Consider the following 115,343-nt stretch of genomic DNA (forward strand, 5'->3'; position numbering starts at 1 on the left):
CTTATGGCCTCTGACGGCATGTTGATGGATGTTGCCTGACCGCGCATCCCCGGACAGATCTCGAGAAGCTGGTCTTAAGATTTGACCTCGAAGTGCACCGGCGTGCCTTCATATGAGGATCAAATCGAACACGTCGATGGCATCTGGATCTGGTGTGGCTGTAAAAGGTAGTCACGCTGTTGGATCTGGTCCCGTACACTCAAGAGTGTCCGGATAGCCAGATTTGGAACCCTTTCGAGCGCAAGCGAGAAGGATAGGTCTTCCAAATCCAACTCAAGGATGAGCATTGGCAATGAGAACGATCAAGTGAAATAAGGGCAATTGGTGGATGCCTTGGCATGCACAGGCGATGAAGGACGTGATACGCTGCGATAAGCCGTGGGGAGCTGCGAATGAGCTTTGATCCATGGATTTCCGAATGGGGAAACCCACCTTAAATGCTTGGGAAATCTGAATTGTTTTGACCGGGTCTTTTTGCTTCGAGCGATCGAGGCAAAAGGGTCGAAGCCCGTTTGGGCTTGGCAAGGCCAAGGGCCGTCGCTGCTGATGCAGCGTAGGTTCGGCGGCCTTGGATTTGGTTGGAGCGCTTCAGGTTTCCAAGCATTATCAATAAGGTATCTTACTTTCGAATACATAGGGGTAAGAAGCGAACGCAGGGAACTGAAACATCTAAGTACCTGCAGGAAAGGACATCAACCGAGACTCCGCAAGTAGTGGCGAGCGAACGCGGACCAGGCCAGTGGCCTTGGGGAATAAAGTGGAACGGAATGGAAAGTCCGGCCGTAGCGGGTGATAGCCCCGTACATGTAGAACACCCAAGGTCCTTGAGTAAGGCGGGACACGTGAAATCCTGTTTGAAATTGGGGGGACCACCCTCCAAGCCTAAGTACTCGTGCATGACCGATAGCGAACAAGTACCGTGAGGGAAAGGTGAAAAGCACCCCGACAAGGGGAGTGAAATAGAACCTGAAACCGGTTGCCTACAAACAGTCGGAGCCCGGGCCCTTTAGTGGGTTGGGTGACGGCGTACCTTTTGTATAATGGGTCAACGACTTAGTGTGACGAGCAAGCTTAAGCCGATAGGTGAAGGCGCAGCGAAAGCGAGTCTGAACAGGGCGTTCAGTTCGTCGCATTAGACCCGAAACCGAGTGATCTAGCCATGAGCAGGTTGAAGGTTGGGTAACACCAACTGGAGGACCGAACCCGCATCTGTTGCAATAGATTGGGATGACTTGTGGCTAGGGGTGAAAGGCCAATCAAACTCGGAAATAGCTGGTTCTCCGCGAAAACTATTTAGGTAGTGCGTCGACCGAATACCCTCGGGGGTAGAGCACTGGATGGGCTATGGGGACTCACCGTCTTACTGATCCTAACCAAACTCCGAATACCGAGGAGTACTAGTCGGCAGACACACGGCGGGTGCTAACGTCCGTCGTGAAGAGGGCAACAACCCTGACCTCCAGCTAAGGTCCCCAAGTCATGGCTAAGTGGGAAAGGATGTGAGGATCCCAAAACAACCAGGATGTTGGCTTAGAAGCAGCCATCATTTAAAGAAAGCGTAACAGCTCACTGGTCTAAATAAGGGTCTTTGCGCCGAAAATGTAACGGGGCTAAAGCCATGCACCGAAGCTGAGGATAGCGATCTTCTCACGAAGACGCTGTGGTAGCGGAGCGTTCCGTAAGCCTGTGAAGGGATACCTGTGAGGGGTCCTGGAGGTATCGGAAGTGCGAATGTTGACATGAGTAACGATAAAGGGGGTGAGAGACCCCCTCGCCGAAAGACCAAGGGTTCCTGCTTAAAGTTAATCTGAGCAGGGTTAGCCGGCCCCTAAGATGAGGCAGAAATGCGTAGTCGATGGGAACCACGTTAATATTCGTGGGCCTGGTGGTAGTGACGGATTGCGTAACTTGTTCGGACTTATTGGATTGTCCGGGCGGGGAAGCGGTTCCAGGAAATAGCTCCACCGTATAGACCGTACCCGAAACCGACACAGGTGGTCAGGTAGAGTATACCAAGGCGCTTGAGAGAACTATGCTGAAGGAACTCGGCAAATTGCACGCGTAACTTCGGAAGAAGCGTGACCCTGTCGTACGCAAGTATGTCAGGGTGGCACAGACCAGGGGGTAGCGACTGTTTATCAAAAACACAGGGCTCTGCGAAGTTGCAAAACGACGTATAGGGCCTGACGCCTGCCCGGTGCTGGAAGGTTAAGAGGAGAGGTGCAAGCTTTGAATCGAAGCCCCAGTAAACGGCGGCCGTAACTATAACGGTCCTAAGGTAGCGAAATTCCTTGTCGGGTAAGTTCCGACCTGCACGAATGGCGTAACGACTTCCCCGCTGTCTCCAGCATAGACTCAGTGAAATTGAATTCCCCGTGAAGATGCGGGGTTCCTGCGGTCAGACGGAAAGACCCCGTGCACCTTTACTATAGCTTTACACTGGCATTCGTGTCGGCATGTGTAGGATAGGTGGTAGGCTTTGAAGCTTGGACGCCAGTTCAGGTGGAGCCATCCTTGAAATACCACCCTTATCGTCATGGATGTCTAACCGCGGTCCGTTATCCGGATCCGGGACAGTGTATGGTGGGTAGTTTGACTGGGGCGGTCGCCTCCGAAAGAGTAACGGAGGCGCGCGATGGTGGGCTCAGACCGGTCGGAAATCGGTCGTCGAGTGCAATGGCATAAGCCCGCCTGACTGCGAGACTGACAAGTCGAGCAGAGACGAAAGTCGGTCATAGTGATCCGGTGGTCCCGTGTGGAAGGGCCATCGCTCAACGGATAAAAGGTACGCCGGGGATAACAGGCTGATGACCCCCAAGAGTCCATATCGACGGGGTTGTTTGGCACCTCGATGTCGGCTCATCGCATCCTGGGGCTGGAGCAGGTCCCAAGGGTTTGGCTGTTCGCCAATTAAAGCGGTACGTGAGCTGGGTTCAGAACGTCGTGAGACAGTTCGGTCCCTATCTGCCGTGGGTGTAGGAATATTGACAGGATCTGTCCCTAGTACGAGAGGACCGGGATGGACATATCTCTGGTGGACCTGTTGTGGCGCCAGCCGCATAGCAGGGTAGCTATATATGGAATGGATAACCGCTGAAGGCATCTAAGCGGGAAACCAACCTGAAAACGAGTATTCCCTTGAGAACCGTGGAAGACTACCACGTTGATAGGCCGGGTGTGGAAGTGCAGTAATGCATGAAGCTTACCGGTACTAATCGTTCGATTGGCTTGATCGTTCCCATTGCTTGTGTTCATCACTCGGCAAACGCAAAGCGTTTGTCCGATACTCGGCGAAGACGAAGTCTTCGTCCGACTGAACCATAAGCCATCAAAAAAAGACGTGTTCACATAAGACAAATGAAGCAAAAGCGATAAACCGCAGGCGGTTTACGCAGGCTTCAACCAGCTTCTCAAATATCGGTTTTACCCGCATCTGCGGTGTGAAAATCGCTCTGGCCCAAAGTCGCCTCCTCGTGAGATGACCGTATGGCCGTCCGATGTCCCCTGTGAGCGCCAAGCGAACAGGACAAGGAGTATCGGACAAGCAAAGAGCGAGATTTACACCTGCATTGCAGGTGTAAATCTTGCCCTTTGCCGACCTGGTGGTTATTGCGGGGTGGCCGCACCCGTTCCCATTCCGAACACGGCCGTGAAACGCCCCAGCGCCAATGGTACTTCGTCTTAAGACGCGGGAGAGTAGGTCGCTGCCAGGTCTGCAAAAGGCAAGAATAAACCGATAACATGCGCCCGATGCCGTAAGGCTGAGGATAAGCTGCATGTTCAACAAAAAACCATATCTTCTCTCAACAAACGCCGGCCCAAGCCGAAACAACGGGCCGCCCTCAAGCGGCCTTTTTGCTTCGGTAAATTAAACCGCATAAACAGACGAAATGTTGGTCAATCGAGCTTTTGCAATAAGCAAAAGCGCCGATAAAAGAACTCAAACGAGATTTTGGCTTTGCCAAAACTCGGCAGAAGCGACCAAAGGGTCGCAGCAATCTTTTTGCCAAAGGCAAAAAATTGGCGCGGGGTGGAGCAGCCCGGTAGCTCGTCAGGCTCATAACCTGAAGGCCGCAGGTTCAAATCCTGCCCCCGCAACCAGATCTTCCAGACAGAATAACCAAAAGCCCCGATCGCGAAAGCCAACGGGGCTTTTTGACGTTCAGCCCAAACCTCACGAAAACCTCATGCCCGCGACACCCCGGAATAACAAAAACCGATAAATCCAAGCAAACTCGCAACCGCAAAGACGTTGAGGTCCGTAACGTCGCAAGCTCCGCTGCGCTCCACGAAAACCCAGCTCCATCAATCAAAAACCAACCAACCACAAAACATCCGAAAATAAAGCATATAACCCCCCGCTGCGGCCGCCCGGGATGAGGACACGGGCGCAAGCCAGCCGTCCCGTTCAATGCAGGCCGAGATAGGCTTTGCGAACCTCCGCATTGTCCAGCAGCGACGCGCTTTCTCCGGATAAGTGAATGCGACCGTTGACCATCACATAGGCCCGCTGAGACAGCCTCAGCGCATGATTGGCGTTCTGTTCGACGAGGAAGATCGTCTTGCCCATCGCCGCAATCTCGCCAAGAACATCAAAAACCCGCTTGACCACAAGCGGCGCAAGGCCAAGAGACGGCTCGTCGAACAGAATCAGGTCCGGGCGCCCCATCATGGCGCGCGCGATCGCCAGCGTTCCTTCAGTCGCGGAAAAAGCTCGAACATCTGTGTCCGGTCTTCATCGAAATGTGTCGTGCCGATGGGCGTGGTGCCCATCATCATGTTTTCCTCGACGCTCATGTCCGGGTAGATCTGGCGGCCTTCCGGGACAAGCGCAATGCCACGGCGGGAGATGCGGTTGGTCGGGAGAAGGGAGATATCCTCGCCCTTGTGCATGACCTTGCCGGAGGAAGCCCGCGGGGCGCCGAAAATGGTGGAAAGCAGTGTCGTCTTGCCGGCACCGTTCGCACCGATCAGGCTGACGATTTCGCCCTTCGCGATGTGAACATTGACGGACTTCAAGGCTTCCACGGGACCGTAATGGGCGTGAACACCGATGAATTCGAGGAGCGGGTTGTCGGAATTTGCGTTTGCGGTCATGCCACCACCTCTTCTTCGCTAACACCAAGATAGGCGGCGATCACCGCCGGATCGTTGGTAACGCTCTCCGGCGTGCCGTCGGAAATCACCTCGCCGTGGTCGAGGACGACGATGTGATTAGCGATGCGCATCACCAGCCCCATGTCATGCTCGATTACCAGCACGGACAGGTCATGGTCGGCGCAAAGCCGGCGAATGACATCCGACAGGTCCTTGGTTTCCGACGGATTGAGCCCGGCCGCCGGCTCGTCCAGGCAAATGAGTTTTGGCGACGTGCACATGGCGCGGGCGATCTCCAGCCGCCGCTGGCGACCATAGGGAAGCTCGCCTGCAAGGTGGTTTGCGTCTTCGACAAGGCTCATCTGGCCGAGCCAGTAATAGGCGCGATCGACTGCCTCGGCCTCGGCGTTCCTGTAGGCACGGGTCCTGAAAACGCCGCTCAGGAGATTGTTGCGGGTGGCAAGGTGCTGCGCCACCAGCAGGTTCTCGATAACAGACATTTCCTTGAACAGCCGGATGTTCTGGAATGTACGGGCGATGCCGGCGCGGGTGACGAGGTGTGAGCCGCCGGTGATTGGCCGGGTAATCAGTGCGCCGATGTCTTCAGATGTGCCACGGCCATTGAGCAGGATGCGACCCTCGCTGGCGCGGTAGAAACCGGTAATGCAGTCGAAGATCGTCGTCTTGCCAGCGCCGTTCGGGCCGATCAACGCAGTGATCGCACCCCTTTCGACGGAGAAGCTGACGTTGCGATTGGCGACGATGCCGCCGAAACGCATGGTGACGTTCTGGACGTCGAGAATGGGAGCGCTCATTGGCCGGCCTTCGTCTGGAGCTGGAGTTCGCGTACCGGCCTTGCCTCGCGCGACGAGGGGAAGAAGGCGGGACGTGTGAGACGCACGAGCCCACGCGGCTTCCAGATCATCATCACCACCATGAGGACGCCGAAGACGAGCACGCGATATTCGGCAAAATCGCGCAGCAGTTCCGGCAGGATCGTGAGCACAAGGGCAGCGAGGATGACGCCGACGGTGGAGCCGAGGCCGCCCAGCACCACGATCGCAAGGATCAGGGCGGATTCGAAGAAAGTGAAAGAGGTCGGGTTCACGAAGCCCTGATGGACCGCGAAGAACACGCCGGCAATGCCCCCGGTCGATGCGCCGAGCATGAAAGCCGAAAGTTTCGTGAAGACATGGTTCACGCCGAGCGAGCGACAGGCGATCTCGTCCTCGCGCAGCGCTTCCCACATCCGGCCGAGCGGCATGACGCGCAGGCGGGAGACCGCGTAGATCACGGCGCAGACGACGAGGAACAGCACGGTGTAGATGAACCAGAATTTGTAATCGCCGCTGTAGCCGATGCCGAAGAATTCGTGGATCGGCACGCCCCCCTGTTTTGCTCTGCGGGTAAATTCGAGGCCGAAGAACGTCGGTGCGGGAACGGCTGCGCCATTCGGGCCGCCGGTGAATTCCAGCCAGTTGTTGAGGATGAGGCGGATGATCTCACCGAAGCCGAGCGTAACGATGGCGAGATAGTCGCCGTGCATCTTCAGGACGGGGAAAGCCAGCACCATGCCGAAAAAGCCGGCGAGGATTGGCGCGATGATGAGGGCGCTCCAGAAGCCGATGCCGAGATATTGGTAGCCGAGTGCGAGCAGATAGGCACCGACCGCGTAGAAGGCGACGAAGCCGAGATCGAGAAGGCCGGCGAGACCGACGACGATGTTCAGACCAAGGCCGAGCAGGCAATAGATCAGCGCCAGTATGGCGACGCCGAGGAAATACTTGTCGGCGAAGAAGGGCAGAGAAAGGCCGGCAAGAAACAGTGCGGCCAGCAAGAGGGCGGGCGAACGCTCCTTGCCGGTATTGACCGTGACGCCGGAATTGCTTCCTGTAAGCCGGCTGCGGATATGCTGGCCGAATGTGGTCAGCCCGGCCAGCGAAAAGATCAGGCGTCCGGCAGTAATGATCGCGGCAATGGTTACGGCACGGCCAAGTTCATTTCGGAAACCGAAACCATCAAGCATGAGGCCGGAAATCGGGCCGAACAGGATGAGCGACACGGTAAAGGTGATGACGGCTTCCTTGAGAAGGGTCGGGATGCGGTGCATGATCTCTGCTCCTCAGACTTTCTGGATTTCCGGCCGGCCAAGCAGGCCGTAGGGGCGGAAAAACAGGAGGATGATCAGAAGCGAGAAGGCAAAGACATCCTTGTAGTCGGTGCTGACATAGCCGGCGAACAAGGCTTCGGTCAGGCCGAGCAGGATGCCGCCGAGAACCGCGCCGGGCAGGGAGCCGATGCCGCCGAGCACCGCCGCGGTGAAGGCCTTGATGCCCATCACGAAGCCGATGAAGAAGTTGAACGAACCGTAGTTGAAGGTGACCAGCGTGCCGCCGACGGCGGCCGTTGCGGCGCCGATAACGAAGACGCACGAGATGATCCTGTCCGTATTGACGCCGAGGATCGAGGAGATCTGCCGGTTCTGCTGGGTCGCGCGGCATTCGCGGCCAATGCGGGTGTAGTTGATCACATAGGTGAGGATGCTCATCGACACCAGCGAGGCAATGAGGATCACGGTCTGCATGTAGGTGATCTGCACGAAATGCTGGCCGTCGCCGAAGCGGAATGCGCCCTGGATGAGGATCGGAACCCCCTGGTCACGCGCGCCCTGCGAAATCTGCACGTAGCTCTGCAGCATCAGGGAGATACCGATGGCCGAGATCAGCGGCGCGAGTTTGGTGGAGCCGCGCAGCGGACGATAGGCGACCCGCTCGATCGCCCAGCCGTAGACGCCGGTGATCAGGCAGGTGATGATCAGGATGGTGATCAGCGCGAACGGTACAGACTGAAAGCCGAAGAAATGCAGGACGGCAAGCGTGATCGCGGCGATATAGGCAGAGACCATGTAGACATCGCCATGGGCGAAGTTGATCATGCGGATAATGCCGTAGACCATGGTGTAGCCGACGGCGATGAGGCCGTAGATCGTGCCAAGTGTCACGCCGTTGACGAGCTGCTGGGCCAAGATGAACACGTCCATGGCGAACCCCTCTTATAGTTTGTTCTGGCATCGGCTGAAGCGCTGCTTCAGCCGATCGACGTGGACAGCTTAGTTGCTGCGAACCGGGGCGCCTTCTTCGTCAAAGGCATAGAAGACGAACTTGAAATCCTTCACGTCGCCCTTTTCGTTCCAGGCAAGGTTGCCAACGGCGGACTTTACGGTGTTGGCGCGAAGCCACGCGACCTGATCCTCGATCGAGCCTTCCTTGGTGCCCTCAATGGCGGCAACGATGGTCTGCGCGCTGGCGTAGCCGAAGAGGGTGTAGTTGTCGGGAGCGATGTTCGCCTTCTTCAGGGCTTCCTGGGCATCTGCGGTTGCCGGGTCTTCCAGCGGATCGGCGGCAGACGAGTAGTAGACGTTCTTGAGGTTCAGCGGGCCGCCGGCAGCAGTGACGATTTCCGTCTGGGCAAGCGCGTCGCCGCTGACGAATTTCACGTCGAGACCCTGTTCATGGATCTGCCGGATGAGCGGGCCTGCTTCGGGAATGAGGCCGCCGAAATAGACAGCGGTTGCGCCGGAGCTCTTGATCTTGGTGACGAGCGCATTGAAGTCGCGCTCGCCGCGGGTCAGGCCTTCATAGAGAACCGGCTGCACGCCGCGCTCTTCCAGCGTCTTCTTCAACGCATCGACGAGGCCCTGGCCATAGGTGTCCTTGTCATGGATCAGCGCGATCTTGTCGAGCTTCAGCGTGTCGAGAATGAAGGAGCCGGCAACGACGGCCTGCTGGTCGTCACGGCCGCAGGTGCGGAACATGGTTTCGAAGCCGCGATCGGTGACGATCGGGTTGGTCGAGGACGGGGTAACCGTCAGGATGCCGTTGTCATTGTAGATTTCGGAGGCCGGGATCGTGCTCGAGGAGCAGAAATGCCCGACGACGGCCTGCACTTCGTCCTGGTCGACCAGGCGGTTGGCAACGGCAACGGCCTGTTTCGGTTCGCAGGCATCGTCGCCTTTCACCAGCTCGACCTGCTTGCCGTCGATACCGCCGGCTGCATTCACTTCATTGATGTAAGCGGACACGCCGGTCCAGACCTGTTCGCCAAATGTGGCATTTGCGCCGGTCATCGGGCCTGCAACGCCGATCTTGATAGTCTCTGCAGCAAAGGCGTGGACAAGGAAAAGCGAAGAGGCGATCGCGGTCGCCGCAAGGAATTTCGAAAACTGGGTCATGAAAGGCTTCCCTCTAGTTAAGCCGTTGATTTTCCTTCTCACGATGCGGGTTTGTCCCGCATTCGATGTTTGTTTTTGCGGTGGCGCATTCCGGCACTTGCGTACAGATGTCCATCGGCCTTCTGTCCCGATTGCGACGTCAGGTTTGTCGCGATCAAGCCTCAATTTCAGTTGACACATGTATGATAAGTGATATATCCAAAATCCGTCAAGCGGAAATCTTTCGAGCACTCCGCCGCCCTTGAAAACGACCGTTTCCAAGGTGAGGCTGGAGGCCGTACAAATGTGACTTGAAGCCGCAAGCGGGAACCAAAGTGGGACATAAAATGGTGAAAAGCGCGCCACGTAACTACCGGATCGGGGTCGATATCGGTGGTACCTTCACGGATATTGCGCTCGATCTGGATGGAACGCTCCATTCGACCAAGGTGCTGACAGATTACACAGGCCCGGAGCGGGCGATCCTGACAGGTGTTCAGGTAGTTGCCGAGATGGCAGGTGTTGCACTGTCAGAGATAGATCTCCTGATCCATGGTACGACGCTTGCCACCAACGCGCTGATCGAGCGGCGTGGCGCCAGGACTGCCTTCGTCACCACTGAGGGTTTTCGCGATGTGCGGCGGCGGCTGGACACCGGAGGCCGTAGCCGATCTCAGGGCTTTCTCAGAGGCGTTCGCCTTGCCGGTCGCGGCATCCTTCCGGTGTCAGGACCTGTTCGACAATACACATCCGAACTATGCGGGCGATCTCGGGCTCGCCGCCGGCCCGAAGCTGATCCAGCACATGAAGGATTGCGATCTGCTGATTTCCATCGGCGCCCGTCTCGGCGAGATGACCACCGGCGCCTATAGCCTTATCGAAATCCCCGTGCCGAAACAGACGCTGGTGCATGTTCATTCGGGCGCCGAAGAGCTGGGGCGGGTCTATCATGCGACCCTGCCGATCAACGCCACGGTCGGCGGGTTTCTGTCGCAGGCCGCGACACTCAAGCGGAAGAGCGATATCGTCTGGACGGAATGGACGAGCGCGGCCCATGCCGACTATCTGGAAAACATCAAGCATCCGCAGACGCCCGGCCCGATGCAGATGGGTGACGTCATGGAGTGGTTGCGCGGCCACCTCAAGCCGGATGCGATCTTGACCACGGGTGCCGGAAACTATTCCGCCTGGGCGCATCGTTTCTACCAATACCGCACCTTCCGCACCCAGCTCGGGCCGACAAACGGCTCGATGGGTTATGGCGTTCCGGCCGCGATCGCTGCCAAGATCACCGCGCCGGAGCGGTCAGTCGTCGCCTTTGCCGGTGACGGCTGCTTCCTGATGAACGGCCAGGAACTGGCCACCACGATGCAGTATGACGCCCGCGTCATTTTCCTCGTCATCAACAATGGCATGTACGGCACGATCCGCATGCATCAGGAGCGCAACTATCCGGGGCGGGTTTCGGGCACTCGGCTCACCAATCCGGATTTTGCCGATCTGGCGAGTTCCTATGGTCTGCATGGCGAGACGGTCGAGAAAACGGAAGACTTCGCTGCGGCCTTCGAACGGTGTGAAGCCTCAGGCAAGCCGGCTCTGATCGAGATCCGTATCGATCCGGAAGCCCTGACGCCGAAGATGAGTCTGACGCAGATGCGCGAGCTGGCTGTCGCACAGGGGAAGTGATCCCGGGCGGCTGTGTCTGAGGTTAAAGCCCCCTCCCTAAAGCCTAAATCCCTCCCCCATGTAGGGAAGGTTTGGGAGGGGTCATTCTAATGAATCCGACGAGTTTCAATCGTCCGCCTCGCTACTCGATGGCTCGTCGAGCATCAGGCGGTAGCGGTTCAGGCTCTCTTCCAGATGCGCGGCCAGCGCATTCTTTGCCGCCTTCGCATCGCCCTGCGTGATTGCCGAGAGGATGGCGGCATGCTCCTTGTTGATCTTTTTCAGATAGGCGGCATAGGAGCGGCCGGACTGGCGATGTTTGAGCACGAGATCGAAATTGATCTCCCCCATCACAGCCTCAAGGAAGCTGGGAAAATGCGGGTTGCGCGTCGCCTTGGCGATGGCGAGATGGAAGTCAAAATCGGCCCGGGCCTCGATTTCCGGATCGGCCGTGTCGAGGGTCTCGATGTGATCGAAGGCACGGGCGATCTCCGCCAGCGCTTCAGGCGTGCGGCGCGTTGCGGCAAGGGCGACGGATTGCATCTCCACGCCCAAACGCAATTCGAGTATCTGCATGGCCGAGCGAATGTCGTCGATCCGGCTGATCTCGAAGTTCAGCGTCTTGACGTCTTTCTCGGTGACATAGACACCGGCGCCCTGGCGGGAAAGCACGCGGCCCCCCACTTTCAATGACGTCAGTGCTTCGCGAATGACCGTGCGCGACACGCCGAATTCTTCGCATAATTGCGCGCTTGACGGGATCTTCTCGCCCGGCGCATACAACCCGCTATCAATTCTCTCGGCGAGCTTGGCGACGACGATCTCCGCCAGATTCCCGCGCTGCGTTATGATCGACATGCGGCTCCGCCTTCGGTTGGTTTACATTTATCATATATCATAGATGGCGTCCTGTTCCGTGGGAAGCGCCGCGCTCAAAAGCGAGCGCACGACCTGTATCGGATGCAGAAGTCTTCGATTGTCGACGAGCTTTACCTGCGAACGGCAGGAATAGCCCGTGGCCATTGTTATCCCGCCTACCCCGCCGCCGCGAGCGCGGGTTGCCAGCTCATCCCGTAAAGCTTCTCCGATAGGCCCCGATTGCGCACTTCATGGCCGAATGTGCCGGCCATGCCGCAGCACCCCACATCGAGCGGTTGGAGATCGACACCAAGTCTTGCAAAAACTGCTACCCATTGGCCCACAGCCGTCGGCACGTTCGAGCGCTCTGTGCAATGTGCCATCAGCCTGTAGCTGCTTTGTTGTAAACCCGGAACGCGAGTGGGCAGGCGATCGATCTGCGAGACAAGCCATTCCTGCGGCAACTGGATGCGCGCGCGGGTCGATGCATTCCCCGCATATTCGCTGCGAAAAGTGAGTGTCATGGACGGATCGATGCCGACGAGCATCACACCGGTCTCTGCCAGCGCGTCGAGTTGGCGTGCCGTGCGTTCAGCGGTTTTCTCGAAACTGCCGAGATAGCCATGGACATGCTGCGCCTTGCCGTTGTGGTATGGCGAGGAAATGAAGGGGCGAAGCCCCAAATGCCCGGCGACGTCGACGGCATCGAGAACGACCTGCGGGTCGAAATGCTCCGTAAACGCGTCGGCGATGAACACCACGGTTTGAGTGCGTTCTTCTTTGCTAAGCTGAGCAAGGGTCTGCGGCGTCGCAACGAGGATCGAGCGCCGGGCAAGTTCACGGCGAAGCGAAAGCGGCGGTATCGATGGCAATGCGGTAAGACCGATAGCGCGCAGCAGGCGTTTGCCCAGCCTGGAGTTGACGGCCAGATTGTAGGCCGGCCGCAGCCTTGTCGCCAGCGGCAGCATCGTCTCGATCGCAGCAACGATCGGGTCCTTCAGTGGTCTCAGATAGCGGCCGTAGTAGAGCTCCAGGAATTTGGCGCGAAAAGCGGGGACGCTCACCTTCACCGGACATTGGCCGGCACAGGCGTTGCAGGCGACGCAGGTGTCCATTGTGGCGCGAACTTCGTGGGAAAAGTCCTGACGGTTGGCCGGGTTGAGGGAATTCCAGGTTCTTCTCGCCAATGACAAGGGGCTCGCGGATCGCCGCAGCGTCTCGGCCTCGCGCCGCACATCGACGCCGCTTTCGATGAGCCGCCGCAGCCATTCGCGCATCAGCGACGCACGGCCCTTGGGTGAATAGCGCCGGTCGCGGGTTGCCTTGTAGGATGGGCACATCAGGCTGTCGGCATCGAAATCGAAGCAGGCACCGTTGCCGTTGCAATAGGCGGAATTGTCGAATGCGGCTCGAATATCGTTGCCGATGGCGTGGTCGAGGCTGCCGCGCAGGGGAATCTCATCGATCTTAGGAAGAGCCGCGTCGCCGGGGGCCACGATCTTGCCGGGATTAAGCTGGTTGAGCGGGTCGAAAGCCTGCTTGATCTCCTGCAGGTTCGGATAAAGAGGCCCGAAAAAAGCCGGAACATATTCCGAGCGTACGCCCTTGCCATGTTCGCCCCAGAGGACGCCGCCATATTTTTGCGTCAGCGCCACCACGGCGTCGCTGATCCGTCGCACGAGGGGAACGTGCTCTTCGCGGGTCAGGTCGAGTGCCGGCCGCACATGTAGAACACCGGCATCGACATGGCCGAACATGCCGTAGGAAACCCCTTCCCCATCGAGAAGAGCGCGAAATTCCCGGATATAGGCCGCGAGGTGTTCCGGAGGAACGGCGGTGTCTTCGACAAATGGCACGGGGCGAACCGGACCATCCACATTGCCCAGCAGGCCGACGGCCCGTTTGCGCATGGTCCAGACAGCCTCGATCTCCACCTTCTCGCGGGTGGTCGTGTAACCCTTGCGGCCCTGAAAGCGCCTGCTTTCAAGGGCTGCTGTCACGATCGCAAATTTTTCGGAAAGCTCGTCCGCGCTATCGGCAACTACCTCGACGATATTGATGCCATTGGCAGAGCCATCCGCATCGTCAGGAAAGAACTGCGCAATCCGGGGCCAGATGATGTCGCCCTTGGCAAGGCTCAGCACTTTTTCGTCAATCGTTTCGACCGAGGCGACCCTCAGCGCCACGAGATTGAGGGCATCCTCAAGGGCCGCATTGAGATCGCTGTAGCGGATATTGATCAGTGCTGCACAAGTCGGGATGGGCAAGAGGTTCAGTTCCGCCTCCGCGATCATCGCAAGTGTACCTTCGGAGCCGCAGAGCACCGCCGTCAGGTCGAAGCGTCCGTCGGCCCGATAGAGATGGGCAAGATCGTAACCGGTCATGAAGCGGTTGAGCTTGGGAAAGATCGCCTCGATCAGGTCTCTCTTTTCCGTTGCGATGCGGGCGACGACCGCGTGGATTCGACCGATCCGATCGGGGCGGGATTGGAGGGCGCGCAATTCTTCCTGCACCACCGGCCGGGAGGTAAAATCGGTGCCGTCCGTCAACACCACGCGCAGGCTGCGTACGTGGTTGCTGGTTTTGCCGTAAAGGCACGATCCCTGGCCGCAGGCGTCGGTGGAGATCATGCCGCCGATCGTCGCCCGGTTCGAGGTGGAAAGTTCCGGCGCGAAGAAAAGCCCACAAGGCTTCAGCGCCTTGTTCAGCTGATCCTTGACGACACCGGCTTGGACGCGCGCGATACGGCGAACGGGGTCGATCTCAAGTATCCTGTTCATGTGGCGCGAACAGTCGACCACGATGCCTGTTGTCAAGGATTGGCCGTTCGTGCCGGTGCCGCCGCCGCGCGGCGTGATGGTGGCCCTCGCGAACTCGGGCCGGGTAAGGGTCTTGGCGATGCGCTTGAGATCTCGGATGTTCTTCGGAAACAGAACGCCTTGCGGCTCGACCTGGTAGATGGAATTGTCAGTGGAAAAGACCGTCCTTTCGGCTGCTGCTGTGCTCATGTCGCCTTCGAAGCCGGATGAGTAAAGATACTCGAAGAAGCCTGCATTCGGCAGATGGGACGACGTATCGGCTGCGAGGCGGGGGATCATTTCGACTTCCAAAAATTACTTGTGCTTGCTCAAAGTTAGCATATAAGTGATAACATACCAATATGACAAGACAACCTGAAAAGCGCGAGAGGGAAAACGTGAAGAACCAGTCTGTTGTTATCGTCGGCGGTGCATCGGGCCTAGGCCTCACCACGGCAAAGCTGATGATTTCCCATGGCGCGACCAAGATCGGTCTCATTGATCGCAACGAGGAGCTGCTGGCCACCTCCGCGACAGCGCTGGCGGCGCTCGGAGCCGAGGTTGCGACGTCGGTTGCCGATATCTCGCGGGCCGAAACCGCCCATCGCGGCTTCGAGGATGTCGCCGCCAAACTCGGCCGGGTTCACGCGCTGATCAACAGTGCGGCGATCTATCCGCGTAAGCCGATCCTCGAAATTTCCGACGAGGACTGGGATCTCGAAAATGCCATCAACGTGAAGGGCACCTATCATATGATGGTGGCGGCCGTGCGCCATATGCGCCGGTTCGTTAATCTGCCTGAAGTCACCGGCCGCATCGTCAACGTCACGTCGGTCGATGCCTTCAAGGCCCACCCGCAGAATGCTCATTATGCCGCCACAAAGGCCGCGGTCGTCAGCCTCACCAAGTCTTTCGCGCAGGAATGCGCCAAGGACCAGATTCTTGTGAATTCCGTGGCACCCGCGGGTTTTGCGACGGATCGCGCCAAGGAGCTTGGCTTCCTGCCGGAGCTTGCCAAAGCCAGCGCACTGGGACGCGCGGCGGAGCGGTCGAGATGGCCGAGTGGATCGTCATGATGGCCTCCAGCCGCAACACCTATGCGACGGGCGAAAACGTCGTCATCAGCGGAGGTTACATCTATGTCTGATGCTTACCGCGTCGCCGTCGTCACCGGTGCGACAAGCGGCATCGGCAAGGCCACGGTGCTCATGTTGCGCAAGCGCGGGTTGGCGGTTTATGCAATCGGTCGCAACGAGGCCCAGCTTGCGGAACTCGCCGCCGACTGCGGCGCGATCCCGATCCAGGCGGATGTCCGGGATACGGCCCGTATTGCGGAGGCGCTCACCGACGTCGAGGTTGATGTCGTGGTCAACAATGCCGGCATTCTCTCTACACGCGCCGCCTTTCAGGATATAGATCCGGCCGAAATCGACGCGATGATCGACGTCAATCTGAAGGCGCCGATGCACCTCACCCGCGCCGTCTTGCCGGGCATGGTATCCCGCAAGCGTGGGCATCTCATCTACATCGGCTCCAGCGGCGGGCAGGCGGCTTATCCAAGCATGGGCGCTTACGGCCCCTCCAAAGCGGGTCTCAGCCTGTTCTGCGACAACCTGCGCTGTGATCTTCTAGGGACGTCAGTGCGTGTCAGCGAAATCGTACCGGGGCGAGTACAGACAGGACTTTACCGAACATCGATTGCCAATGGTCAGGCGAATGCTTTGCTCTATGATGGCTACCGTTCAATACAGCCGGAAAACATTGCCCAAATCGTCAGCGACGTCATCAATCTGCCCGTCTATGTCGATGTTGCACGTGTCGAGGTTTTCCCGACGGATCAGGCGCCGGGCGGCGGAACCATGGTGAAATTTGAAGCGCCGTAGCAGCTCGCATTTTGGGCGGGGAGCGAACAGATGTCTGAAAAGAGCAACGATGCGAAGGATGTGCCGGATCTTGCCCGGCATTATCGACCGGTGGCGATCCGTTCCGTGGTGGCCGCCCATGCATTGATAAAGCGGCCAGCCGCGACATTGCCGCCAGAGCCCGAGACGACCAGCATGTTTTCGTTGCCCGAAGGTTTTCACGCCCAGATCGAGGATTGAGACATGGCATTTTCGGCGCTGAACCGGCTCGGTTTCATCGGAACCGGCACGATCACGGAGGCGATCGTACAGGGTATTGTGGCGTCGGACGCAGAGACGCCTGACATCGCAGTTTCACCACGCTCGGTCGGCACGGCCGCACGACTTGCAGCTTTGTCGGCAAAGGTCAGCGTTCCACCGGACAATCAGGCGGTTGTCGACGCAGCCGATACTGTTTTTCTCGCCGTGCGCCCCGATGTGGCGGAGGCCGTGACACGCCCCCTGCAGTTCCGGGCGGGGCAACGTGTCATCAGTCTGATCGCCACGATTGACCATGCCACGCTTCAAAACTGGATCGGCGTCCCGGTCTCAATCGTTCGGGCTGTTCCGCTCCCCTTCGTTGCGACCCGCAGCGGCGTCACCGTCGTCTTCCCGCCCAATCAGGCGGTTGAAAGCCTGTTTGCCGAGCTGGGCACCGCGGTTGCCTGCAACTCGATCGAAGAGTTCGATGTCCTGGCGACCACCAGCGCCCTCATGGGCTTGTATTTCGGCATCATGGAGCATGTCGTCGGCTGGGCCCATCAAAAGGGTCTGCCGCCAACGAGTGCGCGAACCTATCTTTCTTCGCTTTTCGCCAGCCTCGGGACGGTCGCGTCTAACACGCCGACCCGTTCGCTCGAAGAGCTTCGCCATGAATACTCGACCAAGGGCGGATTAAACGAGCAGATGCATGCGCAGTTCCAGCAAGCCGGAGGCGCCGCCGCGCTTACTGCCGCCTTGGAAAGTGTGCTGGGCCGTGTGCGCCACCGATAAGTTTCGGATTTATGGGCGAGGCAGGAATACAGGACTGAGACGCCCGCTCCCATTTGGTAGGCAACAGAGAGAACCGTGACCGTGACAATCAAGCCGCGACTGTTGCAAGAGTTGGGCTATGCTCGGATATCATGCCGACTTCAGATAGCGTCGCCAGCCGCCATAGGCAGTAATGTCGGATGCGCCGGAAAGCGCAACGGATTCGACCAGAAACCCCTTGCAGCTTGTGCCGTCCGATAACGCGACGGTGCCGATGCCGAGAGGAGCAGGAATGGCCGCGACAAAATTGCCAAAAGCTTCGGGCGTCAACTGCCAGACCTCAACATCGATGCTCGCCCCCTCATCTTCGGTGACCCGCACAAGGCCGGGTTTCGGCGGTGTCTGGCCAGGCAGTGCATAGAGCCGGTAGCTGGGCGCAGTCTTTGCAGCGCGGACAAAGCAGGCTTTCAGTGTCTGTAGCTGGTGGTTCAGCGGAAGGCCGGAGAGATGAGCGCCGACGACAACCAGATCGATCAGGCCAGACGGGGCGGCGGCTTCCGGAGATTGCTTGCGGGCGGGCAGGCGCCAGCCTGTGGCGCCTAGTGAAAGATCGCTTCCCCGGTGAAGTGCTCGCGCTACATCCGCAACGAGCGCGTCCTTGCCGGACGATGCCAGCAAAGTGACGCTCGCCGGCAAGCCGTCTTTCCGTTTACCTGTGGGTACAGCAATCCCGCACATGTCGAGCAGGTTGACGAAATTCGTATAGGTGCCGAGCCTTGAGTTTTCGCGGATCGGTTCCGCATCGAGCTCTGCGACGGTGTAATGGCACGGGGCTGTCGGTACGCAGAAAAGATCGACGGAGGCGATCACGGGGGCCAGTTTGCGCTTCAGCGCTTGCAGGGCGTAGAAACCTCGAAACGCATCCACAGCAGTCAATGTTGTTGCCGCGCCATATATCCGGTGAGTTACAGGGTGGAAGGACTGAGGATGGCTGTCGAAGAAATCCTTGACTGCCGCGTAACGCTCCGCCACCCAGGCGCCCTCATACAGCAGGTTTGCCGTCGCATAAAAATCGTCGAAGGGTATTTCGACGAGACGATGACCGAGGCTCGCGAGTGCGTGCAGGGCTTGGGCGTAGGCCGCCGTCATGGCCTCATCGCCGAAGAACTGTCTATCTTCCTTAGCCGGCACACCGATCGTCAGGACAGGGCGCAAGGGAGTGGCGTTCATCCCAAAATCTCGTGAATAGGCATCTTCGGGATCTGGTTTGGCCGCGATTTCGAACACGCTCCAGGCATCATCGACGGTGAGCGCGAAGATCGAAACACAATCCAGCGTACGGCAGGCGGGAACCACGCCGGTTGTCGAAAGCGCGCCGACACTGGGCTTCAAGCCCACAATATTGTTGAGACCCGCCGGAATGCGGCCGGACCCTGCGGTATCGGTTCCGAGTGAAAAGCTGACGATGCCCCGCGCGGTCGCCACCGCTGAGCCCGAACTTGATCCGCCGGGCACGAGGTTCGGATCGACCGCATTGCGCGGGATCGAATAAGGCGTTCGCACGCCGACGAGCCCAGTGGCGAACTGGTCGAGATTGGTCTTGCCGATAACGATGGCGCCGGCTTCCCTCAAAAGCCGTACGACTGCCGCATCCTTCTGCGGCAGATAGGCATAGTCCGGGCAGGCAGCGGTCGTCGGCAAGCCGGCGACGTCGATATTGTCCTTGACGGCAAAAGGGATACCCCAGAGAGGTTTGGCAACGGGATCGAAGCTGCCAAGCGTTGTCACCTCATTCAGCAGGGCTTGGCGTTCGGCGACCTCAATGAAGATGCCGGGATCGGCAGCCTGTTCGATGCGGGAAAGAACGAGATCGATCATCTCCGAAACCGGCCATCCGCCCGCATAGGCGGCGTGTAGGGAGCCGATGTCGAAAGCCTGACTGTTGCTCATGCGAGTTCCTCTTGCAGTATCTTCACCGGCTGGTCCCACTGGATCAACACCACGCATCCTGTATCGCTCCAGACGGAATGCTCGGTATCCTTCCGGTTGATGACCAGGCAGCCCGGACCATAGTCACCGGCCTCGTCAGACTGGGTGCCCTGAAGCACCATGATGGTTTCGAGCCCCATATGACGATGGCGCGGAACTGTGGCGCCTGCCTCGTATTTCAGAAGGGCAACGCCGGGCTGGTCGTTTTCGAAAGGCTGAATCCAGTGAATGGCGACGCCTTCACGGAAGGTGCCGAATTCCAATTCCTTCCAGCCGCCCGACGTCAGGCTTTCGCGTGTCGTTTCCGGCATCAGGCAATCCCTTCGATGATGTCTTCGATCGAGCCGACCCAGCCGACGATCGCGCCCTGTGCCTTGATCATGTTGATCGCGGCCGTCTTGAATTCCGGGAAATAGCTCTCCGTTGCCTCCTCGGCGAGCAAACATTCATAGCCCCGGTCATTGGCCTCGCGCATGGTCGTCTGCACGCAGACTTCCGTCGTCACGCCGGCAAAAATCAATTGTTCGATGCCACGTTCTTTGAGAATCTCGCCCAGCGGCGTCGCGTAAAAAGCGCCCTTGCCCGGCTTCTCGATGACGATCTCGCCGTCGATCGGCGCCAGCTCTGCGAGAATCTGGGTTCCGGGTTCGCCGACAATCAGAACGCGGCCCATCGGCCCTTCATCCCCGATCTTGAGCGTCGGATTGCCACGATTGCGTTTTGCGGGCGGCAGGTCGGAAAGATCGGGGCGATGGCACTCCATCGTGTGGATCACCGGCAGGCCGGCGCTGCGAAAGCCTTCGATCAACCGCTTCACATCAGGAATGATTTTCGTGATCCGGCTGACATCGTTGCCAAGGCTCGCTCCGAAGCCGCCGGGTTCGGCGAAGTCGCGCTGCATGTCGATGACGACAAGTGCGATGGCATCGCGCTTGAGGGGGAAGGCAAAGGGTTCGGCCTTGATCTCTACCATCAATGATGCCCTGCCATATGTGCGCCGATCACGCCGATATCGGCTGAAATCGCCGGTGTCTCATAAACCAGCTTGCCCTCCGACATGACCATGATGCGGTCGGACATTTCCAGAAGTTCGTCGAGATCTTCAGACAGCAGCAGCACAGCCGTGCCGGCATTGCGCGCCTTCATGATGCGGGCGCGGATTTCCGCGACAGCGGAAAAGTCGAGACCGAAGCAGGGGTTGGAGACGATCAGCAGATCGACATCGCCGGTCAGCTCGCGGGCCAACACCGCGCGCTGGACATTGCCGCCGGAAAGGGCCGCGATCGGCGAGGAATGAGACGCCGTCTTCACCTTGAAATCCGAGATCAGCGAGGCAGCCCGCTGGCGCATGGATTTCATATCGAGCCAGAGCGCATTGCCGCCGCTCACTGGCTTTACGTCGAAGGTGCGGAAGGCCAGGTTTTCCGTCACCGTCATTTTGGGCGCACACGCGTTACCGAGTGGCTCTTCCGGGATGAAGCGAACATTGTTGATGCGGCTTTCTTGCCGGGTCGCGCCATAGCGCGTGCCCTTGATGGAGATGCTGCCGGCCTCGGGCGGACGTTGCCCGGCAAGCACTTCGGCCAGTTCCTTCTGGCCATTGCCGGAAATGCCGGCGATACCGACGATTTCGCCGGCATGCACCGTCAGATTGCCGATATCGATCGATTTCAGGCCGGTGCGATCCGGCGCCTTGATGCCGCTCACCATCAGGATTGGGCGTGCATCGGCAGCGACGGGTAGGCGGGTGTCGAGCTCCGGCAGCTTGACGTCGCCGATCATCATCGCCGCCATATCCTTGGTCGAAAGGTCCTTCACGAGGCCGCTGCCCGCCATCTTTCCGCGCCGGAGAACCGTTACGGCATCCGTGAATTTCGTCACCTCGTGGAATTTATGACTGATCATCAGCACGGTGAGCTCGCCGCGCTCCGTCATGCCGCGCACCAACCCCAACATTTCGTCGGCTTCCGCCGGCGTCAGCACGGAGGTCGGCTCGTCGAGAACGATGAAGCTGCGGCCGAGATAAAGCTGCTTGATGATTTCCAGCTTCTGCTTTTCGCCAGCCGCGAGTTCCTGCACCGGCCGGTCGAGCGGGATCTGGAACGGCATCTTTTCCATGAAGGCAGCAAGATCGCGGCGCTCCTTGGCCCAGTTGATGACGGCTGGGACATGGGCGCGGTTGATGACGAGGTTTTCAGCGCCGGTCAGAGACGGAACCAGCGTGAAATGCTGGTAGACCATGCCTAGCCCATAGGTCGCGGCGTCCTTTGGGGATTGAACGGAAACCTCGCGACCATCGACGGACAGCGAGCCCGATGTCTGGTGGTAGAAGCCCATGATGCACTTGACCAGCGTCGACTTGCCGGCGCCGTTCTCGCCGAGAAGCGCGTGGAAGGTGCCGGCCTGAACATTGATCGAGACGTTGTCCAGGGCGGTGAAGCTGCCGAAGCGCATGGTCATGCCGATCGTCTGGATGCCAACGGCCTTGCCGGCCTCTGGAAGCGGCGTGTCGCGAACCTGAATCATGGTGTTTTCCTTTCACGTCGATGGGCGGCAAACGGGCGAATTCAAGGAAGCGCGGCGATCAGGTCTTGCGAGTTCGAAACCGAGCCGAACACGCCACCCTGCATCGTCACCATCTTCAGCGCGGCGAGATGGTTGCCGTAGTCCGTTGCCCCGCAGCAGTCGCCGAGAATCAGGCATTCAAAACCACGGTCATTGGCCTCGCGCATGGTGGTATGCACGCAGACATCGGTGGTGATGCCGGTGAGGATGATGTTTTCGATGCGCTTCTGGTTGAGGATCAGTTCGAGATCGGTGGCACAGAACGAGCCTTTGCCGGGCTTGTCGATGATCGTCTCGCCTTCAATCGGATAAAGCTCCTCGATGATGTCCCAGCCGGGTTCGCCGCGCACGAGGATGCGGCCGCAGGGGCCGGGATCGCCGATGCCGGCGCTGATACGCCGCGAGCGCCAGCGCTTGTTGGCCGGGAGGTCGGCCAGATCCGGCCGATGGCCTTCGCGGGTGTGGATGATGTGATAGCCCTTGGCGCGCATGGCTGACAGTACGGTCTTGATCGGTTCGATCGGCGCGCGCACCAGCGAGAGATCGTAGCCCATGTGATCGACATAGCCGCCTGGGCCGCAGAAATCGGTCTGCATGTCGATGACGATGAGAGCAGTGTTGTCCGGGCGCAGAGCGCCGTTATACGGCCAGGGATAGGGATCGGCCTTGATGTAATGCCCGGTGCCAGTTGCCTGCGCGTCCATCGTCAAGAACTCCTGTTTATGAGCCGTCCAAAGAGGTTCGACGGGAGGCGCTTTCGCCTCCAATCCGCTTTATTTCGTGATCGACAGCGCGCCGGGTGCGCCGACAAGCGCACGGGTCGGCGAGGATGTCGCGACAAGGATGGCGAGCGTCAGCACGTAGGGTGCCGCGTAGAAAAGGTAGTAACCCTGGGTGACGCCGACCGATTGCAGTGCTGGCCCGAGAGCGCCCGCACCACCGAAGAGCAGGGCAGCGAGGAAGCAGCCGATCGGGTTCCAGCGGGCGAAAATCACCAGAGCCACTGCCATGAGGCCCTGACCGGAAGAGATGCCCTCGTTCCAGGAGCCGGGATAGTAGAGCGAGAGATAGGCGCCGCCGATAGCTGCGAGCGCCCCGCCGGCTGCGGTTGCCAGAAGCCGCACGGTGTCCGGGTTGAGGCCCATGGCGCGTGCCGCGTCCGAACTGTCTCCGACAACGCGCAGGATGAGGCCGACCCGCGTGTTGCGAAACGCCCACCAGAGCGCGAGCGCCAGCAGCGCACCGACGATGAACAGCACGTTGATCGTAAGCGCCGATTGCAGCTGCGGGCTATCCGACCAGCCGCCGAGCGCAATCGACGGCAGACGCGGCGCGACCGGCTGGATGAAGGATTTGCCGAGGAAGAAGGCAAGGCCGAGACCAAACTGCATCATGGCGATGCCGATGGCGATGTCGTTGACCTTCGGGAATTTGCAGATGAAGCCGTGCACCAGCCCGAAGATCGCGCCGGTCGCCATCGCAGCGAGAACGCCGAGATAGGGCGAGCCGCTCATGACCGCGACGGCATAGGCCGTCATGGCGCCGAAGACGAGGGTGCCTTCCAGGCCGAGGTTGATGCGGCCGGATCGCTCGGTGATCGTCTCCCCGAGACTGACGAAGATGAAGGGCGTGGAGACGCGGATCGCGCCTGCGAGAATGGCGAGCGGAACGCCCCAGATGCCGATGCCGTCTTCCATCACGCGCTCCTTTTCCAGAGATCAGGGTTGAACATCTTGAAGCGGCCGTACAGCGTCTCGCAAAACAGGATGACGATGAACAGGGTGCCCTGGAGGACAAGCACGGTCGCATCCGGCAGACCCATGCGCCGCTGGATCAGCCCACCCGAGGCATCGATGCCGCCGAGCAGGATGGCGACGGGGATGATGGCGAGCGGATTATGGCGGGCGAGAAAGGCGACGAGAATGCCGGTATAGCCATATCCTGCGGCAAGCGAGGCATTGGCGCTACCCTGCACGGCGGCAACCTCCACCATGCCTGCGAGACCTGCAAAGCTGCCGGCCAGCGCCGTGAACCCGACGATCAGCCGGCCGACCGGAAGGCCCTGGATCTGGGCTGCGCGCACATTGCCGCCGGCAATGCGGGCCGCGAAACCGACGCTGGTGGTTTCGATGATGATCCAGGAGACGATGCAGGAGACGATACCGATCACCAAGCCCCAGTTGACGTCCATGCCCGGAATGTTGCCGAGCATGTATTCGGGCGGCAGGGGCGTCGTCGAAGGCTTGTTGAGGCTTGCAGGATCACGAAGCAGCCCTTCGATGAAGTGGTTCATCAGGGCGATGGCGATGTAGGCGAGTAGAAGCGACGAAATTGTTTCGTTGACACCGCGATAGTGACGCAGCAGCCCCGCAAAACCGATCCAGAGGCCACCCATGATCATGCCGGCGATGCCCATGATAACGAGAATGACGATCGGCGGCAGAACGCCGATGAGCGGCAGGACCGCTGCCGCAGCGGCAACACCGCCGAGAACGACCGCGCCTTCGCCCCCGATGATGACGAGGCCCAGACGCGCTGGAAGTGCAACGCACAGTCCCGTCAGGAGTAAAGGTGCCGCTCGGCTGAGGCTGTTCTGGATGGAAAACCAGCTGCCGAAACCGCCGGTATACATGAGTTTGAAGAGGTCGGCCGGCGATTTGCCGACCAACACGATGAAGATGGAAAAAAGCGCCAGACCCGCCAGGATTGCTCCGAGCGAGATCACTACCGGTTCGACCCGCCGCGCCAGCCATTCCAACACGGCGGAGGAATTTTGCGGTTGCGCGGAAAGCGCTGGCTGCGTCGATATATTCGCCTCGATCGTCATGACGCTTTTCCTTGTTGGGATCAGGATGTCGAACCGACGACGCCCTCGACGAGATAGGCCATGCTTTCGAGTTCGATCGCGTCCTCAGCAAAGGCCTGGCCCGCCGTCACGACGTCGGCCCCCTTGTTGTCCTTGAGCGGTCCCTTGAAGACTGAGAACTTGCCGGTCATGATTTCAGCGAGGGTCGCATCGAACTTCTTGCGACCCTCTTCCGGCACGCTCGGACCGAGCGGGCTCATCTTGACGAAGCCATCTTTCAGGCCGCCGCGGACGAAATTGCCGAGTGGCTCGCCGGCCTGCGCCTTCTTGACGAAGTCGGAATAGACATTGCCCCAGGCCCATTCGGCGCCTGTCAGGTATTTTTCCGGCGCAAGCGGGCTCTGGTTGGCATGGTAGCCGCAGACGAAGGCGCCGCGGCCAGCCGCCGTCTCGACAACCACCTTCGGGCTATCGACATGGCAGGTGATGACGTCAGCGCCCTGGTCGATCAGCGCGTTGGTGGCTTCCGCTTCCTTGACCGCCAGCGACCATTCGCCGGTGAAGATCACCTGGCAGGTGATCGACGGATCGACGGAGCGGGCGCCGAGCAGGAAGGAGTTGATGTTCTGCAGCACTTGCGGGATCGGCTTGGCAGCAACAAAACCGATCTTCTTGCTCTTCGTCGCATATCCGGCGGCGATGCCGTTCAGATACTGGCCCTGGCCGATATAGCCGAAGTAGGAGCCGGTGTTCATCGGGTTCTTGCCCTCCTGCCAGAGGCCGCCGCAGTGGCGGAACTGGACATCAGGATATTTTTCGGCCATCGCCAGCATGTGGGGGTCGAAATAGCCGAAGGAGGTCGGGAAGATCAGGCTTGCGCCATCGAGATTGATCATGGACTCCATCGTCTTCTGGACATCCACGGTTTCCGGCACGTTTTCCTCTTCAACCACCGTCACGCCGGACATGGCCTTGATGACGGCGGCACCTTCGGCGTGGGCCTGGTTGTAGCCGTAATCATCCTTGGGGCCGACATAGATGAAGCCGACCGTCAGCGCCGTTTGCGCTGCGGCCGAGCGATAGAAGAGCGAATTGGAAAGGCCGAGTGCAGCAGCGCCGACGGCGGTCGTTTGAAGAAAACTGCGGCGATTCATCGGGATTTTGGTCATGATCAGTCTCCTCGCGGCTCGTGCCGGGTTCAAAAAAGGTCACAGGAAACTGCATGCAATGCGCGTGCCAATTTACAAGATCTTGTTTTATAAGGAACTTGATAGCTAACTCTGAGCGACAATGGGCAAACTGTATGCAGTTTTATTGGAAAATGTGCTATAAAATCGCCAATGTCTAAAATTTACGCATTCCTGTGGACGTGACTAGTGAATTTTGGGGATGCCTTACCGCTTCAATGCGGATATCGCGCGATAATATAGTGATTACAGATACTTGCTTCTTATTTGACATCAATCAGCGTTCATTGCATCTGTATGCACTATGATTATCTGGTGGAATGACCTCGTGAAATCCGTCCGAAAGAGAGAAATCGTGCGTTCCGGAACCACCGTCGAACAGATGGTGCGCGCGATTGCCGATCTCATCGTCACGGGCGCGATGCAGCCCGGTGACCGGCTGGACGAAATTTCGCTCGCCAATCGTTTCGAGGTGTCGCGCACTCCGGTTCGCGAAGCGCTGAGCCAGCTCTGCGCCATGGGCCTCGTGGATCGCCAGCCGAACAAAAGCGCCGTCGTCACCAACGTCACACAAAAACATCTCGCCTCGATGTTCGAGGCGATGGCCGAACTCGAGGGCATCTGCGCGCGTCTTTCCGCCGAGCGCATGACGGTTGAGGAGCGCAGGCTTCTGGAGGCGGAGCATCTGGCGTCCGCCCGCCTCGTGCATCGTGGGGCAGAGGAAGAGTACGAGGCCCATAATACCGAATTCCATAGTCGGCTCTATCATGGCGCCCACAGTGATCATGTCACCGAGCTGGTCACCCAGACCCGTGCCCGGCTCGCGCCCTTCCGCCGCGCCCAGTTCCGCATCGCCGGTCGCCTGGCTCAATCGTTTGAGGAGCACGATCGGATCGTAACCGCCATCCTGCGCGCGGACGGCTCTGCTGCGGGACAGGCTGCCTATTCCCATGTCTCGATCGTTCGCGAGGCGAGCAGCGTCTTTGCAAGCATTGTCGTGAAATAGCGCCTTGACGGCGGCTCAAACCAAACGGCCAGCGACAGCCTCATAATAGCGTGCGAGTTCGGGAAGTTCGGTGGGCAACCGGGAAAAGGCAGGATCGCTGGGATCGAGCTCTCCCTGATATTTGCGTTTCACAAATGCCTCATGATCCGTTCGCGCGGCGGGTGAAGCCTGATCAAGCACGGTAAAGACCGGCGAAAGCGTTGTGCGACCCTTCACCTTGATGCTGTCGAGTTCAACGGTGATGAAGTCCCGTCCCGCAAGGCGCGAGGTCTCCTCGCCGATCAGCAACGGCACGCCATAGTTCTTGGATTCGCCTTCCAGACGGGATGCCAGATTGACACTGTCACCGAGGACCGAATAGTCGAAGCGCCGGGTCGAGCCCATGTTGCCGACGACGCAATCGCCGGTATTGATCCCGACACCGATCTTCAGCACATGCGGCTTGCTGCCGGCGGCGTCGGCTTCCTGCTTCAGTTCGGCATTGAGCACGTCAATCGACGCGAGCATCCTGCGGGCAGCGCCGACGGCGTGAATGGCGTGGTCCGGATCGTCAAGCGGCGCATTCCAGAAGGCCATGAGACAGTCGCCGATATATTTGTCGATCGTGCCCCCGCTTTCGAGAACGATTTCGGAAAGGGGAGTGAGTAGCCGGTTGATCAGTGTTGTCAGTTGCTCCGGGTCATCCTTCAGAGCTTCGGAAATGGTGGTGAAGCCGCGCACGTCGCAGAACAGGATCGTCAGGGTGCGCCGCTCGCCACCAAGTTTCAACTGGCTCGGATCGTTGGCCAGACGCTCGACGAGCGCCGGCGAAAGATAACGCGAAAAGGCGCTCGTGATCTCGCGGCGACTGCGCCGTTCGGCGGCATAGTCAAGTGTTGCCTGCCCGGTCACGACAAGCAGGAAGGCCAGGGCCGGTGCTGCAGGCGAGAGGAAGGTTCCGTTGCCCGTCAGCGCCAGGAAACTTACGGCCGCCATGAAAGGCAGTACGAGCAAGGTGATCGCCGCGGTTTCCCATCCGGTCGAACGCCAGCAAAGCCCTGCGGCCGCCAGAGCGGAAAGCGCGATGGCTGTGACGACGAGGATATGCCCGGCCCGGGTGATAAAGAGATCGTGCGTGATGTTGTCGAAGACCGTCGCCTGGATTTCCGCGCCTGAAACAAGATGGCCGGTGTGGACGGTAAAGGCTGTGGCGAAGGTATCGGCCCCACCCTTTTCCAGCGTCGGTGCATTCTGCAGGCTGAGCCCGATGATCACGACACGGTCTTTGAAGATGCCGGGCGGCAGGAATTCCTGCGGATTCAGCGCCTGATAATAGGAAACTGTCGGATAGGTTCGGGCCGGACCGAACATCTGGATCAGCTGGTTGCCGGCCGCATCCGAGACCGGGCGCCCGGCAATACGGGCGAGTTCTGCGGCAAAACCGTCCTCATAATCCGGCACCTGCCGCAAGGTGCCGTCGCGGCTGAGATGCACGGATGCGATACCCGTTCTGGCGCCCTGTGCGATAAAATCCGCGAGGGGCTCCGTGCGCATGAATTGTTCGGCTTGCGGTGTGACGATGAAGCTTTCATCACTGGCCAGCACCACGTCCGGCCCAAGAGCCGCGGCCAATGCCGCGTCGTTTTGCGGGTCTGTGGCCGGCTCGGCGAAGATGATGTCGAAGCCGATCGCCTTGGCGCCCGCCGCGCGAAGCGCCTCCGCCAGTTCAGCATGCAACGCCCGCGGCCACGGCCATTGGCTGCCGATCTCGGCCATGGAGGGTTCGTCGATGGCCACGACGATCGGGCTGTCGTCCGGTACAGGGGGAGGCGAGAGAGTGGAAAGGTAATCAAAGCTGCGAAGTTCAATCAGCGACCAAGGTGAGGTGAAGGAAAACAGTGCCAGCGCCGCGGTCACGAAGAGGCCGAGAAGCACAAGGCGAGCCTGTCGCCAGCGCGCTTTCTGCAAAGTCGGACCGCCGGTCCGATAGATTTTCTTTTTTCGCGACAGGAGCGTCATCAGAATCTCACCGAGAGCGTACCTTTGACCGTCGGCCCCCAGCCCTTGACGCCCGGTGTCACCTCAAAGTCCTCGTCGAGCAAATTATACGCCGAAAGCTCCACGGAAATCTGCTTGTCGAAGGGCTCCCATTCCAGGGATGCGTCCAGTGTCCAGTAGTCGTCCAGCTTGTCTCCGGCATCGTTGCCGAGCCGTTCGCCGACATAATTTGCAGCCACGGTCATCTTGACATTGGCCGTGTTGACCCAGGTCATGGCGATCTGGCCGGTCTGGTCGGGCACGAAGATCAGCGGATCGTTGTAACTCGCCGACAGAGGATCAAGGTTCTTTGAATCGAGATGGGCATAGGTGGCTGAAAGGCCAAAGCCGTGGCCGAGGGCAAGGTTTCCGGTGATCGCAGCGCGATCAATGTGCGCCCTGTCGAAATCGAGCGTTGCCACTTCCAGAGGCTGTGTGAGCGAAACCTTATGGGCGTCCTGCCGCTGATAGTCGAAGGCCGTGAAGAAGCGGTCGGACCATTGCGCATCCCAGCGGAATGCGAAGGTATCGACATAGCCCTCGCCGTCGAGACCGATCTGATTGCTTTGGAGGCCGACGATGCCGATAGGCGCGAGCGTGGGTGCGGAGAAGTTTTCGCCTTCACGCATGTAGCCGACACGCAGCCAGTGATTTTCGAAAGGGCTCCAGGCAAGGCCGAGGCGTGGTTCGAAATGGCTTGTTCGATTTGCATCCGTATCGAGAACTCGGCCGAAAATTCCCGCTTCGAGGATCAGGTCCGGTGTTGCTTCGTAGCGCAGGTCGAGATAGGCGCGGCCGATCCGGGTGAGATCGTCGCTTTCATCGTAGGCAACGGGGGAAGGATCGGGCACGCCGGGAATATCAATGTCGATATCGAGCGTCTTTACCGCCTTATTTTTAATGACACCACCTTCAACACCGTAACGCCAGACAAGATCGTCATCTCCGATCAGATGACTGATCGCGGCGATATAACTTCTGGATCGGCCTTCTTTCTCGTCTGTTAAAGACACGGAAACAAAATCCGGGAGCCCGTCGCCATTTATATCGTCCGGCGTCCCGTCGCGATCTATGTCTATGGACTCATCATTCATCACTGTTTCAGATATTCTAGCTTTGCTGTCCGTGTAAAACAGGCCTGCATTTAGGACGTTTTGGTATCCAAACGTATGGCTCCAGGCCAAGCCGCTTGAAAGTTCGGTGACATCAACGCCAAAGTTATGACCGGTGAAAGCGGGGTCGTTGAAAACATCCTGCGTGTCGTCTGCGGTGGAATAGGTCGTAAAGGCTACAATCCTGTCATCCGGTGTCGGCGACATCGTCAGGTAACCATTGCCGCTGGTGATATCGACATCGCGGTTAGCGCTTATGCCGTTGTCGAAATTGAATTCATCTCGCGGCCGACTCCAGCTGATGTCGCCCTGGATGCTGATCGGGAACGGCGCGTATGTGAAGCCGCGGATTTCGGCGCCTCCGGTATAGGTCGTCTCGCGTCCGCCGGTCAGGAAGCCGCCGCCCAACTCCGTCTCAAAGAACGGCTCATCGAGCAGATTGGTCGTCCGCTCCCGGCTTGCGAGCATATGCGGACCCAGCATCAGGCCCTGGATATAGGCCGAGTAGCTATCCTGGTTGCCCAGCGGCCCCCACGGCGTAAGTCCATACGCGTAGGCATTGAGGAAAGGGCTGACGCTGCCGCGCACCGCCTGGTCGAAATAGCTTGTGGCGGTAAAGGGATCGAAGACCGCGTCGCCGTAATATTGCCCCCAGGCATCCAGTCCCTGTAGCCGGAAGGCGTCATTGAGCGTCGACCCGGCCTGCTGGTTGGCGCCGAGTGCTGCATAATCGCCGCCGCGGGCTCGCGTCAGCCGCATGATCTCCTGGGCATTGCGGATCGCCGTATCGGCATCGTATTCGTCGATCGCAATCGCCGTCCGCAATACCGCGACCACGGGGTCATAGGGGTCGAGCCGCTCGGCATTGTCGAGAGCTTGAGCTGCCGGCTCCCGCTCCTTGTTGGCGTAGTGGGCGGCGGCAAGCATGAGTTGCGCCTGTGAAACGCCCGGATTGGCCGTGGATCCCGCAAGAAGATCCTGAACGCCCTGTTCGACCTCGCCCATCTGCAGATGGTACCGGCCGCGTGCAATGAGCGCCATGTCGAAGGTCGGGTCCACCTCCAGCGCCAGATCGATCTCGCGTTTCGCCTCCGCCATGCGCAATTGGTCCAGATAAAGGATGGCCAGGTTGGCATGCGGCAGCGGATCGAGCGGATCGAGTGCGATGGCACGCTTGAAAGCCTCCTCAGCCTCCCTGTTGTCTTCGCGGTCGGAATGGGCAAGGCCGAGTGTATTCCAGATGTTGCTGTCGCCCGGTGCCACCTCGACGGCGCGCAGGAGGTCGTCCACCGCCCCCTTCCGATCATAGGCGATACCCATCTTGTAGGTGGCGCGTGCATCGAGTGCGGCTGGATTGTCCGGATCAAGGCTCAGGGCGCGATCGAGCGCATCCTTCGCTTCCGCTTCGTCTGCCAGAAGAATTGCAAGTTGCGCCCGTCCGGCGGGCAGCATTGCATCATCCGGGTGATCGCGCTCGGCCGCCCTGATGACATCGAGCGCTGCGCGGATATCATCGCGGAAGCCGGTAATCCAGGCCTTCCCGATGGCGGCCGAGGCGCTGTCGACGGTCTCCGGCGGTGCTTCGACACGGTTGGGATCGGCCAGCGCCCGCGCAATATAGCCGCCATAGCGGGCAATGTTGGCGCGGCGCGTATCGAGCTCCGCCCGAGCCTTGACAAAAAGTTTGGCCGCATCGTCGTAGCGATTTTCCGTGCCGGAGAGCATCGCTTCGATGAGCGTCGCCCGCGCCTGCTGGTGGCGATCCAATCCTCTTGCCCCGGCAGCCTCCAGGGCTTCGCGGGTCTTCTGGCGGCCATCGAGCGTCACATAGCTTTCCGCGAGGCTCAGCCATTCTTCCGCAGTTCGGCTTTCCAGCGGTTTCGCTTCAATCTGGCCCCGTATCCGGCGCTGCTCCTGAGCCGTACGATCCGTCGGCGGCAACCAGCGGAAGCTATCGCGAAGCTGCAGGCTGAACAGCATCTGCTCGCGCTCCTTCGGCTTGGCGATGATGATCTTCGCCGGGGCCTTGCCGATCGAGGCAACTGCGCCCTCGCCTTGGGCGACTTCAACGCTGCCGAATTCGTTTTTGAGCTCGACCTTGCCTTCCAGCACGATCAGCGATGTCTTGCCATCTGCTCCGACAGTCAGCGTCCAGTCCGTGCCGCGGATAGCCGCCGCTGCCGCCGGCGTATCGACGGTCAGCCCTTGGCCGCCACGCTCGGCGCGGGCCCAGATCGTGCCGGATTGAAGCTGAAGATCCGTGTCGCCGTCCGTTCCCATGGACTTCACGAGAAGCGATGTGTTGCGGCCGAGCCGGACCTGGGTGCGATCCGCAAAAAGCACGGCAAGCTGCCCATTGGCATTGGTACGCAGCACGTCCCCGGTCAGCAGATCCTGCTGCAGATCGACATAACGCCAGCCAGAGACATCGACGAACCGGACTTCCTCACCGGTTTTGCGGGCGATAACGGAACCGGCGGCGGGCAGGTTGCGTGGCAGCGGGTCCGCCAGTGCCGTCGTGGCAAGGCAAAGTAAAACCAGCGCAAAAAGCCGCCCCGTCAATGCATGCGTCATGCAAGTTCCCCGTATTGCACAGTGGATCACTGGCCAGCACGGTAGAAAAAGTCAAGTCAACGCGATGTTACCCAGGTTGCTTTACAGATCGAGTGTCATAAGAGGGAAACAGTAAAGTCGGGAACAATGTCGCTCCAGCGGCAGGATTCTCGTGCGACAAGTATCACCCCGTCGTCGTCCTGCTTTCCTCTGTGCTGCTCGTATAACGAGATAGGGTTATTGCGGGTCGTTGCGCATGAGAAAGCCCCGAAGCGCCGCAAGGCCTTCCTGAAGATCAAGATGGCCGAAGCCGATGCGCAGGCAGTTTTGCGGCACGGGGCCGAGTTCCGAGCGGTAGACGCTCGATGGCAGGAAGAAGACACCCGCTTCCTCGACAAGCCTCTGCGTAAATGCCTCGACACCCTCCGGTCCCTTGTAACGAATGAAGGCGACGCAGCCGCCATCTGGCTCTTTCCAGTCAAAAAGGTGAGGGAAGTCGGCGAAGAAATCATTGAGAAGGACGATATTGCTGCGGACGATGCCGCGGGTGCGGGCAAGGATGATCTCGCGATTGCGCAACGCGATCCGGGCGAGGACTTCCGAAGGCGCAGAGTTGCAGATCGAGAGGTAGTGCTTGTAGCGCTCGAAACGCTGCAACAGATCCCGGTCCTTGCACGCGATCCAGCCGATCCGCAGGCCCGGCAAGCCATAGGCCTTTGACATGACATTGAGCGAAAGGCCGCGCTCATAGGTATCGACAGCCTGCGGCAGGCGCAACTCCGGTGCGCGCTCGATCAGCCGGTAGACCTCGTCGCTGAAAAGCCAGATACCATGCTGGCGGCAAAGCGCCACCAGTGCATCGAAGATCTCGCGCGGCAGAATCTTGCCGGTGGGGTTGTTCGGGAAGTTGATCGAAATCAGTTTGGTGTTGGGGCGGATCGCCGCCTTCACTTTGTCGATATCGAGCGACCAGCCGTTCTCCATATCAAGCGCCACGCCGCTAACGGCGCAGATGGAAAGCGGAATCGTCTCGGCCGCCTGGTAATTGGGCGTGATGACGATCGCGTGGTCTGCGGGCGTCAGCAGCACCTTCATGGCGATGTAGATGCCTTCTTCTGCTCCGGCGAAGCAGATGACATCATCCGGCGCGACCGTGTCGTAGGTCCGGCTGATTTCGGCTCTCAACGCCGGTGCCCCATAAGTCTGGGTGTAGCTCAGGCTGAGATTGTCGAATTCATCGCGCTCGGCATCATCGGCCATTGCGATGAGATCGGGCAGACGGAGGCTTTCGGCGTCGGAGCCGGTGAGATTGTATCGGGCGACGAACTCCCATTTCGACATATAGGCTTCAAGTGCAAAATCACGCATCGATCCCTCGGTCATTCGGTATCTCCTGAAGCTTGGGCCCGGCTGCGGGCAGCGGAAAGGCGATTGTAGATAGTTGCGCGCGACAGGCGCAGGATTTCGGCAACATGGGGAACCGCCTTGCGGATTTCGAAGATGCCGCGTGCCTCAAGGAGCATCAGCAGATCGTCGATATCGCCGCTGGTGAGGCCGGCAAGCGTGGTGCTGCGGGAAGACAGATGTTCTCCGATCGCATTGTTGATCGTCTCGCGCCAGTCTCCCGCCATGAGGGGAGAAGTGGCCGGTGCTGCATCCGGCAAGGCGACAAGGGCTTTGAGCTGATCGCCGAGCGCGGCAAAGGTCTCGATATCCTGGTTGATGCAGAACAACCCGATGGCCTTGCCGTCCGTGCCCTTCAGGACGCAAGTGATCGACTTCAGCCGTCGCCCGTCCCAATTGCGTTTGGCATAGGGGCCGATGATATCGGCATCCGCGTCGGCGCCGATCCCGTCATCCGTCAGCGATGCGTCGCCGGGCCGTCGTTTCGAATAGCTGTTGGCGATATGGGCAATCGATCCCGTCTCAAGGTCGTGAAGGACCACTTCGACATGGGGAAAAAACAGCCGCGCAATGGCGTCTGCAAGCGGGATATAGGCATGGATCGGGCTCGTCATGCCCTATCTGTGTCACATTATACACAAATTGTCAAGATTAGATATTTTGTCTAATTTGACCGCGAGGCGCCCTGAACCTTTTCCTCAGCCTGAGAAAACGTCGGGTCGCGTGCAGCCAGTTTCTTGTAAAGATGCGCCATCATCGCGCCGGCAAACAGCGGCGTTGCAAGGTTCAGGATCGGAACGGCAAGGAAGGCGGCGATGATGACGCCAGAGGCCAGAACCGCGCGCGAATGTTTGGCCCGGAATTCCCGTGCCGCAGCCGGCGACAGATGCCGCATTGCGGCGAATTCGAAATATTCGCGGCTGAGCAGGTAGGCGTTGACGACGAAAAACGCGATGAGGTTGATGCCCGGTAGCAGGAGCAGAAACAGTGCGCACAGGTTGCCGACGATGACGACGCCGAGAAATTTGACGGTCGACAGCATCGCCTCGCCGAGTGGCAGCGCCCTGCCGGTTGGATCGGCCGGATAGTCGCGTCGTTCGACGACCTCCGCGACATCATCGAGAAAGAAGCCGGCAATCAGCGCGGTGACGGGCGCCATCAGGAGCGCTAGGCCGAGTGCCAGACCAAGGCTTGCGAAGAGGCCGATGACGAAGGTGAGCCAGCCGGCCCAATCCGGCGTGCCCGGCATCCATTGATCGATGAAGGGCAGGGCGAAATAGAGGAAAGTTTCACGCAGAGCGAGCCACAGCCCGACAAGCACCAGCAGCGTCAGGCCGATCACCTTCCACAGAACCGAGCGCGTCTCAGGTGCAAAGAGGTTGCTAAAGGCAAGCCGTGCCACGTCGAATATCATGCGATGTAACCCTCGTTTTCGCGGGGATTGCTCCCGCACCTCCTCCAGCATGTAGGCAGGCGGTGATCGGGCGACAAGAGAGCCGCCTGCCGACCCGCAACACGCAAAAATCATGTGCGTCCTCAAGGAAGTCGCTGCAAAACCGGCCAGGTGACGATAAGGTGCCGGCGAAAAATAAATACGGAGAACGAGACATGGGCGAGATTGCCGTAAACCGGTCTATCGCGAGCCTCAGCACGCTTCTGCAGACGAGCGCATTGGACGCTGTCGCGCTGACGGAAGCGGTGCTGGAAAAAATAGCTGGCTATGCGGATCGTTCAGTTTTCACGACCCTTCTGCCGGAACGGGCGCGCGCCGAAGCGCAAGCCGCGGCAGGCCGGATTGCCACCGGCCGCTCGCTCGGGCCGCTCGACGGCATCCCCTTCGCCTGGAAGGATCTCTTCGATACCAAGGGAAGTGTGACGACGGCGGCCTCGGCCGTGATGACGGACAATGCGCCGGCAGAGGCGGATGCGGCCATGGTTTCGGCACTTGCCGTGGCTGGCATGGTCAGCATCGGCCGCACCAATCTCAGCGAATTCGCTTTCTCCGGCCTCGGCATCAATCCGCATTTCGGCACGCCGAAAAATGCGGCGTCGACCGATGTGCCGCGCATTCCCGGCGGCTCTTCTTCGGGATCGGCCGTCGCGGTTGCGGCGGGACTTGTGCCGGCTGCTATGGGCACGGATACCGGCGGCTCTGTCCGCATCCCTGCCGCCTTCAACGGTATTGTAGGCTACAAATCGACCCGCGGTCGCTATTCGATGAAGGGTGTCTTCCCGCTGGCGACAAGCCTCGATTCGCTCGGGCCACTGACCCGCACGGTGCAGGACGCCGTATGGATCGACGCTGCCATGCGCGGCCTGACCGCGTCGCCGATCATGCGCGGCGATCTCTCCGGGCTCAAGCTCGTCGTGGCCGAAACCGTGGTTTTCGACGATGCCGAAGCGGGTGTCGTGGCGGCATTCGAGCAAGCCCTGGAACGGCTTTCCGCTGCCGGCGCCACGATCACCCGGCGTGCATTTCCGGTCTTCTCCGAGGTCTATGCGCTCGCCGCCCGCCACGGGCCGCTGATTGCGGCCGAGGCCTACGCCCTGCATCGCGAACGGCTGCAAGGCCCCGACGCTGGCCGCATCGACCAACGCATCGCAGCCCGTATTCGCCTCGGAGAAAAGATCGCGACGTCGGACTACATAGCGATCCTGGCTGAACGCCAGCGGCTGATCGCCGAGTTTGAAGCCTCCTTCGCGCCTGACGAATTGGTTGTGCATCCGACCGTACCGCATGTGGCACCGGCGATCGCACCTCTTGATGCCGATCAGGATCTCTTCGTTAAGACCAACCTGAAAACCCTGCGCAACACCACGATCGGCAATGTGCTCGATGGCTGCGGTGTCTCCATTCCTTGCGGCACCGGTGATGCGGGTATGCCCGTCGGCTTCCTCCTTTCCGGTCGGCGCAACGCCGATGAGCAGTTGCTGTCAGCGGCGCTTGCCGCCGAAGCCGTCATTCGGGGTGAGGCATGATCGCCTGCTTCGATATCGGCGGCTCCGCAATCAAGGCCGCCTATGCCGAAACGCCGGAGCAGGTTGTGACGCTGTCACGCGAGGCGACGCCGCTGCAAAGCTTCGATGAATTCGTGTCGGTTATGGGGAAGGCCATCCACGCTCTGCCGCAAAAGCCAACGCGCGCGGCAGTTTCGATCACTGGCGTCATCGATCCGGACACGCAGAGGATCACCTGCGCCAATATCCCCTGCATCGATGATCGCAGGCTTTCTGCCGATCTTGCCGAACGGCTCGGTCTGCCGGTGTTGATCGCCAATGATGCCGATTGTTTCGCCCTGGCGGAAGCCGGGCTTGGCGCCGGCCGCGGTCACCGCATCGTGCTCGGGGCTATCTTCGGCACGGGCATCGGCGGCGGGCTGGTGGTCGATGGGCATCTGATCAATGCCCACGGCGGCTTTGCTGGCGAGTGGGGTCATGGTCCGGCCGTTGCGTTGCGCGCCGGCAATCCCCCCGTCGAGATCCCGCATTTCGACTGCGGATGCGGCCAGCGCGGGTGCGTCGATTCTGTCGGAGCGGCGCGCGGAATGGAGCGGTTGCACAAACTGCTGCACGATGTTTCGCTGACCAGCGCCGAGATCACGTCGCGATGGGTGGAGGGAGATGCCGATGCCGGCCGCACCATCGATGTGCTTGTCGATCTCGTCAGCTCGCCATTGGCGCTGACCATCAATATCACCGGCGCTACCATCGTCCCGGTCGGGGGCGGCCTTTCCAACGTTCCGGCACTGATCGAGACGATCGACCGAACAGTGAGGACGCGTACCTTGCGGCGCTTCGAACGACCGCTGGTCGTTCCGGGCGAGCTACGGATCGAGCCGGGCCTCATTGGTGCCGCGCTGCTCGGGCTTCAGGCGGAAGGGGATACGCGATGACCGGATGTCGCCTCGAAGTCTGCGTCGATGATGCCACCGGTGTCGATGCCGCCGTTGCCGGCGGCGCCGATCGCATCGAGCTTTGCGCGGCACTCGCGACCGGCGGCCTGACGCCGCCGCCGGGCCTGATGGCCTATGCGGCGCAAGCCCCTGTCCCTTCCTACGCGATGATCCGCCCGCGAGCAGGCAGTTTCGTTTTCGATGCCGGCGAGATCGATATCATGCGATGGGATATTGATGCCGCCCGTACAGCGGGCCTTGCGGGTGTGGTGCTCGGGGCCAACCTGCCTGATGGGCGGCTGGACGCTGAATGCCTTCGGCAACTTGCCCACCACGCCGATAGCCTGGGGCTGACGCTGCACCGCGCCTTCGATCTCGTGCCGGATTTCCGCGATGCCGTCGATCTGGCAGTCGACATCAGCTGTGAGCGTATTCTGACCTCCGGCGGGGCGAAAACGGCGCTGGAAGGGATCGAGACGCTTGCCGAGATTGTTGAACACGCAGCCGGACGCATCTCGATCATGCCGGGTTCCGGTGTGTCGCTCGCCAATGCCGATCTCTTGCGGCAAAGGCTCGGCGTGACCGAACTGCATTCTTCCTGTTCGATTGTGGTGCGGGAAGAGGACAAGCGCCTGGTTTCGCTCGGCTTTGCCGGTAAAAGCACTCGTCGCACGGATGCGGCAACGGTTCGCGCCTTGAAGGAAAGCCTACGGGGATAACCAGCCGCCAGAGACGGCTGGTCAGTCGTTCAGGCCGTATAGACGCACGTCCCGCCGATATAGGTGGCGGCCATATCGAGCTTCTCCGTCAGAACGACGAAATCGGCGTCGTAGCCGGCAGCAAGTCGGCCCTTGTGGTTATCCACCCGCATGGCTTCGGCGGCATAGGTTGAGCCCATGCGCAGCGCCTCGTCCAATGCAATTCCGAGCGTCTCGTGCACGAAACGAATGGACGACAGCATATCGATATCGGCGCCGGCCAGCGTGCCGTCGGCAAGCGCCAGTCGCCCGTCCTTGCGGAAGATCTCGCGACCATTCAAGAAAAAGCCGGTCTGATCCGAACCGATCGTCGACATGGCGTCGGTGACGATGAAGATCCGTCCAGGGCCTTGTTTGGCGCGAAGAGCAGTTCGCATGCTGGCGGGATCGACATGGATGCCATCGGCGATGATGCCGGCATAGAGGCTGCCGAGATCGAGCGTTGCCCCGACCACGCCGGGTTCGCGATTGCCGAGCTGGCTCATTGCGTTGAAAAGATGGGTGACCGTGCGCGCGCCAGCTTCGGCATAGGCCTTGATCGTCGCATACCCAACATCCGTATGGCCGAGGCTGACGATGATGCCGGTCTTGGCGAGGGCTGCAACCTGTTCAATTGTCGTGTTTTCCGGGGCAACCGTCACCATCAGGCCTTCGAAAGCGCCAGCACAGGCGAGCATGGCTTGAAGATCGGCATCTTCCATCGGGCGGATCAGCGACGGATCATGCACACCCTTGCGGGCAACGGAGAGATGCGGGCCTTCGATATGCAGGCCGAGAAAGCCCGGCACACCCGCTTTTACCGCTTCGATGCCGGCTGCGATTGTCTTCGCGCGGATTTCGAACGTATCGGTGATCAGCGTCGGCAGAAGCGCGGTCGTGCCGAATTTCGCGTGTGCTGCGCAAATCTGCCGGATCGCATCGACATCCTGCTGATGGTTGAGCAGCACGCCGCCGCCGCCATTGACCTGCAGGTCGATAAAGCCGGGTACGATCAGCTTGCCGTCGGCAGCGATCGTCCCTGCTCCGGCGGGTGGAGCGGCGTCAGAGATATCGACGACCTTGCCGCCGTCGAGCAGCAGAGCCTTGCCATTGTGCCATGTGTCTCCATCGAAAACGCGGGCGCCGGTGATTGCGGTCTGAGCGCTCATCTCGTCTCCGTCACTTTTTTCAGCGCCACCGGCGCATCGGGATTGAGACCGCGCGAGCGCGACCAGGATTCGACGAAGCCATAAAATGGCAGGATCAGCGTCAGCGCATCGGTAATCGGGTGGCCGGTCTCAACGAAAGGCAGCGTCTTTGCGGTCTTGAGCTTCGAGGACGTCGCAAAGGCGAGCGCCCCTTTCGCACCGAGGCCATCAACGATGCCGACCACCGAATCTTCCGCAGCATCACGCGCGGCAAGGCCGATGACAGGGAAGCGGCGCTCGACCAACGCCACCGGACCATGCAGCACTTCGGCGGCCGAATAGGCTTCTGCGTGCATGCCGGAGGTTTCCTTGAACTTCAACGCCGCCTCGCTGGCAATGGCCAGCGCAGGGCCGCGGCCGAGCATATAAAGCGATTCCGCCTCGCCGAGATTGTCGGCAAGCAGATGCCAATCCAGCTTCACGGCCTTTTCGAAATGACCGGGCAAAGCGGCGACCGCTGTGCGCAGGCCTCCGTCGTTTGTCCATTCCGCGAGGATCGCAAGGCCGGCAACGATAGAGTTCACATAGGACTTGGTGGCAGCGACGGCGAGCTCCGGGCCTGCCTGGATATCGAGTGGATGGGTGCTCGCGTCGGAAATGGGCGACGGCAGCGTGTTGGTGAGCGCAATCGTCACGGCGCCAGCCTTGGTGGCCGCTTCTGCCATGGCGACGATGTCGGGGCTCTTGCCGGATTGCGAGATCGCGATGGACGCAGCGCTGGCGAGCTGCATCTTGGCGCCATAGATGGAAGCGAGCGATGGGCCGAGCGAGGCCACGGGTAGGCCGGTTGAAAGCTCGATCGCATATTTCAGGAAAAGCGCCGCATGGTCGGAAGAACCGCGGGCGATCGTCACCAGGAAAGCCGGGTTCTTTTCGCGCAGTGCAGCGCCCGCCTTGCGAATAGCGTCGCTCGAGCGGTCCAGCAGTCGTGCCGTCGCTTCAGGGATTTCGTCGATTTCGCGCCGCATATTGGTCTGCATGATCGTTTCTCTTTCTCGGGTATCAGGAGTCCGAAAGGGTCAGTTCGGCGACGAAGTCATAGGCGTCGCCGCGATAGAGCGAACGGGTGAATTCCACCACCCGGCCGGAGGCAAGGTAGGAAATGCGTTCGATGGAAAGGCTGGCCGAACCCACGGCAACGCCCAGCATGGCTGCGTCCGGGTCCTTGAGGGCGCAGGCCGAAATCCGCTGCACCGCTCGCGTCGGCCGCGACCGTGTCTTGTCGAGTTCCGCGTAAAGCGAGGAGGTGACGCGCGTGGGGTCCGGCAGGAATTCGGCGGAAATGCTGGCGCGCTCGATCGCAAGGGGAAGATCGTCGGCGATGCGCAGCCGCCCGAGCCGGGCGACGAGGCCATCAGCCGGCAGGCCGAGTGTCATGATCTCGTCCGGTGAGGGCTGGAACAGCCCGCGCTCGATCCACTGTGCCCGCGTGTTAAGGCCGCGCCGCGCCATGTCCTCGGTAAAGGAGGTGAGGCGCGACAGCGATTGCTGTACGCGACTGACCGGCTTGACGACAAACGTACCGGAGCCGTGACGGCGAACGAGCAGTCCATCGCGCACGAGATCGTCCACGGCTTTGCGCACGGTGACACGGCTGATATTGGCGTAGTCTGCAAGATCGCGCTCCGGCGGCAGGGCATCGCCGTGATTGAGCTTGCCCGACAGGATCGCGTCTTCCAGCGATTGCCGGAGTTTCAGATAGAGTGGGCCGGAACCGCCGGCCTGCAGTCCCTCCAGCGGAAGGATCGCCTGGAGATGCTGGGTCATGAAAGTACCTCCGCATCGGTGACGAAACGCTTTGTCGCTAGCGCCACAGAACCGGTCAACGCATCGGCTTCAGATTCGGCAAACAAGGGCTGGTGTCGATCCGCAAGCCAGGGACGATAGAATGGCGCCAGGCCACCCAGCAGGCAGATGCGGCGGCTTCCGCGGGAGACAACGACGTCGAGTGCTTCATCGATCGTCTGGGTTGAGGCCTTCAGCAGTGCGACCGCAACCGGATCGTGGCGTTCGGCATGGGCAAAGACCTTCGGCGCATAGCGACCGAACTCGCCCGGATGCGCAAGGCGCGCAAATTCGACGATATCACGCGGATCGTTGTTGAATTCAGCCATAACCTCGTCGGTCAGCGGCGACGTGGGGTGTATGCCGTCATAGGCAAGCAGGCTTTCCTGCAGCAGGGCATGACCGAGCCGGCCGCCACTGCCGAGATCGCCGACCTTGAAGCCCCAGCCGCCGATATAGGAGACATCACCGCCGATGCGGGAGATATAGATACTGCCGGTGCCGAGGATGGCGACCGCGCCGTCGAGGTCGCCAAGCGCACCCTGCAGCGCAATCAGGCCATCGGATTCGATGTCGGCACGGGCAAAGGGCAGCCGCTCTTTTACATAGTGTACGGCCTCGCCCACATTGCTGCCGGCAACGCCGACCAGCGCATCCGTGGTGGTGAAACATTCGGGATCGAGGCCCGCATCTTCGAACGCCGCTTTTGCCGCGCCGATAATGTGGACAAGCGCGGTGTCGGGGTCCGTCAGGATGTTGGCTGCGCCGCTTTTTCCGCGACCAAGGATACGGCCATCCGCGCCGGCAAGAGCGGCACGGCAACTCGTTCCGCCGCCGTCGATTCCGATAATGTAGTGTGGCATGGATACCTCCGGAAAAAAGCATACCAAAAAAATACCATTAACCAAGCAAAATTCTCGATTTTCACAAAATCAAAGTTAATTGGCTGAATTTTATGTATAATTTTTCCGATACTATTTTTTCTTCGACTGCCTATTAATTTTTCCTAGACAATTGGTATTTTTTTGGCATTAATTTGCCACAGAGGAGTTTGAGAGTATGCCGTCTGTGAAAACCGAAGAGTGTCATGACAAGGCAATCGGCCTGGATGTAGCCCATCCGGCGATAGTTTTGCGCCTTCTGGCGTCGGGTCAGCAGGCCGCGGCCAAGGTTGTCGACGACGCGATCGAAAGCATCGCCGCTGCGGCAGAAATTGCAGCCGAGGTGCTCTCGGCCGGTGGTCGTCTTGCCTATGCAGGTGCGGGTAGCTCCGGCCTGATGGCGATGGCGGATGCGCTTGAGCTTCCGGGCACCTATGGCATCGCCCATGACAAGATCGTCGTGCTGCTCGCTGGTGGTGCCGCAAGCCTGACGGATCTTGCCGGCGGTTATGAGGACGATATCGAGCTTGCCCGTAACGATGTGATCAATGCCGGGATCGGCAAGGGCGATTGTCTCGTTGCGGTCTCAGCCAGCGGTTCCACGCCCTATGCGCTGGCGGCGCTGGAGGAAGCGCGCAGCCGCGGCGCCCGCGTCATCGGGATGGCCAACAATCCGGGTGCGGCGCTGTTTGCGGACGCCGAGGTCTCGATCCTTCTGCAGACACCGCCGGAAGTTGTTTCAGGCTCGACGCGCATGGGTGCGGGCACGGCGCAGAAGATCGCCTTCAACATGTTTTCGACGCTGGTCGGCATTCAGCTCGGCCACGTCTATGACGGCCACATGGTCAATCTCAAGGCCGACAACATCAAGCTGCGCGGCCGCGCGGTGCGCATCGTGTCGGATATCGCCGGTATCGGGTCAACCGAGGCCGGACATCATCTCAATACTGCATCGGGTTCGGTCAAGATCGCCATTCTGCTTGCTGCTGGGGCAGACACGGTGGCGGCTGCGCAAGCAGCGCTTGACGGTGCACGGCAAAACCTGCGCAAGGCTCTTGAGGTCTTCGCATCGCAGGGCTAGCGCTCCGCCGGTCTGCCGGCCGGATGCTCTGGCTTGAAAACGACGTGATCCTGCGCGCCCGCTAGCGCGCAAGGTCAGGAAGACTGGGTTCCAAAACGCGCCAAGCCGGCGCTTATAAAAGGGAGAACGTAATGACCCGCACTACCCTAAAAGGTCTGCTGCTTGCGACCAGCATCCTCGGCTCCGCCGGGCTGGCCCACGCAGAAGACGTGACGCTGACCATCGAAAGCTGGCGCAACGACGACCTGTCGATCTGGCAGGAAAAACTGATCCCGGCGTTTGAAGCCAAGAACCCTGGCATCAAGGTTGTTTTCGCACCGACCGCGCCGACTGAATACAACGCCGCGCTGAACGCCAAGCTCGATGCCGGCACGGCAGGCGACCTCGTCACCTGCCGTCCGTTCGATGCCTCGCTTGAGCTCTACAACAAGAAGCATCTTGCTGACCTGACCGGTCTTGCGGGCATGGAGAACTTCTCCCCCGTCGCCAAGTCCGCCTGGACGACGGACGATGGTGCAGCGACCTTCTGCGTGCCGATGGCCTCGGTTATTCATGGCTTCATCTACAACAAGGACGCCTTCGACAAGCTGGGCATCGCAATCCCGGCAACCGAAGCCGATTTCTTTGCAGCTCTCGACAAGATCAAGGCTGACGGCACCTACATCCCGCTCGCCATGGGCACGAAGGATCTCTGGGAAGCTGCAACCATGGGCTACCAGAACATCGGCCCGACCTACTGGAAGGGTGAAGAAGGCCGCTCCGCTCTGATCAAGGGCGAGCAGAAGCTGACCGACGCCGACTGGGTCGAGCCCTACAAGGTTCTCGCCAAGTGGAAGGATTACCTCGGCGACGGTTTCGAAGCCCAGACCTATCCGGACAGCCAGAACCTCTTCACGCTCGGCCGCGCTGCGATCTATCCGGCTGGCTCATGGGAAATCGGCCTGTTCAACAGCCAGGCAGACTTCAAGATGGGCGCCTTCCCGCCGCCGGTTAAGACCGCTGGCGACACCTGCTACATCTCAGACCACAACGACATCGGTGTCGGCCTGAACGCCAAGAGCGCCCATGCGGAAGAAGCCAAGAAGCTTCTGTCCTGGATCGCTTCGCCAGAATTCGCCGATATCTACGCCAACTCGCTGCCGGGCTTCTTCAGCCTGAACTCGACGGCGGTAAAGATGGCCGATCCGCTCGCTCAGGAATTCGTATCCTGGCGCGAAAAGTGCAAGCCGACGATCCGCTCGACCTACCAGATCCTGTCGCGCGGCACGCCGAACCTCGAAAACGAGACCTGGGTCGAATCCGCCAACGTGATCAACGGTACGGATACGCCGGAAGCTGCTGGCGAAAAGCTGCAGAAGGGTCTCGACAGCTGGTACAAGCCTGCGAAGTAATGTTCGGGTCGGGGGCATTGCCCCTCACCTTAGCCCTCTCCCCGCAAGCGGGGAGAGGCGACTACAGAGTCCAGTGGCTTCTCCCTTCTCCCCGCTCGCGGGGAGAAGGTGCCCGAAGGGCGGATGAGGGGCAGCATCTGGCACGCACAAAAAAGCAAAGCGTGCTGCCGAAAATATGTAATCTGAAATCGTAAGCGTGGGCGGCAAGAAACTGCCGTAGAGCGTGCGCGGTGCAAACCGCTGGCGCAAGCACTTCGCTTATCGCAGATAATTGATGAAATAGAGAACAAACCGGTCGGAGCGGCAGAGCCATGAGCAGCGCCACATTTTCTGAAGACGAAATGAAGATCGTGCCCCGCGCCCGGCGCTGGCACATCGCTGTCTTCCTGTTGCCGGCCTTTCTTGTTTACACGGCAGTCATGATCCTGCCGCTCGTCGAGACGCTCAGGCTTTCGCTGTTCAATACCGTCGACGGGCAGTCCATCTTCGTGGGCGTCAGCAATTTCGAGGTTCTGTTTGGCGAGGAGCGCTGGGCGCATGATTTCTGGAATGCGCTGAAGAACAACACCATCTTCTTCGCGATCCACATGCTGGTCCAGAACCCGCTCGGTATCGCGCTTGCTGCCATGCTGTCGATCCCGAAACTCCGGCTCGCGGCTTTCTACCGCACGGCGATCTTCCTGCCGACGCTGCTGTCCTTCGTCATCGTCGGTTTCATCTGGAAACTGATCCTGTCGCCGATCTGGGGCATCACCCCGTTCTTCATGGACCTCGTCGGCCTCAAATCCCTCTTTGGCCCCTGGCTCGGCAAGCCGGGTTCGGCGCTGATCACGGTGTCGCTGATTTCGGTTTGGCAAAATGTCGGCATCCCCATGATGTTGATCTATGCAGCACTTCTCAACATCCCCGATGAAGTTATCGAAGCTGCCGAATGCGACGGCATTACCGGCTGGGCGCAGTTCTGGAAGATCAAGCTGCCGCTGGTGCTGCCGGCGATCGGCATGGTCTCGATCCTGACCTTCGTCGGCAATTTCAACGCCTTCGACCTGATCTACACGGTGCAGGGCGCCCTTGCGGGGCCGGACGGTTCCACGGATATCCTCGGCACGCTGCTTTACCGCACCTTCTTCGGGTTCCAGCTTCAGCTTGGCGACCGTTCGATGGGCGCAACGATTGCGACCGTGATGTTCCTGATCATCCTCGCCGGTGTCTCGTTTTATCTGTTTACCATCCAGCGGCGTATCCGCCGCTACCAGTTCTGAGGAGGCCCGAGATGTCCAAAGCCCGTATCTCCCCGCTCCGCTCCGGTTTTGTCCACATCGCGCTCGCCGGCTATACGATTATCGCGCTGTTTCCTGTCCTGCTGACGATCCTCAATTCGTTCAAGGACAAGAACGCCATCTTCCGTTCGCCGTTGTCGCCGCCGACGACCAAGAGCTTCAGCCTCATCGGCTACGAGACCGTGCTCAAGCAGGGTGATTTCGTCGGCTACTTCCAGAACAGCCTGATCGTCACTGTTGTCGCGATCTTCTTCGTGCTGCTGTTCGGTGCTATGGCGGCTTTCGCGCTGTCTGAATACCGCTTTCGCGGCAACACACTGATGGGCCTTTATCTGGCCATCGGCATCATGATCCCGATCCGCCTCGGCACGGTTGCGATCCTGCAGGGCATGGTCGCCGCCGGCCTCGTCAACACGCTGACGGCGCTGATCCTTGTCTACACCGCGCAAGGGCTGCCGCTCGCGATCTTCATCCTCTCGGAGTTCATGCGTACCGTTTCCGATGATCTGAAGAATGCAGGCCGCATCGACGGGCTTTCGGAATATGCGATCTTCTTCCGCCTCGTGCTGCCGCTGATCCGGCCGGCCATGGCGACGGTCGCAGTCTTCACCATGATCCCGATCTGGAACGACCTCTGGTTCCCGCTGATCCTTGCCCCCGGCGAGGCGACCAAGACGGTAACCCTCGGCAGCCAGGTCTTCATCGGCCAGTTTGTCACCAACTGGAATGCGGTCTTGTCCGCTCTTTCGCTGGCGATCTTCCCCGTCCTCATTCTCTATGTGATCTTCTCGCGGCAGTTGATCCGCGGCATTACGGCAGGAGCAGTCAAGTGAGCATGCCAGAAAAACCGATCCGCGTTCTCGTTGCCGGGCTTGGAAACATGGGCCGCAGCCACGCGCTGGCCTATCACAACAATCCGGGCTTCGAGATTGTCGGTCTCGTCAACCGCAGCAAGCCGACGCTTGCGCCGGAGCTTGGCGGCTATGAAATCCTGCCGGATTTTGAAAAAGCCCTGAACGACGTGAAGCCAGATCTCTGCTCGATCTGCACCTATTCGGATAGCCATGCGGATTATGCCGTCATGGCCTTCGAGGCCGGCTGCGACGTCTTCATAGAAAAGCCGCTGGCAACCACGGTTTCGGACGCCGAGCGCGTCGTGACAGCAGCGAGGAAGGCCGGCAGGAAGTTGGTCGTCGGCTATATCCTGCGCCACCATCCCTCATGGATCAGGTTGATCGAGGAAGCCCGCAAGCTCGGCGGCCCTTATGTCTTCCGCATGAACCTCAACCAGCAGTCGTCAGGCCCGACCTGGATGACCCACAAATCGCTGATGGAAACGACGCCGCCGATCGTCGATTGCGGCGTGCACTATGTCGACGTCATGTGCCAGATCACCGATGCCAAGCCCGTCGAAGTGCGCGGCATGGGCCTGCGCCTGTCGAACGAGATCGCACCCGACATGTACAATTACGGCCATCTGCAGGTGATCTACGAGGATGGCTCGATCGGCTGGTATGAAGCCGGCTGGGGACCGATGATCTCGGAAACCGCTTTCTTCGTGAAGGACGTGATGTCGCCGAACGGCGCGGTCTCGATCGTCATGGACCCGAATGCCAAGTCCGATGATATCGACACTCACACGAAGACGGCCGTTATCCGGGTTCACAAGGCCGAAACCGGCCCGGATGGCAAGTTCCTGCGCAAGGACGAGGACCTGAAGATGGACGGCGAGCCCGGCCATCAGGAACTCTGCGACCGCGAGCAGGCCTATGTGTTAAAGGCCATCCGCGAAAATATCAATCTCGACCGCCACATGGACGATGCCGTCCAGTCGCTTCGCATCTGCCTGGCTGCAGATGAAAGCGTGCGCAGCGGTCTTCCGATCAAGCTTTAAGGGGGCCTTACGTGGGATCGCTTCAACTGAAATCCATCCGCAAGGCCTTCGGTACCCATGAGGTCCTGAAGGGCATCGATCTCGAGGTCAGGGACGGCGAATTTGTGATCTTCGTCGGCCCCTCCGGTTGCGGCAAGTCCACTCTGCTGCGCGTCATTGCCGGCCTTGAGGATGCCACCTCCGGCAGTGTCCAGATCGACGGCGCCGAGGTGATCAACACGCCGCCTGCCAAGCGCGGCATCGCCATGGTATTCCAGTCCTATGCGCTCTATCCGCACCTGACGGTCAAGGACAATATGGGCCTTGGCCTGAAGCAGATGGGCGCGCCGAAGGCGGAAGTCGATGCCAAGGTTGCCAAGGCGTCCGGCATGCTGTCGCTGGAGCCTTATCTCGCCCGCCGCCCGGCCGAACTTTCCGGCGGTCAGCGCCAGCGCGTCGCGATCGGCCGTGCCATCGTGCGAGAGCCAAAACTCTTCCTGTTCGACGAGCCGTTGTCGAACCTCGATGCCGCTTTGCGCGTTAACACCCGCCTCGAAATCGCCCGCCTGCACCGCAGCCTCAAGGCGACGATGATCTATGTTACCCACGACCAGGTCGAGGCGATGACGCTTGCCGACAAGATCGTCGTGCTGAATGCCGGCCAGATCGAACAGGTCGGCTCGCCTATGGAGCTTTATAATAGGCCGGCTAACGTCTTCGTCGGCGGCTTCATAGGATCGCCGCAGATGAATTTTATCGAGGCTACCCGCCTCGGCGACACGGAAGCCAAGACCATCGGCATCCGCCCCGAGCACATCACGCTGTCGCGCGACAGCGGCACCTGGAAGGGCAAGGTCATCCATGTCGAACATCTCGGCGCCGATACCATCGTCTATCTCGAAACCGAGATGACGGGACTGCTGACAGTCCGTCTCTTCGGCGAGCATCGCTTCGCCGTTGACGATATCGTCTACGCATCGCCGGATACCACTTTGATGCACCGTTTCGGTGCGGATGACCGCGTTCTGCGCTGATATCTATTCAGGCCGAGACATCTTTTGTTACCGGGCGATGCTGCGAGGCGTCGCCCGGTAACGTTTTATTGTGCGGTGCGTCATCGGCTTGCCTTGACGTAATTTTTAACATACGAAGTTGTTTGTATAATTGGGCGTGCCTGCTGAAAAACCCGTTCGGCAAGGCGTATCAGTTTGAATTTCTTGATCTTCCGGTCACATTTCCCGATTCTTCGGAAAATGATGGAGCCGGAGTTTTTCATATGGAAACGACTATGCGGATGAACCGACTGATCCTGACTGCTGCCGCGGCAAGCCTGGCGATCCTCGCTGGATGTCAAAAACAGGAGGAGCAGCAGGCTGCCCCTGCCTATCCTCCGGCACAGGTCGCTGTCGTGACGACCAAGGCTGAAGAATTGCCGATCATCAACGAGCTGCCAGGGCGCATTGCCGCGACCCGGGTTGCTGAGGTCCGTCCGCGTGTTTCGGGCATTGTAGTGGAGCGCGTGTTCGAGCAGGGGTCAGTGGTCAAGCAGGGCGACGTGCTCTATCGCATTGATCCGGCGCCGTTCCAGGTGCAGGTCGATAGTGCTGCCGCAACGCTCGCCCGCGCCAAGGCCGTTCAGCTCCAGGCCCGCCAGACGGCGGACCGCCAGGAGCAGCTTCGCAAGGCCAATGCCGCCAGCCTGCAGGCCTATGACGATGCCATCGCCCAGCTTGCCCAGGCTGATGCGGATGTGGCAGGCGCCCGGGCGGGCCTCGCCACGGCACAGCTCAATCTGCAATACGCCAGCGTCACGGCGCCGATCAGCGGCCGCATCGGTCGTGCCCTGATCACAGAAGGCGCGCTTGTCAGCGCCAACAGCACGGAAAATCTCGCGACGATCCAGCAGCTCGATCCGGTCTATGCCGACTTCACCCAGCCCGCGACCGATCTGATCCGCCTGCGCAAGGCGCTGCAGGACGGCCAGATGATGACCGACAAGAACGAGGCGACGGTACAACTGATCCTCGATGACGGCACGCCCTATGATAAAAAGGGCAAACTGCTGTTCTCCGAAGCTGCCGTCGATGAAACGACCGGCCAGATAACCCTGCGCGGCGAGTTCCCGAACCCGGACGGCGATCTGCTGCCGGGCATGTATGTCCGTGTTCAGGTCCAGCAGGGTGTCGAGAAGAATGCCATTGCGGTTCCGCAGCAGGCCGTCCAACGCAACGCCGGTGGCCAGTCGCTGGTCTATGTGGTGACGGCTGAAAACAAGGTCGAATTCCGCACGATCATGCTGGGCCGCACCATCGGCAATCGCTGGCTGGTCGCAAGCGGTCTGAAGCCGGATGAAAAGGTTATCGTCGAAGGTTTCCAGAAGATCGGCCCCGGCGCTCCGGTTGTTCCGGCGGAATGGGATCCGAACGCCAAGCCGGCCGGTGACGCACCCGCTGCTGCTGCAGCCGAACCAAAGGCCGGTGACGTGGTAAAGCCTGCAGCCGAGGGCGCCGACAAGGCCGCCGCGCCGGCTGAAGGCGAAAAGCCGGCCGAGCAGAAGTAAGGATCGCAGGATGCCCAGTTTCTTTATCGACAGGCCGATTTTCGCCTGGGTGGTTGCGATCTTTATCATGATCGCAGGCATCATCGCCATTCCGATGCTGCCGATTTCACAGTATCCGGACGTGGCGCCGCCGCAGATCTCGATCAATACCAGCTATCCAGGCGCATCGTCGCAGGATACCTATCAGAGCGTCACGCGCCTGATCGAAGACGAGCTGAACGGTATCGATGGTCTGCTCTATTTCGAATCGACCTCCAGCGCCTCCGGCTCGGTGGAAATCAACGCGACCTTCCAGCCCGGCACCGATCCGGGCGATGCTGCCGTGGATGTCCAGAACCGCGTTCGCCGCGTCGAACCGCGCCTGCCCGACAGCGTCAAGCAGCAGGGTGTACAGGTCGATGAAGCCGGGTCCGGCTTCCTGTTGATCATCGCGCTGACCTCGACCGACGGCACCATGGATGCCATCGGGCTTGGCGACTACCTGAACCGCAACGTTCTCTCGGAAATCCAGCGTGTTCCGGGTGTGGGTCGTGCGCAGCTCTTTGCGACTGAACGTTCGATGCGTGTCTGGCTCGATCCGGACAAGATGCTTGGCCTCAACCTGACGGCAAGCGACGTGACCGCGGCCATCGGCGCTCAGAATGCGCAGGTTGCCGCGGGCTCCATCGGCGCGCAGCCGAACCCGATCACCCAGCAGATCGCCGCCCCTGTCATCATCAAGGGTCAGCTCACGTCGCCGGAGGAGTTCGGCGCGATTGTCTTGCGCGCCAATCCGGACGGTTCCGCGGTGCGCCTGCGCGATGTTGCGCGCGTCGAAGTCGGTGGCGAAAGCTACAGCTTCTCCACGCGTCTGAACGGCAAGCCATCGGCCGCTATCGGTGTCCAGCTGTCGCCAACCGGCAACGCGATGGAAACCTCGGCTGCCATTCAGGAGCGTATGAAGGAGCTTTCGACCTACTTCCCGCAGGGTCTCGAATATTCCATCCCTTACGACACCTCGCCTTTCGTCAAGGTATCGATCGAGAAGGTGCTGCACACGCTGCTCGAAGCCGTGGCGCTGGTGTTCCTCGTGATGTTCCTGTTCCTTCAGAATATCCGTTACACGGTTATCCCGACGCTCGTCGTGCCGGTTGCCTTGCTCGGCACCTGCGCGGTCATGTACGGCATGGGATTCTCGATCAACGTGTTGACCATGTTCGGCATGGTGCTGGCGATCGGTATTCTCGTCGATGATGCGATCATCGTTGTTGAAAACGTCGAGCGCATCATGTCCGAGGAAGGGCTGACGCCGCGCGAAGCAACCCGCAAGGCGATGAAGCAGATCACCGGCGCGGTCATCGGCATCACGCTGGTTCTGGCCTCGGTGTTCATTCCCATGGCCTTCTTCCCCGGTGCCGTCGGCGTCATCTACCGCCAGTTCTCGCTGACCATGGTCGTCTCGATCCTGTTCTCTGCGTTCCTGGCGCTGTCCTTGACACCCGCTCTGTGTGCCAGCTTCCTGAAGCAGGTTCCGAAGGGTCATCACCATGCCAAGCGTGGCTTCTTCGGCTGGTTCAACCGTGGATTCGACAAGACGTCGCATGGCTATAGCGGCTCGGTCTCATGGCTGATCCGCCGCGCCGGCCGCTTCATGCTGATCTATGTGATCATCCTCGGCGGTCTCGGCTACCTGTTCATGAAACTGCCGTCGTCGTTCCTTCCGGATGAAGACCAGGGCTTCGTCATCGTCATGATGCAGCTGCCGTCGGAAGCGACGGGACACCGTACGGATGAGGTTATCGCCAGCGCTGAAGGCATCTTCAGCAAGGAAGAGGCCGTCGATACGATCGTCGCGATCAACGGCTTCTCCTTCTTCGGTGCCGGCCAGAACGCAGCGCTCGCGTTCGTGACGCTGGATGACTGGGCAAAGCGCGACGCCAACAACTCGGCCCAGTCGATTGCCGGCCGCGCGACCATGGCCATGAGCCAGATCAAGGATGCGATCTCGTTTGCGCTGTCGCCGCCGCCGATCCAGGGTCTTGGCACCACGGGTGGTTTCTCGTTCCGCCTGCAGGACCGCGCTGGTCTCGGCGACCAGGCGCTGGCCCAGGCTCGCGACCAGCTTCTCGGTCTTGCGGCCCAGAGCCCGGTGCTGGCCGGCGTACGCTTCGAAGGCATGCCGGATGCGGCCCAGGCGAATGTCCTGATCGATCGCGAGAAGGCCAACACCTTCGGCGTCACCTTCGCTGACATCAACTCGACGATTTCGACCAACCTCGGCTCGTCCTATGTCAACGACTTCCCGAATGCCGGCCGCATGCAACGCGTGACGGTACAGGCGGACGAGAACAAGCGCATGCAGACCTCGGATCTTCTTAATCTGAACGTCCGCAACTCTAACGGCGGCATGGTGCGGCTCTCCTCCTTCGCCACGGTGGAGTGGGTAAAGGCGCCGACGCAAACGGTCGGCTACAACGGCTATCCGTCGATCCGCATCAGCGGCGACACCAAGCCGGGCTATTCGTCCGGTGATGCGATTGCCGAGATGCAGCGCCTGATGACCCAGCTCCCCTCCGGCTTCGGCTATGAGTGGACCGGTCAGTCGCTACAGGAAATCCAGTCCGGCTCGCAGGCGCCGATCCTGATCGCGCTGTCGTGCCTTCTGGTGTTCCTGTGCCTGGCGGCACTCTATGAAAGTTGGTCTATCCCGGTTTCGGTCATCATGGTCGTGCCGCTCGGCGTCATCGGTGCGGTTCTTGCGGTCACGCTGCGCGACATGCCGAACGACGTGTACTTCAAGGTCGGCCTCATCGCGATTATCGGTCTGTCCGCCAAGAACGCGATCCTGATCATCGAGTTCGCCAAAGAGCAGATGGAGGCTGGCAAATCGCTGATGGAGGCCACAATCGAGGCGGCGCATCTGCGCTTCCGCCCGATCCTGATGACCTCGCTCGCCTTTACGCTGGGTGTTCTGCCGCTGGCGATCGCTACCGGCGCAAGCTCGGGCAGCCAGCGCGCCATCGGTACCGGCGTGATGGGTGGCATGATTTCGGCGACGATCCTTGCGATCTTTTTCGTGCCGGTCTTCTTCGTCTTCGTGATGAGGATTTTCGGAACGAAGGACGTGCATGTGAAGACCGAGCCGACAGAAACACCGGCTGCTCCGGCGGAATGACAGGGAAGCGGCCCGCCGGTCAACGGCGGGCCTTTCCATAGGAGGAAACATGCGAAGAACGAAGGCCGAGGCGGAGGAGACGCGCCAGAACATCCTGTGCGCGGCGGAACGTGTCTTCTATGAAAAGGGTGTATCCACCGCGACCATGGAGGAAGTAGCCTCTGCCGCCGGCGTCACACGCGGTGCCATCTACTGGCATTTCGCCAACAAGACGGATCTTTTCCTCGAACTCTACAACACCGTAAAGATCCCGCAGGAAGACATGATCGAGCCGACGATCGAGGCCGAGGATATTCTCGGGGATATCGAGCGTGGCGCGAGCGACTGGCTGGAGATCATGAACACGGACGAACAGCGCCAGCGTATTCTCTCGATCCTGTTGCGTTGCGACTATTCCGGCGATCTTGCCCCTGTTCTGGAACGACAGCAGGAAGTCGATGATCATCATACGCGGATTCTGGAGATGGCTTTCGAACGCGCGCTCAGCAAAGGCCAGATGGATGCGCGCTGGACACCGCAGGCCGCCACAAACCTTTTGCGCTGGACCATGAAAGGCCTGTGCAGTGAATGGCTCATGTTCGGACGCCGTTTCGACCTGCCGGCCGAGGGCAAGAAAGGCCTTCAGCATCTTTTCGCGAGTTTTCGTTCTGTTGGAGCATAGGCATTCGGCCGGGAAGCGTTATTTCAGTGCGCTTCGTCCCAGTTATGAGCAGCGCGTGCATCCACTTTCAGAGGAACCTTCATATCGAGCGCCGGCATTGCCGCGTTCTCCATAACCGAGACGACGAGCGGGATTGTCCGTTCAACATCCGCGTCCTCAACCTCGAAGATCAGTTCGTCATGCACCTGCAGGAGCATGCGGGCGCGCTCAGCAAGCCCCGCTTCTTCCAGCGCCGGTTCCATCTTCACCATCGCCCTGCGAATGACGTCGGCGGCCGATCCCTGGATCGGCGCGTTGATGGCGGCACGCTCGTTGAAGGCGCGCAGCGACGGGTTGGACGAACGAATGTCCGGATAATGCGCACGACGGCCGAAGATGGTTTCGACATAACCGTTTTCGCGGGCGAAGGCTTTGGTCTGCTCCATATAGTCGCGAATGCCGGGGAAACGCTCGAAATACTTCTTGATGTAATCGCCGGCCTCGGAGCGCTCGATCGACAGCTGGTTGGCAAGGCCGAAGGCCGAGATGCCGTAGATGATACCGAAATTGATCGCCTTGGCGCGACGGCGGATTACGCTCGCCATGCCTTCGACCGGCACGCCGAACATTTCCGAAGCGGTCATCGCGTGAATGTCGATGCCGTCGGCAAAGGCCTGCCTCAGCTGCGGAATATCGGCGACATGGGCGAGTACCCGCAGTTCGATCTGGCTGTAGTCGGCGGATACCAACTTGTGGCCGGGTGTCGAGACGAAGGCCGTGCGGATCTTGCGGCCTTCAGCGGTGCGCACCGGAATGTTCTGCAGGTTCGGATCGGAAGAGGAGAGGCGGCCCGTTGTGGTCGCGGCCAAGGCATAGGATGTATGAACCCGTTTTGTTTCCGGGTGCACAAAGCCCGGCAGGGCATCGGTGTAAGTCGATTTCAGCTTGGTCAGCTGGCGCCAGTCGACGATCTTGCGCGGCAGTTCGTGGCCGGCAGTGGCAAGGTCTTCCAGCACCTGGGCAGAGGTCGACCATTGGCCGGTCTTGGTTTTCGAAGCGCCAGGCAGGCCCATGCGTCCGAAGAGGATGTCGCCCAGCTGCTTGGGCGATCCGATGTTGAATGTCTCGCCGGCAAGCTTGTGGATTTCGTCTTCCAGTGCCGCGGCACCTTGCGCCAGCTCACCCGAGAGCCGCGACAGGATCTGGCGATCGATGCTGATGCCACGCTCTTCCATATGGGCCAAGACTGGCACCAGCGGCCGCTCCAGGCGTTCATAGACTGAACTCAGACGACTTGCCGCGAGCCGGGGCTTCAGCACCTGCCACAGCCTCAGCGTCACATCGGCATCTTCGGCGGCATAGGCGGTCGCGCGGTCGATATCGACATAGTCGAAGGTGACCATGGATTTGCCGCTGCCGGCGACGTCCTTGTAGGCGATCGGCTTGTGGTTCAGCCAGCGTTCCGAGAGGGCATCCATACCATGGGTGCCGGCTCCGGCATCCACCACATAGGACATCAGCATCGTGTCATCGAAGCCCTGCACGGTGATGCCGTGGCGCTTCATCACGAGGTAATCGTATTTGAGATTCTGCGCAACTTTCAGGACCGACGTGTCTTCAAGCAGGTCCTTCAGCCTGTCGAGCGCATCCCGGGTTGAAATCTGGTTCTCGACCAGTCCGCCGCCCAGGAGATCGCCGACGCCGCTCTTGTGAATGAGCGGCACATAGGCTGCTTTTATGCTCGTTCCCGTCGGGTCCTGGGCATTATCGGCGACGGCCAGCGAAAAGCCGACAAGCTCTGCCTGCATAGCATCGAGCGACGTGGTCTCCGTATCAAAGGCGACGATGCCGGTTTCGCGAGCAAGGGCGATAAAGGCATCGAGTGCGGCGAGATCGCGGATCGTCTGGTAGCTTGAATGATCGATCTCGGATGTGCTGAAGGCCTGTGCCCGCGCCTGCGCAAGCGACTGTGCGGTTGCGGCATCCTCGGTCGGCGTTTTTCCGGCAGCGATAAAGGATTGGGCGGCATCCTCAGCGCTTTCAGCTGAGGCGCTGGCCCGTGAAGGAGTGGGAGATGAAGCTTCGCCCTTGTCCAGATCGGGACCACGCGCTTGCGCGCGCCATTCGACCGGAACATTTGCCGGGGCCACCGCATCGGCATCCGTTTCGGTTGCAGCCGCAACGCGACGGGTCAATGTCGTGAATTCCATGGCCTTCAGAAAAGCGATGAGCTTGGGGCCGTCCTGCGGCTCCAGGTGAAAATTTTCCACCGGGACATCGATCGGCGTATCGACCTTCAGCGTCACAAGCTCGCGCGAGAGGCGGGCAAGGTCGGCATTGGCGATGATGTTTTCGCGGCGTTTCTGCTGCTTGATCTCACTGGCGCGGGCAAGCAGCGTATCGAGATCGCCGAATTCTTCCAGCAACTGCGCCGCGGTTTTCGGGCCGATGCCGGGAATACCCGGCACGTTGTCGGTCGAATCGCCGGTCATCGCCTGCAGATCGATCATCTTGTCCGGTGTGACGCCCCATTTCTCGACCACTTCGGGGATCGAGATTTGCTTGTCCTTCATACTGTCGTACATCGACACATTGGCCGTGACGAGCTGCATCAGGTCCTTGTCGGAGGAGACGATCGTCACATCCGCGCCAGCTGCTTCCGCCATCCTGGCATAGGTGGCGATCAGATCGTCGGCCTCGTAACCTTCCTTCTCGATGCAGGGCAGGTTGAAGGCGCGCGTCGCATGACGGATCAACCCGAATTGCGGGATCAGGTCTTCTGGCGGTGCCGTGCGGTTCGCCTTGTAGAGATCATAAAGCTCGTTGCGGAACGTCTTCGAGGAATAATCGAAGATGACGGCGAAATGCGTGGGCGTCACGCCGACCGAGGTATCGCGCGCATCCGTCAGAAGCTTCCACAGCATGTTGCAGAAGCCCGAGACCGCATTGACCGGCAATCCGTCGGATTTGCGGTTCAGCGGGGGAATAGCGTGGAACGCCCGGAAGATGAATCCGGAGCCGTCGACGAGGAAGAGATGATCGCCTTTTTTCATGGCGACAAGGGATAGCGCGAGGCGCCTTGGGCGTCCATCGTTCATTGCCACAGCCGGACCGAAATTTGCCGGAAGAAAACTTCACGGGAACGTTACGAAATTGTAATCCTTCTAAAATGCCCGCTTCCCTTGAAAAGCCACATTTGCACACACAAATCTAGGTCAACGGCAAACGAACACGCCGTCGTCTGGCAAGTGGCCTGTCCCCCGCCCGCGTCAGATGTCAGGACAAAGGCCTATCCCCCTCTCCGGGCCTTTGTCCAGATAATGCCGAAACCGCCATGGCTCCGCCTCCGCCATGGCGGTTTTTCTTTGTGAACTTTTCCGGATTGAATCGGCGCAAACCCGATCGGAAAAGTTCAGGGATCAAAAACCCGTGAAAAGCCTGTCAAAGAGCCGTGTTACGTCAATGTAACTTGTCATCAAACGGCTGGGGGCGTACCCATATATCATGGCCTTCGACAGAATGGATTCTGCGACATACCTGGCCAGTCTGCTGGCAAAAAATTTCTCCCGCGCCTTGCAGGAGAGAGGCCATAAACTCGGCTTCGCGCCCGGCCAGTTTCCCGTCCTCCTGGAATTATGGAGCGAGGAAGGGTTGACCCAGAAGCAGCTCATCGACCGTCTCGATATCGAACAGGCAACCATGGCCAATACGCTTTCGCGCATGGAGCGCGACGGCTTGGTCGTGCGTCGTCGTCACCCGACGGATCGCCGCGCGCAGCAGATTTTTCTGACCGAACGGGCGCGCGAGATGGAAAGCGAGGCGAAGGAGGCCGCGATAGCCGCCGACCAGTCGCTTTTCTCAGGGTTCCGCCGTTTCGAGCGCGAACTGATGCTGGAATATATGCGCATGGCGATTGCCAACAGTGCGCGTGAATAGCGTGCCGCGAATGGATCGATCAAAAGTTTTTGCTTAAAGCCGGCCCCGTCTTTGTCTAGGTTCCGCCGGAACCAAAAGGATTCGTATCATGACGCAAAGCGTTCTTTCCCGCGCAGACGACAATCTCAACGCAAGCCTGGAACGGCTGTTCGAGCTGGTGCGCATCCAGTCGATCTCGACCGATCCGGCCTATAAGGGCGAATGCCGCAAGGCGGCCGAATGGCTGGTGGCGGAACTTGTCAGCCTCGGCTTTACCGCCTCTGTCCGCGACACGCCCGGCCATCCAATGGTCGTCGCCCACCACGAGGGCGGCAAGCCGGACGCGCCGCATGTGCTGTTTTACGGCCATTACGACGTCCAGCCGGTCGATCCTATCGAGCTTTGGGATACCGCTCCGTTTGAGCCGACGATCAAGGAGCTGAACGGCAGCAAGGTCATCACCGGCCGCGGCACAGCCGACGACAAGGGTCAGCTTCTGACCTTCGTCGAAGCCTGCCGCGCCTATAAAGAAACGGCGGGTTCGCTTCCCTGCAAGGTGACGATCCTGTTCGAGGGCGAAGAGGAATCCGGCTCGCCGTCGCTGAAGCCATTCCTTGAGGCCAATGCTGCCGAACTCAAGGCCGATTACGCCCTCGTCTGCGACACCAGCATGTGGGACCGCGATACCCCGGCGATCTCCGCCGGCCTGCGTGGCCTTGTCGGCGAAGAAGTCGTGGTCACCGCTGCCGACCGCGACCTGCATTCCGGTTATTTCGGTGGTGCTGCCGCAAACCCTATCCATATTCTGACCAAGGCGCTTGCCGGTCTTCATGACGACCAGGGTCGCGTAACACTCGATGGCTTCTATGAGGGTGTCGAGGAAACGCCGAGCCAGATCAAGGCCGCCTGGGAAACGCTCGGCCTGACGGCCGAAAAATTCCTCGGCGAGATCGGCCTTTCCGTTCCATCCGGTGAAAAGGGCCGTTCAGTTCTCGAACTCACCTGGGCGCGTCCGACAGCCGAAGTCAACGGTATCTGGGGCGGCTATACCGGGGAAGGCTTCAAGACCGTGATCGCAGCCAAGGCCTCTGCGAAAGTATCCTTCCGGCTCGTCGGCCAGCAGAACCCGGACAAGATCCGCGAAGCATTCCGCGCCTATGTCCGCTCAATAATCCCCGCCGATTGTTCGGTGGAGTTCCATCCCCATGGCGGTTCGCCGGCCATCCAGCTTCCCTATGATTCGGCTCTTCTGAACACGGCCAAAAGCGCGCTGTCGGACGAGTGGCCGAAGCCGGCGGTCATCATCGGCATGGGCGGCTCGATCCCGATCGTCGGCGATTTCCAGAAGATGCTCGGCATGGAATCCCTGCTTGTCGGCTTCGGTCTTTCAGACGACCGTATCCATTCGCCAAACGAGAAGTACGAACTGCAGTCGTTCCACAAGGGCATCCGCTCCTGGATACGCATCCTGGATGCGATTGCCGCCTGATTAACGGCAAAGCGCCGCTGCTTCCCCGGCCATGACTTGACCCTGTCGGCCGGGGATGGTCTCATTTGTGGATGGATTACCGCCTGAGACAGCCTTTGAAATATCTGGCCACATGAGGACCGCGCGCAAGTTCGTCTGGCCGGTCATCGGATTGGCTGCCATTCTCTTCTCCCTGTACGGCCTCTATCACGAGCTGCAAGGTCTCTCGATCAGGGACGTGCTGGTGAGCCTGGAGGCGGTTTCAAGCGGCCAATGGGTTCTCGCTGCCTGCGCTACGCTTCTCGCCTACGCAGCACTCGCGGCCTATGACCATCTCGCATTGGAGCATCTGGGCCGCCATATCTCGCTTACATTCATTACCGTCTGCTCGTTTACCGCCTATGCCCTTTCCCATACCGTCGGGGCTTCGGTTTTTTCCGGTGCGGTGGTTCGATACCGTGCATACGGAGCAAAAGGGCTTTCTGCCGGGGAGACAGGCATTCTCGTCGCCTTTTGTTCCTTCACCTTCGCGCTCGGAACATTGCTGCTCTCAGCGATCGTGCTTCTGCTGGAACCGGATATCACGACACGCTTTGCATCCTTCCTGCCGGTCGAGGCCTCGATTTCCACAGCATTGATCATCCTTGCGCTGATCGGACTTTACCTGGTCGGAAGCCTGATCGGGTTTCACCCCGTGAAAACGAGCTGGTTTCGGCTGGAGTATCCCAAGCCCACTCTGGCGCTGAAGCAGCTTTTCATCGCGCCACTGGAATTGATTGGTGCGGGTGCAATCATCTACTTTGCGCTGCCGATCGAAGGGAACCCTGGTTTCCTGATCGTTCTCGGGGTCTTCCTCGCCTCATTTTCCGCCGCACTGCTGTCCCATGCTCCAGGTGGTTTGGGAGTGCTGGAGCTGGTCTTCATCGCGGCCCTGCCGGAAATGGACCCGGCCGCGGTTCTTGCTGCGCTTGCCATTTTCCGGCTGTTCTACCTGATCATTCCCTTCATCATGGCGCTTGGCGTCGTAATCGTCTTTGAACGATCGCAATATGTCGCCGAGCGGCAGCGGGAGAGGACGGTTCCGGCAGAAAACGCAGAGCGGTAGGCACTCCCTACGCCGCCGTGCTCCCCGCCGTCATGATGGTGGGTGGCACTTTGCCGGAACGGCAGTGTCGAGCGGGCCGTCGGTTTCTTCCAGTTCGGCGCTGTCGATCAGCAAGGGGGTAAAAGGCGGCTCCTGGATGGCTGCATCCGCCATGCGTGTCACGTAGCAGCCGGCAAAGAAATGTTCCTTGCCCGCCTTGTCGACAGAGCGAACCGCGACCGGTACCGGCATATAAAGACTGCCGGCTGCACCTTCGGGCGTGACAGTGCCCGTCTTAACCTCGACCGTCACGGTGTCGGCATAACCCTCAGCGAAAGTCCGATAGTCCGCCAGGGCGCTCTTGTCGGAAAAATAGCTGTAGGCGCGGGCATATTCCTTGCGGGCAATGGCGTTGTAGAGCGAGCGCACAAGGGCCGCCCCGTCCGAACGATCATCGCTATAGGCGGGCTCCTGTGCCGCACAGATGGCGGGATAAGCGAATAGGCAGAGAGCAAGAAGAAGACGCTGATACATGGAAACTTCCTCGATTTTCTGGGTTCTCGAAGCCGGACAGCAAAGGAGGCGGCATCGTATGAGAGGCCGCCTTCTGAGAATAGATAGTATTCACGTTTACTGGATGACCTGCACGACCGTATGGGTCTGCGGATCAACGATCACGCGTTGGTTGTTGACGATCGCATAAGCGTAGCGATTGTCTTCCGGGACCGGGGCCAGCACTACATCCGAGGGAATCGGCTTGCCAATGGCAACGGGTTGCTGCACCACGACGGATTGCGCAACCGGTTGCTGCTGAACATAGGTCACGACGCGCTGCGGCGGCGGATCGACGGCCGTGCCAGCGATTGCGCCCACGACACCACCGACCGCGGCACCGACGGGGCCGCCCACAATCGCGCCTGTAACTGCACCGCCAGCGGCACCGGTGACGGTGCCTTCCTGGGCCAGTGCTGCTGTCGACGTCATGCCCAGCGTTGCTGCGGCGAGGATCATAATCTTGGTCTTCATGGCCAACTCCTTTCGATTTTTTGTCTAGCCATGGAGCGGTAAATGCCCGTGATGGCGGTTCGTTCCGAAAAAAATCACGCCATGCCGGCGGGATCGCCGATCGGCAGGAGGGCCGGCTCAAGCGTCGGGTCGTTCGGATTCTTGCTGTCGCTGTCATCAAGGATCGGCGGCGTTGCTGGCTTATCCTGGCTGCGATCGGGCACACCTGGCGTCGTTTGGGGGCCGCGTGGGGTTTCCGACGAAGGCGCCGGCAGCGGATCACGATTTGGCATGATGCTTCTCCTTTTCGAGCGGGCTATGCGTCTTGAAACGACGCTCGAAAAAGGAACGGGATGGAACCGCGATGGTTCCCGATCGGCTCTTCAAACGCGACCCGGATGGACTTACGTCCGGTCGGCAACTGCGTTGAGGCGACCCCGAGAGCGCGACGCCGTGCGTGCCGCCAGAAGCGTGGTGGCCAGTTTGCGTTCCTGTGCAGTGAAGAGCAGTTCGTATCGGGGATCGAGGATCAGTGCTTCCATGGAGATAGCGGCCATGCCGTGCTGCTGTAGCCGTTCCAGACCGGTCGTTCCCGGCTGTTCCAGAAGGGCGCGGGCGGCGGCAACCCCGCCTTTCAGCAGGACGAAACGGCGCAGCAGCACCGGACGAAAGCCGATCTTGGCGCATCGATCATAGATGGCCAGCATCTCCTGATGAAATTCACCTTCAAGCTTGCCCGTCACGCGCTTCATTGGATCCCTATAAGATTTCGGCCGGTGCGGGATGCGCACCAGCCGAAATAAACGCCGGAAGGCCTGCTGTGTGTCAAGCGCCCCTGCGGCTGATTGTCAGCTGGGCGTCAGGGTGACCGAGGTTCCCGTGGCCGCGACATTGAGACCAAGTTGTCCGGTTACGCTGATGATCTGGAGCTGGATGGAGCCAGACGTACCCCCGATGAGGATATTGGTTCCGATGCCGGCAAAGACCGTCGCTTCAGCCGTGGCGCCCTGATAGAGACCGCCGAGCGAGCCGCGATGATAGCCGGCGGTGGGTGCAAACACAGCCCAAGCCAGGCTGCCCTGCGTCGTGAAGCCGAGATCCACGCCTATCTTGCGGATGACACCGGTATAGCGATCCTGCTTGCCGGTGGTCGAGTTGAAGACGCAGTCAAGATTTTTGGCGGATCCGAGAACATAGCCGACACCGCCACCGACATTGCAGGTCAGCATGCCGATTTTGACGCCGTTATAGTCGTCCGCCTCCCGGTAGGTGGCGACCGGATCGGCGGCATTGGCCGCCATTGCAAAGGCTTGCGCCAAAGATGCTGCGGCAACGACTGTCGCGATGGTCCTGTTCATTGGGTTCTCCTTAGGGTTCAGCCCTGCCCGGATTGATTATATAGCGTGTGCCTTATTTCCACCAAGGCCGGTGCAGGTCATTTCAGGGGGCCTTGATCGGCCCCGCCAATTGTTGTGTTCCGTTTTACCAATAGCGGCGGCGCGGCGGTTCCGGTTGGGATGCAGCGCCGAGAATGTAACCGATCACCATGCCGGCTGCCGCCGCAACGAAAACCACCGAGCCGGCTGCTGCGGGATGTTCGCGAGCTGTCTGCGCGATGGCGCTGCCCTCGGCCTTAGCAACGGCGGCTGCCTTGCGGGCAACCGGCGCCGCGGCATCTGCGACGCTGGAAGCCCGGTCGCGAAGGTCGGAATAGGCTTCGGCACTCTGGGCACTGACGATTTTTGAGAGACGAGCGACCTCTTCGCGCAGTGCATCGAGGTCACGGGTTGATTCGATAGCCATGGCTGTGTTCTCCAGTTGACGAAGGAGAACGATCAGCTCTCGCGTTGGTTCCGCGCATCAAATCCAGTATATCCAGGCATTTTTCAGGCGCCGAAAACTGTTGTAGCGAAGTGGTTGAGAACTTTGGGAAATCCGTTTGCAAGTTCTTAACCACACCTTAAATCGCCGCATTTAGAGTCCATCGGATCGCTCAAGCGGGCCATAAACGGCCTCTTTAACCCCAGTTTCGGGAGCAGACTGCCTCGGCATGGCATCACACAACAGATCACGGCAGAGAATGGAGCCCTCCTTTGAAGAGGAGGCAACCGATGGCGATTCCCTGAACATCGGTGCCGGTGAACGTGTGTCGGGCGGGAGCCGAAAAGCATCTGCGAAGCCTGCAGGCAAATCATCATCCCGCAAAACACCCGCCAGGAAGACGAGCCGGCGACAGCGCGGTTCCGGCGGCGGCTTCTTCGGTCCTGTCAGAAGGATGATCTATTGGTGCGTCGTTCTCGGCATATGGGGCGCGATCGGGGTCGGCGGCCTTGTCATCTACTACGGCTCACGCATGCCGAGCGCGACGAGCTGGGCTATTCCAGAACGGCCGCCGAACGTCAAGATTCTCGCAGTCGATGGCACGATTCTTGCCAATCGCGGCGTAACCGGCGGCGAGGCGCTCTCGCTGGAAGAAATGTCGCCCTACATTCCGCAGGCTGTGGTCGCCATTGAGGACCGGCGCTTCTATTCGCATTTCGGCGTTGATCCGCTTGGTCTTGCCCGCGCCATGGTCACCAACCTGACCACCGGGCGCATGGTGCAGGGCGGCTCGACTCTCACCCAGCAGCTTGCCAAGAACATGTTCCTGTCACCCGAGCGTACGCTGGAGCGCAAGGTGCAGGAAGTGCTCCTCGCCTTCTGGTTGGAGCAGAAATACACCAAGGACCAGATTCTGACGATGTATCTGAACCGGGTGTTCTTCGGCTCAAACGCTTATGGCGTCGAGGCAGCTTCGCGGCGCTACTTCAACAAGTCCGCCCGCGACGTGAACCTTGGCGAGGCAGCCTTGCTCGCCGGTCTGCTCAAAGCGCCGTCACGCCTTTCCCCCGCGCGCGATCCCAAGGCCGCCGAAGCGCGCGCCCAAGTCGTGCTCGGCGCGATGCGGGAGGAAGGTTATATCTCGGATTCCGAGATCAAGACCGCCATGTCGCAACCGCCGACAAAGGCAAAGAGCTTCTGGTCGGGCGCGCAATATTATGCCGCCGACATGGTGATGGACCAGCTGCCGGGAATGATCGGCAAGGTCGATCAGGATCTGATCGTCGATACCACTCTCGATCTGACGCTTGAGAAGAAGGCCGAAGAGACGTTGGCGGCGAGCCTCGACGCCGAGGGCGAGAAATTGAATGTTTCGCAGGCGGCGCTGGTTTCGGTGGATGGCACTGGCGCAATTCGGGCGATCGTCGGCGGACGGGACTATGCCACCAGTCAGTTTGACCGTGCCGTGAAAGCCAAACGTCAGCCAGGCTCGGCCTTCAAGCCCTTCGTCTATGCGGCCGCAATGGAAATAGGTCGCACGCCGATGTCGGTGCGCAACGATGGGCCGGTCCGCATCGGAAACTGGACGCCTGAAAATTACGACCAGAAATATCGCGGCGAGGTTTCGCTCGCCGAGGCGCTCGCCAATTCTCTCAATACGATTGCTGCACAGCTTGTCATGGAAGTCGGGCCGCAGAATGTCATCAAGCTGGCGCACCGGCTCGGCATCGAATCGGAGCTTCAGTCCAATGCGTCGATTGCGCTCGGAACATCGGAGGTCAGCCTGCTCGAGCTGACATCTGCCTATGCGCCGTTCATGAATGGCGGGTTCAAGGCGACGCCGCACATCATTCGCCGCATTTCGACTGCCGACGGCACGGTGCTGTATGAAAACACCTATGACAGCCCGCCGCGTGTACTCGACCCGGAGGTTGTCAGCGAAATGAACCAGATGATGCTCGGCGTCATCGATCATGGCACGGGCAAGAATGCCCGGCTGAAGGGTTGGGAAGCTGCCGGCAAGTCCGGCACGACTCAATCCTTCCGGGACGCTCTTTTTGTAGGCTTTACCAGCAACCTGACGACCGGCGTCTGGTTTGGCAACGACGATGGCAAGTCGATGAAGAAGGTGACCGGCGGCGGTCTTCCCGCCAAGGCCTGGCATGAATATATGGCGGCTGCCCATGAAGGACTTTCGCCGTCTCCGATCTTCGGAACGGCCGGCGTGCAGCCTGTTTTCGACCAGAACGGCCAGCCGCCTGCGACGATCGGCGACGTGATTTCGGGCAATTTCGGGGGTGCGCCGGCCGGTGAGTTTCCGGATCGTCCGCAGGGGGACGGCAATCAGGCGGCACAGTTTCCGCCGCAGGGCAATGGTTCCGGTCTGGTGCCCCCTGCCGATGTCGGCCAGACGACAGGAGCCACGAGCCGGCGCACGACATTGTTCGATATCCTGACCGGCGGCTGACGGGATTGCCTCGCCGAGAGAGCGCCGCGTTACCGTAAATTTTAACGGGCGCATGCGGCGCGGGTGTTTGGTCAGTTTTTGCCTGTTTTCCCCGCCTCGAATGCCTTGCAGTCCCCAAAACCCCTCCTTATATACGCCCCATCACCGCGGTCATCGATCGCGGCCCATCACAGACCATCCCGTTAGGGGCTGTCCCATGAATGCCTGACCGGGTTCCGACAGTCCGCTGCAAGGAGAGAACGACATGGCTAAAGTAATCGGTATCGACTTGGGAACGACCAACTCCTGCGTCGCCGTCATGGACGGCAAGGACGCGAAGGTCATTGAAAATGCTGAAGGTGCGCGCACGACCCCTTCGATCGTTGCATTCAACGACGACGGCGAGCGCTTGATTGGTCAGCCAGCCAAGCGCCAGGCCGTCACCAACCCTGAAAACACGCTGTTTGCCGTCAAGCGCCTCATCGGCCGCCGTTACGACGACAAGCTCGTGGAAAAGGACAAGGGTCTCGTTCCCTACAAGATCGTCAAGGGCGACAACGGCGATGCGTGGGTCGCTGCGCACAGCGAAAAATATTCGCCGTCTCAGGTCTCTGCCATGATCCTTCAGAAGATGAAGGAAACCGCCGAATCCTATCTCGGTGAAAAGGTCACGCAGGCCGTCATCACCGTTCCAGCCTACTTCAACGACGCGCAACGCCAGGCAACCAAGGATGCCGGCCGCATCGCCGGTCTTGAAGTCCTGCGCATCATCAACGAGCCGACGGCTGCTGCACTTGCTTACGGCCTCGACAAGAAGGACGGCAAGACCATCGCCGTTTACGACTTGGGTGGCGGTACCTTCGATATCTCGGTTCTCGAAATCGGCGACGGCGTCTTCGAAGTGAAGTCGACGAACGGCGACACCTTCCTCGGTGGTGAAGACTTCGATATGCGTCTGGTCGAATACTTGGCTGGCGAGTTCAAGAAGGACCAGGGCATCGACCTGAAGAACGACAAGCTGGCTCTGCAGCGCCTCAAGGAAGCTGCTGAAAAGGCCAAGATCGAGCTCTCGTCCTCGCAGCAGACCGAAATCAACCTGCCGTTCATCACGGCAGACGCTTCCGGTCCGAAGCACCTGACCATGAAGCTGTCGCGCGCCAAGTTCGAAAGCCTGGTTGATGATCTGGTTCAGCGTACCGTTGCGCCGTGCAAGGCAGCCCTCAAGGATGCCGGCGTCACCGCAGCCGAGATCGACGAAGTCGTTCTGGTCGGCGGCATGAGCCGCATGCCGAAGGTACAGGAAGTCGTCAAGCAGCTGTTCGGCAAGGAGCCGCACAAGGGCGTCAACCCGGATGAAGTCGTCGCTCTCGGCGCCGCCATCCAGGCCGGCGTTCTCCAGGGCGACGTCAAGGACGTGCTGCTCCTCGACGTGACCCCGCTGTCGCTCGGTATCGAAACCCTCGGTGGCGTCTTCACCCGTCTGATCGAGCGCAACACGACGATCCCGACGAAGAAGAGCCAGACCTTCTCGACGGCGGAAGACAGCCAGTCGGCCGTCACCATCCGCGTCTCGCAGGGCGAGCGTGAAATGGCAGCCGACAACAAGCTGCTCGGCCAGTTCGACCTCGTCGGCATCCCGCCTGCACCGCGTGGCGTACCGCAGATCGAAGTCACCTTCGATATCGACGCCAACGGCATCGTGCAGGTTTCGGCCAAGGACAAGGGCACCGGCAAGGAGCACCAGATCCGCATCCAGGCATCGGGCGGCTTGTCCGACGCCGACATCGAGAAGATGGTCAAGGACGCGGAAGCCAATGCCGAGGCTGACAAGAAGCGCCGTGAGGGCGTGGAAGCCAAGAACCAGGCCGAAAGCCTGATCCACTCCTCGGAAAAGTCCCTGAAGGAGTTTGGCGACAAGGTCACCGAAGCCGACCGCAATGCGATTTCGGATGCGATCGCCAGCCTGAAGACGGCTGTCGAAGCATCCGAGCCGGATGCTGAAGACATCAAGACCAAGACGCAGACCCTCATGGAAGCATCCATGAAGCTCGGTCAGGCCATGTATGAGGCCCAGCAGACTGAAAGCGCCCACGCCGACGCTGCCGCCGATGCTGCCCGCGATGGCGACAATGTCGTCGATGCCGACTACGAAGAGATCAACGACGACGACAAGAAGTCGGCCTGATCTTCATCAACTGAATGATCGAGCTCCGGAGCGCCACACGCTCCGGAGCTTTTTTTTGGCCGCGATCAACCCATTAACAGTTGTTTGAGAGAGTGCTGATAGGCTTCTTCAGCTGGAAGTATGGTCCACGGGCTGGCTTCCGGATTGGCGCTTTTCTGCAGGGGATGACGTCGCGTGCATTTCCGCATCTTCGAGACATGGAGACTGATGGCCGCGCTCCTGGTGATGGCTTATCATTTCCTCCGCTTCGGTCCAGGTACACCCCAGCAGTTTGCCGCCGGCGAAGTTCTTCATCGGCTGCTGCCGCTGATGGACATGTTCTTCATGATCTCGGGCTTCCTGATCCTGCTGCGATACGGCGACCGGTTGAAGGACACTGCAGGTTACCGGCGTTTCATCGTTCGGCGACTTGCGCGGTTCTATCCCCTCTATCTGGTGACATCGGTCTTTTTCGTCGTCGTCGCCATTGCCCTGCATCTCGGTATGGTGGAATCGACCCAGGCTGAGCGCTATGACTACAATCTGCTCTGGCAGAACCTGTTGCTCGTCCAGGCATGGGGAACGACGGAAAATCTCAGTTTCAACTATGTCGCCTGGTCGCTCTCAGCCGAGTGGTTCTGCTATCTTCTGCTGCCGGTCTACGTTTTGGTGATCCGGCGCGGCGGCCTTGTGGGTCTTGCTACGCTCGCTGTCCTGAGTGTTATCGCGCTGGAAGTTGCAACAGCCGCCGGCATCATCCCGTTCGACAGCTGGCTCCAGGCGGATACCTGGGGCGCCTATCGCGCCTTTGCCGATTTTGCGGTCGGCGGCGTGGTCATGATGTGCGCCCGCGACAGCCGCTGGCAATTGCGCTCGCATCTGCCGGCCTGGGGCGTGTTTGCAATCTCGATTGTCGGCATGCTGCTGCTCTGGCCGTCCTATGTCACGGTCTTCCTGCTTGCCCTGTCCATGTTTTTTGCAGCCCTTGCCGAGCGTAACAATCCTGCTGACGCGGAGTGGCTCTCTGTCTTCTCTCCGGCGGGCCGCGCGTCTTTCGGCATATACCTGATCCACCCCATGGTTGAGACGATCCTGCTTGCCATCGTCTGGCAGCATTTCCTCGCACCGCTCGAGGTCATGAGCTTCTATGTCTTCTGGATCGTGCCCATGGTTGCGACAATATTCCTTGCCATGGCATCGGATCGGTACTTCGAAAAGCCCGTCAGTGAACGCCTCAACCGGCTCTTTGGCGAACCAGAGGCTGCCGGCAAGGTGCAGCGGCGCAACGCCCCGGCCTGAACTGTCGATTTTGAGGCAAAAAACCGCATGTCAGCAGTATTGGCTATGGTATCGCGCTTGAAGGTTCACTAAATCCTGTTGCAAGGAAATCAGGCGACCACCGGACGGCCGGGCTCGGCGCGTCTATTCAACAGGACAACCTGCACGAATGAAACGTGATCTCTACGAAACGCTCGGCGTTGCGAAAACGGCGGACGAGAAGGAGCTGAAAAGCGCCTTCCGCAAATTGGCGATGAAATATCATCCGGACAAGAACCCCGGTGACGCCGAATCCGAAAAGACGTTCAAGGAAATCAACGAAGCCTACGAGACTTTGAAGGACCCGCAGAAACGAGCGGCCTATGATCGTTATGGCCATGCTGCCTTCGAGCATGGCGGCATGGGTGGCGGCGGTGGTGCCGGCATGGGTGCCGGTGGCTTCTCCGACATCTTCGAGGATATCTTCGGCGAGATGATGGGTGGTGGGCGCCAGCGTCGCTCCTCGGGCGGCCGTGAGCGCGGCGCCGATCTGCGCTACAACATGGAAATCAGCCTTGAAGAAGCCTTCGCCGGCAAGACGGCGCAGATCCGGGTTCCGACCTCGATCACCTGCGATGTCTGCACCGGCACCGGCGCAAAGCCGGGCACCAAGCCCTCGACCTGTGTCACCTGTCAGGGTTCCGGTCGCGTGCGCGCCGCCCAGGGCTTCTTCTCGATCGAGCGCACCTGCCCGACCTGCCACGGCCGCGGCCAGACGATTTCCGATCCCTGCTCCAAATGTCACGGCCAGGGCCGTACAACGGAAGAACGTTCGCTGTCGGTCAACATTCCCTCGGGCATTGAGGATGGTACCCGCATTCGTCTGTCGGGTGAGGGCGAGGCCGGCCTGCGCGGCGGTCCTTCCGGCGATCTCTATATCTTCCTGTCGGTCAAGCCGCATGCCTTCTACCAGCGCGACGGGGCCGATCTCTATTGCAGCGTGCCGATCTCGATGACGACGGCGGCCCTTGGGGGCAAGTTCGACGTGGCGACCCTTGATGGCACCAAGTCCCGTGTATCGGTTCCGGAAGGAACCCAGGCCGGCAAACAGTTCCGTCTCAAAGGCAAGGGCATGCCCGTGCTGCGCTCGACCCAGGTGGGCGATCTCTATATCCAGATCCAGATCGAAACGCCGCAGAAGCTCACCAAGCGCCAGCGTGAGCTGCTCAAGGAGTTCGAGGAAATTTCCTCCAAAGAAAATAACCCTGAATCCTCGGGTTTCTTTTCCCGCATGAAAGACTTCTTCGACACGCTTAGCGATTGATCTCCTTTCGGGACAAGACGTTTTTCAAGGCCGGAAGCTCGGGTTTCCGGCCTTGTTCTTTTACGCAGGCACCCTTTCCGGAACCATTTCCCTCGCTTAGCTTTGTTCTCTGATGAGGATGAAACGATAGCGGGGGTGACATGGCCTACGAACTTTACTATTGGGACGGCATTCCGGGACGGGGCGAATTCGTTCGTCTGGCGCTTGAATATGCGCGGGCGGATTATGTCGATGTCGCACGCATGAACGGTGGCACGGAACAGCTGCTTGCTCTGATGAAGGGCGAAAATGCGAATGTCGTACCCTTCGCGCCGCCTTTCCTGAAGGATGGAGAGATCCTTGTCTCCCATGTCGCCAACATTCTTCTTTATCTCGGCAGTCGGCTGGGTCTGGCGCCAGAAAGCGAGATCGAGCGACTGACTGCCAACGGTCTGCAACTGACGATCACCGATTTCGTCGCCGAAGTTCACGATTGCCATCATCCGATAGGTACATCGCTCTATTACGAGGAGCAGAAGGATGAGGCGAAACGTCGTTCCGAGACATTCGTCGCGGAGCGGCTGCCCAAATTTCTAGGCTATTTCGAAAAGGTTCTGGCCCACAACCCGAAGTCGGATCACGCGGTCGGGAGCAGTTTTTCCTATATCGACCTGTCGCTCTTCCATCTTGTCGAGGGACTGCGCTACGCCTTTCCGCAGGCCATGGAGGGCGACGGCGCGCGCTATCAGCGGCTGATTGCACTGCATGACCGCGTATCGCAACTGCCGACGATCAGCGCCTATCTTGGCTCAGAACGGCGGCTTGCTTTCAATCAATCCGGCATTTTCCGCCACTATCCGGAGCTTGATGTCCTGAACAGGCCGTGACGGCGAAAGGTTCGCCGCCTCGCACCCTCTCATTCCATCACAGCACTATGGTCGATGGCTGGCGGAGCCTTGGGCTTGCGCAGCAGGAACACCAGCGGCATGACCGAGAGCGACATGATCATCAGCAGCTTGAAATCGTTCATGTAGGCGATGATCGTCGCCTGCAGCGTGATGATGCTGTCGAGGGAAGCGCGCCCGGCTTCGGTAAAGGGGCTGAGGCCCTGGGCGGCAGTCGCTTGAAAGGCGTGGTTGAACGGCGTCACCGTTGCGCCGATCGTTTCGTGATTGGCCTGGGTGTTCTCGACGAGAAGGGCTGCGACCACGGCAATGCCGACGCTCGACCCGATATTGCGCGAGAGATTGTAGAGGCCTGTGCCATCGCCGCGCATATGGGCGGGAAGGGTCGCAAAGGCGATGGTGGTTAGCGGCACGAAAAGGAAGCCGAGCCCGGCGCCCTGCACGAAGCCGACCGAAACGATCGTCCATTGCGAGACATCAGGCGTCCAGCCTATCATGTCGTACATCGCCCAGGCGGTGATCCCCAGGCCGATGAACAGCAGGATGCGGGTATCGACCTTGCCGATCAGCCGTCCGACGACGAACATGCACAGCATAGTTCCAAGCCCGCGGGGTCCCATGACAATGCCGGCGGTGATGACCGGATAGCCCATCAGCGATTGCAGATAAGGTGTCATCAACGCCAGAGAAGCAAGATAGGTGACACCGATCACGAAGATGAACAGCATGCTGACGGTAAAATTCTGGTCGAGGAACAGCCGCGGATTGATGAACGACTTTTCGGCCGTCAGGGTGTGGACGATCAGCAGGTAGAAGGCGCTGGCGCAGACAATCGCCTCAAGAATGATCTCGCCCGAGGAAAACCAGTCGAGCTGGCCGCTGCGGTCGAGAAAAAGCTGCAGCGAACCGATTGCAAGGCTCAGCATGCCGAAGCCGAACCAGTCGAGCTTGGCGAGGCTGTCGAGTTTGGTTTCCTTCACGTAGATGCTGATGCCGGCAAGGGCGAGCGCGCCGATCGGTATGTTGATATAGAATACCCAGCGCCAGCTGATATTATCGGTGAGCCAGCCGCCGATGACGGGCCCAAGCACCGGCCCGACCATGACCGAGACGCCGAACAGGGCCATCGCCGAGCCACGTTCCTCGACGGAATAGATGTCGAGCAGGATGCCTTGCGAAAGCGGCACGAGGGCCGCGCCAAAAAGCCCCTGCAACAGACGGAAGCCAACGATCTGGGAGAGCGACTGCGCGAGCCCGCAGAGGATCGAGGCGACCACGAAGCCGACAATGGCGACCATCAGAACGCGCTTGCGGCCGAATTTCGCGGCAAGAAAGCCCGACGGCGGTGTCATGATCGCGGCCGCGACGATATAGGACGTCAGCACCCAGTTGATCTGATCGGCGCTGGCGGCAACGCTACCCTGGATATAGGGCAGTGCCACGTTGGCGATCGTGGTGTCGAGCGCCTGCATGATCACGGCCAGGATGATGCAGGCCGTGATCGCGCCGCGATTGGCGACCGGTGCCGTGGCGGCTGCGGTGGGTGTCATCGGCTTTACTCGTGCGCGTGGGCCGTAAACTGGCCAAGGAGCTTCGCGATGCTGTCTGGCAGACCGCGCGCGTGGCCGGTGTTGATCTCGACGACAGCGCTCATACCGACACGGAGTGGCGGCTTACCTTCTGCGGGGTCGATGGAAACACGCATGGGAATGCGCTGAACGACCTTGACCCAGTTGCCTGAGGTGTTCTGGGCCGGCAGGAGCGAGAAGCTGGCACCCGAGGCAGGGCTGACACTCGCGACCTTGCCGGTCCATTCCTCGCCCGGATAGGCATCAACGCTGATCGACACGGTTTGCCCGGGCTTCACATAGGTCAGCTCGGTTTCCTTCGGATTGGCCGATATCCACATGTTGCTGGTGGAGACCAGCGAAAAGCCCTGCTGGGCCTCTTCGAGATAGCTGCCGACCTGAAGCGCGTTGACATTGGTGACAACGCCGTCGAAAGGCGCGCGCACGACCGTATCATCGAGTTCGCGCTGGGCGTCATCGACGTCGGCTTTCGCCTCGAGATAGGCCGGATACGTTTCGATCGGTTTGTCGGCATTGCCGCCGAGTTGTGCCAGCGTCCCTTCCGCCAGGGCCTTGGCGACCGAAACCTTCTGTCCGGCGGCATCGAGATCGTGCTTTGCCTCGTCATAGGTGGCATGGGACGCGGCGGCGTTGGAGATCAGTTTCTCCTGGCGCTCAAGGACGGTCTGGTAGTAGGGGATGTCGGCTTCCACCTGGGCAATTTGCGCCAGGGTCTGCTTATAGCCGGCCTTGAGGTTCAGGAGCTGGTTGCGGGCGGCTTCCAGCTTTGCTTGGGCGCCTTCGAGCGTGATGCGGAAGCTGTCCGACTTCAACTGGAACAATACCTGACCGGTTTTCACGGCCTCGTTTTCCTGAACATCGACAGAAGCGACAATGCCGGCAACGTCGGTCGACACACCGACCATGTCGGCCTGAAGATAGGCGTTGTCCGTTTCCATGATCTGGCCGCCGGTTACGTAGTAGTAGCCACCGGCGACGAGCGCGATCGGCAGCAGCGCAAACAGCACCGGACGCTTAACGCTGCGTTTGCGGCGCACGGGCTCTGCAGCCGGAACGGGCAGGGCAGCCGCTGATGTAGCCGGCGCTTCCGCGACCGTTTCCACGGTTTCATTGACATTGGCAGGGACGCGAAGGGAGGTAGGTTCAGCCATGGTGTGTTTCTTTATCAGCCGGCGCGCGGCAGGCCTGGAGGAGGTTGGACTTCATAAGATCGAGGATGATGACGAGCCGGTCCCGATCGTCGTCGGAGATGCCATCGAGCGCTTCGCTGCGCGTTGCGTCACCGATGGCGCGCATGTCTGATAGAAGCGCGCGGGCTTCCTCCGTTGTATAGAGGAGACAGATACGTCGGTCGGTCTCGTGCCGCTTGCGCGCGATGAAACCGCGCTCGGTAAGCTTTTCCAGGACACGCATCAGGGTGATGGGCTCGATCTCCAGCAGCTCCGCGAGCCCGCTTTGATGGATACCTTCGTTCCGCGAAAGATAGGCAAGCGTCTGCCACTGGGAACGAGTAAGGCCAATATCCCGCGCACGCTGCTCGAAGCGCTTTCTCAAGAGCCTGGCAACGTCATGCAGAAGGAAACCGAGGGTCGGTGGATTGAGGCTCATCGAAATATCTTAAGCATCCTTAATTTAAGCACCCATAATTCAATTGCTGCGTCTGCGCAATCACCTCTCTGCGGCGCCGCAATTTTTATTCATGCCCTCTTGCGTCTTGCCATCCAGCCCAAGGCGGCATAGCTCTGCCCGTGAAGTGCAACCGGACAGACCATGCCGCACAAGGTTTTCCTTACCCGCCTGAAGCTTGCCGATTTCCGCAACTATGCGGGGCTCGCGCTCGATCTCGATGAGCGCCATGTGGTGCTGACGGGAGAGAACGGGGCAGGCAAGACCAACCTGATGGAGGCGGTGTCCTTCCTGTCTCCGGGCCGGGGGCTGCGCCGCGCCGCCTATGGCGATGTCGCGCGTGTCGGGTCGGATGGTGGTTTCTCGGTCTTTACCGAATTGGAAGGGATGGACGGCAGTGTCGAGCTCGGCACCGGCACACTGGGTGGCGAGGAGGGGCAGTCGCGCCGTCTGCGGATCAATGGCACGACGGCCAAAAGTGTCGATGAACTGCTGGATCATCTGCGGATACTCTGGCTGACACCGGCCATGGATGGCCTTTTTACCGGTGGTTCCGGCGATCGCCGCCGATTTCTGGATCGTCTCGTTCTCTCGCTTGATCCTGAGCACGGCCGTCGGGCGACCGACTACGAGCGAGCCATGCGAAGCCGCAACAAGTTGCTTTCCGAGCCGCGACCCGATCCTGCGTGGCTGACGGGGCTGGAGCGGCAGATGGCAGAACTTGGTGTGTCGATGGCCCATGCCCGCCACGAAATGCTGGGCCTGCTCGCGACCTTGATCGAGCAAAACGGAGAGGGCAGCGCATTTCCCGCAGCCAGCCTTGCCCTTTCCGGGTTCTTGGACGGCGAATGGCATCGCCCCGCCGTGGACCTGGAGGAGCAATATCTCGGCATGCTGCAGACCGGACGCTACCGCGACGCCGCCGCAGGCCGAACACTGGAAGGCCCTCACCGCAGCGATCTCTTCATTCGCCACCGCGCCAAGGACATGGAAGCAGCACGTTGTTCCACTGGAGAGCAAAAGGCGCTTCTCGTCGGCCTGGTGCTTGCCCACGCCCGCCTCGTCGCCAATCTCACTGGCCACGCCCCCGTGTTGCTTCTCGATGAAATTGCCGCCCATCTCGATGAAGGCCGGCGGGCCGCACTGTTCGATCTCGTCGATGGGCTCGGCGGTCAGGCCTTCATGACCGGTACGGATCGCGCGATGTTTTCCGCGCTTGGCGATCGAGCCCGTTACCTCACGGTTGCCAACGGCGCCGTTTCCGAGTGAAGCTATATCATGTCCACTTCCCCGCTCAGTCCTGACGAAATCGAACGCTACGCCCGCCATATCGTCCTGCCGGAAGTTGGCGGGGTGGGACAGCAGAAGCTGAAGGCGGCGCGTGTCCTCGTTATCGGTGCAGGAGGGCTGGGCGCGCCGGTGTTGCTCTATCTAGCCGCCGCTGGCGTGGGCACGATCGCTATCGTCGATAACGATGAGGTTTCTCTCTCCAATCTGCAGCGCCAGATCATCCATGGCACGCCGGATATTTCCAAGCCCAAGGTGGAAAGCGCCGAAGATGCCATGACGCGGATCAACCCGCATGTCGCAGTGGTCACGCACGCGGAGCGTCTTGACGCTTCCAACGCGGAGCGCATTTTCTCCGGCTATGACATCGTGGTGGACGGGTCCGACAATTTCGAGACGCGTTATCTCGTGGCCGATGTGGCGGAGCGGATGGAAATCTCTCTCGTGACCGGTGCCGTCGGCCGGTTTGACGGTTCCCTGACTGTACTTCGCCCGTGGGTGCAAGGACCGGATGGGCGGCTTAACCCGCGCTACCGCGATCTTTTTCCAGAACCACCGGCACCGGGTGTGGTGCCGTCATGCGCCGAGGCCGGGATTGTCGGCGCGCTAACCGGCGTCATCGGTACATTGCAGGCTATGGAAGTGATCAAGCTGATTACGGAAGCCGGAGCGCCCTTGATCGGACGACTTCTTCTCTATGATGCCGTGGCCGCGCGTTTCGAAACGATCCGCTACAGGCGGCGCGCACCGCACGAGGTAGAATGATAATCGAGCGCATCAACGACGGCTTTACGGCTTTGGAAGACTTGTTGTCGCTGATCCTGGCCGCGTTCGCCTATATGGAGCCGCGGATCGATCCGCCATCGTCGGCGCATCTTCTGAACGTCTCTTCCTTGCGCGAAAAGGCAGCAACGGAAATCGCCTATGTCGCTGTGGAGCAGGGGCAGATCCTCGGCTGCGTTTTCCTGAACCCGGAACCAGATTGTCTCTACATCGGCAAACTGGCAATCGATCCGACCATGCAGGGCAGGGGGATTGGTCGCGCACTTCTCGATACAGCAATCCACACAGCCGAAACTCTGGGTCTGCCACAGCTGCGGCTTCAGACTCGTATCGAGCTTATTGAGAACCATGCGATCTTCAGCCGCTGGGGCTTCCGAACGACGGCAGAACGCGCACATCCTGGTTTCACGCGCGCGACCTACATCGAGATGCGCAAGGCCCTCTGAATTCAAACCCTGTTCGGAAGAACGCGGTCCGGCGGGCGATGCCCGTCGAAGAAGGTCCGGATGTTGATCACGACCTTTTCGCCCATATCCACACGTCCCTCGAGCGTCGCCGAACTCATATGCGGCAGGAGCACGACCTTGCCTTCGGCGGCGAGCTTGACGAGCTTCGGATTGACGGCCGGCTCGTTTTCGAAAACGTCGAGCCCGGCGCCGGCAATCTTGCCCTCTCGCAGGCATTTGATCAGCGCCGCCTCATCGACAATGCTGCCGCGCGCGGTGTTGACGATGTAGCTTGTCGGCTGCATCAGCGCGAGACGCCGAGCCGACAGGAGATGGTAGGTTGCGGGCGTCGAGGGGCAGTTGACCGAGATGATATCGACACGGGCGAGCATCTGGTCGAGGCTGTCCCAATAGGTCGCCTCCAGCTTTTCCTCAGTCTCGTGGCTGACACGCTTGCGGTTGTGGTAATGGATCGAAAGCCCGAAGGCCTTGGCGCGGCGGGCAACGGCGGTGCCGATACGGCCCATGCCGACGATACCGATGCGTTTTCCCGCAAGGCGACGGCCGAGCATCCAGGTCGGAGACCACCCGGCCCATTCGCCCTTCTTGTCGGTGAGGATATTGGCACCCTCGATCAGCCGTCTCGGCACGGCGAGAATGAGCGCCATCGTCATGTCGGCGGTGTCCTCGGTCAGTACGTTTGGCGTATTGGTGACCGTTATGCCGCGACGGGCGGCGGCATCGACATCGATGTTGTCAACGCCGTTGGAGAAGCTGGCGATCAGCTTCAGCTGCGGTCCGGCCTGCTCGATCAGGGCAGCATCAATTCGGTCGGTAAGGGTCGGCACGAGCACGTCGGCGCGCTTGACGGCCGCCACCAGTTCCGGCTGGCTGCGCGGCGCATCGTCGATATTGAGTTCGGCGTCGAACAGCTCGCGCATGCGCGTTTCCACGACATCCGGCAGCTTGCGGGTGATATAGACCTTGGGCTTTTTCTTCGCGGTCATCTATGCCTGTCTTGTGCTTGTTGACGGGTTCTTAACCAAGATGAGTGATCGTTCTCCCTGCAGTGCATTTTCTACCAGACCCGGTGCGGAAGACAAACGAAACTCTGAAACTTCTCCGGCGAATTGTTTGCGAGTTATCGCGCCGATCTGATTTTTGCCTGCAAGCTTCTGATTGTTTTGGAAAAAACGGATTCGTCATGCGTAAGGTCCTCTCCAGGTTCGTTCTCGCCGCGGTCGTTCTGGCCGGTTGTGCAAGCGTTGCCGCGCCGGCCTTTGCTCAGGCCGCCAAGGGCGCAAGCGGTCTGCCGCTGCCACGTTTCGTCAGCCTCAAGTCGAAAAGCGTCAATCTGCGCGTCGGCCCGAGCGTCGATTATGCGATCGCGTGGCGCTATATGCGCTCCGGCGTTCCGGTCGAAATCATCCAGGAATATGATAACTGGCGCCGTATCCGCGATGCTGACGGTGCAGAGGGCTGGGTCAACCAGGCCCTGCTTTCCGGCGACCGAACGGCGATTACCGCGCCATGGATGCGCAGCAAAGGCGATGATATCTTCGTCAACATGCGGCGGGAACCCCAGTCAAGTGCTGCGATTATCGCGCGTCTTCAGCCGGGCGTCGTCGTGCATGTCGGCGAGTGCAATGGCGATTGGTGTCATGCGGACGCTCAGGGCACTGAGGGCTGGATCGCCCAAACCGAAATCTGGGGCGCTTATCCGGGCGAAGCCTTCAAGTAACTCGGCGGGGGCTCAGAGGAGCCCCGCCTCTTTCGCTGCATCCGAAAGCGAAATCATCGGGCGCGGTCCCACTTGCTCGATGACGATGCCGGCGGCAAGGCTGCCGAGCCTGCCGCAATCGGCAAGCGAACGATCGGCGGTGTAGCCGAACAGGAAACCTGCCGCATAAAGATCGCCGGCGCCGGTCGTATCGACGACCTCTGCAATTTCCGTTGCTTCAACACGAACGCGCTCGCCGCCCCGAATGACGATCGAGCCTTCCTCGCTCATCGTCACGGCCGCAAGCTTGCAATCTTTGGCGATGCTGTCGAGGGCAAGATCGAAATCCTCCGTCTCGTAGAGCGCCAGTGCCTCCTGCCGGTTGGCGAAGACGATATCGACGGTGCCGGAGCGCATCAGGTCGAGGAATTCGGCACGGTAGCGGTGAACGCAGAAACTGTCGGAGAGCGTCATCGCCACTTCGCGACCGTTGGCATGGGCAATGCGGGCGCATTCGCGGATTGCATCCTTGGCGCGCGGCGGATCCCAGAGATAACCTTCGAAATAGGTGACCTTGGCATCGGCGACAACATCGGCTTCGACATCTTCCGGGCCGAGCTCGATACAGGCGCCAAGATAGGTGTTCATCGAGCGTTCGCCGTCGGGCGTGACAAAGATCATCGAGCGCGCGGTCGGCGGCTCCGAGGGAAGGGGCTTTGTCTCGAAATGCACGCCCTGGGCGCGAATGTCGTGGGTGAAGATGTCGCCCAGCTGGTCGCTTGAAATCTTGCCGAAATAGGCGGCGCGTCCCCCGAGACTGGCAACGCCCGCCGCCGTGTTGCCGGCACTGCCGCCGGAGGCTTCGAGGGCCGGGCCCATGCGGGAGTAGAGAAGCTCGGCGCGCTCGGCATCGATCAGGTTCATCGCGCTCTTGATGATGCCGTTGTGAACCAGAAATGCGTCCTCGCAACGGGCGATGATGTCGACAATCGCATTGCCGACCGTGAGCACGTCGAATTTCGTCATGGGGAACCGCCTGGAAAATATGCTTCAGCCGGTATCCGGTAATAGCGAATTTGTGGGTCTTGGGAAGCGCAAATGCTGAAATCGTACGAAGGGCGTAGATTTTTCTTGATTTTGGAAACGATCATTTCCTATATAGCCGCCATGAACACGCTCCCAGCAACCTGCGATCTCCTCAAACCCGCCCGCGGACGTCCACGGGCTTTCGATGTCGATGCGGTGCTGGATGGCGCCATCGCTGTCTTCAGCGAGCGTGGCTACCACGGCACGTCGATCGGCGATCTCGCCAATGCGATGGGGCTGACCACCGGCAGCATCTACAAGGCTTTCGACGATAAACGCGGCGTTCTGCTTGCGGCCTTCGCGCGTTACCGGAAAGTGCGCCGGACCCTGCTGTTGAGTGCCATCGCACACGCACGAACCGGACGCGAGAAAATCCGTGCCGTGCTTGGCTTTTATGCTGATGCGGCCTGTGGTGGTTCCGGCCAGCGGGGCTGTCTTGTCGTGGCCACAGCAACCGAACTTGCCGCAACAGATGCGCTTGCTGCCCGCGATGTCGATGAAGCCCACGCCTCGAACGAGGGGCTGCTCCGGGATCTGATCCTCCTTGGACAGCAGGATGGCTCGATTGGCGTTGAGATCGACGCTCAAGCAACCGCCCGCACCATGCTTTGCCTGCAACAGGGCATGCGTGTTGTCGGCAAGACCGATTCCCGTAGCCGTGAAGACATGGCCCGCATCGTCGATGTGGCCATGGCCATGCTCGGCTAACGCAACACCGATAACGCCAGACTGGAGATTTTCCGTGGCCACCATAACCGCCGTCGATGCAGCGCAATCCCCGCCGGCATCGCTCTCGCCGTCCATGACCTTTCTGCTCGCTGCGGCCTGCGGATTGATTGCCGCCAATCTTTATTATGCGCAGCCGTTGATCGGCTTGATCAGTTCGTCGCTGGGTCTGACGCCGGCCGCGGCCGGCCTCATCGTCACGCTGACGCAGATCGGTTATGGGCTGGGCCTGCTGCTGATCGTGCCACTTGGCGATCTCTTCGAAAACCGCAGGCTCATCCTCGTCATCACCGGGCTCGGCACCCTTGCCGTCGTTGCCGCAGGTCTGGCGAATACGCCCATGCAGTTTCTCGCTGCAGCGCTCTTCATCGGTATAGGCTCGGTCGCGGTGCAGATCATCGTGCCCTATGCCGCCCATATGGTGGCTGAGGAACATCGCGGTGCGACCGTCGGCAATGTCATGAGCGGCCTGATGGTTGGCATCATGCTCGCGCGGCCGGTATCGAGTTTCATTGCCGAGTTCCTGCCGTGGCATTCCGTTTTCTTTATCTCCGCCGCCGTGCTCGTCGCCCTGATGGTCGTGCTCGGCCGGGCCTTGCCGGATCGCGTGCCGAAGACAGGCCTCGGCTATGGCGCCCTTCTGACCTCGATGGGGCGGTTGGTGGTAACGACGCCGATCCTGCGCCGCCGGGCGCTCTATCAGGCCTGTCTCTTCGGTGCCTTCAGCCTATTCTGGACGACGACGCCGCTTCTGCTGTCTGGGCCGGAATTCGGCCTGTCGCAGGGCCAGATAGCGCTTTTTGCACTCGCCGGCGCTGCGGGCGCGGTCGCGGCACCCATAGCTGGGCGCATGGCCGATCGTGGCTGGAGCTATTGGGCAAGCCGCGCCGCGATGGCCTCTGTCGCGGTGGCCTTCCTGATCACGCACATCGCGCCCACAGGCTCGATGCTCGCTCTGGTGCTGCTGACCTTCGCGGCGATCCTGCTCGATTTCGGGGTGACGACCAACCTCGTCCTTGGCCAGCGCGCGATCTTCGTCCTCGGTCCCGAATATCGCAGCCGACTGAATGGCCTCTATATGGCAACGTTCTTTGCCGGCGGCGCGATCGGTTCGGCCGTGGGAGCATGGCTCTATGCCGATGGCGGCTGGTGGGCGGCATCGACCTTCGGGCTTGCGTTACCACTCACAGCGCTCGCCTATTCCCTGACGGAAGGGCGTGACAAAGGCTGATCAGGGCTGCGGCGGTTCCGTGAACTGCTGGGGTAGCTCAACCAAAGGTGCGGGGATGGCATTGGTCTTCTCCGCTGCCTTGCAGATATCGGCGATCACGCAGCGCTGACATTCGGGCTTTCGGGCCTTGCAGCAGTAGCGCCCGTGCAGGATCAGCCAATGATGCGCATGGTAGAGATAGTGATCCGGAATGATCCGCATCAGATTGTCCTCGACCTCATCCGGGGTTTTCCCCGGCGCCAGACAGAGCCTATTGGCGATGCGGAAGACATGGGTATCAACCGCCATGGTCGCCTGACCGAAAGCCATGGACATGACGACATTCGCCGTCTTGCGGCCGACGCCGGGCAGGGTGATCAATTCCTCTCGGGTGCGGGGAACTTCTCCACCGAAATCCGCAATCAGCTTCTCACTGAGCGCGATGACGTTCTTGGCCTTGTTGCGATAGAGCCCGATGGTCTTGATGTAGTCGCGAACCTTTTCCTCGCCGAGTTCAACCATTTTTTCCGGCGTATCGGCCACGGCAAAGAGCGCCCGGGTCGCCTTGTTGACGCCGGCATCGGTCGCCTGTGCCGACAAGGCCACAGCAATGACCAGGGTGAAGGGATTGACGTGTTCAAGCTCGCCTTTCGGTTCCGGTCGCTGGATCGAAAAGCGGCGGAAGATTTCCTCAATCTCGTCCCGGCTATAGGCGGTCTTCATCGGCGCCTTGCCGCGACCGGGCGTCGCGGGGCGGGTTTTTGCCGGCGCGGATGCTGTTTTCGACTTCACGTTTCTCATGAGCCATCTATAGTTGGCAGCCATGAACGATGGCAATGGCGAGATCGCGATCCCTGAGAAGCCGGTTTTCGAGGCCGAGCTGACTCCCTATCGTTCGCTCGGAATAAAAGGCTTCAAGGTCTTCTTCCTGATTGCTGGCTTGATGAGCCTTGTGCACATCTTCGTCTTCGTGGTCATAGGCGCCTGGCCGGTCGTCTTCTTCTTTGGGCTCGATTACCTGCTGCTGTTCGGAGCCTTCTGGCTGAACTATCGAGCCGCCCGCGCCCGCGAAGAAGTCTCGGTATCGCGCACCGATGTCCGTGTTCGGAAATTCACGCCGACCGGCCATATGACCGAACATAACTTCAATCCCTTCTGGACACGCTTCAATATCTCCCGCCATTCCGAGATCGGTATCGTCTCCATGCAGGTCGCCGATCGCCGCCGCGTCACCGATGTCGGCATGTTCCTCAATCGCGACGACCGGGAAAGCTTCGCCAAGGCCTTTTCCGGTGCGCTGGCGACCGTCAAACGTCGCTGAGGCAAGAAACGGGTGGAAGCGAAGGGGCTGGAGTGATTATCTCCCGTATAAGGAGATATGATCATGAACATCACGACCCCAATCCCTACGGATATCACGCCCAAGGGCAGCGATTATGAAGTCGTCAGCCGTGTGGTCGAACTGCTGACCGAAAATTATCGCGATCAGCCATCGCTCGAGGTGATCGCCGGTGAACTCGGTGAATCACCAACACAACTGCAGAAGACCTTCACGCGTTGGGCCGGCCTGTCGCCCAAGGCTTTCCTGCAGGCTGTGACGCTCGACCATGCCAAGCGCCTGCTGCGGCAGGAAGAGTTGCCGCTGTTGGAAACCAGCTACGAGCTCGGCCTGTCCGGCCCTGGCCGTCTGCATGATCTCTTCGTCACCCATGAGGCTATGTCGCCCGGCGAATGGAAACAGCGCGGAGCGGGTCTGACGATCCGCTACGGGTTCCATCCCTCGCCCTTCGGCGTTGCGTTGGTGATGATGACGGATCGCGGGTTGGCCGGTCTTGCCTTCAATGATCCCGGCCATGAACGGGAGAGCTTTGAGGATATGGCGGGACGCTGGCCCAATGCGAATTACGTGGAAGACAGCGCCGCGACCGCCGGCTATGCCACTCGCATTTTCGACGCGGATCGCTGGCAGGCCGAGGAGCCGTTGCGCATCGTGCTGATCGGTTCCGATTTCCAGGTCCGCGTCTGGCAGACGCTTTTGAAGATCCCCATGGGCAAGGCCGTCACCTATTCTGATATCGCTTGCGATATCGGTCAGCCGACGGCGTCCCGCGCTGTCGGCGCTGCTGTCGGCCGCAATCCCATATCCTTTGTCGTCCCCTGCCACCGGGCGCTGGGCAAGAGCGGTGCGCTGACGGGCTACCACTGGGGCCTCACCCGCAAGCGCGCCATGCTCGGCTGGGAAGCCGGCAAGGTCTGAGACCGTTCGACGAAAAAGCCCGGCATGATGACCGGGCTTTTTATCTTAAACTATAGGATCAGGCTCACTTGGCCGGAGCGGGCTCCGCAGGCTTGGCTTCGCCCTCGGTCGCGGCGGCTGCGGAAGCTTCAGGAAGCGGCGACGGGCTGTCGGACTGCTCGCGCAGCCAGGCAATCAGGTTGGCGCGTTCGTCCGGCTTCTTGACGCCGGCAAAGCCCATGGCGGTGCCAGGCACGTGCTTCTTCGGTGCTTCGACGAAGAAGCTCAGGTGATCATAGGTCCAGGTCTTGTTGGCTTCGGCGAAAGTCTTCATGCCTGCCGAATAGCTGAAACCTTCATGCGATGCGATTGGCCTGTCGACGACGCCCCAAAGGTTCGGACCGACTTTGTTCGGCCCTCCCTTCTCGGCGTTATGACAGCTCGCGCATTTCTTGAAGACGGTCGCGCCGGCAGTGGCATCCGCGCCAGCAAGCAGCGGCTTGATGTCGACTTCGGCTTCCGCCTGGGCGCCGCCAGCGGCTTCCGACGTTCCCTCTTCAGCGACGATCGCGAAACCTTCCTTCTCGGGTTCCGCCGAGTGGAAAATGCCCTCCGACGCGATCGAGACGGACATCAGAACAAAGACGGTACCAAGCAAGGCACCTACGCCCATGTTCACATATGAGTTCATCTGTAAACGCTCCCCTTGCGGCCGGCACAAACAAAAAACCGGCCCATCTTGAAATCGCGCGGAACCTATGTCTTTTGGCTTTGTGTTGCAACAGACATTCTCCACGCCGAACCGTGACGTTTTGACACTTTTCCTGTGTACTTTGAAGGCCAAAGCATGACCAGCGACAATTTGCATGAAACTCTTGTCCTCATTCCCGCACGGATGGCTTCCACCCGCTTGCCCGGCAAGCCGTTGGCCGACATTTGCGGCCTGCCGATGATCGTCCAGGTGGCGCTTCGCGCACGCGCCGCCGCAGTCGGGCGAATCGTTGTCGCCGTCGACCACCAGGATACGTTCGATGCGGTCGTAGGGGCGGGCTTCGAGGCCGTGATGACCAGGGTCGACCATCAGTCGGGTTCCGACCGCATCCATGAAGCGCTTCTAAAGTGTGACCCGGAAGGTCGCGCCAAGATCGTCATCAACGTCCAGGGCGACCTGCCGACCATTGAGCCGGAAACCATCCGCGCCGCGCTGAAGCCCCTCGAAGATCCTTCGGTCGATATCGCCACCCTGACGGTCGAGATCGAGGATGAGGCGGAAAAGACCAATCCCAATGTCGTCAAGGTCGTCGGTTCACCGATTGCCGAGGATCGACTCAGGGCGCTTTACTTCACCCGCGCTACCGCGCCCCATGGTGCCGGCGCGCTCTACCACCACATCGGGCTCTATGCCTATCGGCGCGCTGCGCTCGAAAAATTCGTGGCGCTTTCGCCTTCCGCACTGGAAAAGCGCGAATCGCTTGAACAGTTGCGTGCGTTGGAAGCAGGGATGCGGATCGATGTGCAGATCGTCCGCTCCATTCCGCTCGGCGTCGATACGCCGGCCGATCTCGAAAAGGCACGGCGCCTGCTTGCCGCGAAAGGCTGATTTTCCATGATCACCAAAACCAACAGGATTTCCTTCCAGGGAGATTTCGGCGCCAATTCCGATATGGCGTGCCGCGACATGTTTCCGGACATGGAACCGCTGCCCTGCCAGACCTTCGAGGATGCTTTTCTGGCGGTCGAGAACGGCGAGGCGGATCTGGCGATGATCCCGATCGAAAATACGATTGCCGGTCGTGTTGCCGACATCCATCATCTTCTCCCGGAGTCGCGCCTGCACATCGTCGGCGAGTATTTCATGCCGATCCGCTTCCAGCTCATGGTGCTGCCGGGCGTCTCGCGGGATGAAATCCGCACGGTTCACAGCCATATCCATGCGCTCGGCCAATGCCGCAAGATCGTCCGCGCCAATGGCTGGAAGCCGGTGGTTGCCGGTGACACCGCAGGTGCCGCCAAGCTCGTTGCCGAGATGGGAGATCGCTCCATGGCAGCGCTCGCGCCTCGGCTTGCCGCCGATCTCTACGGCTTGGAAATCATTGCCGAAAACGTCGAAGACACCGAAAACAACGTCACCCGCTTCGTCGTCCTGTCGCGCGATGCGCAGGATATCCGTCGAGGTGCAGACAAGGACGTGATCGTCACCACCTTCGTCTTCAATGTCCGCAACATTCCGGCGGCGCTCTACAAGGCGCTCGGTGGCTTCGCCACGAATGGTATCAACATGACGAAGCTCGAGAGCTACCAGCTCGGCGGTAAGTTCATCGCCACCCAGTTCTATGCCGATATCGAGGGCCATCCGGAGGACACACATGTGCGCCAGGCACTCGATGAACTTCGGTATTTTTCCGAAAAGGTAAGAATCCTCGGCACCTACCGCGCTCATCCGATGCGATTGACGCTCTGACAAGCCTGCGGCCGTGGCGCTTCTGTCACGGTCGCGCATTGATTGTCCGGCTAGCGATAACTGGCTAGATTTGCGGGGTGGAGTTTCCCCGTCTTGCATGATTTTCTCCGTCGTGACGACGCGACTCAGTTCGCATGGCCTCCTGCCATCGCGATCCGACACGCCGCCGCGGTTTGAATGCTGGCGCTGATTTTTCCAGCATAGACACGGAGATCTCTATGAAAATCAAAGCTCTTTTTGCCGGCTCGGTTGCCGCGCTTACCTTCGTTCCAGCAGCTTATGCTGCCGATGCCGTTGTAGCGGCCGAACCCGAGCCGATGGAATATGTGCGCGTCTGCGACGCCTATGGTGCCGGGTATTTCTACATTCCGGGCGGTGAGACCTGCCTGAAGATCGGCGGCTATGTCCGCTTCGACCTCGGCCTCGGCGACGATGTCTACAGCGGCGAAGATATCGGCTTTTCGACCTTTACCCGCGGCACGCTGACCTTCGATGCCCGCAATGATACCGAGATCGGCACCGTGCGCTCCTTCATCGAGCTTCGCGCCGAATCGGATGGCGATACCTACATTAACGCAGCCTATATCGATGCAGCCGGTTTCCGCGCCGGCTATGCCGATTCGCGCTTCGACACCTGGCTTGATTCGGCCGGCAACATCATCAACGACGATGTCATCGACTATACCGGCGACCGCACCAACCAGGTGAGCTACGTCTATGAGGGCGGGAACGGGTTCAGCGCTCTCATCGGCCTTGAGGAAGGCGCCGGCGATTACGACACCGGTTATGCTCCAGTACCGACCGCCTTTTACGATGATGGCGACTGGCCGAAACCGATCGTGGGCGTGAAGTACGAGCAGGATTGGGGCGGAATCTCCGCCGTCGGAGGGTATGACCCGTTCGCGGAGAGCTTTGCCGGCAAGGTGCGCCTTGATGTGGTCTTCAACGACGTATTCTCCGCCTGGGTCATGGGCGGTTACCAGTCCGACTGGGATAATGACAAGGGTCCGGGCGGCACCCGTCGCTTGAATTACTTCGGTGCCTGGAATGGCGACTGGGCAGCCTGGGGCGGCTTCGCCGTCAAGGCCAGTGAAAAGGCCTCCTTCAACGCTCAGGCGGCCTATGAAGAAGACGGCACGTTCGCCGGCGCCCTCAATGTCGATTATGCGGTTGCCGACGGCCTGAGCTTCATGCCGGAACTCAACTACACCAGTTTCGGCGGTGAGCGCGGTGATGGCGATGCTATCGGTGCCACCATCAGATTCCAGCGCGACTTCTGATCAGCGCCCATGCGCCAAAACGACCGGCACCTTTCCTTAGGTGCCGGTTTTGCTTTGTCGTCATACCCGTCATCAAATCCCACCCGGCGTTCAACAAGGACGCGTATTCTCGCCCTTCGATCCAGGCCACATGTAAAGCGACGTCTCGGTTGAGGGTAAACCTTAAATCGCTGCATCCTTCGCAATAATCGCGATTTTTGATAAATTGCGACCATCTGGACAACCTGCTCGCGAGTGCTGTAGTTTTGCCACATTCGATATTTTCGTGTTGCGTGGGGGTAACTATGACAGTTTACCTGATAGAATGTGACATAGACCCGTGGTCTTTTTACGCCGTCTGGCGCGCTGAGTCCGTCCGCGATTCCGAGTTGGTCGGGCGGCTTGGCACCGGAAATTCATGTGTTGTCATTTGACACGATTGGGGATTTGATGACCATCAAGAGCCTTTTGCTTGCTTCGGCAACCGCGCTTGCAGCTTTTCAGAACGCCACAGCAGCGGACGCCATTGTCGCGGCCGAGCCAGAGCCGATGGAATATGTTCGCGTCTGCGACGCATTCGGAAAAGGTTACTTCTACATACCGGGCACCGAGACCTGTCTGAAGATCGGCGGCTACGTTCGTTTCGATAATATGTTGGGTGAGAGCCCCTATAACGGGATCAACGACGGCTGGGTTGGCCATACCCGTGCCACGCTGCGCTATGACGCAGCCTCCGATACGGAATATGGTACGTTGCGTTCCTTTATCGAGCATCGTTGGGATAACACGGATGGCGTGGAGAAGTTTACGCTGATCAGTTCCTATATCGAGCTGGGTGGCTTCCGCGCCGGCTATTCGGATTCGCGCTTCGACAAATGGCTGGATTCGGCCGGCAACATCATCAATGACGATGTCATCGATTACTCGCCAAACCGCACCCCTCAGGTGAGCTATGTCTACAAGACTGACAACGGCTTCGAGTTACTGATTGGCCTGGAAGAGGGCAACGGCACCTATAGTGCCGGCGGCACGACGGTCTACTACAAGGACGAAGACTGGCCGGATCCGCTGGCCGGCTTCAAGTACAAGCAGGATTGGGGCGGCATTTCCGCAATCATCGGCTACGACGCCCAGTCCGAAGAAATGGCAGCCAAGGCCCGCCTTGATCTGACCCTCAACGATGTCTTCTCGATCTTCATCATGGGCGGCTATCAGTCTGGCTGGGATAATGAAGACGGCCCGGCAGGCTCGCGCCAGCGCAACTTCTTCGGTTCGTGGAACGGCGAATGGGCAGCATGGAGTGGCTTTGCTGCCAAGGTAACTGACAAGGCTACGATCAATGGCCAGGCAGCCTATGAAGAAGACGGCACCTTCGCCGCAGCCCTGAACGTGGAATACAAGATGGTCTCTGGCTTCAAGATCATGCCGGAAATAAACTACACCGATTTCGGTGGCGTGCGTGGCGACGGCAATGCCTTCGGCGGCACCGTCCGCTTCCAGCGAGATTTCTGATCAGCAGGCACTAAATACAAAGCCGGCGCCCTTGGGGCGCCGGTTTTCGTTTGCCTGCTAGAGCTTGTCAGGGAAAAGTGGGGACCGGCTTTTCCCGAAAAGACAAACGAAGATAAGAGAATCTAGAGGATGTCTGGTTCAATCTGAACCAGACATCCTCTAGCGGTGCCAGTCCAGCCAGTCCCGCATAAGCTGATGGGCGATCGCGCCCTTCGGCGGCGGACCGAGCTCACCGGCGGCAAGGCTGACGCCGGTATTTCGCGCCAGCATGGTGGCGGTTTCCTCACGGGTGAACCAGCGGCAGTCTTCCAGTTCCTGTTCGTCGCGGTGGATATCGCGGTTCTTCGCCTCCGCATAGCAGCCGATCATTAGCGTGTGCGGCATCGGCCAGGGCTGCGAGGCATGGTAGCGCACGCGACCGATGCGAATACCGGATTCCTCGTGCGTCTCGCGGCGCACAGCATTTTCGATCGTCTCGCCCGGTTCGACGAAGCCGGCAAGACAGGAATACATGCCTTCGGGAAAATGCGGACTGCGGCCAAGCAGACAGAGATCGCGCTCGAGATCGATCGTCAGCATGATTACGACGGGATCGGTGCGCGGAAAGCTAAGATGGCCGCAGGCGGTGCAGATCCGTTTGTAACCGCCGGCCTGGCTTTCAGTCGCGCTGCCGCATTTGCCGCAGAAACGATTGTTGGCGTTCCAGGTGATCAGGCTCGATGCCTGCGCGAACTGTCCCAGAAGCTCGTCGGTGAGCATCTGCTGGCGATAGAGGGTGCGCCCGTCCGCAATCTTGAACGGCTCGGGGAGCGTCTCCTCTGTCAGCCCGATCGGCACGGCAAGCCGCGGCTCGCCATTTGGCAGGAAGCCGAGCAGGATCGCGTCGTCAAGTTCCGGCTGCAATCCCGAAAGCTCGTAAGGTGCGAAGAGCGGATCGATGATCTTCTCGTCGTGCTTGACCACCAGCCGGCTGCCGGAGAAGGCCAATACATGCGCCCCCTCAGCCCGGAAGGCCTTTTCGACGCAATCGTCGGCTCGATGCTCCGACTGGCGGTCCAGGTGGTTTTCGGCAAAGGCGACGAGGGTGCTGGGTTCGGGATGCGGGCTGTGCAGGTCGAAGATCGATTTCGTCATGGTCAGAGGTTTTCCAGTAGGCGGGCTGCGAATGCCTTGCGTTCTTCGTCGCTCCACGGCTCGGCCGTGCCGAAACCCCAGACAGGCCCCGGCCAGTTGGCGTCGCCTTCGCTGCGGGCGATGACGTGGACATGAAGCTGGCGGACGATATTGCCGAGCGCTCCGACATTAATCTTGGTCGCCCCGGTCGTCTTTTTCAATGCCGCAGCCACCATGTTGGTCTCGAATGTCAACATCGTCTGGTCGAGCGGGGTCAGGTCGAAAATTTCCGAGATACCGTCTCGCTGCGGAATGAGCACCAGCCAGGGCCAGCGCCGGTCGTTCATCACCCGGAGCTGGCAGAGTCCGAGGTTGGAAACGAGCAACCCATCGCGTTCAAGGCGGGGATCAAGGGAAAAGTCAGACAAGAAGAACTCCGGGCTTTGCGAATTATCGTTGTTTTGCAAATCAATAGCAGTTTTTTGAAGGCTTGGCTTGCTTTTGCTGGCGATATTGCCGATATGAGAGCCGGGAGGTTGGTGGTGGACGAGCCACTCGCCAACCGGGTCAGGTCCGGAAGGAAGCAGCCCCAACGAGCCAGGCACGGGTCATCGTGCCAGCCTCCCACCCTTTTCCTTACTGTCCTGTCTGGACACGATTTGCAGCCAAGCGGCCCCATCGTGGGGAAAAGAGGGCGATGAGCGAAGATAGTCTGATCCCGACATCCGAAAAGCCCGCCGCCTACCGCGTCCTTGCGCGAAAATACCGGCCGAAGGACTTCTCCGACCTTATGGTCGGCCAGGAGCCGATGGTGCGCACGCTCACCAACGCCTTCGAGACCGGTCGAATCGCCCAAGCTTATATGCTGACCGGGGTTCGCGGCGTCGGCAAGACGACCACCGCCCGCATCCTTGCTCGCGCGCTGAACTACAAGACATCAGAAATCGACAAGCCGACCATCGACCTGCGCATCCCCGGTGAGCATTGCCAGGCGATCATGGAAGGCCGCCATGTCGACGTGATCGAGATGGACGCCGCCTCCCATACCGGTATCGACGATATCCGCGAGATCATCGAACAGGTGCGCTACCGCCCGGTGTCTGCGCGCTACAAGGTCTACATCATCGATGAAGTGCACATGCTCTCGACGCAGGCCTTCAATGGCCTGTTGAAGACGCTCGAAGAGCCGCCGGAGCATGTGAAGTTCATCTTCGCCACGACGGAAATCCGCAAGGTTCCGATCACGGTGCTGTCGCGCTGCCAGCGCTTCGACCTGCGCCGTATCGCCGCGATCGATCTCGTTGTCCTCTTCACCACCATTCTCGAAAAGGAAGGTGTCGCCGCCGAGCCGGATGCCTTGGCGATGATCGCCCGTGCAGCCGAGGGTTCCGCCCGCGATGGCCTCTCGCTGCTCGATCAGGCAATTGCCCATGGGGCCGGTTCCGTCGAAGTTGAGGCCGTGCGCTCCATGCTCGGTCTTGCCGACCGCGCCCGCATCGTAGATCTCTTCCATCATATCGTGAAGGGGGATGTCGCTGCAACGCTCAGTGAGTTCGCGCGCCAATACGAGGCTGGTGCTAGCCCGTCCGTGGTTCTGACCGACCTTGCTGATTTCACCCATCTCGTCACCAAGCTCAAATATGTGCCGGATGCGGCCAATGACCAGTCGCTGAGCGAGATCGAGCGCACCCGCGGCGTCGAGTTCGCCTCTGGAATCGCGGTCACCACGCTGTCGCGTATCTGGCAGATGCTCTTGAAGGGTATTCCTGAAACGGAGAGCTCCTCGCGCCCAGCCGGTGCCGCCGAAATGGTGCTGATCCGGCTTGCCCATGCTGCCCACCTGCCGGCGCCGGAAGATGCTGCACGTCGCCTGCTCGAACTTTCGGGTGGCGATGCCGGCCGTGCACCGACGGTCAATGGTAACGGTGCGGGAACACCGCAGGCCTTCCAGGGATCGAACATTCAGGCACGATCCATCGACACGCCGCCTGCCCAGCGCGCTAACGGAAATGGTGCAACGATGTTGCGGGCAGTGCCCGATACACCAACGCCCGCTGTGCAGATTGTCGGCCGCATCGAGGAAAAGCCCGCCGAAGCGCCTATTGTCAGCGCTGCCCCGAAGGCCCAGCCCAAGGTTCCGGTCAATTCCGTTGCCGACATTGCCGAACTCTGCGCGAAAAACCGCGATATCCGCCTGAAGACGCTGGTGCGTGGCTTCGTGCGGCTCGTCAATCTCGAACCGGGGCGCCTGGAGATCAACCTCCCCGAAGAAGCGCCGAAGACGCTGGTGGCCGATCTGCAGAAGCGGCTGGAGGAATGGACCGACATCCGCTGGATGGTCATCCTCAGCCGCGAACCCGGCCAGCAAACGCTACTGGAGGCCGAGCAGCAGGCTCAGGAAAAGCGCCTCAGCGACGCTCGGCAGGACCCCGATGTCGCCGCCATCCTCGCTCGCTTCCCGGGCGCCAAGATCGCCGACGTGCGCATCAAGGGGCCGGATCCGGAAGTTGAGGAGCCGCAGGTCGTTGCCGTTGCCGAATCAGAGGAAGGCGACATCCTTCCCGGCGATGATATCGAGCACTAGAGTTTGTCAGGGAAAAGTGGAAACCGGTTTTCCCGAAAAGACAAACAGAAACAAAAGAAGTTAGAGGATGTCTGGTTCAATCTGAACCAGACATCCTCTATTTCTAGCTTTTAAGCACATTTCGAAGAGGAAAATCCGATGCGCGACCTCATGGGCATGATGGGCAAGGTCAAGGAAATGCAGGCCAAGATGGAAAAGATGCAGGATGAAATCTCCGCTCTCGAAGTCGATGGTGCGTCCGGCGGTGGGCTGGTGACCGTTCGCATGGATGGCAAGGGCAACCTCAAGGGCATCAAGATCGACCCTTCGCTGTTCAAGGAAGACGATGTCGAGATCCTCGAAGACCTGATTGTTGCTGCCCATAAGGACGGCAAGGACAAGGCCGAGGCCATCGCCGCCGAAAAGACCCGTGCGCTGACCGCAGGCCTCCCGATCCCGCCCGGCATGAAGCTGCCTTTCTAAAAGGGCTAAACACGGCGATAGCTGGCGGATAGCCTAGATAGGCTAATCGAAGCTGCAGGCTCGGTGCCTTGCGGTCAAAATCCATGGCAAGGTCGCCAAAGCTTGACCTCGCAACAGACGGAGGTGGTCTTCGTGCCACCTCGAAGTGCTTGCAAATACCGCCAAGGTTCGCAGGCCGATAACGGCGCAAGTGCCGAGCTTCGCATGATGTCGCCTTCATGGTACAATTTCTCCGTTGGCTGGCAGGCGAGCGGAGAAACGGGATGTCCGAAGAACAGGCGATCCGGACGATCTTGCATCTCTATGTCGATGGCATGGCCTTCGGCAACGAAGTGGCCCTGCGAAAGGCTTTTCATGCCAATGCGCGGGTTATCGGCAACTATGAAGGTTCGGTCGAATGGCTGACGCGTGATGAATTCATCAGCGCCGTCCTTGCAGAGCCGCCAGCGCCACCGGATACCCAGCCTGTCATGGATATAGAGACGATCGACATTTCCGGCGATGCGGCGAGCGTCAAGGTTACCGACGAGTTCGCCGGCATGCGCTTTACCGATTATCTTTCGCTTCTGAAGATCGAGGGCCGCTGGATCATCGTCAACAAGCTCTACCACCTGCATCCGGCCTAGAGTTTGTCACTGAAAAGTGGAAACCGGTTTTCCCGAAAAGACAAACGGAAACAAAGGAATCTAGAGGAAGCTCCGGCTCGACTCGAATATCTTTCACGCCGACGGGAATGGTCCCCGGCTCAAGGCCGAGGACGATTGTCAGGGCAGGTTCCTTCTCAGGCCCGCAGCGTGCCGCCGGTGGACTTCGTCACGTTGGCAACGATCTTGGCGGTGAGGGCTTCAAAATCCTCATCCGTCAGCGTGCGTTCGGCGGGCTGGATGACGACTTCGATGGCCACCGACTTCTTGCCTTCGCCGAGCGACGCCCCTTCAAAGATGTCGAAGACGGAGACGCCGGTCACCAGCTTGCGATCAGCGCTGGACGCAGCCTTCAGGATCGCGCCGGCTTCCACCGTGCGGTCAACGACGAAGGCGAAGTCGCGCTTGACGGCCTGGAAGGGCGAAAGCTCCAGCGCCGGCTTGGTGCGGGTGGCCTTCTTCTTCGGGTCCGGCATGGCATCGACATAGATTTCAAAGCCGGCCAAGGCACCGGAGACATCGAGCGCTTCCAGCGTCTTCGGGTGGAATTCCCCAAACGTGCCGAGCACGATCTTCGGGCCGAGCTTGATCGTACCCGAGCGGCCCGGGTGATACCAGGACGGGCCGCCGGCCTCGAACTGCACATTGCCCATCGGCACGCCGCAGGCTTCGAGAACCGCGATCGCATCGGCCTTGGCATCGAAGACATCGACCGGCTTGCCGCCGCCCTTGGCCGTGTTCGACCACAGTCGACCGGAACCGGCAAGCGATGCCGTGCCGCGGCGGATACCGCCGGCAACGCGGCGCTGGCCGGTTGGCGTGTCGTTCTCATAGGTGCCGGAGACTTCGAAGATCGCGACGTCGCCAAAGCCCTTGTCGGCATTGCGCTGAGCAGCCGTCAACAGACCCGGCAGCAGCGAGGGGCGCATGTCGGACATATCGGCCGCAATCGGGTTTGCGAGCGAAAGGCTGGCCGCGCCGCCGCCGAAGAGCTCGGCCTGGGCCCCGGAGATGAACGACCAGGTGACGGCCTCCAGCATGCCGCGCGAGGCGAGCGCGCGCTTGGCAAGACGCGTGCGGATCTGCAGCGTCGTCAGGATGCGGCCGTTGACCGAAGTATGGCTTTCGATCGGCTCAGGCTTGATGAAATCGACGCCATGGATGCGCATGACTTCCTCGACCAGATCGGCCTTGCCATCAACATCCGGCCGCCAGGAGGGAACGGACACCGAGACACGCTCGCCCGAACCTTCAACACCAAAGCCGAGCTTCGACAGGATCGAGATGCTTTCCTCGGCGCTGACTTCGAGGCCCGTCAGGCGCTTGACCTCGAAAACCGGGAAATCGACGACCTTTGGTGTGTAGCCGGCATAACCGACGACATCGGCTTTCGCCGCCGTGCCGCCGCAGATATCGACGATCAGCTGCGTCGCGGCATCCAGGCCGGGAACCATATATTCCGGATCGACGCCGCGCTCGAAGCGGTAACGGGCATCGGTGATGATGCCGAGGCCGCGGCCTGATTTGGCGATGTTCATCGGGTCCCAGAGCGCCGATTCGATCAGAACGTCGGTCGTGTTCTCGTCACAGCCGGAATGCTCTCCACCCATGATGCCTCCGATGGACTCGACGGCTTTTTCATCCGCGATAACAACGTTAGCTGGGGACAGCGTGTATTCGCGGGTATCCAGCGCCAGAACCTTCTCGCCTTCGATTGCCCGGCGCACGGTGAGGTTGCCGTTGACCTTGGCGGCATCGAAGACGTGCAGCGGGCGGCCCTGGTCGAAGGTCAGGTAGTTGGTGACATCGACCAGCGCGTTGATCGGGCGCAGGCCGATGGCGAGCAGGCGCTGCTGCATCCACTTCGGGCTCGGGCCGTTCTTGACACCCCGCACGAGGCGAAGTGCGAAACCGGGGCACAGATGGGTATCAGCGCCGAGATCGAGCTTCACCTTGACCGGCGTTTCGCCTTTAATAGCGAAGGTGTTTGCAGCCGCAGACTTCAGCGTGCCGAGGCCGGAGGCGGCGAGATCACGGGCGATACCGTAGATGGACGTGCAATCCGGACGGTTCGGCGTCAGGTTGATCTCGATCAGTGGATCGTCGAGGCCAGCGTAAGCGGCAAAGCTCTGGCCGACGGGCGCGTCTTCCGGCAGGTCGATGATGCCGTCATGATTGTCGGACATCTGCAGTTCGCGCTCGGAGCACATCATGCCGCGGCTTTCCACGCCGCGGATCGTGCCGACGGAAAGCGTCACATCGATGCCCGGAACATAGGCGCCGGGGGCCGCGAAGGCGCCGACGAGACCGGCGCGGGCATTCGGCGCACCGCAGACGACCTGTACCGGTGCGCCGGCACCGGTATCGACCATCAGCACCTTCAGCTTGTCGGCTTGCGGGTGTTTTTCGGCGGAGATAACCTTGGCGATAACGAAAGGCTTGAAGGCCGCCTTGTCGTCGACATCCTCGACCTCAAGCCCGATCGCCGTCAGGCGCTCGCAGATCTGTTCGAGGGTGGCATCTGTTTCCAGATGGTCTTTCAGCCAGGAGAGAGTGAACTTCATTGTCTTGCTCGTTTCCTAATATCTATGCGGGCCGGGCGATCAGGCGCTGAGGCCGCCGAACAGCGTCGGCATGTCGAGCGGGCGGAAGCCGTAGTGGCTCATCCAGCGCACGTCGGCGTCGAAGAAGTTTCTGAGGTCCGGCATGCCGTATTTCAGCATGGCAATACGGTCGAGGCCCATGCCCCAGGCAAAGCCCTGGTAGACGTCGGGGTCGAGGCCGCCGGCGCGCAATACGTTCGGGTGAACCATGCCGCAGCCGAGGATTTCCATCCAGTCGGTGCCTTCGCCGAACTTGACGATCGGGCCGGAGGAGCGGTCGCACTGGATATCGACTTCGAACGACGGCTCGGTGAAGGGGAAGAAGGACGGGCGGAAGCGCATCGTCACGTTGTCCACCTCGAAGAAGGCCTTGCAGAATTCTTCCAGGATCCAGCGCATGTTGGCGACGTTCGACTTGGTGTCGACGACGAGACCCTCGACCTGATGGAACATCGGCGAGTGGGTGGCATCCGAATCCTGCCGGTAGGTCTTGCCGGGGATGATGATGCGGATGGGTGGGCTAGAGGTTTCCATCGTGCGGATCTGCACCGGGGACGTATGGGTGCGCAGAACCTTGCGCTCGCCCTTCTCATCGGGATTGAAGAAGAAGGTGTCGTGCATCTCGCGGGCCGGGTGGCCTTCGGGGAAGTTGAGTGCCGTGAAATTATAGTAGTCGGTCTCGATATCAGGGCCTTCGGCGATCGAGAAGCCCATGTCGGCGAAGATCGCGGTGATCTCGTCGATGATCTGGCTGATCGGATGAATGCGGCCGCGCTCGGTGGGCGACGAGCGGACCGGCAGCGAGATATCGACGGTCTCGCGGGCTAGGCGTTCGTTGATCGCCTGATCCTTGAGTTCGGCCTTGCGGGCTGAAATCGCGTCGCCGACGACGGTCTTCAGCGCGTTGATCGCCGCACCGCGGGTCTGTCGCTCTTCCGGTGTCATCGTGCCGAGCGTCTTCAAAAGCTCGGAGATAGAACCCTTTTTGCCGAGAGCGCCAACGCGTACGGCCTCGATCGCGGGCTCGTCGGCGGCCGCGGCGATGTCGGCGAGAAGGGTGTGTTGCAGTGTATCGAGTTCGCTCATTCTGTCCTGCCTTGAGTGCGGGAATAATAGTGTGCCAGCGTCGTCATCGTCGCCGACCGAAGGAAGTCAGTTGCGGAAATAAATCGCATGATATCTTTTCCGGCCCGAAGGCGCGCCGCAAAGCGAGCGAACGGCAAAAGCCGGCTAAAGAACGGCACGATCTGCCCAAGTGCGATCTCCGCGTGCTCGGGTCGATGGCTGCGCCAGGCTTCAAGCACCGCTGCAGGCGTTTCGGGGTGAAGGCAGCGGCTTGCGACTTGAAGAAACAAAAGCCAGATATCGCGCGCCTGGGTCGTCGCCAACCGCATAACCGCGTCGGGCTCCTCTTCAAAATCCAGAAACCCGAATGCATCACCGTCAAGCACGAAATCGCGTGGGTGCGGCCGCCCGTGGCAAAGCCCGGCAGCATGCAGGCGTCCAAGTTCGAGGCCACAGCGGACGAGGAGCGCACCGTGGGCGACGGGGTCACCTTTGGCCAGGCCGTTCATTTGCTGCAGCACGTTCTGGCCGAGATGGGAGAGCACGAGCGTGGTGTCATTGCGGTAGAGAACGGTTGGCGTGAGAAATCCGGTTGCGGTGAAATTTTCGATCCGGCGGATTTCGCGTTCGACCATGCCCTGAGCATTCAGGAGCGGTGCGGGGCGCAGCACCGATTGGCGCAGGAGCCGCGCCAATAACCAGAGGATGCGTTTGCGGAACCGCGGGCCGAGGCGTGCATAGCGCTTCACCCAAACCGTCTGATCGGAAAGAGTGACACGCTGGACGCGGTCTGTCCCGCCGGCAAGCGTTGCCAGCACCAACCCGATATCGTCGTCCTTCAGTTCGGGTAGCATCTGCCGCCCTTTGCCTTGCTGTTGGCGTCTTGATGAGGAGGCCTGCCGGCCCATAAGAAAACCCGCGCCAGCCTACCAGCGCGGGTTTCCCAAGTACTAGAAATAAAGTCTGGGAAGCGCTGGTTTACTTGACCGCGCTTTCAAACTCGTTTGCCGTGCCGGCATCCTTGAGATAGGCAAGCGCCTTCTTGGAAGCTTCGACCAGCGCGCCGAAGGCTGCCGGCTCATGGATAGCCATGTCGGACAGAACCTTGCGGTCGACTTCGATGCCGGCCTTGTTCAGACCGTCGATGAAACGGCCGTAGGTCAGGCCGAATTCGCGGACAGCAGCGTTGATGCGCTGGATCCACAGAGCGCGGAAGTTGCGCTTGTTGACCTTGCGGTCGCGGTAAGCAAACTGCTTGGAGCGATCAACCGCAGCCTTTGCAGCGCGGATGGTGTTCTTGCGGCGGCCGTAGAAACCCTTGGCTGCCTTCAGTGTCTTCTTGTGCTTGGCGTGGGAAGTTACGCCGCGTTTTACACGTGCCATGTCATGATCTCCTTAAAATCCAAAAGTGCCAGATGTCTTAGAGACCGTTCGGCAGGTAGTTCTTGATGACCTTCTTGCCATCGGGCTCAGCCAGCACCATGGTGCCACGGGCATCGCGAATGAACTTGTTGGACCGCTTGATCATGCCGTGACGCTTGCCTGCGGCAGCCGCCATGACTTTGCCGGTTGCGGTGATCTTGAACCGCTTCTTGGCAGAGGACTTCGTCTTCATCTTGGGCATTTTGCTACTCCATGTTCTTGATATGAGATCGACTGACGAAGGTCGTCTCCAGCGTAAAGAACGGCCACGGCATGCCCTGCCGGACCGTTCGGACGGGGGCTTGTAACCGAACTACCGGGAAAGTGCAACGGGATTCGCCGCAACCTCCGTTATTTCGATCGATCAAGCCATTTCATCGAAAAAGCCGCCCCGAAAGGCGGCCTTTTCATCAAAGCAAGCTTTCGCTTGATTACTTCGGTGCCAGCACCATCATCATCTGGCGGCCTTCGAGCTTTGGCTCGGCTTCCACCTTGGCGATGGTGGTGGTGTCTTCCTTGACCTGAAGCAGCAGCTTCATGCCGAGTTCCTGGTGGGCCATTTCACGGCCTCGGAACTTGAGCGTCACCTTTACCTTGTCGCCGTCTTCGAAGAAGCGGTTCATCGCCTTCATCTTCACGTCATAATCATGCGTGTCGATATTGGGGCGCATCTTGATCTCCTTGATCTCGATGACCTTCTGCTTCTTGCGGGCTTCGGCGGCTTTCTTCTGGGTCGCATATTTCAGCTTGCCGAGATCGAGGATCTTGCACACCGGCGGTTCGGCGTTGGGCGAGATCTCAACCAGATCAAGGCCGGCTTCTTCCGCCATGCGCAGCGCCTGGTCCGTGGGCACGATGCCCTGGTTGTTGCCTTCGGCATCGATAAGCTGAACCCGGGGAATCCGGATTTCCTTGTTTGAGCGGGGCCCGTCCTTGACTGGGGCGTCCGTTTTGAAAGGTCTGCGAATGGTCGTACTCTCCTCGAGCTGTTACGATATGTAGTATATGGGGCATTGCGCAATCCCGGCCAAGGGCCGCTCAACTGCTGCTGAATGCCTGCATGAATTGCTGAGGCGAAGTCTTTAGCACAGGTCTATTTGGAAATCACCACCTGTCATGCACCTGAAGAATCTGTTTTAGAAAGAAAAACGGCATCTGAACGAGACTTCGAGGAAAATTCCATGACGAACCCGCCGGAAAACACCGAGCCGACCTACCTCGATGTCGGTTCAGGAGACGAATCGCGCCGGATCGCCGTGATTTTTCTCCCGGCCGGCAAGACCGAGCTGCCGGCCCTGGTCTGGCTCGGTGGTTATCGCTCCGACATGAGCGGCACGAAGGCGGTCGAGCTTGAGAGACATGCGGCAGCGCTCGGCGCGGCCTGCATACGCTTCGACTATTCCGGTCACGGGGTTTCGGGTGGCGCCTTTCGCGACGGCAACATCTCCCGCTGGCTGGAGGAAAGTCTTGCCGTTGTGGATCATACTGTCGCAGAGCCGATGATCCTTGTCGCCTCGTCCATGGGCGGCTGGATTGCGCTGCGGCTGATCGAGGAGCTGCGCAAGCGCGGCGAAGGAGATCGTGTCGCCGGCCTCGTGCTGATCGCCCCGGCACCGGACTTCACCTCGGAACTGATCGAACCCAACCTGACGGAGACAGAAAGAGTTTCCCTTATCGAACGCGGCTATTTCGAGGAGCCCACGCCTTACGGGCCGGAACCCAATATCTATACCGCCATCCTCATCGATGACGGGCGGGAAAATCGCGTGCTGAAAGGCATCATCGAAACCGGTTGCCCGGTTCATATCCTTCAGGGCATGCAGGATCCCGACGTTCCGTATACCCATGCGCTGAGGCTCGTCGAGCATCTTCCAGCCGACGACGTGGTATTGACCCTGATCCGCGATGGCGACCACCGCCTGTCCCGGCCCGAGGATATCGCCCGAATGCTCGCTGCAATCGATGGTATGCTGGCCGGCTGAGCAATCCTTCCGAGTTACAACAAGACCCCTCTCACGCCTCACCGTTGGGGGAGGGCTAATCTGGTTATGGACCCCAGCCGGCGAGCCGGGCCTGATGCTGCGCCTCATCTCGACTCAGCAGGTTAACCTTTGCGCCGCTGTCAAGCGTGCAAAACCTGCCTTTCCGCCCGTTAACCATAGGGATCGATCCCTAATTCTGAAGATTGACGAAACCCGATCTGCGTTGTTAACTCTTTTTTAACGATTAGAGCGGTGCGCGAGGGGAACAGTTCGCGAAGCCGGCAAGAGTTCCAGATTTTGCGGGGCTTCCGGAATGATCCGGAATACCGCGCCACAGGGGATTTGCATGGCGCAGTTGACTGGGGTTAAAGCAATGATCGTGGGGTTTGCCACCATTGTTGCATCGGCGGGTGCGGCCATTCCGGCACCGAACGCCACATCGCTCTTCATGCAGACCGGCGCCGTGACATCTCAGCCGATCGGCCACTACGAATTCTGCCGCAGTCACAAATCCGAGTGCGAGATCAAGTCGGCTTCCGCGCCAGCTCCGCGCGTGACCGAATTCGGCTGGCAGGTGATCAACAAGATCAACCAGACCGTTAACCGCGACATTACCCCTGTCACCGACGAAGACCTTTACGGCCAGGAAGAACTCTGGACCTATCCCGAAACGGCTGGCGACTGTGAAGACATCGCGCTTCTCAAGCGCAAGCGTCTCATGGAAAAGGGCTTTTCCGCCTCCGACCTGTTGATGACCGTCGTTCGTAAACCGGATGGAGAAGGCCACGCGGTGCTGACCGTACGCACCGCCCAGGGCGATTTCATCCTCGACAACCTCGACAACGAGGCAAAGCTCTGGACCAAGACGCCCTATCGATTTTTGAAGCGCCAGGCTTCCTTCAACACCGGCCGCTGGGTCACCATTGAAAACGGTGCCGAAGTTCTGGTGGGCTCGGTCGGCAACTGATCAGGACCGGACGGTTTTTAAAAAAGGCGGCCTTCGAGGCGCCTTTTTGTTGACCTGTTGTCAGGCGTTGCCGATCAGAATGCCCGCCGCCAGCACCAGCCCGCCGCCGAGCACCACCTGGAAGACGGCGCGGAAAAAAGGCGTTTCCATATATCTGTTCTGGATGAAGGCGATCGCCCAGAGTTCGAAGAACACGACGGCTGCGGCAATCGCAGTCGCAGTCCAGAAATGCGATATCAGATAGGGCAGAGTGTGGCCGAGCCCGCCGAGCGCCGTCATGACGCCCGATGAAAGGCCTCGCTTGATGGGCGAGCCACGGCCGGAAAGCTTGCCGTCGTCATGGGCCGCTTCCGTAAAACCCATGGAAATGCCTGCGCCGACCGAGGCCGAAAGACCGACGAGGAAGGTTTGCCAGGTATCCTGCGTTGCAAAGGCTGCAGCGAAGATCGGCGCGAGTGTCGACACCGACCCGTCCATCAAGCCGGCAAGACCGGGCTGCACATAGGTCAGTAGGAATTGCCGCTTTTCTGTCTGCCGCTCCTCGTCTCCGGCATCCCCCGCTCTATGCTGTTCAACAAGGCGTTGGGCAAGCGAATGGTGGGAGCGTTCAGCCATGGCGAGGTCGCCCAGAAGCCTGCGTGTTTCGGCATCCGTCACGTTCGCCGCCGCCTGTTCGTATAAACGCTGAGCTGCTTCCTCCATCGCTTCCGCTTGCAGACGGGCCTGTTCGATCGGCATGAAAGCCACCAGCCAGTCCGGCTTGCGATCGCGAAATCCGCGCACATGCTCGCGACGGATAAGCGGAATACGTGTGCCGAACCGACGCACATGCAGGTCAATCAGCATCTGTCGGTGACTGTCTTCCTCTTCCGCCATCTCGTCGAAGATGGCAGCGGAATGGGGGTAGTTTGCGCGCAGCGCGTCGGCATAGGCGAGGTAGATGCGGCCGTCATCCTCCTCGCAGGAGATGGCGAGCGCGAGAATTTCCTGCTCGGAAAGCGCCGAAAGCGGGCGACGGGAACGAAGGCGGGAGAAAAACATGCGGAAACCTAGTTTAGAATAATTCTAAATCTAGGAGAGAGTAGTGACCGCGTCAAGGTCGCGGTACCCCGAACCGTAAGGAGTGTTGTCCTTCGTGATGCGGTGGACTCGACAGACACCCGTCACGCTTCCTAAATGAAGGAAAGATAAGCCGGAAAGCGCCGCGATGAACCCGCTCTATGCCAGCAAGGATACGTTTCTCGATCGCGTCGGCCGACGTGTTGCGGGTCGGCTGACGACCCAGACCTCGGGCTACGAGCCCTATACACCCTCCGATCCCGAAACATTGGCGCGAACGCTGCGCCCCTGCGATATCCTGCTGATTGAGGGAAACCAGAAGATCTCTTCGGCGATCAAATATCTCACCCAGTCGACCTGGTCGCATGCCGCCTTCTTTGCAGGCGATGAAATCCCCCTGACACTAGACCAGGCAACGCTGCCCGTGATCCAGCGCCCACAGCTGATCGAGGTCAATCTGGGGGAGGGCTGTGTAGCTGTGCCGCTCCGCAAGTATTCGACCTACAACACCCGCATCTGCCGGCCGGTCGGCCTCACGCCGGACGATCGCGACAAGGTCCTGTCCTTCATGATCTCGCGACTTGGCCTCAAATATGATCTGAAGAATATCTTCGACATGCTGCGGTATTTCCTGCCGGCGCCACCCGTGCCCGTGCGCTGGCGACGGCGCATGCTGGCCTTCGGTTCCGGCGATCCGACGCGGGCGATCTGCTCGACGCTGGTTGCCGAGGCCTTTGCCGGCATCCAGTATCCGATCCTGCCGGAAATCACCCGTGCGCCCGGCCGGGCAGCTGCAACCTCGACCTATTCACGGGCCGAGATCCTTCATATCCGCCACCACTCGCTTTACACGCCGCGCGACTTCGACCTCTCTCCCTATTTTGCCGTGGTAAAGCCGACGCTCGAATATGGCTTCGACTATAAGCGGCTGCAGTGGGAGCCGGGCGAGGATTAAAGCGCCAGGTTCAGCGTCTGCTCGCGCACGATATAGGCCTTCTGCCGGTCGGTGATGTAGTCGCGCACGATCGGTGCGGCATCGCGGGTGCGGGAAAGCTGCATGTGGAAGACAAGCTGGCTGCCAGTACGGAACATCATTTCACAGCTGATGAGATAGAATTCCCACATGCGGGCAAAGCGCTCGTCATACATGGCAACCACCTTGTCGCGGTTCTTGTCGAAGCGTTCGCACCAGTGTTTGAGCGTCGTCGCATAATGGACGCGCAGGAATTCGAGATCGCTCACCCACAGGCTGTTCTGCTCGACAACCTCGAAGACCTCTGAGAGTGCCGGCGAATAGGCGCCGGGGAAAATGTATTTGCGCAGCCAGGCGCTTGCCATGCCGGGCGGACTCATATGGCCGATGGAATGCAGAACAGCGATGCCATCGTCCGGCATCAGCGCATTGACCTTCTTGAAGAACTCGTCGTAGTGCTGCACGCCGACGTGCTCGAACATGCCGACGGAAACGATGCGGTCGAAGGTTTCGTCGACATCGCGATAATCGCGCAGTTCGAAGCGCACGCGGCCTTCAAGGCCGGCTGCCTTTGCCCGCTCCGTCGCCAAGGCCTGCTGCTCTTTGGAAAGCGTCACGCCGAGCACCTCGACATCCTCCAGCTGGGCGAGATAGAGCGCGAGGTCGCCCCAGCCGCAGCCGATATCGAGCACCTTCATGCCGGGCCTGAGGCAAAGCTTGGAGGCAAGCAGCCGCAGCTTGTTGCGCTGCGCCTGCTCCAGCGTCTCCTCCGGATCGCGGAAATAGGCGCAGGAATAGAGCATGTTGTCGTCGAGGAAGAGTTTGTAGAAATCGTTGCCGACGTCGTAGTGATGGGCGACGTTGCGCTGTGCCTCGCCCTTGATGTTGGACTGCTGGCGGTTGCGAAACCGCATCTTGATCGAGCGAATGAATTTCTGCACCGGATAAGCGCCGAGCGACAGGCGGTTCAGCGAGAAAAGCTGCAGGAAATCGCGGAGCGTCGAGCCTTCCTCGAAGCGCAGCGTACCGTCCATATAGGCCTCGCCGGCGGCGAGTTCGGAATTGAAGACGAGCGAGCGGTAGAGCTTCGGCTCGGTGAGCCGCATGGTCACTTCGGGACCGGGTGTTCCGGAAAACACATGCCGTTTTCCGGCAGCGTCGATAACGGTCAACTGGCCCTTGCGGATAAAGGCCTTCATCATATGCGACAATGGAAACATACATTCCCTCAAGCGATATCGTGGCTTCCTGACGAGGGCATCCTATCACCGGCTTTTGAAAAAGCGCGGAAATAATAGAGGATTTAGGCACGCAAAGCGTGTCGAAGTGAAGCGGTGAAAATTCGGTTACCCGGCGCGTAACCAAGGGCTTGTGCGCCGGCAAATTCATATTTGTCGGGAACAGGGATGAGGAAATTTGATGGACGTCGCGGCCGGCTGTGTTTTATCTCGATGCCTGTGCCGGTTCGGGAACAAACAGCGCTCTCCGCCGTTTTCTTGGGAGTTGAACCAAGTGGAGCACGACAATGGACGTGAACGGTGTCGGATGGATTGCAGCACTCCTGATTGGCGGTCTGGCCGGATGGCTCGCCGAACAATTCATGAAGTCGAATATGGGCGTCTTGATGAATATTATTCTGGGTATGATCGGCGCTGTTGTGCTGAACGCGATCCTGGCTTTTGCCGGCATGGCGTTTGCCGGTTGGCTCGCCTATCTGGTGATCGGCTTTATCGGCGCCTGCATACTCATTGCGGCCGGTCGCGCCATCAGGCGCTAGGCCGACCAGTCAGCCAAGGAGAAGACGATGTTGACGTTTGCGGCAGAGGGAAACGGGCAGGGCAAGCTTGAACTCAACGGCTATTCAGAGCCGGTAGCTTATGAACTGGTCGTTGCCCGTGAGGACGATGACAATACCCGTCAGGTTCGCATCCGTCTCAACGCCCCGCGTGACTGGCTGTTGAAGCAAGGCTTCAGTGGCGAGGCTGTTCTCGTTCGCAACAACGGCGCCCGGATCGCCGTGAAGCGCGAGGGCGGGCTTAATGTTGAAGATGCCATTTCCGTCACGCTCGAAGGATATGACGACAGTCATGTCGGCGCGACGGATCTTGCGGAGGCATATCCCGAACTCAGCACGGCCAATCGCCACTGAGGGGAGGATCGTCCCGGAAGAAATCGCCAAAATGAAGGAGGGCGCGCTCCAAGACCGCGCCCTTCGCAATTTGAAGTGTTGTAGAGTTTGTCAGGGAAAAGTGGGAACCGGTTTTCCCGAAAAGACAAACGGAAACAAAAAAATCTGGAGGACGTCTGGTTCAATCTGAACCAGACGTCCTCTAGTCCAACCGATAGGATCAGTCCTTGGCGCGCTCGACATAGGAGCCGTCTTCGGTCGCGATAACGACACGGACGCCGGCGTTGATGTGTCCGGGGACGAGGGTGCGAACGCCGTTTGAAAGGATGGCGGGCTTGTAGGACGACGACGCCGTCTGGCCCTTGACGACCGGCTCTGTCTCGACGATCTCGAGCGTGACGTGGCGCGGCAGTTCGATGGCGATCGCAAGACCTTCGTGAACCGAAAGAATGCAGGTCATGCCTTCCTGCAGGTAGTTCTTCAGGTCGCCGATGTCTTCGGTCGACATGACCAGCTGGTCATAGGACTGCGGGTTCATGAAGTGGAAGCCTTCGCCGTCTTCGTAAAGGAAGGTATGTTCGGTGTCCTCGACGAAGGCACGCTCGACCTGCTCAGTCGTGCGGTAACGTTCAGAAACCTTCACGCCGTCGGAGATGCGGCGCATATCGACCTGGGTCACCGGCGTGCCCTTGCCAGGGTGGAAGTTCTGGGCCGTCAGAACGACGTAAAGCTTGCCGTCGACATCGAGAACATTGCCCTTGCGGACCGAAGAGGCGATTACCTTGACCATAAGTCTTCCTTGCAACAGAGGCTGTCGCGTCGTAGAGGAGCGCACAAAGCCTGCCCAGACGCTGATTTCAGAGTTTTCGGGCCGCACCTATCCTATATTCATGCAAATTGCCAGCGGGACGACCACGCGAGGCAGAAGAAAGGCGGAAAGACGCGCAGAAGGCGTTGTTCACCGTCAAACCGGAACCGATCGAATGGCCTCGCTCAGCACGACATCCGTCGCATCTCCCTGGTGGACACCCGATGTTCATGCCGATCGTCGCGGGTTTCTGCTCGGTCGCAATCGGATCCAGGCGGCCCTGCGCGGCTTCTTCGTGGATCGGGATTTCATCGAGGTCGACACGGCGACATTGCAGATTTCTCCGGGCAACGAGGCTCATCTTCACGCCTTCGCCACCGCAGCTATCAATGCCGATGGTAGCGAAGTGCCGCTCTATCTTCACACTTCCCCTGAATTCGCCTGCAAGAAGCTTCTGGCAGCCGGCGAACAACGTATCTCCTGCTTCGCCCATGTTTATCGCAACCGCGAGCGAGGTCCTCTCCACCATCCAGAATTCACCATGCTGGAATGGTACCGTGTCGGAGAAACCTATCAGGCGCTGATGGACGATTGCGCCGCCATTCTGGCGCTCGCCGCCCAGGCTGCCGGGCGTGATGTCCTGAGCTATCGCGTCCGCGTCACCGATCCTTTCGCCGTTCCGGAGCGCATCACCGTCGCAGAGGCTTTCGCCGCCCATGCCGGCGTCGATCTGCTCGCCTCCATAGACGGCGATGGTGAAACCGACCGCGAGCAACTGGCGGGAAGCCTCCGGCAAGTGGGCATCCGCGTTGCATTGGATGATACATGGGCTGATCTCTTCAGCCGCGTCATCGTCGAGAAGGTCGAACCCAATCTCGGGCTTGGCCGCGCCACGATCCTCTATGAATATCCGGTTGCCGAAGCAGCGTTGGCGCGCCCAACGCCGCATGATCCGCGCGTGGCAGAGCGTTTCGAGCTCTATGCCTGCGGTGTCGAGCTTGCCAATGCCTTCGGCGAACTCACGGATGCCGGCGAGCAACGCCGACGCTTCGGCTTCGAAATGGCGGAAAAACAACGCGTCTATGGCGAGAGCTATCCGCTGGATGAAGACTTCCTGTCGGCGCTTCATATCATGCCCGAGGCAAGCGGTGCCGCTCTTGGCTTCGATCGGCTGGTGATGCTGGCGACAGGCGCGCAGCGGATCGATCAGGTGATCTGGGCGCCGGTTGCGGAGACTGCCTCTTGAACGCGCCAATCCCTTCGCCCGTCGCCCGCGCCCTGAAAAGCGTGGCAGACCTGGAGGCTGCCAGGCTGATCGCGCCAGAGGCAGCACCCTCCCTTGGCAGCATCGGCGAACACTATGCCATAGCCGTAACGCCGGCCGTTGCGGCCTTGATCGATCCCGCTGACGCGAATGACCCGATTGCCCGCCAGTTCATCCCCGATCCGGCCGAACTGATCCGCCTGCCGGAAGAACGCGACGATCCGATCGGGGACGCGGCGCACAGCCCCGTTCCCGGCATCGTTCACCGTTATCCGGATCGGGTGTTGCTCAAGGCCGTGCATGTCTGCCCGGTCTATTGTCGCTTCTGTTTCCGACGAGAAATGGTTGGGCCCCAGGGTCTGGGAACGCTGGCGCCATCCGAAATGGACGCCGCTTTCGAGTATATTGCCGGTCATCCGGAGATCTGGGAAGTGATCCTCACCGGCGGTGACCCCCTGGTGCTTTCACCCCGGCGGTTGCGGGCGATCACGGAAAGACTGGCCGCTATCGATCATGTGAAGGTCGTGCGGTTCCACACACGCGTTCCTGTCGTCGAACCAGCCCGCCTCGATGCTGCACTGATCGAAGCGCTCAAGGCCAGCGGCAAGGCTGTCTATCTCGCCCTTCATGCCAACCATCCGCGGGAGTTTACCGACGATGCGCGCCAAGCCTGCGCCCGGCTTGTCGATGCCGGCATCGTTATGGTCAGCCAGTCGGTGCTCTTGAGAGGCGTCAATGATGACGTCGAGACACTGGCTTTGCTTATGCGCAACTTCGTCGAAAACCGCATCAAGCCCTATTACCTGCATCATCCCGATCTCGCGCCGGGCACAAGCCATTTCCGGCTGACCATCGAAGAAGGTCAAGCGCTGGTCGCTGCACTGCGTGGCCGGATCTCCGGGCTTTGCCAGCCTGCCTATATCCTCGATATTCCCGGTGGCCACGGCAAGGCGGTAATCTCCGCAAGCACGATCGCAAACGAGGGCGGAGGGTGTTTCACTGTCACCGATTTTCGCGGCAACGCGCATAACTATCCGCCGCGATCGGAGTAGAAGCGTCGCCTCGGATAGGCGACGCTGACAGGACAAAGCGCTGCCGCCGCTTCAATTCGTGGTGTGATCCTCGACATGCTCGGCTGGCGCAGCGGGTGATCTGCTTCCGATACCCGTAATCTGGTGACCCCGCTCGCGCAACCATTGGAAGGCGACATAGAGGGCGGGGATAAGGAAAATACCCACGACGGCAGCCGCGAGCATGCCGCCGGCGACGCCGGTACCGACAGCCCGCCGGCTGAGCATGCCGGCGCCTTGCGCGACGATCAGTGGCACGAGGCCGATGATGAAGGCGAAGCTGGTCATCATCACGGCGCGGAAACGGGTACGCGCACCCTCGATTGCCGCATCGATGATGCTGGCACCCTTTTCGCGTCGATCCTTGGCGAATTCGACGATCAGGATCGCATTCTTGGAGGCAAGCGCGATCAGCACGACAAGGCCGATCTGGGCGTAGATGTCGAAGGACAGCCCGGCCACCAGGATGGAAATCAACGCGCCGGCAACGCCGACCGCAACGGAAAGCAGGACCGGTATCGGGATGGTCCAGCTTTCATAGAGAGCCACGAGGAACAGATAGGCAAACAGCACCGCGAGCGCGAGGATGACGGTGGTCTGGCCGGCTGCCTCCAGTTCCTGCAGGGCGGTTCCGGTCCATTCGTAGCCATAACCCGAAGGCAAGGTCGTGGCGGAAAGCTGCTCCATCGCCGCCAGTGCTTCGCCGGAGGATACGCCCGGCGCCGGCTGGCCATTGAGGGTGATCGAGCGGTAGTTGTTGTAGCGCACGATGGATTGCGGGCCGACGATATATTGTACCCGCGCAACCGAGGCGACAGGCACCATCTCGCCGGATGAGTTGCGCACATGCAGCCGCGAAATATCATCGACGGAACTGCGATCTGCTTCTGCGGCCTGCATTGTGACCTTCCAGCTTCGGCCGAAAAGGTTGAAGTCATTAATGTAGTAGGAGCCGAGCGTGCCCTGCAGCGTGGTAAAGAGGTCGCTGACGGAGACGCCAAGTGCCTGCAACCGGTCGCGATCGAGATCGAGATAGAGTTGCGGTGCGCTTGCCGAATAGGTCGTGAAGGTCGGGCCAAGCAACGGATTCTGGTTGGCCGCGACGATCAGACCGCCTGCCGTCGCCGACAGCTCGGCCGGCGGTCGTCCCTGCAGATCGAGAAGCTGATATTCGAAGCCGGAACCGGTGCCAAGACCCATGATCGGCGGCAGGTTGAAGGCAAAGACCTGCGCCCCGCGAATGGCCTGACCTTTCATCATCGTCGTGCGGATGGCTGAATCGACAGATGCGCTGGGGGCCTGGCGCTCTTCGAAGGATTTCATCGTCACCAGAGCAAAGCCGCTGTTGGATTTCGAAAGACCGTCGAGGAAGCTATAGCCGCTGACGGTGAAGACGTTCGAAACTCCCTCGACCCCGCGCAGCATCGTCTCCACGTTGGAAACAATCTCGCTTGTGCGGTTGAAGGATGCGCCTTCCGGCAGGCGGACTTCGACGAAATAGGCGCTCTGGTCCTCGCTCGGCAGAAAGCCTGTCGGCACGATGCGGAACAACCAGCCGCTGGCACCGATGGCGACGGCAAGCAGGACGACGCCGATGACGGCGCGACGGGCAATATGACCGGCAACGAAGACATAGCCATCCCGGCCATTGTCGATCCGCCGTGAAATCCAGCCGAGGACGCCACGTTTTTCGCCATGATGCGGTTTGAGCAGAATGGAGCAAAGCGCAGGGCTGAGCGTCAGGGCGTTGATGGCGGAGAGCACCATCGAGACTGAAACGGCAACCGCGAACTGCTGGAAGAGCTGGCCGCTCAGGCCAGGAATGAACGCAACGGGAACGAAGACCGAGAGCAGAACGAGGGTGATCGCGACAATCGCACCGGTGATCTCGCCCATGGCCACGCGCGCCGCCTCCGGCGCCAGCATGCCCGGATTTTCCTCCATCACCCGCTCGATATTCTCGACGACCACGATCGCGTCATCGACCACGATACCGATCGCGAGAACGAGAGCCAGAAGCGAGATGGTATTGAGCGAGAATCCGAGGGCAAGGATAACCGCAAAAGTACCGATCAGCGCCACGGGCACCGCGACCAGCGGAATAAGCGTGGCCCGCCAGTTTCCGAGGAAGAGGAAGACCACCAGTATGACGAGCGCGAAAGCTTCGATCAGCGTATGCACGACGTTGTCGACGCTGGCCGAGACGAACTGCGAGGTATCGTAATTGACCTCGTATTTCAGGCCGGGTGGAAAGCTTTTCGACAGCTTTTCCATCGTGTCGCGAACACCCTTGGCAGCGGCAAGCGCGTTGGCGCCGGGAGCCTGATAGGTCCCGATCATGGCGACCGGCTTGCCGTTGAAGCTGGCGCTGGAATCCGAGGTTGCTGGGCCGAGTTTGACCTTGGCGACATCGCGGATGCGGATGAAGGAACCATCGGGTTGCGCCCGCAGCACCACGTCTTCGAATTGTTTCGGGTCGGTCAGGCGCCCCTGGGTCTGCAGATTCAGCTGGAAGAGAGGGTCGTCGGTCATCGGTTGGGCGCCGATACGGCCGATCGCCGCCTGCACGTTCTGGGCCTTTAGAGCGGCAATGACGTCGGAAGGCGTCATGTCGAGACTGGTGAGACGATCGATATCGAGCACGATCTGCATCGAATAATCTTTGGCGCCGAACATCGAGGCATCGCCGACGCCGGGAATGCGCTTGATCGTGTCCATCAGGTTGATGGTCGCATAGTTCGATAGGAAGAGCGCGTCGAAATCCTTGCCTTCGCCGTAGATCGCGATGACCTGCATCAGCGCCGAGGATTTCTTGCGCACGCTCACACCGGTCTGCTTGACCTCGGCGGGCAGTCGCGCCTCGGCAAGCGAGACGCGGTTCTGCACGTTGACGGTGGCGATGTCCGGATCGGTGCCGACCGCAAAGGTGACGGTCAGATTGTAGGAACCGTCAGCGCCGCTGGTCGATTTCATGTAGAGCATGTCATCGACACCGACGATCTGGCTCTCGATCGGCTGGGCAACGGTTGCCTCGACCACATCTGCGCCGGCGCCCGGATAGGAGGCGGTCACGCTGATCTGCGGCGGCACGATGTCAGGAAATTGTGAAACGGGCAGCCGCGTCAGCGCAATCAGGCCGGCGAGCGTTAGCACGATGGAAATGACCGCGGCGAAGCGCGGGCGATCAATGAAAATCTCGGAGATCATGGCTCAACCGCCCGCTGCAGGGGTTGCATCAACGGTCGCGCTCGGGCGAACCTTGCCCACGCCGTCGGTAATCACCTGCTCGCCTTCCTTCAGGCCCGAAGCAATCACCGCCTGGCCGCGTGCGGAACGCGTAACATCGACGCGGCGAAGCTCGACCTTGGAATCGGTGCCGACGACCATGACGAAGGCACCCTGCTGGTCGCGCTGGATCGCCTGCTCCGGAACCGCCAGAACCTCCTGCTTGTCTTCCTGTTCAAGGTTGACGCGAACGAGCGTGCCGTCGAGCAGGGTAGAGTCGGCATTGTCGAACGCCGCTCTCACGATCACCGTATCGGTGCCTTGAGAAACATTGCTCGCGATAAAGTCGACCGTGCCCTTCTCGGGATATTGTCTGCCGTTGGGCAAGGTAATGCCGACATTGGCGCCGCCGCTGTATTTTCCACTTTTTACGCCTTCGCGATATTCCAAGAGAAGCGCTGTTGCGACCGGAAACTGCACGTAGATCGGATCAAGCCGCGTCAAGGTCACCAGGGCGCCACTGTCCGGGCCGACCAGAGCGCCGACATCGGCAGTTGTCAGGCCGACAATGCCGTCGAACGGTGCCGTTATCTTGGTATAGGAAAGATCAAGCTCCGCTTTCGCCTTGGATCCCTCCAGGCTGACCAGATCGGCCTCCGCCTTTTTGAGCTGCGCTTCGGCGATATCGACCTTGGATTGCGGCGTGGTGTTGGATGCGAAGAGCTGCCTTTGGCGGTCCCGTTCGATTACGGCCAGGTCATGTTGCGCTTGCGCTGCGGCCAGCGATCCTTCGACCTGCTGCAAGGCAGCCTGGTAGGAACCGTCCTCTACCTCATAGAGCACGGTTCCGGCCGTGACCTTCTTGCCCTCGGTGAAGTTGATTTTTTCGAGAAAGCCGGAAACGCGGGCGTGGATATCGACCTTCTGAACGGCGACGAGGCGGCCGGTGAAATCGACGCTTTCGCGCAGGTCCATGATTTTCGCAGGCGCGACGATAACGGAGGGTGCGGGTGCCTGCTGGGCAAAGCTCGCGGTTGCCGTCAAATTGGTTGCAACAAGCACTCCCAGTGCAAGCGTCGAGAGCAGAATCCTCGGTATCGGCATGCTAAAACCCCTTGAATTTAGCTGTTATTCCAGTCTCCTCAGGCACGTAAGCTGCAGACTAATCATGAAAAATTGAATTTGAAAGACAATTGTGCGTCGCTGTTTTAGCAGATTGGACGGCTAGCCAAGGACCTCTGGGACAGCAGGAGGACGAACAAAAGCAGTTGGCCAGGGAAAGATTCGGGAGGGTGCGGCACACCGGTGGCGGGCATCTATTTTGGGGATGCTATAGCTGAAGCCTGCTGAAAAGGGCGCCCGGTTTCGGTCTTGCGGAAAATGGAGCGGATATGGCTGCGGACGGTTTCATAGGCGAGACCGGATTAGAGTTTGTCAGGGAAAAGTGGAAACCGGTTTTCCCAAAAAGACAAACGAAAACAAAAGAATCTAAAGAATGTCCCGTACAATCTGAACCAGACATTCTTTAGGCGGCGATATCGACAGCGCCGGTCCCCTTGGCGAGCGGCATCGAGATACGCGCTTCGGCCGGGGTCAAACCAAAAAGGGCTGCAAGCTTTTCCGGCTTTTTCGGGTGCGTAAATTCCTAACGAACTCACGCCCATGCGCATGAAAAAAGCCGGCCTCCGCAAACGGTGACCGGCTTTAAGCATAGTTGAAGCAAAGGTTTTAGCCTTCGCGGATCGGAGCGATGGAGATTTCGACGCGGCGGTTCTGCGCGCGGCCAGCTTCGCTTGCGTTGGACGCCACCGGGCGATCCTGGCCGTAGCCGATGGCCGACATGCGTCGCTGGTCAACGCCCTGTGTCGCAAGGTAGTTGGCGACCGAAGCGGCGCGGCGTTCCGAGAGGCCCTGGTTGTAGCTAGGATTGCCGGTCGAGTCCGTATGGCCGTCGACGTCGACAAGCGTCTTGTTGAACTTGCGCAGCACGATCGCCACCGAGTTCAGCGTTGAGTAGAAGCCCGGTATCACCTGGTCCTGATC

General features: G+C 60.0%; 96 protein-coding genes, 1 tRNA gene, 2 rRNA genes, 1 other RNA gene and 5 pseudogenes (1 of these 105 only partly in view). 53 read left to right on the forward strand and 52 right to left on the reverse strand.

The features are described 5' to 3' along the window. The first annotated feature begins 300 nt into the window (after positions 1-300). The 3 genes from QO002_RS02065 to QO002_RS02075 all read left to right on the forward strand — a co-directional run bounded on the left by QO002_RS02065 (position 301) and on the right by QO002_RS02075 (position 4,101). Positions 301-3,236 (forward strand): 23S ribosomal RNA (locus tag QO002_RS02065). 362 nt (positions 3,237-3,598) lie between these two features. Then, positions 3,599-3,713, forward strand: a 5S ribosomal RNA gene (gene rrf, locus QO002_RS02070). A 311-nt stretch (positions 3,714-4,024) separates the two neighbouring features. Next, a tRNA-Met gene (locus QO002_RS02075) sits at positions 4,025-4,101 on the forward strand. 307 nt (positions 4,102-4,408) lie between these two features. On the opposite strand, the pseudogene QO002_RS02080 reads toward QO002_RS02075, so the two are convergent. The 5 genes and pseudogenes from QO002_RS02080 to QO002_RS02100 all read right to left on the reverse strand — a co-directional run bounded on the left by QO002_RS02080 (position 4,409) and on the right by QO002_RS02100 (position 9,328). Further along, positions 4,409-5,097: pseudogene (locus QO002_RS02080) on the reverse strand (ABC transporter ATP-binding protein). Continuing rightward, a complete protein-coding gene (locus tag QO002_RS02085; RefSeq protein ID WP_307226205.1) occupies positions 5,094-5,912 on the reverse strand; it encodes an ABC transporter ATP-binding protein in 819 nt (272 codons plus the stop codon). Before QO002_RS02085 ends, QO002_RS02080 begins: the two are co-directional and overlap by 4 nt. Then, positions 5,909-7,207: a high-affinity branched-chain amino acid ABC transporter permease LivM gene (gene livM, locus QO002_RS02090; protein WP_307226207.1), complete on the reverse strand. Its 1,299-nt coding sequence runs from the start codon at positions 7,205-7,207 to the stop codon at positions 5,909-5,911. The genes QO002_RS02085 and livM overlap by 4 nt, the downstream gene beginning before the upstream one ends. Before the next feature lie 12 nt (positions 7,208-7,219). Further along, positions 7,220-8,137, reverse strand: coding sequence for an ABC transporter permease subunit (locus QO002_RS02095; protein ID WP_307226210.1), 918 nt, complete (start codon positions 8,135-8,137; stop codon positions 7,220-7,222). A 69-nt stretch (positions 8,138-8,206) separates the two neighbouring features. Beyond that, positions 8,207-9,328 carry an ABC transporter substrate-binding protein gene (locus tag QO002_RS02100; RefSeq protein WP_307226212.1) on the reverse strand — a complete coding sequence of 374 codons (1,122 nt, stop codon included), beginning with the start codon at positions 9,326-9,328 and terminating at the stop codon, positions 8,207-8,209. A 326-nt stretch (positions 9,329-9,654) separates the two neighbouring features. On the opposite strand from QO002_RS02100, the pseudogene QO002_RS02105 reads away from it, so the two are divergent. Both QO002_RS02105 and QO002_RS02110 read left to right on the forward strand, forming a co-directional pair. Further along, a pseudogene (locus tag QO002_RS02105) lies at positions 9,655-9,945 on the forward strand (hydantoinase/oxoprolinase N-terminal domain-containing protein); the annotation flags it as partial. Between the two features lies 1 nt (position 9,946). Next, a pseudogene (locus QO002_RS02110) lies at positions 9,947-10,993 on the forward strand (thiamine pyrophosphate-dependent enzyme); the annotation flags it as partial. A 105-nt stretch (positions 10,994-11,098) separates the two neighbouring features. Here QO002_RS02110 and QO002_RS02115 read toward each other — a convergent pair. Both QO002_RS02115 and ydiJ read right to left on the reverse strand, forming a co-directional pair. Continuing rightward, entirely contained in the window at positions 11,099-11,830 is a 732-nt protein-coding gene (locus QO002_RS02115; protein ID WP_307226214.1) for a FadR/GntR family transcriptional regulator, read from the reverse strand. A gap of 30 nt (positions 11,831-11,860) precedes the next feature. After that, positions 11,861-14,928: pseudogene (gene ydiJ, locus QO002_RS02120) on the reverse strand (D-2-hydroxyglutarate dehydrogenase YdiJ). 98 nt (positions 14,929-15,026) lie between these two features. Between ydiJ and QO002_RS02125 the strand changes: the two are divergent. The 4 genes and pseudogenes from QO002_RS02125 (at position 15,027) to QO002_RS02140 (ending at position 17,522) form a co-directional block, all read left to right on the forward strand. Continuing rightward, positions 15,027-15,775, forward strand: a pseudogene (locus QO002_RS02125) (SDR family NAD(P)-dependent oxidoreductase). Further along, the gene (locus QO002_RS02130; protein ID WP_307226216.1) at positions 15,768-16,511 is read left to right on the forward strand and encodes an SDR family oxidoreductase; all 744 of its coding nucleotides are present in this window, start codon (positions 15,768-15,770) and stop codon (positions 16,509-16,511) included. Before QO002_RS02125 ends, QO002_RS02130 begins: the two are co-directional and overlap by 8 nt. 30 nt (positions 16,512-16,541) lie before the next feature. Beyond that, entirely contained in the window at positions 16,542-16,730 is a 189-nt protein-coding gene (locus tag QO002_RS02135) for a hypothetical protein (protein WP_307226218.1), read from the forward strand. 3 nt (positions 16,731-16,733) lie between these two features. After that, positions 16,734-17,522 (forward strand): pyrroline-5-carboxylate reductase, encoded by a 789-nt coding sequence (locus QO002_RS02140; RefSeq protein ID WP_307226220.1) that lies wholly within the window; start codon positions 16,734-16,736, stop codon positions 17,520-17,522. 129 nt (positions 17,523-17,651) lie between these two features. Here the strand turns inward: QO002_RS02140 and atzF are convergent, their stop codons facing one another. The 8 genes from atzF to QO002_RS02180 form a co-directional block, all read right to left on the reverse strand. Further along, a complete protein-coding gene (gene atzF / locus QO002_RS02145; RefSeq protein ID WP_307226223.1) occupies positions 17,652-19,451 on the reverse strand; it encodes an allophanate hydrolase in 1,800 nt (599 codons plus the stop codon). Further along, positions 19,448-19,801, reverse strand: coding sequence for a cupin domain-containing protein (locus tag QO002_RS02150; protein WP_307226225.1), 354 nt, complete (start codon positions 19,799-19,801; stop codon positions 19,448-19,450). Before QO002_RS02150 ends, atzF begins: the two co-directional genes overlap by 4 nt. Then, positions 19,801-20,463: a cysteine hydrolase family protein gene (locus QO002_RS02155; protein ID WP_307226227.1), complete on the reverse strand. Its 663-nt coding sequence runs from the start codon at positions 20,461-20,463 to the stop codon at positions 19,801-19,803. The genes QO002_RS02150 and QO002_RS02155 overlap by 1 nt, the downstream gene beginning before the upstream one ends. Then, positions 20,463-22,016, reverse strand: a complete 1,554-nt coding sequence (locus tag QO002_RS02160; RefSeq protein WP_307226229.1) for an ABC transporter ATP-binding protein — start codon at positions 22,014-22,016, stop codon at positions 20,463-20,465. The genes QO002_RS02155 and QO002_RS02160 overlap by 1 nt, the downstream gene beginning before the upstream one ends. Positions 22,017-22,057: 41 nt before the next feature. Continuing rightward, entirely contained in the window at positions 22,058-22,759 is a 702-nt protein-coding gene (gene biuH, locus QO002_RS02165) for a biuret amidohydrolase (protein WP_307226231.1), read from the reverse strand. A 69-nt stretch (positions 22,760-22,828) separates the two neighbouring features. After that, entirely contained in the window at positions 22,829-23,755 is a 927-nt protein-coding gene (locus QO002_RS02170) for an ABC transporter permease (RefSeq protein ID WP_307226233.1), read from the reverse strand. Continuing rightward, a complete protein-coding gene (locus tag QO002_RS02175; RefSeq protein ID WP_307226235.1) occupies positions 23,752-24,882 on the reverse strand; it encodes an ABC transporter permease in 1,131 nt (376 codons plus the stop codon). The genes QO002_RS02170 and QO002_RS02175 overlap by 4 nt, the downstream gene beginning before the upstream one ends. Before the next feature lie 20 nt (positions 24,883-24,902). Next, entirely contained in the window at positions 24,903-26,030 is a 1,128-nt protein-coding gene (locus tag QO002_RS02180; RefSeq protein ID WP_307226237.1) for a BMP family ABC transporter substrate-binding protein, read from the reverse strand. A 322-nt stretch (positions 26,031-26,352) separates the two neighbouring features. Here QO002_RS02180 and QO002_RS02185 point away from each other — a divergent pair, with 322 nt between their 5' ends. Beyond that, a complete protein-coding gene (locus QO002_RS02185; protein WP_307226239.1) occupies positions 26,353-27,054 on the forward strand; it encodes a GntR family transcriptional regulator in 702 nt (233 codons plus the stop codon). 15 nt (positions 27,055-27,069) lie between these two features. Here the strand turns inward: QO002_RS02185 and QO002_RS02190 are convergent, their stop codons facing one another. The 5 genes from QO002_RS02190 to QO002_RS02210 form a co-directional block, all read right to left on the reverse strand. Next, positions 27,070-29,052, reverse strand: a complete 1,983-nt coding sequence (locus QO002_RS02190) for an adenylate/guanylate cyclase domain-containing protein (RefSeq protein WP_307226241.1) — start codon at positions 29,050-29,052, stop codon at positions 27,070-27,072. Then, on the reverse strand, positions 29,052-32,756 hold the full coding sequence (locus tag QO002_RS02195) for a FecR domain-containing protein (RefSeq protein WP_307226244.1): 3,705 nt from the start codon (positions 32,754-32,756) through the stop codon (positions 29,052-29,054). The genes QO002_RS02190 and QO002_RS02195 overlap by 1 nt, the downstream gene beginning before the upstream one ends. Before the next feature lie 216 nt (positions 32,757-32,972). Beyond that, on the reverse strand, positions 32,973-34,118 hold the full coding sequence (locus tag QO002_RS02200) for an aminotransferase class I/II-fold pyridoxal phosphate-dependent enzyme (protein ID WP_307226246.1): 1,146 nt from the start codon (positions 34,116-34,118) through the stop codon (positions 32,973-32,975). After that, on the reverse strand, positions 34,115-34,753 hold the full coding sequence (locus tag QO002_RS02205) for a helix-turn-helix transcriptional regulator (RefSeq protein ID WP_307226248.1): 639 nt from the start codon (positions 34,751-34,753) through the stop codon (positions 34,115-34,117). The genes QO002_RS02200 and QO002_RS02205 overlap by 4 nt, the downstream gene beginning before the upstream one ends. Positions 34,754-34,803: 50 nt before the next feature. Continuing rightward, positions 34,804-35,553, reverse strand: coding sequence for a sulfate transporter family protein (locus QO002_RS02210; protein WP_307226250.1), 750 nt, complete (start codon positions 35,551-35,553; stop codon positions 34,804-34,806). A gap of 203 nt (positions 35,554-35,756) precedes the next feature. Here QO002_RS02210 and QO002_RS02215 point away from each other — a divergent pair, with 203 nt between their 5' ends. The 3 genes from QO002_RS02215 to QO002_RS02225 are packed head-to-tail and all read left to right on the forward strand — an operon-like array spanning position 35,757 to position 38,751. Beyond that, complete coding sequence (locus QO002_RS02215; RefSeq protein ID WP_307233085.1) at positions 35,757-37,118, forward strand: amidase; 1,362 nt, start codon at positions 35,757-35,759, stop codon at positions 37,116-37,118. Next, complete coding sequence (locus QO002_RS02220; protein ID WP_307226252.1) at positions 37,115-38,032, forward strand: ROK family protein; 918 nt, start codon at positions 37,115-37,117, stop codon at positions 38,030-38,032. Before QO002_RS02215 ends, QO002_RS02220 begins: the two co-directional genes overlap by 4 nt. Next, on the forward strand, positions 38,029-38,751 hold the full coding sequence (locus tag QO002_RS02225; protein ID WP_307226255.1) for a copper homeostasis protein CutC: 723 nt from the start codon (positions 38,029-38,031) through the stop codon (positions 38,749-38,751). The genes QO002_RS02220 and QO002_RS02225 overlap by 4 nt, the downstream gene beginning before the upstream one ends. A 29-nt stretch (positions 38,752-38,780) precedes the next feature. On the opposite strand, the gene nagA is transcribed toward QO002_RS02225, so the two are convergent. From nagA to QO002_RS02245, 4 genes are read right to left on the reverse strand one after another with little or no spacing between them, the layout of a single operon-like run. Continuing rightward, a complete protein-coding gene (gene nagA / locus QO002_RS02230; RefSeq protein WP_307226257.1) occupies positions 38,781-39,938 on the reverse strand; it encodes an N-acetylglucosamine-6-phosphate deacetylase in 1,158 nt (385 codons plus the stop codon). Further along, on the reverse strand, positions 39,935-40,957 hold the full coding sequence (locus tag QO002_RS02235; RefSeq protein WP_307226260.1) for an SIS domain-containing protein: 1,023 nt from the start codon (positions 40,955-40,957) through the stop codon (positions 39,935-39,937). The genes nagA and QO002_RS02235 overlap by 4 nt, the downstream gene beginning before the upstream one ends. Before the next feature lie 22 nt (positions 40,958-40,979). After that, a complete protein-coding gene (locus QO002_RS02240; protein ID WP_307226262.1) occupies positions 40,980-41,744 on the reverse strand; it encodes a GntR family transcriptional regulator in 765 nt (254 codons plus the stop codon). Then, on the reverse strand, positions 41,741-42,625 hold the full coding sequence (locus QO002_RS02245) for a glucosamine kinase nucleotide-binding domain-containing protein (RefSeq protein ID WP_307226264.1): 885 nt from the start codon (positions 42,623-42,625) through the stop codon (positions 41,741-41,743). Before QO002_RS02245 ends, QO002_RS02240 begins: the two co-directional genes overlap by 4 nt. A 196-nt stretch (positions 42,626-42,821) precedes the next feature. Here QO002_RS02245 and QO002_RS02250 point away from each other — a divergent pair, with 196 nt between their 5' ends. From QO002_RS02250 to QO002_RS02290, 9 genes are all read left to right on the forward strand, one after another. After that, positions 42,822-43,724 carry an N-acetylmuramic acid 6-phosphate etherase gene (locus QO002_RS02250; protein WP_307226266.1) on the forward strand — a complete coding sequence of 301 codons (903 nt, stop codon included), beginning with the start codon at positions 42,822-42,824 and terminating at the stop codon, positions 43,722-43,724. Positions 43,725-43,855: 131 nt separating this feature from the next. After that, positions 43,856-45,115 (forward strand): ABC transporter substrate-binding protein, encoded by a 1,260-nt coding sequence (locus tag QO002_RS02255; protein WP_307226268.1) that lies wholly within the window; start codon positions 43,856-43,858, stop codon positions 45,113-45,115. A 311-nt stretch (positions 45,116-45,426) separates the two neighbouring features. Next, positions 45,427-46,377: a carbohydrate ABC transporter permease gene (locus QO002_RS02260; RefSeq protein ID WP_307226270.1), complete on the forward strand. Its 951-nt coding sequence runs from the start codon at positions 45,427-45,429 to the stop codon at positions 46,375-46,377. Positions 46,378-46,388: 11 nt separating this feature from the next. Beyond that, positions 46,389-47,228 carry a carbohydrate ABC transporter permease gene (locus QO002_RS02265; protein WP_307226272.1) on the forward strand — a complete coding sequence of 280 codons (840 nt, stop codon included), beginning with the start codon at positions 46,389-46,391 and terminating at the stop codon, positions 47,226-47,228. Between the two features lie 2 nt (positions 47,229-47,230). Beyond that, entirely contained in the window at positions 47,231-48,289 is a 1,059-nt protein-coding gene (locus QO002_RS02270) for a Gfo/Idh/MocA family protein (protein WP_442417766.1), read from the forward strand. Positions 48,290-48,300: 11 nt separating this feature from the next. Continuing rightward, complete coding sequence (locus tag QO002_RS02275) at positions 48,301-49,302, forward strand: ABC transporter ATP-binding protein (protein WP_307226277.1); 1,002 nt, start codon at positions 48,301-48,303, stop codon at positions 49,300-49,302. A gap of 254 nt (positions 49,303-49,556) precedes the next feature. Then, positions 49,557-50,828, forward strand: coding sequence for an efflux RND transporter periplasmic adaptor subunit (locus tag QO002_RS02280; RefSeq protein ID WP_503128898.1), 1,272 nt, complete (start codon positions 49,557-49,559; stop codon positions 50,826-50,828). A gap of 10 nt (positions 50,829-50,838) precedes the next feature. Beyond that, positions 50,839-53,982, forward strand: coding sequence for a multidrug efflux RND transporter permease subunit (locus QO002_RS02285; protein ID WP_307226281.1), 3,144 nt, complete (start codon positions 50,839-50,841; stop codon positions 53,980-53,982). A 49-nt stretch (positions 53,983-54,031) separates the two neighbouring features. Further along, entirely contained in the window at positions 54,032-54,643 is a 612-nt protein-coding gene (locus QO002_RS02290; RefSeq protein ID WP_307226283.1) for a TetR family transcriptional regulator, read from the forward strand. Positions 54,644-54,666: 23 nt separating this feature from the next. Here QO002_RS02290 and polA read toward each other — a convergent pair whose 3' ends face one another. Beyond that, positions 54,667-57,675 carry a DNA polymerase I gene (gene polA / locus QO002_RS02295; protein WP_307233087.1) on the reverse strand — a complete coding sequence of 1,003 codons (3,009 nt, stop codon included), beginning with the start codon at positions 57,673-57,675 and terminating at the stop codon, positions 54,667-54,669. A 451-nt stretch (positions 57,676-58,126) separates the two neighbouring features. On the opposite strand from polA, the gene QO002_RS02300 reads away from it, so the two are divergent. From QO002_RS02300 to QO002_RS02310, 3 genes are all read left to right on the forward strand, one after another. Continuing rightward, positions 58,127-58,558, forward strand: coding sequence for a MarR family winged helix-turn-helix transcriptional regulator (locus tag QO002_RS02300; RefSeq protein WP_307226285.1), 432 nt, complete (start codon positions 58,127-58,129; stop codon positions 58,556-58,558). 88 nt (positions 58,559-58,646) lie between these two features. After that, on the forward strand, positions 58,647-60,026 hold the full coding sequence (locus tag QO002_RS02305; RefSeq protein ID WP_307226286.1) for a M20/M25/M40 family metallo-hydrolase: 1,380 nt from the start codon (positions 58,647-58,649) through the stop codon (positions 60,024-60,026). Positions 60,027-60,138: 112 nt separating this feature from the next. After that, positions 60,139-61,110, forward strand: coding sequence for a lysylphosphatidylglycerol synthase domain-containing protein (locus QO002_RS02310; protein WP_307226289.1), 972 nt, complete (start codon positions 60,139-60,141; stop codon positions 61,108-61,110). A gap of 30 nt (positions 61,111-61,140) precedes the next feature. Here the strand turns inward: QO002_RS02310 and QO002_RS02315 are convergent, their stop codons facing one another. The 6 genes from QO002_RS02315 to QO002_RS02340 all read right to left on the reverse strand — a co-directional run bounded on the left by QO002_RS02315 (position 61,141) and on the right by QO002_RS02340 (position 63,897). Beyond that, positions 61,141-61,623: a VirB8 family type IV secretion system protein gene (locus QO002_RS02315; protein WP_307226290.1), complete on the reverse strand. Its 483-nt coding sequence runs from the start codon at positions 61,621-61,623 to the stop codon at positions 61,141-61,143. Positions 61,624-61,719: 96 nt separating this feature from the next. Next, positions 61,720-62,115 (reverse strand): DUF1236 domain-containing protein, encoded by a 396-nt coding sequence (locus QO002_RS02320; RefSeq protein WP_307226292.1) that lies wholly within the window; start codon positions 62,113-62,115, stop codon positions 61,720-61,722. 74 nt (positions 62,116-62,189) lie between these two features. After that, positions 62,190-62,387 (reverse strand): hypothetical protein, encoded by a 198-nt coding sequence (locus QO002_RS02325; protein WP_307226294.1) that lies wholly within the window; start codon positions 62,385-62,387, stop codon positions 62,190-62,192. Between the two features lie 111 nt (positions 62,388-62,498). Beyond that, entirely contained in the window at positions 62,499-62,846 is a 348-nt protein-coding gene (locus tag QO002_RS02330; RefSeq protein ID WP_307226296.1) for a hypothetical protein, read from the reverse strand. A 96-nt stretch (positions 62,847-62,942) separates the two neighbouring features. Then, positions 62,943-63,395 (reverse strand): DUF992 domain-containing protein, encoded by a 453-nt coding sequence (locus QO002_RS02335; protein ID WP_370878532.1) that lies wholly within the window; start codon positions 63,393-63,395, stop codon positions 62,943-62,945. 181 nt (positions 63,396-63,576) lie between these two features. After that, on the reverse strand, positions 63,577-63,897 hold the full coding sequence (locus QO002_RS02340; RefSeq protein ID WP_307226300.1) for a hypothetical protein: 321 nt from the start codon (positions 63,895-63,897) through the stop codon (positions 63,577-63,579). Positions 63,898-64,144: 247 nt separating this feature from the next. On the opposite strand from QO002_RS02340, the gene QO002_RS02345 reads away from it, so the two are divergent. The 5 genes from QO002_RS02345 (at position 64,145) to QO002_RS02365 (ending at position 71,972) form a co-directional block, all read left to right on the forward strand. Further along, a complete protein-coding gene (locus QO002_RS02345) occupies positions 64,145-66,382 on the forward strand; it encodes a transglycosylase domain-containing protein (protein WP_307226302.1) in 2,238 nt (745 codons plus the stop codon). A gap of 244 nt (positions 66,383-66,626) precedes the next feature. After that, positions 66,627-68,546: a molecular chaperone DnaK gene (dnaK, locus tag QO002_RS02350; protein ID WP_307226305.1), complete on the forward strand. Its 1,920-nt coding sequence runs from the start codon at positions 66,627-66,629 to the stop codon at positions 68,544-68,546. A gap of 174 nt (positions 68,547-68,720) precedes the next feature. Continuing rightward, positions 68,721-69,824, forward strand: a complete 1,104-nt coding sequence (locus QO002_RS02355; protein ID WP_370878438.1) for an acyltransferase family protein — start codon at positions 68,721-68,723, stop codon at positions 69,822-69,824. 148 nt (positions 69,825-69,972) lie between these two features. Beyond that, positions 69,973-71,106, forward strand: a complete 1,134-nt coding sequence (gene dnaJ, locus QO002_RS02360) for a molecular chaperone DnaJ (protein WP_307226309.1) — start codon at positions 69,973-69,975, stop codon at positions 71,104-71,106. Between the two features lie 140 nt (positions 71,107-71,246). Beyond that, a complete protein-coding gene (locus tag QO002_RS02365; protein WP_307226311.1) occupies positions 71,247-71,972 on the forward strand; it encodes a glutathione S-transferase in 726 nt (241 codons plus the stop codon). Between the two features lie 29 nt (positions 71,973-72,001). On the opposite strand, the gene QO002_RS02370 is transcribed toward QO002_RS02365, so the two are convergent. From QO002_RS02370 to QO002_RS02380, 3 genes are read right to left on the reverse strand one after another with little or no spacing between them, the layout of a single operon-like run. Further along, the gene (locus QO002_RS02370) at positions 72,002-73,540 is read right to left on the reverse strand and encodes a DHA2 family efflux MFS transporter permease subunit (protein WP_370878439.1); all 1,539 of its coding nucleotides are present in this window, start codon (positions 73,538-73,540) and stop codon (positions 72,002-72,004) included. Positions 73,541-73,545: 5 nt separating this feature from the next. Further along, complete coding sequence (locus QO002_RS02375; RefSeq protein WP_307226313.1) at positions 73,546-74,730, reverse strand: HlyD family secretion protein; 1,185 nt, start codon at positions 74,728-74,730, stop codon at positions 73,546-73,548. After that, complete coding sequence (locus QO002_RS02380; protein WP_307226315.1) at positions 74,723-75,187, reverse strand: MarR family winged helix-turn-helix transcriptional regulator; 465 nt, start codon at positions 75,185-75,187, stop codon at positions 74,723-74,725. Before QO002_RS02380 ends, QO002_RS02375 begins: the two co-directional genes overlap by 8 nt. A 162-nt stretch (positions 75,188-75,349) precedes the next feature. Between QO002_RS02380 and recF the strand changes: the two genes are divergently transcribed. Genes recF through QO002_RS02395 form a run of 3 tightly spaced genes read left to right on the forward strand, consistent with a single transcriptional unit; the run spans position 75,350 to position 77,721 of the window. Further along, positions 75,350-76,474 (forward strand): DNA replication/repair protein RecF, encoded by a 1,125-nt coding sequence (gene recF / locus QO002_RS02385; RefSeq protein WP_307226317.1) that lies wholly within the window; start codon positions 75,350-75,352, stop codon positions 76,472-76,474. Between the two features lie 9 nt (positions 76,475-76,483). Next, complete coding sequence (locus QO002_RS02390; RefSeq protein ID WP_307226319.1) at positions 76,484-77,257, forward strand: molybdopterin-synthase adenylyltransferase MoeB; 774 nt, start codon at positions 76,484-76,486, stop codon at positions 77,255-77,257. Beyond that, positions 77,254-77,721, forward strand: a complete 468-nt coding sequence (locus QO002_RS02395) for a GNAT family N-acetyltransferase (RefSeq protein WP_307226321.1) — start codon at positions 77,254-77,256, stop codon at positions 77,719-77,721. Before QO002_RS02390 ends, QO002_RS02395 begins: the two co-directional genes overlap by 4 nt. Before the next feature lie 2 nt (positions 77,722-77,723). Here the strand turns inward: QO002_RS02395 and QO002_RS02400 are convergent, their stop codons facing one another. Next, the gene (locus QO002_RS02400; protein ID WP_307226323.1) at positions 77,724-78,728 is read right to left on the reverse strand and encodes a 2-hydroxyacid dehydrogenase; all 1,005 of its coding nucleotides are present in this window, start codon (positions 78,726-78,728) and stop codon (positions 77,724-77,726) included. Positions 78,729-78,925: 197 nt separating this feature from the next. On the opposite strand from QO002_RS02400, the gene QO002_RS02405 reads away from it, so the two are divergent. Beyond that, positions 78,926-79,462 carry an SH3 domain-containing protein gene (locus tag QO002_RS02405; RefSeq protein WP_307226325.1) on the forward strand — a complete coding sequence of 179 codons (537 nt, stop codon included), beginning with the start codon at positions 78,926-78,928 and terminating at the stop codon, positions 79,460-79,462. Positions 79,463-79,474: 12 nt separating this feature from the next. Here QO002_RS02405 and QO002_RS02410 read toward each other — a convergent pair whose 3' ends face one another. Further along, positions 79,475-80,467 carry an adenosine kinase gene (locus tag QO002_RS02410; protein ID WP_307226328.1) on the reverse strand — a complete coding sequence of 331 codons (993 nt, stop codon included), beginning with the start codon at positions 80,465-80,467 and terminating at the stop codon, positions 79,475-79,477. Positions 80,468-80,608: 141 nt separating this feature from the next. On the opposite strand from QO002_RS02410, the gene QO002_RS02415 reads away from it, so the two are divergent. Both QO002_RS02415 and QO002_RS02420 read left to right on the forward strand, forming a co-directional pair. Continuing rightward, positions 80,609-81,235, forward strand: coding sequence for a TetR/AcrR family transcriptional regulator (locus QO002_RS02415; protein ID WP_307226330.1), 627 nt, complete (start codon positions 80,609-80,611; stop codon positions 81,233-81,235). Positions 81,236-81,269: 34 nt separating this feature from the next. Beyond that, the gene (locus tag QO002_RS02420) at positions 81,270-82,484 is read left to right on the forward strand and encodes an MFS transporter (protein WP_370878440.1); all 1,215 of its coding nucleotides are present in this window, start codon (positions 81,270-81,272) and stop codon (positions 82,482-82,484) included. Here QO002_RS02420 and nth read toward each other — a convergent pair whose 3' ends face one another. Further along, complete coding sequence (nth, locus tag QO002_RS02425; RefSeq protein WP_503128893.1) at positions 82,485-83,288, reverse strand: endonuclease III; 804 nt, start codon at positions 83,286-83,288, stop codon at positions 82,485-82,487. Here nth and QO002_RS02430 point away from each other — a divergent pair. Together QO002_RS02430 and QO002_RS02435 are read left to right on the forward strand one after the other, a co-directional pair. Beyond that, complete coding sequence (locus QO002_RS02430) at positions 83,287-83,784, forward strand: DUF2244 domain-containing protein (protein WP_307233092.1); 498 nt, start codon at positions 83,287-83,289, stop codon at positions 83,782-83,784. The genes nth and QO002_RS02430 overlap by 2 nt on opposite strands. A gap of 63 nt (positions 83,785-83,847) precedes the next feature. Then, positions 83,848-84,720: a methylated-DNA--[protein]-cysteine S-methyltransferase gene (locus QO002_RS02435; RefSeq protein ID WP_307226334.1), complete on the forward strand. Its 873-nt coding sequence runs from the start codon at positions 83,848-83,850 to the stop codon at positions 84,718-84,720. Positions 84,721-84,784: 64 nt separating this feature from the next. Here the strand turns inward: QO002_RS02435 and QO002_RS02440 are convergent, their stop codons facing one another. Further along, positions 84,785-85,390 (reverse strand): c-type cytochrome, encoded by a 606-nt coding sequence (locus tag QO002_RS02440; protein WP_307226336.1) that lies wholly within the window; start codon positions 85,388-85,390, stop codon positions 84,785-84,787. A gap of 156 nt (positions 85,391-85,546) precedes the next feature. On the opposite strand from QO002_RS02440, the gene QO002_RS02445 reads away from it, so the two are divergent. From QO002_RS02445 to QO002_RS02460, 4 genes are all read left to right on the forward strand, one after another. After that, entirely contained in the window at positions 85,547-86,299 is a 753-nt protein-coding gene (locus QO002_RS02445) for a 3-deoxy-manno-octulosonate cytidylyltransferase (RefSeq protein WP_307226338.1), read from the forward strand. A gap of 6 nt (positions 86,300-86,305) precedes the next feature. After that, positions 86,306-87,160, forward strand: a complete 855-nt coding sequence (locus QO002_RS02450; RefSeq protein WP_307226340.1) for a prephenate dehydratase — start codon at positions 86,306-86,308, stop codon at positions 87,158-87,160. 218 nt (positions 87,161-87,378) lie between these two features. Beyond that, positions 87,379-88,440: a porin gene (locus tag QO002_RS02455; protein ID WP_307226342.1), complete on the forward strand. Its 1,062-nt coding sequence runs from the start codon at positions 87,379-87,381 to the stop codon at positions 88,438-88,440. Positions 88,441-88,869: 429 nt separating this feature from the next. Continuing rightward, positions 88,870-89,931 carry a porin gene (locus tag QO002_RS02460; protein ID WP_307226345.1) on the forward strand — a complete coding sequence of 354 codons (1,062 nt, stop codon included), beginning with the start codon at positions 88,870-88,872 and terminating at the stop codon, positions 89,929-89,931. Between the two features lie 159 nt (positions 89,932-90,090). Here the strand turns inward: QO002_RS02460 and nudC are convergent, their stop codons facing one another. After that, a complete protein-coding gene (gene nudC, locus QO002_RS02465) occupies positions 90,091-91,065 on the reverse strand; it encodes an NAD(+) diphosphatase (protein ID WP_307226347.1) in 975 nt (324 codons plus the stop codon). Positions 91,066-91,067: 2 nt separating this feature from the next. Beyond that, a complete protein-coding gene (locus tag QO002_RS02470; RefSeq protein WP_307226349.1) occupies positions 91,068-91,472 on the reverse strand; it encodes an HIT domain-containing protein in 405 nt (134 codons plus the stop codon). Between the two features lie 103 nt (positions 91,473-91,575). On the opposite strand from QO002_RS02470, the gene ffs reads away from it, so the two are divergent. The 4 genes from ffs (at position 91,576) to QO002_RS02490 (ending at position 94,716) form a co-directional block, all read left to right on the forward strand. Further along, positions 91,576-91,672: signal recognition particle sRNA small type (gene ffs / locus QO002_RS02475), an RNA gene on the forward strand. A 69-nt stretch (positions 91,673-91,741) separates the two neighbouring features. Then, entirely contained in the window at positions 91,742-93,628 is a 1,887-nt protein-coding gene (locus QO002_RS02480) for a DNA polymerase III subunit gamma/tau (RefSeq protein WP_307226352.1), read from the forward strand. A gap of 138 nt (positions 93,629-93,766) precedes the next feature. Beyond that, positions 93,767-94,090 carry a YbaB/EbfC family nucleoid-associated protein gene (locus QO002_RS02485; RefSeq protein WP_307226354.1) on the forward strand — a complete coding sequence of 108 codons (324 nt, stop codon included), beginning with the start codon at positions 93,767-93,769 and terminating at the stop codon, positions 94,088-94,090. Between the two features lie 263 nt (positions 94,091-94,353). Further along, positions 94,354-94,716, forward strand: a complete 363-nt coding sequence (locus QO002_RS02490; RefSeq protein ID WP_307226356.1) for a nuclear transport factor 2 family protein — start codon at positions 94,354-94,356, stop codon at positions 94,714-94,716. A 155-nt stretch (positions 94,717-94,871) separates the two neighbouring features. Here QO002_RS02490 and pheT read toward each other — a convergent pair whose 3' ends face one another. The 6 genes from pheT to infC form a co-directional block, all read right to left on the reverse strand. Continuing rightward, positions 94,872-97,298, reverse strand: coding sequence for a phenylalanine--tRNA ligase subunit beta (gene pheT, locus QO002_RS02495; RefSeq protein ID WP_307226358.1), 2,427 nt, complete (start codon positions 97,296-97,298; stop codon positions 94,872-94,874). Positions 97,299-97,337: 39 nt separating this feature from the next. Continuing rightward, on the reverse strand, positions 97,338-98,423 hold the full coding sequence (gene pheS, locus QO002_RS02500; RefSeq protein ID WP_307226360.1) for a phenylalanine--tRNA ligase subunit alpha: 1,086 nt from the start codon (positions 98,421-98,423) through the stop codon (positions 97,338-97,340). Next, positions 98,420-99,256: a BUD32 family EKC/KEOPS complex subunit gene (locus QO002_RS02505; RefSeq protein ID WP_307226363.1), complete on the reverse strand. Its 837-nt coding sequence runs from the start codon at positions 99,254-99,256 to the stop codon at positions 98,420-98,422. Before QO002_RS02505 ends, pheS begins: the two co-directional genes overlap by 4 nt. Positions 99,257-99,380: 124 nt before the next feature. After that, on the reverse strand, positions 99,381-99,785 hold the full coding sequence (rplT, locus tag QO002_RS02510; RefSeq protein ID WP_307226364.1) for a 50S ribosomal protein L20: 405 nt from the start codon (positions 99,783-99,785) through the stop codon (positions 99,381-99,383). A 37-nt stretch (positions 99,786-99,822) separates the two neighbouring features. Further along, entirely contained in the window at positions 99,823-100,026 is a 204-nt protein-coding gene (gene rpmI, locus QO002_RS02515) for a 50S ribosomal protein L35 (protein WP_018323613.1), read from the reverse strand. 229 nt (positions 100,027-100,255) lie between these two features. Beyond that, a complete protein-coding gene (infC, locus tag QO002_RS02520) occupies positions 100,256-100,792 on the reverse strand; it encodes a translation initiation factor IF-3 (protein ID WP_307233094.1) in 537 nt (178 codons plus the stop codon). 213 nt (positions 100,793-101,005) lie between these two features. On the opposite strand from infC, the gene QO002_RS02525 reads away from it, so the two are divergent. Then, positions 101,006-101,806, forward strand: coding sequence for an alpha/beta hydrolase (locus QO002_RS02525; RefSeq protein WP_307226370.1), 801 nt, complete (start codon positions 101,006-101,008; stop codon positions 101,804-101,806). Between the two features lie 346 nt (positions 101,807-102,152). Continuing rightward, positions 102,153-102,773 (forward strand): transglutaminase-like cysteine peptidase, encoded by a 621-nt coding sequence (locus QO002_RS02530; RefSeq protein WP_370878441.1) that lies wholly within the window; start codon positions 102,153-102,155, stop codon positions 102,771-102,773. 60 nt (positions 102,774-102,833) lie between these two features. Here the strand turns inward: QO002_RS02530 and mbfA are convergent, their stop codons facing one another. Then, a complete protein-coding gene (gene mbfA, locus QO002_RS02535; protein ID WP_307226372.1) occupies positions 102,834-103,814 on the reverse strand; it encodes an iron exporter MbfA in 981 nt (326 codons plus the stop codon). 166 nt (positions 103,815-103,980) lie between these two features. Here mbfA and QO002_RS02540 point away from each other — a divergent pair, with 166 nt between their 5' ends. Continuing rightward, positions 103,981-104,787 (forward strand): C40 family peptidase, encoded by an 807-nt coding sequence (locus tag QO002_RS02540; protein ID WP_307226375.1) that lies wholly within the window; start codon positions 103,981-103,983, stop codon positions 104,785-104,787. Here the strand turns inward: QO002_RS02540 and QO002_RS02545 are convergent. Next, positions 104,784-106,025 carry an SAM-dependent methyltransferase gene (locus QO002_RS02545; protein ID WP_307226377.1) on the reverse strand — a complete coding sequence of 414 codons (1,242 nt, stop codon included), beginning with the start codon at positions 106,023-106,025 and terminating at the stop codon, positions 104,784-104,786. The two genes, QO002_RS02540 and QO002_RS02545, sit on opposite strands and share 4 nt — an antisense overlap. A 305-nt stretch (positions 106,026-106,330) precedes the next feature. On the opposite strand from QO002_RS02545, the gene QO002_RS02550 reads away from it, so the two are divergent. Both QO002_RS02550 and QO002_RS02555 read left to right on the forward strand, forming a co-directional pair. Beyond that, positions 106,331-106,582: a GlsB/YeaQ/YmgE family stress response membrane protein gene (locus QO002_RS02550; protein ID WP_307226379.1), complete on the forward strand. Its 252-nt coding sequence runs from the start codon at positions 106,331-106,333 to the stop codon at positions 106,580-106,582. Between the two features lie 27 nt (positions 106,583-106,609). Next, the gene (locus QO002_RS02555; protein ID WP_307226381.1) at positions 106,610-106,954 is read left to right on the forward strand and encodes a hypothetical protein; all 345 of its coding nucleotides are present in this window, start codon (positions 106,610-106,612) and stop codon (positions 106,952-106,954) included. 199 nt (positions 106,955-107,153) lie between these two features. Here the strand turns inward: QO002_RS02555 and efp are convergent, their stop codons facing one another. Further along, entirely contained in the window at positions 107,154-107,723 is a 570-nt protein-coding gene (gene efp, locus QO002_RS02560) for an elongation factor P (protein ID WP_307226383.1), read from the reverse strand. 193 nt (positions 107,724-107,916) lie between these two features. On the opposite strand from efp, the gene epmA reads away from it, so the two are divergent. Both epmA and QO002_RS02570 read left to right on the forward strand, forming a co-directional pair. Continuing rightward, positions 107,917-108,987, forward strand: coding sequence for an EF-P lysine aminoacylase EpmA (gene epmA, locus QO002_RS02565; protein WP_307226385.1), 1,071 nt, complete (start codon positions 107,917-107,919; stop codon positions 108,985-108,987). Beyond that, a complete protein-coding gene (locus QO002_RS02570) occupies positions 108,984-110,057 on the forward strand; it encodes a lysine-2,3-aminomutase-like protein (protein ID WP_307226387.1) in 1,074 nt (357 codons plus the stop codon). The genes epmA and QO002_RS02570 overlap by 4 nt, the downstream gene beginning before the upstream one ends. 51 nt (positions 110,058-110,108) lie before the next feature. Here QO002_RS02570 and QO002_RS02575 read toward each other — a convergent pair whose 3' ends face one another. The 3 genes from QO002_RS02575 to QO002_RS02585 form a co-directional block, all read right to left on the reverse strand. Continuing rightward, the gene (locus QO002_RS02575; protein ID WP_307226389.1) at positions 110,109-113,282 is read right to left on the reverse strand and encodes an efflux RND transporter permease subunit; all 3,174 of its coding nucleotides are present in this window, start codon (positions 113,280-113,282) and stop codon (positions 110,109-110,111) included. 3 nt (positions 113,283-113,285) lie between these two features. After that, a complete protein-coding gene (locus QO002_RS02580; RefSeq protein ID WP_307226391.1) occupies positions 113,286-114,404 on the reverse strand; it encodes an efflux RND transporter periplasmic adaptor subunit in 1,119 nt (372 codons plus the stop codon). A 624-nt stretch (positions 114,405-115,028) separates the two neighbouring features. Continuing rightward, positions 115,029-115,343: the final stretch of a YiaD family glycine zipper/OmpA-like lipoprotein gene (locus QO002_RS02585; RefSeq protein ID WP_307226393.1), read on the reverse strand. It continues 351 nt past the right edge of the window; 315 of the gene's 666 nt are visible here — the last part of the coding sequence; its start codon lies beyond the right edge, outside the window; it ends in the stop codon at positions 115,029-115,031.

Origin of the sequence: Pararhizobium capsulatum DSM 1112 (genome assembly GCF_030814475.1) — a bacterium.
Taxonomy (GTDB): domain Bacteria; phylum Pseudomonadota; class Alphaproteobacteria; order Rhizobiales; family Rhizobiaceae; genus Pararhizobium; species Pararhizobium capsulatum.

Coding starts and splice junctions, on each gene's coding strand:
- QO002_RS02485 (WP_307226354.1), top strand. CDS start 93,767: ATGCGCGACCTCATGGGCATGATGGGCAAGGTCAAGGAAATGCAGGCC.
- QO002_RS02195 (WP_307226244.1), bottom strand. CDS start 32,756: ATGACGCATGCATTGACGGGGCGGCTTTTTGCGCTGGTTTTACTTTGC.
- recF (WP_307226317.1), top strand. CDS start 75,350: ATGCCGCACAAGGTTTTCCTTACCCGCCTGAAGCTTGCCGATTTCCGC.
- QO002_RS02390 (WP_307226319.1), top strand. CDS start 76,484: ATGTCCACTTCCCCGCTCAGTCCTGACGAAATCGAACGCTACGCCCGC.
- QO002_RS02260 (WP_307226270.1), top strand. CDS start 45,427: ATGAGCAGCGCCACATTTTCTGAAGACGAAATGAAGATCGTGCCCCGC.
- livM (WP_307226207.1), bottom strand. CDS start 7,207: ATGCACCGCATCCCGACCCTTCTCAAGGAAGCCGTCATCACCTTTACC.
- QO002_RS02580 (WP_307226391.1), bottom strand. CDS start 114,404: ATGCCGATACCGAGGATTCTGCTCTCGACGCTTGCACTGGGAGTGCTT.
- dnaK (WP_307226305.1), top strand. CDS start 66,627: ATGGCTAAAGTAATCGGTATCGACTTGGGAACGACCAACTCCTGCGTC.
- QO002_RS02395 (WP_307226321.1), top strand. CDS start 77,254: ATGATAATCGAGCGCATCAACGACGGCTTTACGGCTTTGGAAGACTTG.
- QO002_RS02310 (WP_307226289.1), top strand. CDS start 60,139: ATGAGGACCGCGCGCAAGTTCGTCTGGCCGGTCATCGGATTGGCTGCC.
- QO002_RS02115 (WP_307226214.1), bottom strand. CDS start 11,830: ATGTCGATCATAACGCAGCGCGGGAATCTGGCGGAGATCGTCGTCGCC.
- pheS (WP_307226360.1), bottom strand. CDS start 98,423: ATGAGCGAACTCGATACACTGCAACACACCCTTCTCGCCGACATCGCC.
- nudC (WP_307226347.1), bottom strand. CDS start 91,065: ATGACGAAATCGATCTTCGACCTGCACAGCCCGCATCCCGAACCCAGC.
- QO002_RS02085 (WP_307226205.1), bottom strand. CDS start 5,912: ATGAGCGCTCCCATTCTCGACGTCCAGAACGTCACCATGCGTTTCGGC.
- QO002_RS02415 (WP_307226330.1), top strand. CDS start 80,609: ATGAACACGCTCCCAGCAACCTGCGATCTCCTCAAACCCGCCCGCGGA.
- QO002_RS02435 (WP_307226334.1), top strand. CDS start 83,848: ATGAACATCACGACCCCAATCCCTACGGATATCACGCCCAAGGGCAGC.
- QO002_RS02180 (WP_307226237.1), bottom strand. CDS start 26,030: ATGACCAAAATCCCGATGAATCGCCGCAGTTTTCTTCAAACGACCGCC.
- QO002_RS02190 (WP_307226241.1), bottom strand. CDS start 29,052: ATGACGCTCCTGTCGCGAAAAAAGAAAATCTATCGGACCGGCGGTCCG.
- QO002_RS02340 (WP_307226300.1), bottom strand. CDS start 63,897: ATGGCTATCGAATCAACCCGTGACCTCGATGCACTGCGCGAAGAGGTC.
- QO002_RS02255 (WP_307226268.1), top strand. CDS start 43,856: ATGACCCGCACTACCCTAAAAGGTCTGCTGCTTGCGACCAGCATCCTC.
- QO002_RS02555 (WP_307226381.1), top strand. CDS start 106,610: ATGTTGACGTTTGCGGCAGAGGGAAACGGGCAGGGCAAGCTTGAACTC.
- QO002_RS02290 (WP_307226283.1), top strand. CDS start 54,032: ATGCGAAGAACGAAGGCCGAGGCGGAGGAGACGCGCCAGAACATCCTG.
- QO002_RS02270 (WP_442417766.1), top strand. CDS start 47,231: ATGCCAGAAAAACCGATCCGCGTTCTCGTTGCCGGGCTTGGAAACATG.
- QO002_RS02405 (WP_307226325.1), top strand. CDS start 78,926: ATGCGTAAGGTCCTCTCCAGGTTCGTTCTCGCCGCGGTCGTTCTGGCC.
- QO002_RS02345 (WP_307226302.1), top strand. CDS start 64,145: ATGGCATCACACAACAGATCACGGCAGAGAATGGAGCCCTCCTTTGAA.
- QO002_RS02445 (WP_307226338.1), top strand. CDS start 85,547: ATGACCAGCGACAATTTGCATGAAACTCTTGTCCTCATTCCCGCACGG.
- QO002_RS02325 (WP_307226294.1), bottom strand. CDS start 62,387: ATGCCAAATCGTGATCCGCTGCCGGCGCCTTCGTCGGAAACCCCACGC.
- QO002_RS02550 (WP_307226379.1), top strand. CDS start 106,331: ATGGACGTGAACGGTGTCGGATGGATTGCAGCACTCCTGATTGGCGGT.
- QO002_RS02575 (WP_307226389.1), bottom strand. CDS start 113,282: ATGATCTCCGAGATTTTCATTGATCGCCCGCGCTTCGCCGCGGTCATT.
- QO002_RS02140 (WP_307226220.1), top strand. CDS start 16,734: ATGGCATTTTCGGCGCTGAACCGGCTCGGTTTCATCGGAACCGGCACG.
- QO002_RS02160 (WP_307226229.1), bottom strand. CDS start 22,016: ATGATTCAGGTTCGCGACACGCCGCTTCCAGAGGCCGGCAAGGCCGTT.
- QO002_RS02410 (WP_307226328.1), bottom strand. CDS start 80,467: ATGACGAAATTCGACGTGCTCACGGTCGGCAATGCGATTGTCGACATC.
- QO002_RS02205 (WP_307226248.1), bottom strand. CDS start 34,753: ATGACGAGCCCGATCCATGCCTATATCCCGCTTGCAGACGCCATTGCG.
- QO002_RS02285 (WP_307226281.1), top strand. CDS start 50,839: ATGCCCAGTTTCTTTATCGACAGGCCGATTTTCGCCTGGGTGGTTGCG.
- nagA (WP_307226257.1), bottom strand. CDS start 39,938: ATGAGCGCTCAGACCGCAATCACCGGCGCCCGCGTTTTCGATGGAGAC.
- atzF (WP_307226223.1), bottom strand. CDS start 19,451: ATGAGCAACAGTCAGGCTTTCGACATCGGCTCCCTACACGCCGCCTAT.
- rpmI (WP_018323613.1), bottom strand. CDS start 100,026: ATGCCCAAGATGAAGACGAAGTCCTCTGCCAAGAAGCGGTTCAAGATC.
- pheT (WP_307226358.1), bottom strand. CDS start 97,298: ATGAAGTTCACTCTCTCCTGGCTGAAAGACCATCTGGAAACAGATGCC.
- QO002_RS02320 (WP_307226292.1), bottom strand. CDS start 62,115: ATGAAGACCAAGATTATGATCCTCGCCGCAGCAACGCTGGGCATGACG.
- QO002_RS02235 (WP_307226260.1), bottom strand. CDS start 40,957: ATGCAGACCAATATGCGGCGCGAAATCGACGAAATCCCTGAAGCGACG.
- QO002_RS02280 (WP_503128898.1), top strand. CDS start 49,557: ATGCGGATGAACCGACTGATCCTGACTGCTGCCGCGGCAAGCCTGGCG.
- QO002_RS02530 (WP_370878441.1), top strand. CDS start 102,153: ATGGCGCAGTTGACTGGGGTTAAAGCAATGATCGTGGGGTTTGCCACC.
- rplT (WP_307226364.1), bottom strand. CDS start 99,785: ATGGCACGTGTAAAACGCGGCGTAACTTCCCACGCCAAGCACAAGAAG.
- efp (WP_307226383.1), bottom strand. CDS start 107,723: ATGGTCAAGGTAATCGCCTCTTCGGTCCGCAAGGGCAATGTTCTCGAT.
- QO002_RS02505 (WP_307226363.1), bottom strand. CDS start 99,256: ATGCTACCCGAACTGAAGGACGACGATATCGGGTTGGTGCTGGCAACG.
- QO002_RS02155 (WP_307226227.1), bottom strand. CDS start 20,463: ATGGTAGAGATCAAGGCCGAACCCTTTGCCTTCCCCCTCAAGCGCGAT.
- QO002_RS02440 (WP_307226336.1), bottom strand. CDS start 85,390: ATGAACTCATATGTGAACATGGGCGTAGGTGCCTTGCTTGGTACCGTC.
- QO002_RS02225 (WP_307226255.1), top strand. CDS start 38,029: ATGACCGGATGTCGCCTCGAAGTCTGCGTCGATGATGCCACCGGTGTC.
- QO002_RS02525 (WP_307226370.1), top strand. CDS start 101,006: ATGACGAACCCGCCGGAAAACACCGAGCCGACCTACCTCGATGTCGGT.
- QO002_RS02375 (WP_307226313.1), bottom strand. CDS start 74,730: ATGGCTGAACCTACCTCCCTTCGCGTCCCTGCCAATGTCAATGAAACC.
- QO002_RS02250 (WP_307226266.1), top strand. CDS start 42,822: ATGCCGTCTGTGAAAACCGAAGAGTGTCATGACAAGGCAATCGGCCTG.
- QO002_RS02365 (WP_307226311.1), top strand. CDS start 71,247: ATGGCCTACGAACTTTACTATTGGGACGGCATTCCGGGACGGGGCGAA.
- QO002_RS02220 (WP_307226252.1), top strand. CDS start 37,115: ATGATCGCCTGCTTCGATATCGGCGGCTCCGCAATCAAGGCCGCCTAT.
- QO002_RS02430 (WP_307233092.1), top strand. CDS start 83,287: ATGAACGATGGCAATGGCGAGATCGCGATCCCTGAGAAGCCGGTTTTC.
- QO002_RS02210 (WP_307226250.1), bottom strand. CDS start 35,553: ATGATATTCGACGTGGCACGGCTTGCCTTTAGCAACCTCTTTGCACCT.
- QO002_RS02200 (WP_307226246.1), bottom strand. CDS start 34,118: ATGACCGAGGGATCGATGCGTGATTTTGCACTTGAAGCCTATATGTCG.
- QO002_RS02130 (WP_307226216.1), top strand. CDS start 15,768: ATGTCTGATGCTTACCGCGTCGCCGTCGTCACCGGTGCGACAAGCGGC.
- QO002_RS02135 (WP_307226218.1), top strand. CDS start 16,542: ATGTCTGAAAAGAGCAACGATGCGAAGGATGTGCCGGATCTTGCCCGG.
- biuH (WP_307226231.1), bottom strand. CDS start 22,759: ATGGACGCGCAGGCAACTGGCACCGGGCATTACATCAAGGCCGATCCC.
- QO002_RS02330 (WP_307226296.1), bottom strand. CDS start 62,846: ATGAAGCGCGTGACGGGCAAGCTTGAAGGTGAATTTCATCAGGAGATG.
- QO002_RS02185 (WP_307226239.1), top strand. CDS start 26,353: ATGATTATCTGGTGGAATGACCTCGTGAAATCCGTCCGAAAGAGAGAA.
- QO002_RS02240 (WP_307226262.1), bottom strand. CDS start 41,744: ATGACCCAGCATCTCCAGGCGATCCTTCCGCTGGAGGGACTGCAGGCC.
- QO002_RS02175 (WP_307226235.1), bottom strand. CDS start 24,882: ATGACGATCGAGGCGAATATATCGACGCAGCCAGCGCTTTCCGCGCAA.
- QO002_RS02450 (WP_307226340.1), top strand. CDS start 86,306: ATGATCACCAAAACCAACAGGATTTCCTTCCAGGGAGATTTCGGCGCC.
- QO002_RS02245 (WP_307226264.1), bottom strand. CDS start 42,625: ATGCCACACTACATTATCGGAATCGACGGCGGCGGAACGAGTTGCCGT.
- QO002_RS02265 (WP_307226272.1), top strand. CDS start 46,389: ATGTCCAAAGCCCGTATCTCCCCGCTCCGCTCCGGTTTTGTCCACATC.
- QO002_RS02095 (WP_307226210.1), bottom strand. CDS start 8,137: ATGGACGTGTTCATCTTGGCCCAGCAGCTCGTCAACGGCGTGACACTT.
- epmA (WP_307226385.1), top strand. CDS start 107,917: ATGGCCTCGCTCAGCACGACATCCGTCGCATCTCCCTGGTGGACACCC.
- nth (WP_503128893.1), bottom strand. CDS start 83,288: ATGGCTGCCAACTATAGATGGCTCATGAGAAACGTGAAGTCGAAAACA.
- QO002_RS02455 (WP_307226342.1), top strand. CDS start 87,379: ATGAAAATCAAAGCTCTTTTTGCCGGCTCGGTTGCCGCGCTTACCTTC.
- QO002_RS02315 (WP_307226290.1), bottom strand. CDS start 61,623: ATGTATCAGCGTCTTCTTCTTGCTCTCTGCCTATTCGCTTATCCCGCC.
- mbfA (WP_307226372.1), bottom strand. CDS start 103,814: ATGTTTTTCTCCCGCCTTCGTTCCCGTCGCCCGCTTTCGGCGCTTTCC.
- QO002_RS02380 (WP_307226315.1), bottom strand. CDS start 75,187: ATGAGCCTCAATCCACCGACCCTCGGTTTCCTTCTGCATGACGTTGCC.
- QO002_RS02540 (WP_307226375.1), top strand. CDS start 103,981: ATGAACCCGCTCTATGCCAGCAAGGATACGTTTCTCGATCGCGTCGGC.
- QO002_RS02335 (WP_370878532.1), bottom strand. CDS start 63,395: ATGGCGGCCAATGCCGCCGATCCGGTCGCCACCTACCGGGAGGCGGAC.
- QO002_RS02480 (WP_307226352.1), top strand. CDS start 91,742: ATGAGCGAAGATAGTCTGATCCCGACATCCGAAAAGCCCGCCGCCTAC.
- QO002_RS02545 (WP_307226377.1), bottom strand. CDS start 106,025: ATGTTTCCATTGTCGCATATGATGAAGGCCTTTATCCGCAAGGGCCAG.
- QO002_RS02150 (WP_307226225.1), bottom strand. CDS start 19,801: ATGCCGGAAACGACACGCGAAAGCCTGACGTCGGGCGGCTGGAAGGAA.
- polA (WP_307233087.1), bottom strand. CDS start 57,675: ATGAAAAAAGGCGATCATCTCTTCCTCGTCGACGGCTCCGGATTCATC.
- dnaJ (WP_307226309.1), top strand. CDS start 69,973: ATGAAACGTGATCTCTACGAAACGCTCGGCGTTGCGAAAACGGCGGAC.
- QO002_RS02305 (WP_307226286.1), top strand. CDS start 58,647: ATGACGCAAAGCGTTCTTTCCCGCGCAGACGACAATCTCAACGCAAGC.
- QO002_RS02100 (WP_307226212.1), bottom strand. CDS start 9,328: ATGACCCAGTTTTCGAAATTCCTTGCGGCGACCGCGATCGCCTCTTCG.
- QO002_RS02400 (WP_307226323.1), bottom strand. CDS start 78,728: ATGACCGCGAAGAAAAAGCCCAAGGTCTATATCACCCGCAAGCTGCCG.
- QO002_RS02370 (WP_370878439.1), bottom strand. CDS start 73,540: ATGACACCCACCGCAGCCGCCACGGCACCGGTCGCCAATCGCGGCGCG.
- QO002_RS02460 (WP_307226345.1), top strand. CDS start 88,870: ATGACCATCAAGAGCCTTTTGCTTGCTTCGGCAACCGCGCTTGCAGCT.
- QO002_RS02300 (WP_307226285.1), top strand. CDS start 58,127: ATGGCCTTCGACAGAATGGATTCTGCGACATACCTGGCCAGTCTGCTG.
- QO002_RS02490 (WP_307226356.1), top strand. CDS start 94,354: ATGTCCGAAGAACAGGCGATCCGGACGATCTTGCATCTCTATGTCGAT.